This is a genomic window from Desulfovibrio porci (assembly GCF_009696265.1).
Classification (GTDB): domain Bacteria; phylum Desulfobacterota; class Desulfovibrionia; order Desulfovibrionales; family Desulfovibrionaceae; genus Desulfovibrio; species Desulfovibrio porci.
In genome coordinates, this window is sequence record NZ_VUMH01000014.1 from 1 (window position 1) to 83,245 (window position 83,245).

70 protein-coding genes and 1 pseudogene are annotated in these 83,245 nt (G+C 63.0%); 38 read left to right on the top strand and 33 right to left on the bottom strand.

Annotated elements, in window-relative coordinates:
* Both FYJ44_RS12080 and FYJ44_RS12085 read left to right on the top strand, forming a co-directional pair.
* The coding region (locus tag FYJ44_RS12080) for an integrase core domain-containing protein (RefSeq protein ID WP_154508122.1) at nt 1-106 on the top strand (106 nt) is incomplete at its 5' end.
* 40 nt (nt 107-146) lie between these two features.
* Nucleotides 147-1,037: an ATP-binding protein gene (locus FYJ44_RS12085; RefSeq protein WP_195841027.1), complete on the top strand. Its 891-nt coding sequence runs from the start codon at nt 147-149 to the stop codon at nt 1,035-1,037.
* Between the two features lie 277 nt (nt 1,038-1,314).
* Here FYJ44_RS12085 and FYJ44_RS12090 read toward each other — a convergent pair whose 3' ends face one another.
* The 4 genes from FYJ44_RS12090 to FYJ44_RS12105 form a co-directional block, all read right to left on the bottom strand.
* Nucleotides 1,315-2,130, bottom strand: coding sequence for a histidinol-phosphatase (locus tag FYJ44_RS12090; RefSeq protein ID WP_154512501.1), 816 nt, complete (start codon nt 2,128-2,130; stop codon nt 1,315-1,317).
* 16 nt (nt 2,131-2,146) lie between these two features.
* On the bottom strand, nt 2,147-3,073 hold the full coding sequence (locus FYJ44_RS12095) for a bifunctional riboflavin kinase/FAD synthetase (RefSeq protein WP_154512503.1): 927 nt from the start codon (nt 3,071-3,073) through the stop codon (nt 2,147-2,149).
* 167 nt (nt 3,074-3,240) lie between these two features.
* Nucleotides 3,241-3,714 carry a hypothetical protein gene (locus FYJ44_RS12100; RefSeq protein ID WP_154512505.1) on the bottom strand — a complete coding sequence of 158 codons (474 nt, stop codon included), beginning with the start codon at nt 3,712-3,714 and terminating at the stop codon, nt 3,241-3,243.
* Between the two features lie 11 nt (nt 3,715-3,725).
* Complete coding sequence (locus tag FYJ44_RS12105; RefSeq protein WP_154512507.1) at nt 3,726-5,348, bottom strand: DEAD/DEAH box helicase; 1,623 nt, start codon at nt 5,346-5,348, stop codon at nt 3,726-3,728.
* Between the two features lie 223 nt (nt 5,349-5,571).
* On the opposite strand from FYJ44_RS12105, the gene hisI reads away from it, so the two are divergent.
* The 8 genes from hisI (at nt 5,572) to tyrS (ending at nt 13,453) form a co-directional block, all read left to right on the top strand.
* A complete protein-coding gene (gene hisI, locus FYJ44_RS12110; protein WP_154512509.1) occupies nt 5,572-6,003 on the top strand; it encodes a phosphoribosyl-AMP cyclohydrolase in 432 nt (143 codons plus the stop codon).
* A complete protein-coding gene (gene hisG, locus FYJ44_RS12115; protein WP_154512511.1) occupies nt 6,000-6,893 on the top strand; it encodes an ATP phosphoribosyltransferase in 894 nt (297 codons plus the stop codon). Before hisI ends, hisG begins: the two co-directional genes overlap by 4 nt.
* A 181-nt stretch (nt 6,894-7,074) precedes the next feature.
* On the top strand, nt 7,075-7,848 hold the full coding sequence (locus FYJ44_RS12120; protein WP_154512513.1) for a YkgJ family cysteine cluster protein: 774 nt from the start codon (nt 7,075-7,077) through the stop codon (nt 7,846-7,848).
* Nucleotides 7,849-8,197: 349 nt separating this feature from the next.
* Nucleotides 8,198-9,463, top strand: coding sequence for a sulfite exporter TauE/SafE family protein (locus FYJ44_RS12125; protein WP_154512515.1), 1,266 nt, complete (start codon nt 8,198-8,200; stop codon nt 9,461-9,463).
* 2 nt (nt 9,464-9,465) lie between these two features.
* Nucleotides 9,466-10,194, top strand: a complete 729-nt coding sequence (locus tag FYJ44_RS12130; RefSeq protein WP_154512517.1) for a hypothetical protein — start codon at nt 9,466-9,468, stop codon at nt 10,192-10,194.
* 152 nt (nt 10,195-10,346) lie between these two features.
* A complete protein-coding gene (locus FYJ44_RS12135) occupies nt 10,347-11,192 on the top strand; it encodes an SCAN domain-containing protein 2 (protein ID WP_229772690.1) in 846 nt (281 codons plus the stop codon).
* A 555-nt stretch (nt 11,193-11,747) separates the two neighbouring features.
* Complete coding sequence (locus FYJ44_RS12140; protein ID WP_154512519.1) at nt 11,748-11,996, top strand: hypothetical protein; 249 nt, start codon at nt 11,748-11,750, stop codon at nt 11,994-11,996.
* A 260-nt stretch (nt 11,997-12,256) separates the two neighbouring features.
* Nucleotides 12,257-13,453 carry a tyrosine--tRNA ligase gene (gene tyrS / locus FYJ44_RS12145; protein ID WP_154512521.1) on the top strand — a complete coding sequence of 399 codons (1,197 nt, stop codon included), beginning with the start codon at nt 12,257-12,259 and terminating at the stop codon, nt 13,451-13,453.
* Between the two features lie 83 nt (nt 13,454-13,536).
* Here tyrS and FYJ44_RS12150 read toward each other — a convergent pair whose 3' ends face one another.
* On the bottom strand, nt 13,537-14,229 hold the full coding sequence (locus FYJ44_RS12150) for an aspartate/glutamate racemase family protein (protein ID WP_154512523.1): 693 nt from the start codon (nt 14,227-14,229) through the stop codon (nt 13,537-13,539).
* 75 nt (nt 14,230-14,304) lie between these two features.
* On the opposite strand from FYJ44_RS12150, the gene FYJ44_RS12155 reads away from it, so the two are divergent.
* Nucleotides 14,305-15,525 carry a bifunctional nucleoside/nucleotide kinase/histidine phosphatase family protein gene (locus tag FYJ44_RS12155; RefSeq protein ID WP_154512525.1) on the top strand — a complete coding sequence of 407 codons (1,221 nt, stop codon included), beginning with the start codon at nt 14,305-14,307 and terminating at the stop codon, nt 15,523-15,525.
* Nucleotides 15,526-15,530: 5 nt separating this feature from the next.
* On the opposite strand, the gene FYJ44_RS12160 is transcribed toward FYJ44_RS12155, so the two are convergent.
* The 3 genes from FYJ44_RS12160 to rpsB all read right to left on the bottom strand — a co-directional run bounded on the left by FYJ44_RS12160 (nt 15,531) and on the right by rpsB (nt 19,143).
* The gene (locus tag FYJ44_RS12160; protein ID WP_154512527.1) at nt 15,531-17,117 is read right to left on the bottom strand and encodes a TerC family protein; all 1,587 of its coding nucleotides are present in this window, start codon (nt 17,115-17,117) and stop codon (nt 15,531-15,533) included.
* Between the two features lie 138 nt (nt 17,118-17,255).
* Nucleotides 17,256-18,113, bottom strand: a complete 858-nt coding sequence (gene tsf, locus FYJ44_RS12165; RefSeq protein ID WP_154512529.1) for a translation elongation factor Ts — start codon at nt 18,111-18,113, stop codon at nt 17,256-17,258.
* Between the two features lie 235 nt (nt 18,114-18,348).
* A complete protein-coding gene (rpsB, locus tag FYJ44_RS12170) occupies nt 18,349-19,143 on the bottom strand; it encodes a 30S ribosomal protein S2 (protein ID WP_154512531.1) in 795 nt (264 codons plus the stop codon).
* Between the two features lie 485 nt (nt 19,144-19,628).
* On the opposite strand from rpsB, the gene FYJ44_RS12175 reads away from it, so the two are divergent.
* The 6 genes from FYJ44_RS12175 to FYJ44_RS12200 all read left to right on the top strand — a co-directional run bounded on the left by FYJ44_RS12175 (nt 19,629) and on the right by FYJ44_RS12200 (nt 26,542).
* Entirely contained in the window at nt 19,629-19,973 is a 345-nt protein-coding gene (locus FYJ44_RS12175; RefSeq protein WP_154512532.1) for a hypothetical protein, read from the top strand.
* 120 nt (nt 19,974-20,093) lie between these two features.
* Complete coding sequence (locus FYJ44_RS12180) at nt 20,094-23,009, top strand: insulinase family protein (protein ID WP_154512534.1); 2,916 nt, start codon at nt 20,094-20,096, stop codon at nt 23,007-23,009.
* Between the two features lie 8 nt (nt 23,010-23,017).
* Nucleotides 23,018-23,896 carry a sulfotransferase family protein gene (locus tag FYJ44_RS12185; RefSeq protein ID WP_154512536.1) on the top strand — a complete coding sequence of 293 codons (879 nt, stop codon included), beginning with the start codon at nt 23,018-23,020 and terminating at the stop codon, nt 23,894-23,896.
* On the top strand, nt 23,893-24,690 hold the full coding sequence (gene cbiR, locus FYJ44_RS12190) for a cobamide remodeling phosphodiesterase CbiR (RefSeq protein ID WP_288230113.1): 798 nt from the start codon (nt 23,893-23,895) through the stop codon (nt 24,688-24,690). Before FYJ44_RS12185 ends, cbiR begins: the two co-directional genes overlap by 4 nt.
* A gap of 34 nt (nt 24,691-24,724) precedes the next feature.
* Nucleotides 24,725-25,771 carry a DHH family phosphoesterase gene (locus tag FYJ44_RS12195; RefSeq protein WP_154512538.1) on the top strand — a complete coding sequence of 349 codons (1,047 nt, stop codon included), beginning with the start codon at nt 24,725-24,727 and terminating at the stop codon, nt 25,769-25,771.
* Nucleotides 25,772-25,786: 15 nt separating this feature from the next.
* Nucleotides 25,787-26,542 carry a class I SAM-dependent methyltransferase gene (locus FYJ44_RS12200; protein ID WP_154512540.1) on the top strand — a complete coding sequence of 252 codons (756 nt, stop codon included), beginning with the start codon at nt 25,787-25,789 and terminating at the stop codon, nt 26,540-26,542.
* Between the two features lie 12 nt (nt 26,543-26,554).
* Here the strand turns inward: FYJ44_RS12200 and FYJ44_RS12205 are convergent, their stop codons facing one another.
* The 3 genes from FYJ44_RS12205 to cuyA all read right to left on the bottom strand — a co-directional run bounded on the left by FYJ44_RS12205 (nt 26,555) and on the right by cuyA (nt 29,849).
* Nucleotides 26,555-27,214, bottom strand: a complete 660-nt coding sequence (locus FYJ44_RS12205) for a GntR family transcriptional regulator (protein ID WP_154512542.1) — start codon at nt 27,212-27,214, stop codon at nt 26,555-26,557.
* Nucleotides 27,215-27,344: 130 nt separating this feature from the next.
* Entirely contained in the window at nt 27,345-28,745 is a 1,401-nt protein-coding gene (locus FYJ44_RS12210; protein WP_154512544.1) for a Na+/H+ antiporter NhaC family protein, read from the bottom strand.
* A gap of 96 nt (nt 28,746-28,841) precedes the next feature.
* The gene (cuyA, locus tag FYJ44_RS12215; protein WP_154512546.1) at nt 28,842-29,849 is read right to left on the bottom strand and encodes a D-cysteate sulfo-lyase; all 1,008 of its coding nucleotides are present in this window, start codon (nt 29,847-29,849) and stop codon (nt 28,842-28,844) included.
* Nucleotides 29,850-30,398: 549 nt separating this feature from the next.
* Here cuyA and FYJ44_RS12220 point away from each other — a divergent pair.
* The 5 genes from FYJ44_RS12220 to FYJ44_RS12240 are packed head-to-tail and all read left to right on the top strand — an operon-like array spanning nt 30,399 to nt 35,660.
* Nucleotides 30,399-31,196 carry a 2-amino-3,7-dideoxy-D-threo-hept-6-ulosonate synthase gene (locus FYJ44_RS12220; RefSeq protein ID WP_154512548.1) on the top strand — a complete coding sequence of 266 codons (798 nt, stop codon included), beginning with the start codon at nt 30,399-30,401 and terminating at the stop codon, nt 31,194-31,196.
* A gap of 5 nt (nt 31,197-31,201) precedes the next feature.
* The gene (locus FYJ44_RS12225; protein WP_154512550.1) at nt 31,202-32,185 is read left to right on the top strand and encodes a 3-dehydroquinate synthase II family protein; all 984 of its coding nucleotides are present in this window, start codon (nt 31,202-31,204) and stop codon (nt 32,183-32,185) included.
* 4 nt (nt 32,186-32,189) lie between these two features.
* Complete coding sequence (gene pheA, locus FYJ44_RS12230; RefSeq protein ID WP_154512552.1) at nt 32,190-33,428, top strand: prephenate dehydratase; 1,239 nt, start codon at nt 32,190-32,192, stop codon at nt 33,426-33,428.
* Between the two features lie 4 nt (nt 33,429-33,432).
* Nucleotides 33,433-34,869, top strand: coding sequence for a 3-phosphoshikimate 1-carboxyvinyltransferase (locus tag FYJ44_RS12235; RefSeq protein ID WP_154512554.1), 1,437 nt, complete (start codon nt 33,433-33,435; stop codon nt 34,867-34,869).
* A complete protein-coding gene (locus tag FYJ44_RS12240) occupies nt 34,866-35,660 on the top strand; it encodes a prephenate dehydrogenase/arogenate dehydrogenase family protein (RefSeq protein WP_154512556.1) in 795 nt (264 codons plus the stop codon). Before FYJ44_RS12235 ends, FYJ44_RS12240 begins: the two co-directional genes overlap by 4 nt.
* A 6-nt stretch (nt 35,661-35,666) precedes the next feature.
* On the opposite strand, the gene FYJ44_RS12245 is transcribed toward FYJ44_RS12240, so the two are convergent.
* Both FYJ44_RS12245 and FYJ44_RS12250 read right to left on the bottom strand, forming a co-directional pair.
* Nucleotides 35,667-36,458: a hypothetical protein gene (locus FYJ44_RS12245; RefSeq protein ID WP_154512558.1), complete on the bottom strand. Its 792-nt coding sequence runs from the start codon at nt 36,456-36,458 to the stop codon at nt 35,667-35,669.
* 232 nt (nt 36,459-36,690) lie between these two features.
* The gene (locus FYJ44_RS12250) at nt 36,691-37,947 is read right to left on the bottom strand and encodes an MFS transporter (RefSeq protein WP_288230913.1); all 1,257 of its coding nucleotides are present in this window, start codon (nt 37,945-37,947) and stop codon (nt 36,691-36,693) included.
* 217 nt (nt 37,948-38,164) lie between these two features.
* Here FYJ44_RS12250 and flhB point away from each other — a divergent pair, with 217 nt between their 5' ends.
* From flhB to FYJ44_RS12265, 3 genes are all read left to right on the top strand, one after another.
* Entirely contained in the window at nt 38,165-39,244 is a 1,080-nt protein-coding gene (gene flhB, locus FYJ44_RS12255) for a flagellar biosynthesis protein FlhB (RefSeq protein ID WP_154512560.1), read from the top strand.
* Nucleotides 39,245-39,297: 53 nt separating this feature from the next.
* Nucleotides 39,298-41,406: a flagellar biosynthesis protein FlhA gene (gene flhA, locus FYJ44_RS12260; protein WP_154512562.1), complete on the top strand. Its 2,109-nt coding sequence runs from the start codon at nt 39,298-39,300 to the stop codon at nt 41,404-41,406.
* 131 nt (nt 41,407-41,537) lie between these two features.
* Nucleotides 41,538-42,260, top strand: a complete 723-nt coding sequence (locus FYJ44_RS12265; protein ID WP_154512564.1) for a tellurite resistance TerB family protein — start codon at nt 41,538-41,540, stop codon at nt 42,258-42,260.
* Nucleotides 42,261-42,540: 280 nt separating this feature from the next.
* On the opposite strand, the gene FYJ44_RS12270 is transcribed toward FYJ44_RS12265, so the two are convergent.
* From FYJ44_RS12270 to mtnA, 3 genes are read right to left on the bottom strand one after another with little or no spacing between them, the layout of a single operon-like run.
* Nucleotides 42,541-42,960: a C-GCAxxG-C-C family protein gene (locus FYJ44_RS12270; protein ID WP_154512566.1), complete on the bottom strand. Its 420-nt coding sequence runs from the start codon at nt 42,958-42,960 to the stop codon at nt 42,541-42,543.
* Between the two features lie 7 nt (nt 42,961-42,967).
* The gene (locus FYJ44_RS12275) at nt 42,968-44,887 is read right to left on the bottom strand and encodes a TIGR04326 family surface carbohydrate biosynthesis protein (RefSeq protein ID WP_154512568.1); all 1,920 of its coding nucleotides are present in this window, start codon (nt 44,885-44,887) and stop codon (nt 42,968-42,970) included.
* Nucleotides 44,887-45,930 carry an S-methyl-5-thioribose-1-phosphate isomerase gene (gene mtnA / locus FYJ44_RS12280; protein ID WP_154512570.1) on the bottom strand — a complete coding sequence of 348 codons (1,044 nt, stop codon included), beginning with the start codon at nt 45,928-45,930 and terminating at the stop codon, nt 44,887-44,889. The genes FYJ44_RS12275 and mtnA overlap by 1 nt, the downstream gene beginning before the upstream one ends.
* Before the next feature lie 147 nt (nt 45,931-46,077).
* Between mtnA and FYJ44_RS12285 the strand changes: the two genes are divergently transcribed.
* Nucleotides 46,078-46,638, top strand: coding sequence for a hypothetical protein (locus FYJ44_RS12285; protein ID WP_154512572.1), 561 nt, complete (start codon nt 46,078-46,080; stop codon nt 46,636-46,638).
* Nucleotides 46,639-46,710: 72 nt separating this feature from the next.
* Here FYJ44_RS12285 and FYJ44_RS12290 read toward each other — a convergent pair whose 3' ends face one another.
* A complete protein-coding gene (locus FYJ44_RS12290) occupies nt 46,711-46,998 on the bottom strand; it encodes a flagellar motor protein MotB (protein WP_229772691.1) in 288 nt (95 codons plus the stop codon).
* Between the two features lie 540 nt (nt 46,999-47,538).
* On the opposite strand from FYJ44_RS12290, the gene FYJ44_RS12295 reads away from it, so the two are divergent.
* The 7 genes from FYJ44_RS12295 to FYJ44_RS12325 all read left to right on the top strand — a co-directional run bounded on the left by FYJ44_RS12295 (nt 47,539) and on the right by FYJ44_RS12325 (nt 52,815).
* Nucleotides 47,539-48,588 (top strand): flagellar biosynthesis protein FlhF, encoded by a 1,050-nt coding sequence (locus tag FYJ44_RS12295; protein WP_154512574.1) that lies wholly within the window; start codon nt 47,539-47,541, stop codon nt 48,586-48,588.
* Between the two features lie 42 nt (nt 48,589-48,630).
* Nucleotides 48,631-49,443, top strand: coding sequence for a MinD/ParA family protein (locus tag FYJ44_RS12300; RefSeq protein WP_154512576.1), 813 nt, complete (start codon nt 48,631-48,633; stop codon nt 49,441-49,443).
* A 135-nt stretch (nt 49,444-49,578) separates the two neighbouring features.
* Nucleotides 49,579-50,361, top strand: coding sequence for a FliA/WhiG family RNA polymerase sigma factor (locus FYJ44_RS12305; RefSeq protein ID WP_154512578.1), 783 nt, complete (start codon nt 49,579-49,581; stop codon nt 50,359-50,361).
* A 92-nt stretch (nt 50,362-50,453) separates the two neighbouring features.
* Nucleotides 50,454-50,834 carry a chemotaxis response regulator CheY gene (locus FYJ44_RS12310; protein WP_154512580.1) on the top strand — a complete coding sequence of 127 codons (381 nt, stop codon included), beginning with the start codon at nt 50,454-50,456 and terminating at the stop codon, nt 50,832-50,834.
* A gap of 197 nt (nt 50,835-51,031) precedes the next feature.
* On the top strand, nt 51,032-51,703 hold the full coding sequence (locus FYJ44_RS12315) for a flagellar basal body-associated FliL family protein (RefSeq protein ID WP_326833687.1): 672 nt from the start codon (nt 51,032-51,034) through the stop codon (nt 51,701-51,703).
* A gap of 369 nt (nt 51,704-52,072) precedes the next feature.
* On the top strand, nt 52,073-52,396 hold the full coding sequence (locus FYJ44_RS12320) for a hypothetical protein (RefSeq protein WP_154512582.1): 324 nt from the start codon (nt 52,073-52,075) through the stop codon (nt 52,394-52,396).
* Nucleotides 52,393-52,815 (top strand): hypothetical protein, encoded by a 423-nt coding sequence (locus FYJ44_RS12325; RefSeq protein WP_154512584.1) that lies wholly within the window; start codon nt 52,393-52,395, stop codon nt 52,813-52,815. Before FYJ44_RS12320 ends, FYJ44_RS12325 begins: the two co-directional genes overlap by 4 nt.
* 627 nt (nt 52,816-53,442) lie before the next feature.
* Here FYJ44_RS12325 and FYJ44_RS12330 read toward each other — a convergent pair.
* From FYJ44_RS12330 to FYJ44_RS12340, 3 genes and pseudogenes are all read right to left on the bottom strand, one after another.
* Nucleotides 53,443-55,038, bottom strand: coding sequence for an amidase (locus FYJ44_RS12330; protein WP_154512586.1), 1,596 nt, complete (start codon nt 55,036-55,038; stop codon nt 53,443-53,445).
* A gap of 180 nt (nt 55,039-55,218) precedes the next feature.
* A pseudogene (gene ggt, locus FYJ44_RS12335) lies at nt 55,219-56,967 on the bottom strand (gamma-glutamyltransferase).
* Nucleotides 56,968-57,025: 58 nt separating this feature from the next.
* Nucleotides 57,026-57,679 carry a GntR family transcriptional regulator gene (locus FYJ44_RS12340; protein ID WP_154512588.1) on the bottom strand — a complete coding sequence of 218 codons (654 nt, stop codon included), beginning with the start codon at nt 57,677-57,679 and terminating at the stop codon, nt 57,026-57,028.
* Nucleotides 57,680-57,953: 274 nt separating this feature from the next.
* Here FYJ44_RS12340 and FYJ44_RS12345 point away from each other — a divergent pair, with 274 nt between their 5' ends.
* The 4 genes from FYJ44_RS12345 to proC all read left to right on the top strand — a co-directional run bounded on the left by FYJ44_RS12345 (nt 57,954) and on the right by proC (nt 63,079).
* Complete coding sequence (locus FYJ44_RS12345) at nt 57,954-59,171, top strand: saccharopine dehydrogenase family protein (protein ID WP_229772692.1); 1,218 nt, start codon at nt 57,954-57,956, stop codon at nt 59,169-59,171.
* A gap of 100 nt (nt 59,172-59,271) precedes the next feature.
* A complete protein-coding gene (nhaC, locus tag FYJ44_RS12350) occupies nt 59,272-60,753 on the top strand; it encodes a Na+/H+ antiporter NhaC (RefSeq protein WP_154512590.1) in 1,482 nt (493 codons plus the stop codon).
* A gap of 146 nt (nt 60,754-60,899) precedes the next feature.
* The gene (locus FYJ44_RS12355; RefSeq protein WP_154512624.1) at nt 60,900-62,264 is read left to right on the top strand and encodes a sodium-dependent transporter; all 1,365 of its coding nucleotides are present in this window, start codon (nt 60,900-60,902) and stop codon (nt 62,262-62,264) included.
* Nucleotides 62,265-62,281: 17 nt separating this feature from the next.
* Nucleotides 62,282-63,079, top strand: coding sequence for a pyrroline-5-carboxylate reductase (proC, locus tag FYJ44_RS12360; protein WP_154512592.1), 798 nt, complete (start codon nt 62,282-62,284; stop codon nt 63,077-63,079).
* A 336-nt stretch (nt 63,080-63,415) separates the two neighbouring features.
* Here proC and FYJ44_RS12365 read toward each other — a convergent pair whose 3' ends face one another.
* The 12 genes from FYJ44_RS12365 to topA form a co-directional block, all read right to left on the bottom strand.
* Nucleotides 63,416-64,495, bottom strand: a complete 1,080-nt coding sequence (locus tag FYJ44_RS12365; RefSeq protein ID WP_154512594.1) for an ABC transporter substrate-binding protein — start codon at nt 64,493-64,495, stop codon at nt 63,416-63,418.
* A gap of 69 nt (nt 64,496-64,564) precedes the next feature.
* The gene (locus FYJ44_RS12370; RefSeq protein WP_154512596.1) at nt 64,565-66,094 is read right to left on the bottom strand and encodes an aldehyde dehydrogenase family protein; all 1,530 of its coding nucleotides are present in this window, start codon (nt 66,092-66,094) and stop codon (nt 64,565-64,567) included.
* Nucleotides 66,095-66,455: 361 nt separating this feature from the next.
* Nucleotides 66,456-67,250, bottom strand: a complete 795-nt coding sequence (locus FYJ44_RS12375) for a helix-turn-helix transcriptional regulator (RefSeq protein ID WP_154512598.1) — start codon at nt 67,248-67,250, stop codon at nt 66,456-66,458.
* Between the two features lie 222 nt (nt 67,251-67,472).
* Nucleotides 67,473-68,063, bottom strand: a complete 591-nt coding sequence (locus FYJ44_RS12380) for a hypothetical protein (RefSeq protein ID WP_229772694.1) — start codon at nt 68,061-68,063, stop codon at nt 67,473-67,475.
* Between the two features lie 139 nt (nt 68,064-68,202).
* Entirely contained in the window at nt 68,203-69,756 is a 1,554-nt protein-coding gene (locus FYJ44_RS12385; protein WP_154512600.1) for an efflux transporter outer membrane subunit, read from the bottom strand.
* Complete coding sequence (locus FYJ44_RS12390; RefSeq protein WP_154512602.1) at nt 69,753-72,956, bottom strand: efflux RND transporter permease subunit; 3,204 nt, start codon at nt 72,954-72,956, stop codon at nt 69,753-69,755. Before FYJ44_RS12390 ends, FYJ44_RS12385 begins: the two co-directional genes overlap by 4 nt.
* A gap of 6 nt (nt 72,957-72,962) precedes the next feature.
* Nucleotides 72,963-74,081 carry an efflux RND transporter periplasmic adaptor subunit gene (locus FYJ44_RS12395; RefSeq protein ID WP_154512604.1) on the bottom strand — a complete coding sequence of 373 codons (1,119 nt, stop codon included), beginning with the start codon at nt 74,079-74,081 and terminating at the stop codon, nt 72,963-72,965.
* 606 nt (nt 74,082-74,687) lie between these two features.
* Nucleotides 74,688-76,424, bottom strand: a complete 1,737-nt coding sequence (locus tag FYJ44_RS12400) for a methyl-accepting chemotaxis protein (protein ID WP_154512606.1) — start codon at nt 76,422-76,424, stop codon at nt 74,688-74,690.
* A 391-nt stretch (nt 76,425-76,815) separates the two neighbouring features.
* Complete coding sequence (locus FYJ44_RS12405) at nt 76,816-77,469, bottom strand: IS1595 family transposase (RefSeq protein ID WP_154510531.1); 654 nt, start codon at nt 77,467-77,469, stop codon at nt 76,816-76,818.
* Between the two features lie 479 nt (nt 77,470-77,948).
* Nucleotides 77,949-78,578, bottom strand: a complete 630-nt coding sequence (locus FYJ44_RS12410; protein ID WP_154512608.1) for a thioredoxin — start codon at nt 78,576-78,578, stop codon at nt 77,949-77,951.
* 186 nt (nt 78,579-78,764) lie between these two features.
* Complete coding sequence (locus FYJ44_RS12415) at nt 78,765-79,940, bottom strand: XdhC family protein (protein ID WP_154512610.1); 1,176 nt, start codon at nt 79,938-79,940, stop codon at nt 78,765-78,767.
* A complete protein-coding gene (gene topA / locus FYJ44_RS12420; protein WP_154512612.1) occupies nt 79,933-82,173 on the bottom strand; it encodes a type I DNA topoisomerase in 2,241 nt (746 codons plus the stop codon). The genes FYJ44_RS12415 and topA overlap by 8 nt, the downstream gene beginning before the upstream one ends.
* Nucleotides 82,174-82,409: 236 nt before the next feature.
* On the opposite strand from topA, the gene FYJ44_RS12425 reads away from it, so the two are divergent.
* A complete protein-coding gene (locus FYJ44_RS12425; RefSeq protein ID WP_154512614.1) occupies nt 82,410-83,117 on the top strand; it encodes a hypothetical protein in 708 nt (235 codons plus the stop codon).
* Between the two features lie 22 nt (nt 83,118-83,139).
* On the opposite strand, the gene FYJ44_RS12430 is transcribed toward FYJ44_RS12425, so the two are convergent.
* On the bottom strand, nt 83,140-83,245 hold a 106-nt coding region (locus tag FYJ44_RS12430), incomplete at its 5' end, for an integrase core domain-containing protein (protein ID WP_154508122.1).

The following is an 83,245-nucleotide window of genomic DNA, read 5'->3' on the forward strand; positions in this document are numbered from 1 at the left end:
GAAAAGAACAGCGAACTTGCCGGTCTGGACGCATCGCTACAACTTTGTGCGTCCGCATACGGCTCTTGGCAGAAAACCTCCAGCCTCAAGGCTGAGCGGAGGGTGAACAACGTGTTGACACTCTACACCTAGATCTGATCCGGCCCATGCTGGAAAGCCGGCGGCACGAATTCCACCTGCGCGTGGACGTCGAACACACGGACCTGATCGGCGACACGCATCGCATCCAGCAGATCCTGCTCAACCTGCTTTCCAACGCCGTCAAATACACGCCGGACGGGGGCTCCATCAGCCTTTCCATCAGCGAATCGCAGCCGCTCAATCCGTCCATGAGCCGCATCGTCATCGTAGTCGAAGACAACGGTTTCGGCATGAGCCCGGAATTCCAGAAACGGATTTTCGACTCCTTCGCGCGCTCCGACGACGAACGGGTGAACCGCATTCAGGGCACGGGACTGGGGATGCCCATTGTGCGCAATCTGGCACGGATGATGCAAGGCAGCATCGCCATTGAAAGCGAACTGGACCGGGGCAGCCGCTTTACCGTGGAACTGGACCTCTGCCGCCGGCGGGACCGGCGCGGCGCGGCCGGGACATGGAGTGGGACACCGACGGTTGACGCGACCGCGACGCCGCCCGCCGAACCGGAAGATTTCAGCGGCAGGCGCGTTCTGCTGGTGGAAGACAATGCCCTGAATATGGAGATCGCGCTGGAACTGATTGGTTCCACAGGCGCGGTCATTGATTGCGCCGAAAACGGACAGCAGGCCCTGGAGCGCTTCAAGGCCTCGCCAGAAGGTCATTACAATCTGATTTTCATGGATATCCAGATGCCGGTCATGAACGGCCTCGACGCCGCCAGGGCCATTCGCGCCCTTGAGCGGGAGGACGCCCGCGGCGTGCCCATCATCGCCATGAGCGCCAATGTCTTTGCCGAGGACATCCATGCCGCCGGAAACGCCGGTATGAACGGACACGTGCCCAAACCCATTGATCTGGGGTTGCTGCGGGAGACGCTGCGGCGCTGGCTGTCCTAGGAGCTGTTTCTAACTTGCCTTTTCGCCTCTGCCTGCGTCAGGCTCGCTTCGTGCGAAGGTCGGGTTTGAATATACCCCCTCCGCCCGGAACTCGCCTTCCTGGGCAGAGCACAAAAATCCTAAGTTAGAAAGAGCCGCTAGAGCAGATTCGCTTTGAAATGTCACCATGTTAAAGCTGCCATTCCGGGAAAAACGTCGTTTTTCCCGGAATCCACGCGCGCGGCGTTAGAGCATTTAACCCTTTACGGGATTACCGGCAGCGTTTGCGAAGCCAAGGCTAAAACGGCAGGTTAAAAGGCTGCCGCGCCTGAAACACCACGCTGTGGGCGTAGCCGAAAGAACGGGCGTAGGCCGCCAGTTGATCGAAACCGAAGGCCACGTCCGCCGTGGCATGGGCGTCCGAGCCGAAGCTGATGCTCACCCCCAGTTCGGCGGCCAAGCGCATGATTGCCGGGGCAGGATAGGGTTCGGCGAATTCCTTGCGCAGGCCCGCCGAGGAGACTTCCAGGGCCACGCCGCCGTCGCGCATGGCGAGCAACGTTTCGCGGATCAACTCCAGGCTGCCGGGCCTGTCCAGCCAGGCGTGAAAACTCTCCCAGCAACGCACCTTGATGAAGTCCGGGTGGGCCACGATATTCATCAGGCCGCTGCGGACCATGGCCGTCATCTCCCGGTAATAGTCCGCGAAACGCGCATAGCGCTCCTCCTCGCTCTCGCCCCGGCCCCAGTTCTTGGGCGAACCCACGGCCAGCATGCCCAGAAAATGCAGGCCACCGATCACATAGTCAAAGGACCAGCGCGCGGCCAGTTCCCGCATGTAGGGCATGCGCGAGGGGATCCAGTCCAGCTCCATGCCCAGCAGCACGCGGGGGAATTCGGCCGATGTTAACCGCAACACGTCCTCAACATAGCCCGGAAAGTCCCCGGCCAGATCGCCGTGGTACAGGGGGCAGGCATAGCCGGGCGGCAGGGGCGAATGCTCGGAGAAGCCGTACCAGCGCAGCCCGCGGGCCCGCGCGGCCTCGTACATTTGCGCCACATCGGCTTCGCCGTGGGAAATAAGGGTGTGATTGTGCACGTCCGCGAGAATCATGCCGCGTTTCCTTGTGTCAGGCGTCGGTCCGGGACAGAATTTTGCGCGCCTCGGCCACGTCCTCGCCGATCTGGCCGGTGAGTTCCTCCACCGAGGCGAAACGGCGCTCGCCGCGCAGCCGGGCCACAAATTCCAGGCGCACGCGCCGCCCGTAGAGATTGGCCGAAGTATCCAGCAAAAAGCTCTCCACAGTCACGTCCCGGCCGCCGAAGGTGGGCTTGCGCCCCACATTGGTCACGGCCTGATGCCAGGTTTCGTCCAGACGCACGCGGGCGGCGTACACGCCTTCCGCGGGCAGCAGGGTTTCCGGCGGCAGCAGATTGGCCGTGGGAAAGCCCAGACCGCCGCCGCGGCCCTCGCCGTGCACCACTTCGCCGGAAAAACCGTAACAGCGCCCCAGCAGACGGGCCGCCTGCCAGACGTCGCCCCGGTTGATCAGGTCCCGCAGGCGGGTGGAGCTGACCACCGCGTCATCCACAATGACCGGCGGCAACTGCTCAACCTCAAAGCCCCATTCCGCGCCCAGGGTCCGCAGCACGTCGGCATGGCCGCTGCGCCCCCGCCCCAGGGAGAAATCATAGCCCACCACCAATTGGCGCAGATGCATGGGCAGCAGACAGCGGCGCACAAAATCCTCGGGCGTCAGGGAGGCCAGTTCCGGGGTGAAGGGCAGCTCCAGCACGTGCTCCACGCCCAGTCCGGCCAGCAGTTCCAGCCGCCGTTCGCGGCTGGTCAGCGGGGCGTGAGCTTTGTGCGGGCTCACGACCAGACGCGGGTGCGGCCAGAAGGTCACCAGCACGCAGGCCAGATCCCGCTGGCGGCAGACATCCAGAGTGCGACGGATCAGGGCCTGATGGCCTTTATGCACGCCGTCGAAGTTGCCGATGGTGACGCCCGCGCCCGTCAGAGCGCCCAAGCCGTCCACGGAATGTACAATTTGCATAGATCGCGTCAGTTCCGAGCGTTGGAGGAAGAGGGGTCAAAAGGGTCAAAGCGGAATGTGCTGTTCAGATTGAATCTGTGCATCCTAATGAAAAATTTTGTGCCCTGCCAAGGAATAAAAAAACTCTCTGACGCAGGCAGGGGAAAAAGAGTCCAGGATGCGCGGAGTCAAATCAGTCTGTCGAAAATGATCTTGTACGCCCTGCGGATATGCAGCACCAGCCTGAGGGTCAGGCTGCGGGCCTGCTTTTCATCCTGCACGGAAAAGGAACCCAGGTGCCGGGCCACATCGCTGAAGTCCGCGTCGCCCTTGGGCTGGAGCATGCCCCAGTACTCCTGGGCGCGTTCCATGATCCGGCTGCCGAGCTTGTCCGGATGCGCGGCGTGGTAGGAACGCAGAAATGTCGCGAACATGCGTTCCGCGTCCTGCGGAAAGGAGCTGGCCAAGGCCAGACGCCAGAGGGCCATATACAGACCGCGCCACTCCACCAGCATCTGGCGGCGGCGCATGAACTGCATGCGGCCGATGCCCATCAGCTCCAGCTCGGCGGTGAAGTCCGCGTCGTCCAGCAGGGCCGCGAAATTCTCCAGGGCCTCGCTCACGGCGCTTTCGTCGTCAAAAACTTCCGCAAGGTTTTGCATAGGCGATCTGTTCAGTTTTCCGCCCCCGCGCCTTCGCCGCCGTTGTCGTCCTTGCGGCGGCGCGGCGAACGGCGGCGGCGTTTTCCGGAGCGGGGGGCCTCCCCGTCGCCGTCTTCGCGGCGGGCGGGGGCGGATTCGCGCCCACGGGATTCCGTATGCCGACGCGCGGCGACAGCCGGGCTGTTGTCCGGAAAACGGTTTTCCTGAAGGCTCTGCTGATGGCAGGCGTCCAGCAGCATGCCCAGCAGCAGGACGTCGTCGTCCTCTTCGCTCTGCCGGGCAAGTTCACGCGCCAGGGCCGCGTAGCGGGCCACGCGCATGCGCTCCAGGCCGGTGAGCGTGCGGAAGCGCGCCTCCAGAATGGCGGTCAGACGCGTGCCCGCCACCTGGGCCACGTCTTCGTCCGTGGGCAGGGGCAGCTCCATCAGCGCGATTTTGTAATGCTTGGCGATGCGTTCCAGCTCCATGCGCTGCATCACGTCCACCAGGGAAATGACCGTGCCCGCGGCCCCGGCGCGGCCGGTGCGCCCGGCGCGGTGGATATAGCTTTCATGATCTTCCGGCGGCTCGTACAGGAAAACGTGCGACAGGGCCGGAATGTCGATGCCCCGCGCGGCCACGTCCGTGGCCACCAGATATTGCAGGCGGCCCTTGCGGATTTTGTCCAGCACGGCTTCGCGCCGGTTCTGCGAAAGATCCGCCGAAAGCTCGTCCGCGCTGTAGCCGAAGCCCTGAAGCACGCCGGTCACATAATGCACGTTGGCCTTGGTGTTGCAGAAAATGAGGGCCGAGGCCGGATTTTCCGTTTCCAGCAGGCGCACCAGTGCCCTGTCCTTATCCATGGGCTTGACCTCGCAGAAGAGGTGCTGCACTTCGGCTACATGGACCTCTTTCTGCGAAAGGGAAAGCAGGGACGGCTCGCTCATGAACTCGGCGGCCAGCTTGAGCACGTGCGGCGGATAGGTGGCGGAGAACAGGCAGGTATGGATGCGCTTTCTGGGCAGATAGCGCTGCACTTCCTTCATGTCCGGATAAAAACCGATGGACAGCATGCGGTCGGCCTCGTCAAAAACCAGCACCCGCAGATCCTTGAGGTCCAGCGTGCGGCGCAGCAGGTGATCCAGCACGCGGCCCGGCGTGCCCACAATGACCTGCGCGCCGTCGTGCAGGGCGTCCATCTGCTTTTTGTAGCCCACGCCGCCGTACACGGCCACGGTCTGAATGCCCGTGTCCGCGAAAATCACGGCGGCCTCGCGCTCCACCTGCACGGCCAGTTCGCGCGTGGGGGCCAGCACCAGCGCCTGCGGCGCTTTGAGCGCCGGGTCCAGACGGGGCAGCATGGGCAGCAGATAGCAGCCGGTCTTGCCGCTGCCCGTGCGCGACTGAACCATGATGTCCCGCCCCTCCAGCAGATAGGGCAGGGCCAGGGACTGCACGGGCATCAGGCTCTGCCAGCCCGCGCGGACACAGGCCGAGCGCATGGCTTCCGGCAGGTCGGCCAAGCCGACTTTGGGCAGGGCGTTTTCCGGTTCGCTGACGGAAAGCCCCTCCGGGGCGAGAGTGGCGGGGTCCGCCGCATCGGCGGCAGGTGCGTCCGCGCCGGGAATCATCGTAGGAGAAATCTCTTCTGGCATGGGTCATCCTGGCGGCATGAAACCGCCTTAGTAATTAAAATATTGTTAACAAGGAATTATGCCATAAACCTTATTTTTCCGCAAGTTTTGCCCGCGCGAAACAGGCCGGAGCGACTGTCCCGCCGGGGCGGGCCGGGCGGCTTGCCACCGCCGCCGATTGCGGATAAATTCAGCCCTCTGCGCGGGAAGAGCCTGTTCCGGCCCGCCGTCAAGGAGAAATTTCATGTCCAGTCAGCCGATCCGCCAACCGGGAAAAGACGTTCCCCAAGATTTCGCCCCCGACTTCAGCAAGGGTCTGATACCGGCCATCGCCCAGGATCAGGCCACGGGCGAGGTGCTCATGCTGGCCTATATGAATGAAGACGCCTGGCGCAAAACCCTGGAAACCGGCGAGGCCCATTACTGGAGCCGCAGCCGCCGCGAGCTCTGGCACAAGGGCGGCACGTCCGGCCATGTCCAGAAAGTGCGCGCCCTGCGCCTGGACTGCGACAACGACACCATACTGCTGCTTGTTGAGCAGGCGGGCGGCGCGGCCTGCCACAGCGGGCGGCGCTCCTGCTTTTACCGGGAATGGAAGGACGGAGCCGTGACCGTCTGCTCCCCCCAGGTCTTTGACCCCGAAAAAGTTTACGGCGGAGAAAGGAAATCCTCATGAGCGCGCAGACGCAGCCGATCATCAAACTGGGCGTGCCCAAGGGCTCGCTGGAAGAAGCCACCATCAATCTTTTCGAACGCGCGGGCTGGAAAATCCGCAAGCATACCCGCAATTACTTTCCGGACATCAACGACCCGGAAATCACGGCTTCGCTCTGCCGCGTGCAGGAAATCGGCGGCTACATCGAAGCCGGCGTGCTGGACGTGGGCATTACCGGACTGGACTGGCTGAGCGAACGCGGGCACGAGGACAAGGTGGAACGCATCGCGGACCTGGTCTACTCCAAAACGTCCAACCGGCCCTGCCGCTGGGTGCTGGCCGTGGCCGGGGATTCTCCCTATGCCTGCGCCGCCGATCTGGCGGGCAAACGCATCGCCACCGAACTGGAAGGCCTGACCCGCCGCTATTTTTCCCGGCAGGGCGTGGACGTGGACGTCTTCTACTCCTGGGGGGCCACCGAGGCCAAGGTGGTGGAAGGACTGGCCGACGGCATTGTGGAAGTGACCGAAACCGGCACCACCATCCGCGCGCACGGCCTCAAGATCATTGACGAAGTCATGGTTTCCTATCCCGTGCTCATCGCCAACAGGGACGCTTGGCGGGATCCGCGCAAACGGGCCAAGATCGAGCAGTTGACCCTGCTGCTGCAGGGCGCGCTGCGCGCCGAAAATCTGGTGGCCATCAAGATGAACGCCCCGGCGGCCCATCTGGACGCCATTCTGGAAATGCTGCCTTCGCTTAATTCGCCCACGGTCTCCCCCCTGCGCGACGGGCGCTGGCTGTCCGTGGAAACCGTGGTGGAGGTCGGCATTGTGCGCGACCTCATCCCGCGCCTGCGCGAAGCCGGGGCCGAGGGCATCATCGAATACGCCCTGAACAAAGTCATTTAGGGCTTTTTCATGGTGAAAAAGCCCTTGGCGGCAGCAAACGCTGACGCCCGCCGCCTTCGGCCCAGAGCGGGACCGTGCTCCCGCTCTGGGCCGAAGGCGGCGCTGCTTTGAAACCAGCCGCAATTTCAAAGTAAATCTATATTGCCGTCCGGGCCGCCGGGCCGCGCGCAAAGGAGATTGCATGGATATCGACGACAGCCGCGAATTTCTGGAAAACCTGCCCGAGCTCAAGGCGGACGAAACTTTCTGTTTTGACTGCAACCCCCAGGTGCCCTGCTTCAACCGTTGCTGCGCGGAACTGACCCTGCCGCTCACCCCCTACGACGTGGCGCGCCTGCGCCGCCATCTGGGCATCGGCAGCGAGGAATTTCTGAGCACCTTCGCCACCATGCGTTCCTTCCCGGACACGGGCTTTCCCCTGCCCATGCTGCGCATGCTGCAAGGCCCCGGCGAACCCTGTCCCTTCGTGGGCCCGGCGGGCTGCTCGGTCTATGAAGACCGTCCCGGCGCCTGTCGCTGCTATCCGCTGGGGCGCGGCACCAAGATGGCCGAGGACGGCGTGTCCGAACGCTTTTTCGTGGTGCGCGAAGACCATTGCCACGGCTTTGACCAAGGCACGGCGCGTACGCCCCGCCAGTGGTTCGCGGATCAGGATCTTGTGGACTACAACGCGGCCAATGACCGCTACATGCGGCTCATGGCCATGGTGCGGGCCACGGGCAAACCGCTGGATGCGCGGCTGGTGACCATGAGCGTGCTCTGCCTCTACCAGTTGGACAAATTCCGCGAGCTCATCACCCATATGCGCATTTTTGAACATGTAGACGCCGACGCCGCGCGCCAGGCCGCCGTCATGGAGGACAGCCCGGCTGGAGACACGGCTGCGCTGGATTTCGGACTGGATTGGATGGAACTGGTGATCTTCGGAAAAAGCCAGGGGCTGACCAGAAAATAACGGCCCGTTCCCCGCCGAACCGGACTTGTATGAAAAACCGCCAGGCCTTTAGCCCGGCGGTTTTTTGTATCGCTCGACCTTGGCGCGCCCCGGAGGATCGCCATTTTCCTTGCCATGCTCGTGATAAATTTCTTTTACAAAACAGGAAAAACCTGCTAATCGTAAGTTGTGCGGACAGGTTCATGCTGTTTATTTATGCATTTTTATTAATTATTACAGAATGTTATTGCATGAGCACACCTAAAAACGCACGCCTGGGGCAACGCTGTTTTTTTCGTTCCGCACGGCCCTGTTTAGCTGTGCCCACATTCCCGGCCGCCCACCGGCCGCAATCGCACGGGAGGAGCGTATGAGTTTTGGCAGGCAAGTGTATGACTTTTTACTGAGCGGTTCACAGGCGTATGCCAAATGGGATCTGGAGGTTTCGACCTCGATCCTCAGAAACCGCAAAAAACTGCTCCTTCTGCTGGCGCTGGCCGTGCCCATCCTGGCCGGCTGCCTGGCCGAAGCCTACGAATACCATGAAATGCTGGGCGGTAAAACCGCCTATGCTCCGGCATTCTACACCACCACCATCTTTCTGGCCTCCATCGCCGTGGGCTTGGCCGCCGGTCTGATCACCGGCTGTATCGGCGCGGGCGGCGGCTTCATCATCACCCCGGCCCTGATGGCCGTGGGCGTCAAGGGCATTCTGGCCGTGGGCACGGACCTCTTCCATATTTTCGCCAAGGCCATCATGGGCACCACGGTGCACAAAAAGCTGGGCAATGTCTCGGCCAAGCTGGCCATCGCCTTTCTGGTGGGTTCCATTGTGGGCACTTTTATCGGCGGCGCCATCAACAAGGGCCTGTATAACGCCGACCCCCTGCTCTCTGAGCTGTTCATCAGCACCATTTACGCCGTGCTGCTGGGCTTTCTGGGCTTCTACGCCCTGTTTGATTTTCTGCGGGCCTCGCGCGGCGCCAAAGGCGCGGCCAGCCAGGACGCCCACGGCGGCAGCGCCGGTCTGACCAGCCTTTCGGTCAGGATGCAGAGCCTCACCGTGCCGCCCATGATCACCTTCGACGAAGATCTGGTGCCCGGCGGGCGGCGGATCTCAGGCTGGATCGTGGCCGCCGGCGGCGTGGTGGTGGGCCTGCTGGCCGCCATCATGGGCGTGGGCGGCGGCTTTGTGACCTTCCCCATGTTCGTTTATATTTTCGGCGTGTCCTCCATGACCACGGTGGGCACGGACATTCTCCAGATCATCTTCACCGCGGGTTTCGCCGCCGTGGGCCAGTACGCCATTTACGGCTATGTGTTCTATACCCTGGCCATCGGCATGCTGCTGGGCTCTCTGCTGGGCATCCAGATCGGCGCGCTGACCACCAAAGTGGTCAAGGGCATCCACATCCGCGGCTTTTACGCCATTTCGATCATTGCCGGTTTCATCAACCGCGCGGCCACCCTGCCCAAGAAGCTTGTGGAGATGGAGGTGCTCCACTGGTCGCCGGGGGTGGTGAACATCATCGAAGAAGTGGGCAACGTGGTTTTCTGGGTCGTGGTAGCCTTCTTCGGCATCTGGGTCTTCAGCAAATTCTTCCTTAACCTCGGCAAACTCAGAGGGGAGGCCTGATAATGCTTATCCATGAAAAAGCCCCCTTTATCCGGGGCAGTCTGCTGCTGATTTCGTTCCTTGTGCTGTTCGGCGTGCTGCTCACGCCCATCATGCGTGACGAAAACGGCAATCATATGACCGGCCTGCAATACGCGGACAATGTCTTCAACGAACTTTCCAAGGGTTCGTCCTATTTCATCCCCGGCGTGCGTGAAAGCGTCAAAAAGGTGGACGGCAAGCAGGTTCAGGTGACGGTGACCCTGAAAAAAGCCGCTCTGGCCCCCCTGGCCGTGGCCCTGCTGCAAAAGTCCGGCGTTGAGGCCGTGGCCGACGGCGGCAAGGTGAGCTTCAAGGGCGATCTGGGCATGATTCTGACCTCCGCCACGGACGACGCGGACGCGCTGTACCACAACAATGCCGACGCCGTGACCCGGAAGTACGACGGCGAACCGGCCCTCAAGGTCGCGGCCGCCTGGTGGTATCTGCTGTCGCCCAGCATCAAGGAACTCCAGAAGCAGCGCCTGTTCGGCGAGGCCCAGGTGGTGGATCAGGTTCTGCGCCGCGCCGTGGAACCGGGCAACAACTTCTACAGCGTGACCCCGGCCAAGGTTTCCGAGCATGTCTGGCTGATGAGCGGCATGCTGCTCTTCTATGTGCTTTACACCCTCTGGTACGGCTTCTCCATCTTCGAACTTTTCGAGGGTATCGGTCTGGCCATGACCAAATCCAAGGTCAAGCAGGAAAGTTAACGAGTTCTGTCTGCTCCGCTTTTTGTCGGCCGCAATGCTTTGCCATTGCGGCCGCTTTTATTGACGGAAGCCGTGCCGCCGCATATCATTAATAGATAGAGGGAAGGATTCGGAGCAGGCATGAACACTCAGGACACTGAAACATACAGCTTATGGCGGCCAACAGCTTTGAAGCCTTCCAGGAGGTCCGGCGCCAGGGAGCGTGTTTCAAGCTCAGTTGCCACATGCGTCTGACCGGCGCGGCAACCGACGTCACCTTTACCGGCCGGCTCGTGGACGTCTCTGGCAGCGTCGCGCAATTTGAAATCAGCAAATGCGAACCACTGCCCGGTAAAAACAAATCCGCGGCCCCGGCCTGTGAATTCTTTTTCAGCCTTACTCAGGACACGCCTTCCGGCGCGGTGGAAAGAATGGGCTATTCCGGCCGGGGCACCATTCTGGAAACCCATACGGATAAAGACGGCGTACCGCGGAAGATGCTGCTGCGCCTCTCCCGCAAGTATGTGGCCCGCCGGTTGCGCAAGGACAAACGCGTGGACTGGAAACCGGAGTGCACCAATCTGCTCGGCCTGCTGGTGGTTTCCGATCTGCCCGTCAATCGGCAGGCTTTGAGCGCCGAGATCAAAGCCTATTACAAGACGCACGCCGACGTGCGGCCGAGCCTGATCAACATCTCGGCCGGCGGCGCCTGTCTTGGCGTGGAAGGGGATCTGACCCGCAAGGCCCTGATGGCCCACGAACTGTATCTCTTTTTTCTCTCCCCTTCATTCGCCGACCAGGGCGAACCGCCCCATATTTGCATGGGCAAGAAGGTCGGCACCTACCGTGACCAAGAACAGGGCTCGGCTCTGCGCATGCGTTTTCTCTATGAACTGGACTGGGACAAGAGCCAGTCCGTTCTGCACTGGGCGGATATTGAATTTTCCGGTTCGGAACGCCTGCGCCGCATGATTCGCGACATGCCCGACACGGACCGGGAGCAGGCAGCCAGTCTTTAGAGCAATTAACTCTGACATTGCTCTAAAGACTGCGAGAGCATCCGCCAGCCACGGAGGCGCAAGCGTAACTTATTTGCGCAGTTAAGCGCCGAACTGGGCGTCTTTACACGTTAAGAATGTCCATTCTTAACATTACTCTGCTCCGGAAGATTCCACATCCGCTCCCTTCATTCAGCGACGGGTATGCGCTCCGCCGCGTCGGGTTATCCGTGATGCCGGTTTGCGCGTCAACAGTTGAAAGCGTCTTGCTTTCAGGCGCGGGCGTCAGCATCTCCGCTGTCGCCGCCCGCGGCTTTTGGGGCTGACCGATACGCCGCGGAGCAAGGAAAAACGACGTTTTTTCGCAACCGGCGGGCAGCGCCGCTTTTGCATCGCTGCAAATTCAAAGACAAACCGTTCCCGTTGCAGCTCTCAGTAGGACACCGCTCTTTTTCCGCCTTTCTCGCGTCTTCCTTGTGGTCTTCCTGGCACTGGATTTGCATAATTCAGAGCATCCGCCCGTATGGACGGAAAATTTGACCCCACCCGCCACGGCGGATATCTGGAGGATACGTCATGGAAATTTCCGGTATCAACCCTTCTCTTCCCTTTGCTTTCACCATGCCCGACAAGGACGACTCCGGTTCCACCCCCGCCGCCGTGCAGGATACGGTGGACGTTCGCGCCCCCCATCTGTTGGAGGACGACGAGGTGGACGGTGTGCTGGACGACACCCTGAACATGATCGCCCAGGACAATATGGGCGCCCTGTCCGTGCACGGGGGATTGAGCCAGAGCCGGGTGTTTGCCCTTCTCGGCCTTTAGTAAAATCCGGCCATTTTGCCCCCCCGGCGGCGTCAGGCTTGTTTTTTGCTCCGATCATGTATGAAGGGAATACCCTCCCTCCGCAAAAGACAGCGCCTTCCTTGCCGGGGAACAAAATGTCGCGAATCTTACCATTCGGTGCCGGTCATATCTGAAAATTTGACACCGCCGCGACCAAAAGGGTATCAGATTCCGTTATTGCGCGCCGCATTGCGGCGCGCCCGGCATTTTTTACCGCAGCTTGCAAGAAGGATACGGCGATGATGGATATTGACCGGCAGATGGCCCTCATCAAACGCGGCGTGGCTGAACTGATCGACGAGGGCGAACTGCGCAAAAAGCTGGCGCGCGGCGTGCCCCTGCGCGTCAAGGTGGGCTTTGACCCCACGGCTCCGGACCTGCACCTCGGCCATACGGTGGTGATGCACAAGATGCGTCATTTCCAGGAGCTGGGGCACACGGTCATTTTTCTGATCGGCGATTTCACCGGCCGCATCGGCGACCCTTCGGGCCGTTCGGAAACCCGCCCTCCGCTCACGGAAGAGCAGGTGCTGGCCAACGCCGAAACCTACAAGAAACAGGTCTTCAAAATCCTGGACCCTGAAAAAACCCAGGTGGAGTTCAACTCCCGCTGGCTGAGCAAGATGGACGCCACGGGCTTCATCAAGCTGGCCTCCAGCTACACCGTGGCCCGTATGATGGAGCGCGACGATTTTGAAAAACGCTTCCGCGAACAGCGCCCCATCTCCATCCACGAATTTCTCTACCCGCTCTGCCAGGGTTTTGACTCGGTTTCGCTGAAAGCCGATGTGGAAATGGGCGGCACGGACCAGAAGTTCAACCTGCTGGTGGGCCGCAACCTCCAGGCCCACTACGGGCAGGAGAGCCAGTGCATTCTGACCATGCCCCTGCTGGAAGGCACGGACGGCGTGCGCAAGATGTCCAAATCCTACGGCAACTACATCGGCATCGACGAACCGCCGACGGAGATTTTCGGCAAGGTCATGGCCGTGTCCGACGAGCTGATGTGGCGTTATTACGAACTGCTTTCGGCCAGAAGCCTGGAAGAGATCGCGGCCCTGAAGCGGGACGTGGCCGAAGGCCGCGTGCACCCCAAGGCCGCCAAGGAAGCCCTGGCCCACGAGATGGTCAGCCGCTATCACAGTGAAAAAGACGCCGATGCGGCCCGCCAGGGCTTCAACGCCGTCTTCGCTGACGGCGGCGTGCCCGCCGACGCGCCCTCTCTGGCCTGCCAAAACGGCGAGGACAGCACGCCCCCGGCCTTTCTGGAGGCCGCCGGGCTGGTCAAAAGCCGGGGCGAGGCCAAACGCCTGATCAAGGAAGGCGCGCTTTCGGTGGACGGACAGCGTTGCGACGACGCGCTGACGCCCCTGCCCGCCGGAGACTATGTGATCAAGCTGGGCAAAAAACGCTTTTTGAAGCTCACAGTGAACTGACGCTCCGGCGTCATACGCACATAAAAAGGCGGCCTCAGAGGCCGCCTTTTTATGTGCCGTCATGTGTGACGGCCCGCGCAGGTTCAGTCCGCCAGGGCCAGATTTGCGGCCGCGGTGGCGTGCAGCAGGGTGGTGTCGAAAAGCGGCAGATCGGCGTCCTCTGGGCGCAGCAACATGCCGATTTCCGTGCAGCCCAGAATGACGCCCTCCGCGCCGCGCCGCGCCAGCCCGGCCAGGACCGCCTGAAATTTTTTCCGGGATGCCGCGCGGATTTGGCCCAGGCAAAGCTCCTGAAAAATGACCTCATTGACCAGAGCGCGTTCCGCCGCGTCCGGAATGAGCACCTCCAGGCCCTGTTGCCGCAGCCTGCCGCAATAAAAATTCTCTTCCATGGTGTAGCGCGTGCCCAGCAGGCCGACGGTGCGCAGACCGCGCCCAAGAATTTCCGCCGCCGTCACGTCCCCGATGTGCAGCAGGGGAATGGACACGGCCGCCTGAACCTGCGGGGCCACCTTGTGCATGGTGTTGGTGCAGATGACGAAGAAATCCGCGCCGCCCTTTTCCAGCGCCCGCGCCGCCACGCCCAGCAGGCGCGCGCTTTTGTCCCAGTCTCCGGCGGACTGGCAGGCCTCGATTTCCTGGAAGTCCACGCTGTAGAGCAGGCAGCGGGCCGAATGCAGGCCGCCCAGGCGCTCCTTCACCACGCTGTTGACGATCTGGTAGTATGTGACGGTGCTTTCCCAGCTCATGCCGCCCAGCAGGCCGATGGTCTTCATGCGCGTCTCCTCCGTTCTCCCGCGTCTTCCGTTTCCGGGGCTTTTCCCCTACCATGATCCCCAGCGGAGGGGAATATGCGGAAGTTATATGTAGCGATGGTGGGCCTCCCCGCGCGCGGCAAGTCCACGCTGGCGCGGCGCATCCGCCAGGGGCTGCTGGCCGAGGGCATCCGGGCGCAGATCTTCAACAACGGCGACGTGCGCCGGGCCCTGATGGGCGCGGAATCCACGGAGCCGGATTTCTACAATCCGGACAACAGCTTCGGCCGCGAGGCCCGTGAGCTGATCGCCCGCCGCAATATGGAGCAGGCCCGCGCCTGGCTGGCCGGCGAGGGCGAGGTGGCCATTCTGGACGCCACCAACGCCAGCGCGGCACGGCGCGCGCTGATGGAAAAGACGCTCAGCGACCATCCCGTGCTCTTTGTGGAGTGCGTCAACGAAGACCCGCTGCTGCTCAACGCCTGCATCCGGCGCAAAACCACCTTGCCGGAATACGCAGCCTACAGCGAGGAAGAAGCCCTGGCCAGCTTCATGAAGCGCATCGGCTATTATGAGTCCATCTACAGCCCGCTGCGGGACGAAAAATTCTGGCTCTGCGTGGACTCCACAGCCAACCGCATTCTGGATGAACGGCCCTGTGAGGGCTCGCCCTATTATCCGGCCATCCGCGAGATCGTGGTCAGCGTCTGGGTGCACAGCCTGTACCTGGCCCGCCACGGCCAGACGGAGTTCAACGTGCAGGGCCGCATCGGCGGCGACCCCCCGCTCACGGCCCTGGGCCGCTCCCAGGCCGAAGCCCTGGCCCGGCATCTGCGCGACCACCGCATCGACTGGGTGTTCACTTCCACCCGTTTCCGCTCGCACGAGACGGCGGCCCCGCTGCTCACCGAGCGGCCCGGCGCGCACGTCATGGCCCTCAAGGAATTTGACGAAATCTGGGCCGGGGACTGCGAGGGCATGCTCTATTCGGAGATCCGCCGCCGCATGCCCGAGGTCACGGCGGGCCGCAACGCGGACAAATACGGTTACGCCTATCCCAATGGCGAGAGCTACGCCATCCTGCGCGAGCGGGTGCAGCGCGGGCTCAGACGCGCGCTCTTCCTGGCCGGGGACGCGCCCCTGCTCATCGTGGGCCATCAGGCCATCAACCGCGTGCTGCTCTCGCTCTTTCTGCGCCAGCGCAGCGAGGACGTGCCCTATATCCACATCCCCCAGAACCAGTACTACCACATCTCCCTGACCCCGAGCCGCAAGGTCTTCGAGCGCATCCCCTACGAGCGGACGGCCCAGAGCTGAGGGCGTCAGGCCCGCTTTGCCTTTCCGACCGGGACCGTCTTGACGGCGCGCACCTCGTCAATGCGCTGGCGGTCCATGCGAATGATTTCCAGCTCCCAGCCCTGAAGGCGCAGGCGCTCGCCCACAACCGGGATGTGCCCCAGGCGCTCCAGAATCAGCCCGGCCAAAGTGGCGCTGGTGGAGCGCGGCGGCAGGCTGATGCCCAGCCAAGCCGTGACCGCGTCCACGGACAGCCGCCCCGGCAGCCGCCAGCTGCCGTCCGGCTGGCGGCAGAACTCGGGTCCGGCGGGCAGGTCGCCCACCTGCCCGGCCAGCACGCTGAGCAGTTCGGCGGGCGTGATCAGCCCCACCACGCTGCCGTACTCGTCGCGCACAAAGGAAAGCGGCGCGGGATGCGCGCGAAAATCGTCCAGAATGTCCGCCAGGGCGGTGTGCTCGAAAATGGTGGGCGCGGGGCGGATGTAGTCCGTCAGTTTCCAGCGCGCGCCCGGCGACGCGCCGGAAGAGGCCGGAGCGGGCAGCAGCAGTTCGCCGGCGCGCACCACGCCCAGCACGTCATCCGTCTCACGGCGCAGCACCGGCAGCCAGGGCAGCGAGGATGAGGCCGCGAAGCGGTAAACCGTCTCGCGGTCGGCCCGGCTGTCCAGCCAGTTCACGCGCTGGCGCGGGATCATGATAAAACGGGCCGTGCGCCCGCTGAGGCGGATGACGCGGGCCACCATGTCCCGCTCTTCCGGAGCGAACAGCGCGTCGCCGTCCTCTCCGGCCAGAGCCGCCGCGTCAAGCTGGGCATCGCCGTGGCCGGAGCGCCCGCCCAGCAGGCCCAGCACCACGCGGGCCGTGGATTCGCGCATGTCGCGCATGCTGATGCGCTTGCGCCGGTTGCGCAAGGCCCACTGGTTGGCCGCCTCCACCAGCACGGCGAAAATAATGGCCGCGTACAGATAGCCCTTGGGAATATGATATCCCAGACCGTCGGTGAGCAGGCTCAGGCCGATCATCAGCAGGAAACCCAGACAGAGCACGATGACCGAGGGATGCCGCTCCACAAAGGCGAGCAGCGGCGCGGCGGCTACGGCCATGACCAGCATGGCCGCCGCCACGGCCAGCATCATGATCGAGACATGGTCCACCATGCCCACGGAAGTGATGATGGAATCCAGGGAAAAAACCGCGTCCAGGGCAATGATCTGGGCGATCACCCGCCAGAAGCCCGCATGCCGCCCCGCATCCGCGGGAGCGGCCAGATGGCCTTCCAGGCGCTCGTGCAGTTCCAGGGTTCCCTTGAAGAGCAGGAAGACGCCGCCGCCCATCAGAATCAGATCCCGCGCGGAAAAAACGCGGCCGCCCAGGCTGAACAGCGGCTCGGTCAGGCCGATGATCCAGGCTATGGCCGCCAGCAGGACCAGACGCATGAACAGCGCCAGCCCGAGGCCGGTAAAAAAGGCCTGACGCTTCTGTTCGGCGGGAAGCCGCCCCACCAGAATGGAGATGAACACCAGGTTGTCCACCCCCAGCACCACCTCCAGAAGCACCAGCGTGCCCAGACCGGCCCAGGCCGAAAGTTCCGTGACCCACGAAAAATCCCACATAGTCTTTCCACTGCCTGTCGCGGGCCGTGCGGCCCGGAAAACAAAAAAAGGGGGCCGGAGCCCCCTTCAGGTTCAATCAAAAATGGATACTGTTGTGCATACGCGCCGTCCGGCGCGCGCCTGGGCCTGACGGCATGCTTACTCCGCAGCCAGCTGAATGCGCGTGAAGCCCGTCACCGTGATGGTGTCGCCCACGGCCTTGCCCGCTTCGCGCACGATGTCGCTGACGCTCTTTTTGTCGTCGCGGATGTAGGGCTGTTCCAGCAGGCAGACTTCCTTCTGGAACTTCTTCACCGCGCCGTCGGCGATCTTGTCCACGATCTGGGCGGGCTTGCCTTCTTCCAGGGCCTTCTGGCGGTAGACTTCGCGTTCGCGTTCCACGGCGGCCTGATCAAGGCTGCCCGCGTCCAGAGCCATGGGGCTGGCGGCGGCCACCTGCATGGCCAGATTCTTGGCCAGCTCCTTGACCTCGGGCGCGTTTACGCTCTCGGTCTTGCCGCAGGTCAGGAAGACCAGCACGCCGATCTTGCCGTTGGCGTGGATGTACTGGCCGATAACCTCGTTGTCGGACTGGCGGGTGTGGCGCGCGAACTTGCCCAACTGCATGTTTTCGCCCACCGAGGCGATGAGCTGCTTGACCTCGTCGCCCACCACGCCGTCCAGAGCGGTGGGATCAGCCGGGTTGTGTTCCAGCACGGCCTGGGCCACGCGGGCGGCCATGGCCTGGAACTGGTCGCCACGGGCCACGAAGTCGGTTTCGCACATCAGCGAAGCCATGGCCACGTGCTTGCCGTCGGGGCTGGTCACCGCGGTGACCACGCCCTCGCAGGTGGCGCGGCCGGATTTCTTGGCGGCCTTGGCCATGCCCTTCTGGCGCAGCCAGTCAACGGCCTTTTCCAGGTCGCCGTTCACTTCCACCAGAGCCTTTTTGCAGTCCATCATGCCCGCGCCGGTTTTTTCGCGCAGTTCTTTAACCATTTGAGCGCTGATTGCCATTGTCGTCTCCAGATGTCCGGCCAATGCGCCGGAGTTTCACAAAAAAATAAGGCGGCGAGTAAACCGAGCCGCCCGACAGCGCGCAGCGTAGCGAGCACTGGCGGGGAGAAGCCGCTACCGCGTCGCGGCTTCGACTCTGCAAAGCCGCTTGCCGGCTTTGCTCCTTATTCAAAACGGGCAGCGCGGATCTCAGAAAAAGCCGCGCTGCCCCCAAAGTACGTATGCGACAGGCACGTTATTCGGCGGGAGCGGCTTCCTGCGCGGGCGCGGCGGCTTCCGGAGCGCTTTCAGCGGCTGCGGCCTTCTGCATGGCCTCTTCGGCGTTGGCGGCGTCCTTGTGGTCCTTGCCCATGGCCTCGCCTTCCTGGCAGGCTTCGGAGAAAGCGGCCACAAAAAGCTTGATGGCGCGGATGGCATCGTCATTGCCGGGAATGATGTAGTCGATGAGGTCCGGATCGCAGTTGGTGTCCGTGACGGCCACGATGGGAATGCCCAGCTTGCGGCATTCCTTCACCGCGATGTCTTCGCGGTTGGGGTCGATGATGAAGGCCAGCTGCGGCAGGCGGTCCATGTTCTTGATGCCGCCCAGGGTTTCCTCCAGCTTCTTCATCTCGCGCTCCAGCAGCAGGATTTCCTTTTTCTGGTAGCGGTTGATGGTGCCGTCGCCAAACATGGCTTCCAGCTTCTTGAGGCGGTCCACGCTTTTCTGGATGGTCACGAAGTTGGTCAGGGTGCCGCCCATCCAGCGGTTGGTCACATGGAACTGGTTGGCGCGGCCGGCTTCGGTGGCCACGGCTTCCTGCGCCTGGCGCTTGGTGCCGATGAAGAGCACCTTGCCGCCCTTGGCCACGGTGTCCACAACCTTGTCGTAGGCCACGCGGAAGAGCTTCACGGTCTGCTGCAGGTCAATGATATGGATGCCGTTGCGCGCGCCGAAGATGTAGGGGCGCATTTTGGGGTTCCAGCGCCGGGTCTGGTGCCCGAAGTGCACCCCGGTTTCCAGCATCTGCTTCATGCTGACGTAAGCCATTGTGATCCTCCAATGGGTTTTGTTTCCTCCACTCCGGTTTGTGTGATTCTCTTCACCCGCCGTGGGCCGGACGCGACGCGCGTCCGCGGAACGGGCACCCCGAGAACCGCCGGAGTGTGCGTAATGGAACGGCCTCTATAGCCCAAAGCCGGAAATATGGCAAGAGTATGCCCGCGCGGTCCACAGCGGGCGGCAAATCCCCCGCCGGGCCCGGCTGACAACCAGGAAAAAGCCCATTATGATCAGCTTCGCTCCACAACAGCGCACAGGAGGCTTTTATGGGCGACAGCTACATCACCCTGGTTCCCGAGCGCGCTGGCATAGACCCGGCGGAACAGGCCGCCATGGAAAAGCGTATGGTCGGCTGGATGCAGGAAAACGGCTGAATTGAAAGGGGAAAAAGCGACTGCGTTTTCACCGAAGGGGGCGGATGCCGTTTTACGCCGTCCGGTTCCCTGCATATGGCGGGCGGCACGGACAGGGGCTTGTCTACTTATGGCTTCGGCGTGCAGAAGCATGACGGCAAAGGCGTTTTCACCAATCTGGAAGGCGGGCTGGAAAGCGCGCATTGCCCGGCCTGCGGAAAGGATGTCGAGAGATACTTTTATGATATGGTGAGCGACTGGTATGAGGCGGACGGTTTTCCGCCTGTAAAATGCCCGTTGTGCGGCGCGGCGTCCGACATCCGGAACTACAGGCTTGACCCGTTGTGGGAATTCAGCCGGATAGGCTTTGAATTCTGGAATATGGGACCGCTCACGCCGGAATTTGTGGAAGAATTCACCGCCATGCCGGGGGAACCCGTCCGTGTGGTCCGGGCGCATATATAAATGCTTCAACAATAGCCGGCATGGGCGACCGGGCCCCTTTTCAAAGCCGTGTTCCATCCCTATAGTGTGCTTGCCGGTTTCCGGCCCCGACAACGAACTCAAGCACAAGGATACCCATACATGGACAAACACGGCTTCACCCTGCTCACGGAACGGGACATGGCGGAAGTGGGCGGCACGGCCCGCCTCTGGCGGCACAGGGCCACGGGCGCGCAACTGCTCTCCGTGACCAACGCGGACGAAAACAAATGCTTCGGCGTGAGCTTCCGCACGCCGCCCACGGATTCCACGGGCGTGGCCCACATCCTGGAACATTCGGTGCTCTGCGGCTCGGACAAGTATCCTGTCAAGGAGCCTTTCGTGGAGCTGCTCAAGGGTTCCCTGCAAACCTTTCTCAACGCCTTCACCTTTCCGGACAAAACCTGCTATCCGGTGGCCAGCGCCAATCTGCGCGACTTTTACAATCTCATCGACGTCTATATCGACGCGGTCTTCCACCCGCGCATCAGCGAGGACATCTTCCGCCAGGAAGGCTGGCACATCGAGGCCGAAAGCGCCGACAGCCCCTGGACCTACAAGGGGGTGGTCTACAATGAGATGAAAGGCGTGTACTCCTCGCCGGACTCCGTGCTGGCCGAGCAGAGCCAGCAGGCTCTGTTCCCGGACACGCTGTACAGCCTGGACTCCGGCGGCAACCCGGAACGCATCCCGGACCTGACCTATCAGGCCTTTCACGATTTTCACAGCCGCTACTACCATCCGAGCAACGCGCGCTTCTTCTTCTGGGGCGACGACCCGGAGGACGAGCGTCTGCGCCTGCTGGACATTGCCCTGCAAGGCTACGCGGCCCGGCCCGCGGATTCCGCCGTGCCCCTGCAGCCGCGCCGGGACGTGCCGCGCCTCATCGAAGTGCCCTATGCGGCGGCCGAAGGCGAAAAACGCGCCCTGTTCACGGTCAACTGGCTGCTGGGCGAGCGCGGCGACGTGAGCCAGGCCCTGCTCATGGAAATGCTGGAGCACATTCTGGAAGGCCTGCCCGGCTCGCCGCTGCGCAAGGCCCTGATCGGCTCCGGCCTGGGCGAGGACACCACGGGCTGCGGGCTGGAGACGGACCTGCGCCAGATGTACTATTCCACGGGCCTCAAGGGCGTGGCCCCCGGCGACGTGCAGAAGGCCGAACTGCTGATTTTCGACGTGCTGGCCCAACTGGCTGAGGAAGGCATTGACCCGGCGGCTGTGGAAGCGGCGGTGAACAGCGTGGAATTCGCCTACCGCGAGAACAATTCCGGCCGCTTCCCGCGCGGGCTGGCGGCCATGATCCAGGCCCTGTCCACCTGGCTGTACGACGGCGACCCCCTGGCCCCGCTGGCCTGGGAAGCTCCGCTCAAAGACATCAAGGACCGTCTGGCCAGAGGCGAAAAGGTTTTTGAGCAGGCCATCCGCCGGTGGTTCCTGGACAACGGGCACCGGGCCACAGTGGTCCTGCTGCCGGACGCGAATCTGGGCAAGGTCCGCGACGAGGCCGAGGCCGCCCTTCTGGCCGCCGCCCAGGCCGAGGCCGGGCCGGAACAGCGCGCGGCCCTGGTGGAGGAAACCCGTCGCCTGCAGGAGGCCCAGACCGCGCCGGACAGCCCGGAAGCCCTGGCCAGTATCCCGGCGCTGGGTCTGCAAGACCTGCCCCTCCGCAACGCGCCCATTCCGCGCTCCGAGTCGCGCTTGCCGGAAGTCTGCCTGAGCCACGAGTTGCCCACCCAGGGCATTGCCTATGCCACCCTGCTCCTGCCCCTGGAAGGCCTGCCCGAACGCCTGACGCCCCTGCTGCCGCTCTTCGCCCGCTCCCTCACCGAACTGGGCACGGCACGGCGCGACTTCACGGAACTGGGCGCGCACATGGCGGCCAAGACCGGCGGCGTGGGGGCCGACACCCTGCTGGGCACCACCAGGGAACAGCGGCGCACCATCAGCTACCTGAGCCTGGCGGGCAAAGCGGTTTATGACAAGATTCCGGACCTTTTCGACATCTTTCAGGAAATTCTGCTGGAACCCCTGCGCGACCCGGCTGTGGCCCGCGAGCGCCTCAAACAGATGCTGCTGGAGGGCAAGGCCCGCCTGGAGCATGGCCTGCAGGCCGCCGGACATACGGCGGTGAGCACGCGGCTGCGCGCCCGCTTCACCGGCGCGGGCGCTCTGGCCGAGCGCACCGGCGGCCTGAGCTATCTGGCCTCGGTGCGCGGCCTGCTGGAACAGCTGGACGCGGAACCGGAAACCCTGCTGGCCGATCTGGAGGAATTGCGCGGCCTGATCGTGGCAAGCTCCGGCGCGGTCTTCGACTGCACGGCCGAGGCCGGGGGTCTGGCCCTGGCTCAGGACAAGGCCCGCGCCCTGCTGGCGGCCCTGCCGCAGCGACCCGCCAACGCCCGCGAAAACCGGGAAATCCCGCCCATGCGCGACCTGCCCGAGGCCGAGGCTTTTGTGGCCCCGGCCCAGATCAACTACGTGGGCAAGGCCGCCAATATCTATGATCAGGGCTATGTCTACCACGGCTCGGCCAGCGTGATCCTGCGCTATCTGCGCATGGGCTATCTGTGGGAGCAGGTGCGTGTGCGCGGCGGGGCTTACGGAGCCTTCTGCATGCTGGACCGTCTGGGCGGCACCCTGGTCTGCGCCTCTTACCGCGACCCCAATGTGGACCAGACCCTGGCCGCCTACGACGGCATGGCCGATTTCCTGCGCGGCTTCAAGCCGGACAAGGCCCAGCTGACCCAGGCCATTGTGGGCGCGGTGGGCGATCTGGACAGCTATCTGCTGCCCGACGCCAAAGGCTCCCAATCCCTGGCGCGCTGGCTGACCGGAGACACGGACGAAATCCGCCAGCAAATGCGCGAGGAAATCCTGGGCACCACGGAACGGCATTTCACGCAGTTCGCGGAGGTGCTGGCCGAAGCCGCGCGGCAGGGGGCCATCTGCGTGCTGGGCGGCCCCAAAACCGAAGAAGCGGCGCAAGCCCACGGCTGGGCCGCGCAACGCCTGCTGTAGGAAAGAGCATGAACGCCCCCGGCCGTCTTGTGCTGGTGCTGGGCATGCACCGCAGCGGCACCAGCGCCCTAGCCAGGGGCCTGCGGGTTCTGGGGATCGCGCTGGGCGACGATCTGTTGCCCGCGCACCCCTGCAACCCCAAGGGCTTTTTCGAAGACGCCGGGCTCTATACCTTCAACAAGGCCCTGCTGACCCGGCTGAACCTGACATGGCAGAGTCCGGAAGCCCCGGATGCGAAGGTGCTGCACACTCTGGCCGCCGGTCCTCCGGGCGTGGCGGCCCTGGATCTGCTGCGCGAGAAAAGCGCCGGACAAGCGGTTCTGGGGCTCAAGGACCCGCGCATGAGTCGCCTGCTGCCCTTCTGGCGGCCCGTGCTGACCGCCTCGGGCCTGCGCGCGCACTGCGTAATCAGCCTGCGCCATCCGGACAGCGTGGCTCATTCTCTCCGGCAGCGGGACCGACTGGACCCGGAAACCGGCCACATGCTCTGGCTCGCGCACATGCTGGACATTCTGGAAGGCAGCGCGGGCCTGCCGCGCCTGCTGGCGGACTATGACCTTCTGCTGCGCGAACCAGGACGCCAGTTGCGCCGTCTGGGGCACTTTCTGGGCCTGCCGGTGGACGCGACGGAACTGGCCGTGTTCGCGGACGACTTCCTGGATCCAAAACTCCGCCACCACAAGCCGACGGACGCCGAGAGCGACGGAGAAAAGCGGAACGCCCCCTGGGCCGCTCTGGCCACGCGCCTGCACGCGGCCCTGCGCCCGGCGGCGGACGAAGCCGACGGGCGGCTGCTGGACAGCCCGCGTCTGGCCCGCCTGACCGCGAACCTGCGGCGCGAGGCGGCGGCCATGGCGCATGCGTCTCCGTCCGGAGTCCGGCCGTGAGCGGCATCGCGGCCAGCGAACCATCCATCCATCCGCTGGCGGGCCGTCTGGCCGCGCCCTCCTTTGTGCTGCCCGGCACAGTGGCCGAAAACATGCGCTTTCTCAGCGGCAGGGTGGATGAAGCGGCCCTCTGCTTTTTCGAGGCCCGGGCCTGCCTGGAATACGACGAAAAGGACATCTCGCCGGATCTGGCTGGCTTGCCGTTGCGCTGCCACGTCCATCTGCCCGTGGATCTGCCCTGGCCGTCCGGCACGGGCGCTACGGCAAGGGTCCAAGCCGAAGCGGCGGCGGATCTGGCCCTGGCGGTCTGCGCCAGGGCGGCCTGCCTGAGTCCGGGCCTGGCCGTGCTGCATCCGCCCGAGGGCTCCGCGGCCCGCAAGCGCGCCCTGCTGCGCGCCTTCGCGGCCCGCTGGCAGGCGCGCAGTTCTGTGCCTCTGCTGCTGGAAAACGTGGATTCCAGCGACGTGCTGGAGTTGGGAAAAAACTTTTTATCCGACCATGGACTGGGGCTCTGTCTGGACGTAGGGCATCTCCTGGGCTACGCTCAGAACCGTCTTCTGGATTCCGGGCTGCCGGAAACGGCGGCCCTGGTTCACTGGAGCGCGCCCGGCAGGCGGGATGAACACCTTCCGCTGACAAAGTTCACCGCGCCGCAACGCCGCACGGCGGCCGCCATCATGGCCCGGCTGCCGCGAGCGGCCGTGCATCTGGCGGAAATTTTTCACTGGCCGGGCGTGGCGGCCTCGCTGCCTGTGCTGGCGGCGCTGGCCCGCACCGCCGACGCACAGACGTAATCCGCCCCGACGGGGCAAGGGAGAAGGAGAGGCCATGCCGGCCAATGCCGAATATATCGCCGGTTTCAAGCAATGGCGGCAGAATCTGGACAAGGACGACCGCTGGTGCGTTATGATCAACGCCGACCCGGACGCCCTGGCCTCGGCCATGGCGCTCAAACGGCTCATGCTGCACAAGGTGCACAGCGTGGACATCATGCGCATCAACGAAGTGACCCGGCCGGACAATCTGGCCATGATCCGTTACCTGCGCATCCCGGCCAAGCCCTGGCAGCCGGAAAAGGCGGGACAGTTCAACCGCTTCGGCATGGTGGACTCCCAGCCGGCGCACAACAAGGCCTTCGCGGGCCTGTCCTATGACCTGATCATCGACCACCACCCGCTGACGGACCTCACGGGCGCGGTCGGCCCCGCGATTTTCTGCGACATCCGGCCCGGCGTCGGGGCCACCAGCACCATGATGACCCGCTTTCTCCAGGCCCTGCGCGTGCGCCCCAGCCCGCGCCTGGCCACGGCCCTGCTCTACGGCATCCGCACGGATACGGCGGCCTTTGAGCGCTCCGGCGGCGAGGACGACCTGCGCGCCTACCAGTGGCTCTCCCATCATGCGGACACCGGCCTGCTGCGCCGGATCATCCGCAGCGAATATCTGCGCGCCTGGCTGCCGCTCTTTTCGCGCGCCTTCCGCACGCTCACCGATTGCCGGGGCGGCGGCGCCCACGCCACGCTCAACGAGATCAACAGCGCGGACCTGCTGGTGGCCATAGCCGACTTTTTCACCAGAGTGCACGGCCTGAAATGGATCGCGGTCAGCGGCATTGTGGACAAAACCGTGATCGTGATCTTCCGGGGCGACGGCGGGCGGGACATCGGCCGTCTGGCCGACGCCTGCTTTTACGACGTGGGCACCGCCGGAGGGCACCGCAATCTGGGCCGGGCGGAATTTCCGCTTTCCGCCGTGCCCGAGGGCGTCAAACCCGCCGATTTCGTACAGCAACGCCTGCAGACCCGCAAGCTGCGTCCCAAGCCCCAGCCCCCGGCTCCGGCCCCGGAACCGGCCCAGTTCGCCGCCAAAGCCTGACCGCGCGGGGAAATCATGGATTGGAACGCCGCTCTTTACCGCAAAAGCCACGGTTTTGTGGCCGAATACGGCAAAAATCTGCTGGCCTGCGTCCCGGAAGACGCGGCCCAGTGTATTCTGGATTTCGGCTGCGGCACCGGCGAGCTGACCGCCGCCCTGGCCGGGAAAGCGGGGCAGGTGGTCGGCGTGGACCAGTCCGCCGCCATGATCCGGGCGGCGCGCGAAACGTATCCCGGTCCGGAATACCATGTTCTGGATGCGGCCGGACTGGCCGCCCAAGGCTGGACGGCCCGTTTCGATCTGGTCTTTTCCAATGCGGTCTTTCACTGGATTCAGGATCAGGAAACGCTGCTGCGCGCCCTGCATGCGGTTCTGAAGCCGGACGGCCTGCTGGTCTGCGAATTCGGCGCCCAGGGCAATGTGGCGGCCGTGTGCGCGGCCTTTGCCTCGGCACTGGCGACGCGCGGCCGGACCCGCGCCGACCCTTTCTATTTCCCCACTCCGGCGGCATACCGCCAAAAGCTGGAAACAGCGGGCTTCCAAGTCCGGTACATTGAGGACTACGACCGCCCCACGCCCCTGTCCGGCGGCGAAAACGGCCTCGCCCTCTGGCTGGAACAGTTTTTCGCCGAGGATCTGGCCGGTTTTGAACACACGGAGCAAATGAACATCTTTCGCGAGGTGGTGTGCGCCTTGCGGCCGCGCCTCTGGGACGGAGAGCGGTGGATCGCCGATTACCGGCGGCTCCGGCTGCTGGCCGTCAGAAACTGAACGGCCGGGGATTCACTCCTCCCGACGGCCACAGACCAGGCCCAGGCGGCGGCCGGATTCGGCGTAATGTTCCAGCAGGGTCTGCTGGATATGCCGAGCGTCGCGCCCGCGCACGGCGTCGTAAATGACTTCGTGCCGCTGATAGAATTCACGCGGCGAAAAAAGCGTGTCCCAGCACTTGTAGTAGAGGAATTTGGAGATGTGCGCGCAGGAATTGCGCGCGATGCCCGCCATCAGACGGTTGCGGCAGGGAGCCAGCAGGGCGTCGTGAAAGGCCTCGTCAATCTGGCTCAGCGCGGCCAGACCGGCGGCTTCGCGGCTCTGGCGCTCCATTTCGGCCAGAATTTCCGCTACCCCGGCCAAAGCCTTGTCGTCCCAGCGCTCCAGGGACTGAACAATGCAGGCCCCCTCCAGCGTGCCGCCCAGACAGTAGCTGTCCTCAATTTCCTGCACCGTAAGATGGCGGATGAACTTGGCCTTCTGCGGCAGGCCCGTGACCAGGCCCTGTTGCAGCAGGCTTTGCAGGGCTTCACGCACCGGTCCCCGGCTGATGCCGAGGTGTTCGGCGATCTCGGTTTCGCGGATGGGGTCGCCGGGCGTGAGCGTGCCGTCCAGCAGGCGTCCTTTGATGTAGGCAATGGCCTGGGCGCTGTATGTCTTGACCTGAGACAAGGGGGAGACTCCTCTCTTTTTTGTCCCTTGAGGTAGACTCAGGTCACGATAATGTCAACATTCCAGAAATGAATGCGGACGGTCCGGCCCCGGAAGAGGGAGAAGTCCGGAGGCCGGGCCGTCCGTGTTTTCAGGCTGTTTCTCCGCTCTCGCCGGGTTCGGCGAAGCGGCGGTTCCAGCCGGTCAGGACCGAGAAGAGCAGCACCGCCAGCAGCGCCCAGGAATAGGGATTGTACAGGGCCGCGCTGATGGGCGGCGCGGCGATGCCGTAGTTCTCGGCCGCGCTGTAGAGCGCACCGTACCAGGCGGCCACAGCGATATGCCAGGGCAGAATGAAGAAGACCGTGCACACCGCGCAGTCCATAAGGTTGGCGCGCCGGGCCGCAGCCAGGCGGAATTTCTCGCCCATGGGCCGCACCAGGCTGGGCCCCACCAGCAGTTCCGCCGGAGCGTTGGCCGAGATGGGGATGGACGCCAGAATGGTCACGCCCACAATGAAGAGCTCGGCCTGGCGCACGGTGGCCACCACGCTTTTCTGGGCGAATTCTAGAATCTTGCCCATAATGCCGCATTCCACAAGTATCTGGGTCACGGCCAGAATCAGGATGGCGAAGATAATGGCCCCCACCACGCCGTCGATGCCGGACTGAATGATGCCCGTGGAGCCCCCGGCCTTGGCCGGGATGCCGAAGATGTCGGCGGGCTTGAGCGTGCCGGTGCAGAAGCCCACCAGGGCCGCCGTCACGTTGCCGTAAATCAGGGCCTCAATGATATGCCTGCCGCAGAGAGCCGCCGTCACGACCACCACCAGGGCCAGCAGCATAAACACGCCAGAAGGATTCAGATTGGCCTGGATGGCGGGCAGCACGCGCACCTCCCCGCCGCCGCCCAGAAAAAGAAAGGCGGCGCCCGCGATGGCGGCTGCGCTTATGGCCAGCGGGAAGCGGCTGCGCACCACCTCGCGCATGCTCGCGCCCTGGGTGTAGGCCGAGACGATGGTCGTGTCCGACACCGGGGCAAGGTTGTCCCCGAAGGCCGCGCCGGACAGAATGGCCAGGCCGAGCATGGCCGGGTCCGCCCCCAGAAAATATCCCGCCGGATAGAGCACCGGCGTCAGGGCGATGCAGGTGCCCGTACTGGTTCCCGTGCCCAGCGCGAAGAGCATGGCCGCCAGAAAGACCAGCAGGGTGAAGACAGCGCCCTGCGCCCCGGTGGTCATGCCCAGCCACAGCAGACCGTTGACCAGCCCGCCGGCGGCCATGAGCTTGCCGAAAACCCCGGCGAACAGCCAGGCCGTGACGATGACGATACCCGTCTTGTCCCCGATGCCGCGCATGGCGGCCTTACAGTATTCCGCTTTGTCCCGGGCGAAGAAGAGCCCGATGGTCAGGGCCAGCCAGGCGCAGGCCCAGAAGGGTTTGGTGCCGCCGCGCTCGGCCACGGAGAGCCAGATCAGACCGATAACCAGAACGCCCAGGGGCACGAGCCCGCCCAGCATGCCGCCATACATCCGCAATATTTTTTCCTGCATGGTCCTTTTCCTTTTGTTTTTCCCGGTCAGGCCGGAAAACTGCGGGAGATGCGCCGCGCGCCCGGTTCCGCAAGGAGCCGGGCGCGCGGCCGGGGATTATGACGCCTGCCGGAAGGAATCCAGATAGGCATAGAGGGCCGGGGAACCGCCGGTGTGCAGGAAGAGCAGGTTCGCGCCCTTTTTGAAATGGTCCTTGCGCACCAGGTCTATCAGGCCGGACATGGCCTTGCCCGAATACACCGGGTCCAAGAGAATGCTTTCGGTGCGGGCCAGCAGTTTGACCGCCTCCACCATGGCGTCGGTGGGCAGGGAATAGCCGGGGCCCACGTAATCGTCATAGGCCAGCACGGCCTCACGCGGAATATCCATGGCCACGCCCATATACTCGGCGGTTTTGCGCATCAGACTGTAAACCGCCTCTTCCTGCACGGGCTTTTTGCGGTTCACGCCGATGCCCGTGACCGGAATGTCCATATGGCAGCCCAGCAGACCCAGCAGAAAGCCCGCATGGGTTCCCGCGCTGCCGCTGGGTACAATGATGTGGTCGAAATTGAGCCCTTGCGCGAACATCTGCTGCATGAGCTCCTGCGCGCACTGCACATAGCCCAGCGCGCCCACTGGATTGGAGGCTCCGCCGGGCACGATGTACGGCTTGCGGCCCTCCCGCCGCAGCATCTCGGCCTTTTTTTCCATCTCGGCGGCCATGTCGCTGCCGCCGGGCACCACGCTGATGGAGCTCACCCCGAGCAGCTGATACAGGAAGTTATTGCCCGAAGCCTCCGGCTTGTAGCTGCCGGGCACGCGCTCCTCAAGCACCAGGTGGCATTCCAGGCCTTCCTTGACCGCCCAGGAAAGCGTCAGGCGGCAATGGTTGGACTGCACGGCCCCGCAGGTGATGATGGTGTCCGCTCCCTGGGCCAGGGCGTCGGCAATGGAGAAGTCCAGCTTGCGGGTCTTGTTGCCGCCGCCCGCGCCGGGCAGCAGGTCGTCCCGTTTGATCCAGATGTTGACCTTGTTGTCCAGGGCCTTGCTGAAGGCGGGCAGAAATTCCAGCGGCGTGGCTTCCTGCACATAGCCGCGACGGGGAAAACAGGCAAGATTCATGGCGACTCCTTTGATGGATTTGGCCGGATATAAGGAAAGCGGCCCGTTAATTTGTTATATGTTGAATGTTGACATTATGTTGTGATTCACTTGTGACAAATAGCTCAAAAGCTGTCAATAAAAAAATCCCGATTTTTCCGGCAACCCGGCTCCCGGAAGGTCGCCCGGACCCGTGGAAAAGACGGCCGCGCCTTTTCCCGGCAAAGCGGACCGGAATCTTTGCGGCGAACTTTTTTCCGCAAGCCTCGCGCGGTGAAAAAATTCCCGTACTTTTTTATTGACATCCGCCGGGCCTGGGGCTACTCACATTCCAACACGGAGTAATAACGTCATGTCCCAGTTTGTTCCCGCCACCGCTTCCTCGTACGCCGCCGGCTTCAGCTGGTATTTTTTTGCGTACTTTACCGAAGCCTGTGGTCGGGAACTTCGCTGACGTCCGTTGTCCGCAAGTTCAAGGGCCGCAGGCAAACCGCCGGCGGCCCTTTTTTATTTCGGCCGCATGCGGGTTGTCTGCAAAAAAGCTGACACGCAACAAGAAAGGAGTTCCCCATGTACCTCGGCAAAAAAGTCCGTCTGGAGCGCATCATCAATCGTGAAAACGGCCGCACCATCATCGTGCCCATGGACCACGGCGTCACCCTCGGCGCTGTGGAGGGTCTGGTGGACATGCGCGAAACCGTCAACGACATGGCCGAGGGCGGCGCGGACGCGGTGCTCATGCACAAGGGCCTGGTGCGTTGCTCCCACCGCAACGCGGGCAAGGACGTGGGCCTTATCGTCCATCTTTCCGCCTCCACGGCCCTCTCGCCCTGCGGCAACACCAAAACCCTGGTGGGCACGGTGGAAGAAGGCATCAAACACGGCGCGGACTGCGTTTCCGTGCACATCAACCTGGGCGATCCCAACGAACGCCTGATGCTCACCGACCTGGGCCGGGTGGCCGAAGCCTGCGACAACTGGCACATGCCCCTGCTGGCCATGGTCTACGCGCGCGGCCCGCAGGTGAAGAACGGCTACGACCCCGCCGTGGTGGCCCATTGCGCCCGCGTGGGCGTGGAACTGGGCGCGGACATCGTCAAGGTGCCCTACACCGGCGACATTGAAAGCTTCTCCGACGTGGTGTCGGCCTGCTGCGTGCCCGTGGTCATTGCCGGCGGCGAGCGCATGGAGTCCACCCGCCAGATTCTGGAAATGGTCTACGACTCCCTCAAGGCGGGCGGCGCGGGCATTTCCGTGGGCCGCAACGTCTTCCAGCACCCCAACCGCGTCGCTCTGGTCAAGGCCCTGCGCGCCATCGTGCACGAAGACGCTTCCGTGGATCAGGCCATGCTGATCGTGGGAGAATAAGGCGTATGTCCCGCATCTATTTCCGTTGCGTCCCCTTTGACAAGGGGCAGGTCACCTTGGCTCTGGAATCCGGCGTGGACGGCGTGATCGTGCCGCGTGCGCGGGTGGAGCAGGTGGCCGGACTCTCGCGCTGTCCGGTCTGGGCCGACGAGGACGTGGCCGTGGCGGCGCTCACGGCCAAGGCCGACGAGGAAGCCGTGCTGGCCCGCCTCAAGAACGGTGAACGGGTGGCGCTGGCGCGCGGCTGGGAGGTCATCCCGGTGGAGAACCTGCTGGCCCAGAGTGACGCTGTGCTGGCCGAGGCCGGAAATCTGGACGAAGCCCGCCTGGCCGCCGGAATTCTGGAGCGCGGCGTGGACGGCATCGTGGTCCTGCCTGAAGCCGTGGGCGAACTCAAGGCCATCGTGGCCCAGTGCAAGCTCTCCCAGGGCCGTGAGCATCTGCTCCCCGGCGTGATCACCCGCGTGGAGCCCGTGGGCCTGGGGCACCGGGTCTGCGCGGACACCCTCTCCCTGCTGCGCAGGGGCCAGGGCATGCTGGTGGGCAATTCCAGCGCCTTCACCTTCCTGGTCCACGCCGAAACCGAACACAATGAATACGTGGCCGCGCGGCCCTTCCGGGTCAACGCCGGGGCCGTGCACGCCTACACGCGCCTGCCCCACGACAAGACCACCTATCTGGGCGAACTGCGCGCCGGGCAGGAGGTGCTCATCGTGGGCGCGGACGGCGAAACCGGCGTGGCCACTCTGGGCCGGGTCAAGATCGAAGTGCGGCCCATGCTGCTGATCGAGGCCCAAGTGGACTGCGAAGACGGCCCCAAAACGGGCACGGTCTTCCTCCAGAACGCCGAAACCATCCGGCTTACGGGTCCGGACGGCACGCCGCTGAGCGTGGTGGGCCTCAAGCCCGGCGATACGGTGCTCTGCCGCATCGACGAGGCGGGCCGCCATTTCGGCATGCGCGTGCGCGAAGAAATCCGGGAGGTCTAGGAGCATGGACGACGCCAGGGCACACTGGCCCCAGGGCCGGGACAGACAGGACGGCCCGGATACGGGGAACGGCGCGGACGGCTCACAGCGTCTGGCCGCCATCCGCAAGGAAATCGACACGGTGGATCAGGAACTGCTCCGCCTCTTCAACCGCCGCGCGGAGCTGAGCGTGGAAGTGGGCCGGATCAAGGCCACGGAACCGGGCATCATCTTCAAGCCCATGCGTGAGCGCGAAGTGCTGGACGGCCTGGCCGCCAAAAATCCCGGTCCCCTGCCGGAAGAGCATCTCAGGGCCATCTGGCGCGAGATATTCTCCTCCTCGCGCGCCCTGCAACGGCCGCAGAATGTGGCCTATCTCGGGCCGGAAGGCACCTTCTCCTACTTCGCGGGCGTGGAGTATCTCGGCCATGCGGCCAGCTTCCACCCCTGCGGAGACATCGCCCAGATTTTCGAAGAGGTCTGTTCCGGCCAGTGCGAACTGGGCGTGGTGCCTCTGGAAAATTCCCTCCAAGGCACGGTGGGCGTGAGTTTCGATCTCTTTCTCAAGCACGAGGTCTTTATTCAGGCCGAGCTCTTTTCGCGCATTTCGCACTGCCTGCTGAGCAACGCCCCGACTCTGGCCGCCGTGCGCACGGTTTACTCCCACCCGCAGCCCCTGGCCCAATGCGGCGGCTGGCTGCGCGCGCATCTGCCGGGAGCGGCCCTGATTCCCGTAGAGTCCACGGCGGCGGCGGCCCAACGCGCCGCCAACCAGCCGGATGCGGCGGCCATCGGCCACGGCAAGCTGGCCGACATGCTCGGCCTGGGCGTGCTGGCCCGGCGCATTGAGGATGAACCCGGCAACTGGACGCGCTTTGTGATCATCGGCCCCAAATCGGCCCAGGTCCCCCAGGGCGCTGAGCCCCGGCCCACGCCCGGCGGGTGCAACGGCGCGGACAAGACATCCCTGCTCTTCACCCTGCCGGACAAAGCCGGTTCCCTTTCCACGGTGCTGGACCTGCTGGCCGGGCACGAGATCAACATGCGCAAGCTGGAATCCCGCCCCCTGCGCGGCCAGTGCTGGAAATACGTCTTCTTCGCGGACGTGGAAAGCGATCTGGAAGACCCGCGCCACGCGGCCCTGCTGGAACGCCTGCGCAACGCCTGCACCAGTTTCCGCATCCTGGGCAGCTATCCCACCGGCCCGCAGCTGGACCGCATGAGCCTCAGCGGGGACGACGCCTCCGACGAACAAGGGATCTAAGACCATGCTTCAGAACACAGAACACACTTCGGTCGTTACGGTCACAGCCCCGGCTTCCAAATCCCTGTCCCACCGCTACCTCATCGGCGCGGCCCTGGCCGGAGGCGCATCCACGGTGCGCCACACCCTGGAAAGCGCGGACCTGGAATGCACCAGAACCATCCTCGCGGGCGCGGGCGCGCGCCTGGAACCGCTCGAAGCCTCCGGCGACGGGGCGGACAGCGGCAGCGGCGGCTGGCGGGTCCACGGCCTCGGCGGCGCGCCGCGCGGCGGACAGGAGGGACGGCCCCTGTCCTGCGACGTGCGCGAGTCCGGCACCACCTGCCGCCTGCTCACGGCCGTGCTGGCCGCCGGGGAGGGGCTGTTCCGCATCCACGGCGCGCAACGCATGCACGAGCGCCCCATCGGCGAGCTCACCGACGCCCTGACCGCGCTGGGCGCGGGCGTGGTCTTTGAAGGCACGCCCGGCTGTCCGCCCCTGCTGCTCCAGGCCCACGGCCTGAATCCGGCTCTGGCCGGAGAAGGCGGCGTGCTCCGGCTGGGTATGGACGTTTCCAGCCAGTATTTTTCCGGCCTGCTGCTGGCCGCGCCGCTCTGCCCCGCGCCGCTCCGCCTGGAGCTGGCCGGGCGCAAGGCCGTGTCCTGGCCCTATGTGGGCCTGACCCTGCAATGCCTCACGGACTTCGGCATCAGCTTCAGCGTGGAGACGCGCAAGAATGAGGAAGCCCCCTGGCAGGCCCTGCCGGAAGGGGCCTGGCGCGGCCTGGACGAAGCCCGCCCCAGCTGCCTGCGCGTCCGGGTGCAGCCCGGCGCATACCGGAGCGGCGACTATACTGTGGAAGGCGACTGGTCCGGCGCGTCCTATTTTCTGGCCGCCGGGGCGCTGGGCCGTCGGCCTGTGCGCGTGGAAGGCCTGCGGGCCGACTCCCTCCAAGGGGACCGGGCCATGCTGGACATTCTCCGCAAAATGGGCGCGCGTCTGGAGGTTGAAACCGAAGCCGTCACGGCGTACCCCTCGGCCCTGCACGGCGTGGCCCTGGACATGGGCTCCTGCCCGGACCTGGTGCCCACGGTGGCGGTGCTGGCCGCCTTTGCCCAGGGTTCTACCCGCATCAGCAACGTGGCCCATCTGCGCGTCAAGGAATCGGACCGGATCAGCGCCCCGGCCGAAGAACTGGCCAAAACCGGCGTCACCGTGGACCAGCTTTCGGACGGCATGCTGGTCAGCGGCCTGGCCGGACGCGGCTGCGGCAGACAGAACGCGCCGCGCCTGCCCGAGGGACTGAACCTCTGCGCGCACAACGACCACCGCATGGCCATGTCCCTGGCCCTGCTGGCCCTGCAGGAACCCGGCCTGCGCATGGAAACCCGACTGGACGATCCGACGGTGGTGCGCAAATCCTTTCCGCAATTCTGGAATGTCTGGAGCCGATTGCAATGAGCGCCGCCCAAACCCGCCCCCGCACGCCCGCCAAAACCGCGCTGATCGGCGCGGGCGGGCGCATGGGGGCCATGCTTTGCGCCAGAGCGGCCGCCGTCGGCCTGACGGTGGCCGGAGCGGACCAGCCCCTGGCCCCGGAAACGCTGGCCGCGGCCTGCGCCGATGCCGACCTGGCCCTGATCTGCGTGCCCGCCGCCGTGTTTGAAGAGGTGGTGCGGCTGGTGGAACCGCATCTGCCGCCCACGGCGGTGCTGGCCGACATCACTTCCGTCAAGGAGCGGCCGCTGCGCCAGATGGAAAAACTCTGGCCCGGCCCGGTGGTGGGCACCCACCCCCTGTTCGGCCCCAGGCCCGACCCGGAGGCGGACCAGCCGGTGGCCGTTGTCCCCGGCCACAACGCCACGGAAGGGCATCTGGCCATGGCCGAGGGCTTTTTCAGCGCCCTGGGCTGCCGCACTTTCCGCACCACGGCGGAAAAGCACGACCAGGCCATGGCCCGCATTCAGAACATGAACTTCATCACCAATCTGGCCTACTTCGCCCTGCTGGCCGGGCAGGAGGACCTGCTGCCCTTTCTCACGCCCTCGTTCCGCCGCCGCCAAAACGCGGCGCGCAAAATGCTCACCGAGGACGCCCGGCTCTTCTCCGGCCTGTTCGAGGCCAATCCCCACAGCCACGAAGCCGTGCGCCAGTACCGCCAGATGCTCAACCTGGCCGCCGCCGGCGATATCGACCTGCTCTGCCGCCGCGCCCAGTGGTGGTGGGAGGACGGCGCGGGCGGCGGAAGCTGAGCCGCGTCAGCGGAAAAAGGCCATGCTCGCCGCGTCCAGCGGCAACTCCAGAAGCCGCCGCCGGGGCTCTTCCCAGGAAGAGTTGTCGTACAACCGCAACATCTCCCCATCCGGTTCCACCACCAGGGTGAATTTCTGCCCCCGCAAGGTAATGGCCGTGCCCTTTCCTTTTTCCGTCCATTGCTCCTTGACTTCCCTGATTTGCATGGGGGCATCGTTGCCGTATTCAATCAGGCGCGGGTCCAGAGCGGTCAGCGTGCGGGCTCGCGGGTCATGCCGCAAAAGGGGAACGCCGTCCACGCCCCTGATGATCTCACAACGCGACAAGGCGAAGGGCGCGGCGCGCACGGCCGCATCCAGCGCGGCGTCCAGGCCGGGCATCCGCATATAGAAAGGTGAGGTGCTGCCTCCGGAACGCATGATATAGGCGGATTCCTCGGATTCGACGATAAAGGCCTGCTCCCTGCCCTCGGGCGTCCCCGGCAGGGCGAAACGCAGGCGGGGGCGCCCGTTCTCGCTTGTAAGGCCGTGCCGGACTATGACGCTCGTATAGCGGGTATGCAGGCGCAATGGCCCGGAGGCCGTCACAAGGCCCGAAACGTCGGCGACAAGCTTGCCGACCGCCACCACGTTTTCACCTCTTCCGGGCGCGTCGCCCGGCGTATAGCGCCTGCAGTCCACAGCTTCTTGACTCAATGGCAGACACCACCACGCGCCCACGGACAACATTTCTTCCGCTCCGCCCGGTGCGGGGAGAAGCAGAAAGCACACAAGACACAGGCCCGTCAAACCGCGCATAGATCTTCCTTTTTGTTTGAAACAACATTGATACGTTGGAGATCCGCCCATTCGCCCTCCAGGAAGTTTTGAAGCTGGAGGGTTCCCGCCAAGAGCCGTATGAGGACGTGAAAATTTGTACCGACGGCTATGCCGCCGGTTTTCTGGAGAGAACATACGTTGTTGCGGTTTCCGGGTCCAGCCGGGGCGTTCCGGCACGTTACATTTCCGGAAAACGGCGGACCGGCGCGTCTTATCGCGGCCGCGCCGCTTCCGTCGCGTGTGCCGCCGCATGCCTGCGCACGGCGCTTTCCACGGCCCCGCTCTCGCGCAGCAGCAGCATCAGGCCCAGCGAGGCCAGCAGGCTCACGCCGAAGATCACGTCCGAGGCGGCATAACTGCCGGTCAGGTCGTGTGAAAGCCCCATGATGGGAAAACCCGCGCTACGCAGAATGATGAAAATGGAAATGAACTTGTAGGACGGCAGAAAATTGCCGCCGCCGAAGTAATAGGAGACCACGGCGGGCAGAATGGCCCACAGGCCGCCGATGCAGCCGCCGAAACTCAGGCTGAAGGCGGTCATGGTCCAGATGCCGGAAGGCAGAAAGCCCAGAGCCAGGCTTGCCGCGCTGCAGAGCATGACCAGGCGCGCGGCGAAAAGCGGAGTAAAACGGTCGCAGACCCAGCCCCAGGCATATTTGGCCAGAGCCGCCAGAAAGGCCGAGGCGCAGGCCAGCAGCATGGCCGGGTAGGCCTCCAGACCCAGATCCGCGAAGCGCGGTTTCATCTGGCTCATAACCGCGGAAGCGACCATGAGCGCCAGGCCGAAGGCCAGTCCCAGAAGCCAAGCTTGGGGCGAACGCAGCAAGTGGGAAAAGGAGACGTCCGCCGGGGGCAGCGAGGAACGCCTTGGCTCGTGCCGCCGCCCGTCGGGATGCAGCCCCATGGCCTGGGGCGTGTCCCGCCCCAGAAACCAGGCCAGGGGAGCCAGGGCGCAGGTCGCCAGGCCCAAGGCCAGATAGGCTGTACTCACGTCAAAATAGCGGATCAGCACCAGGCTCACAAAGGGCAGGATCGCGCCTGAAAGCGAAGTGCCCGCGTTGGCCAGGCCGAAGGCCCGGCCCCGGTAGTGATAAAACCAGTTGCTGACCAGGGCGTTGCCCACCACGCCGCCGCAGATCTGGGTGGAAATCCAGGCCACGATGGAAAGCAGGGTGAACAGCCGGATGTCCCCGGTCATGCCCATCAGGGCTATGGAGACGCCGCCCGCCAGCGCCCCCAGGGCCGTAAGGCGGCGCAGGGAGCAGCGGGTGGAAACAGCGGCGGCCAGCGGCATGGCGAACTGCCCCATGAGCGAGGCTATGCCCATGCTGATGTTGATTCCCGCCCGGCTCCAGCCGTGGGCCGCGCACAGAGGTTCCATAAAGGCGTTCATGCAGTAGAGCACGCTGCCCTGGAGCATAAAATTGCCGCCCAGCGCGAGCAGGCTGATCTTCCATCCGTAAAACACTGTTTTTCCCCGTGCCGCGAACGGCGTAGCGGATCACTGCCGCGGGCGCGGCGTCTCAGCACTCCCCACAAACAAGTTCATTGCCCATCAGCACGCCGGTGACGCTGATGTCGGGGCACTTTCCCGCGTTCTATCTTGTCCGGCAGAGGCATGCTTTTTGCTATCTTACCGCTGATCGCCAAAATCGCAACAGCGGAAAACGCCGCGGGAAATCCCTATGTTCGGCAAGCAGCAAGACCCCAGCAGGACGGAAGAAGCCACCGCGAAACGCAAACAAAAACAGCGTGAGGAGGGCAACGTCCCCAAATCCCAGGAACTGGGCAAAGCCGTGAGCCTCACGGGCGGACTCATCGCCCTCCATCTCTGGCTGGGCCCCATGTCCGAGGGCATCAAAAACCTTTTCCGGCGCTTTCTGAGCCATTCCTGGGAGTTCGACCCCAATCCCCAGAATGTTTACAGCCTGAGCATCGAGCTGACGCTGGAACTTTGCCTGCTCATCCTGCCGATCTTGCTTTTTCTGGGTTTTCTGGCTTTTCTGGCCCAGCGCCTCCAGGTGGGCAAGCTCTGGACCACCAAGGTTTTCAAGTTCAAATGGCAACGCTTCAACATCCTCAAGGGCCTGAAGCAGATGATGTTTTCGCCCCAGACGGCCCTGCGCACCATCAAAAGCCTGCTCTTTTCCATCATCCTTTCTCTGATCCCCGGATATCTCATCTATCAGGAATATCAGAATTTTCTTCCCATGTACTACGCCACGCCCGAAGGCGTGGCCGCCTACATGCTGCAGATGGGCCTCAAGCTGGCCTACTATGCCCTGCTGCCCATTCTGGCCATTGCGGCTTTTGACGTCTGGCAGTCGCGCTATGCCTACAAGGAAGGCATGAAGATGACCAAGGACGAAGTGAAGGACGAACGCAAACAGGCCGAGGGCGATCCGGTCATCAAGGCCAAGCAGAAACAGAAGATGATGGAAGTGGTCATGAAGCGCATGATGCAGGACGTGCCCAAGGCCGACGTGGTGGTGACCAACCCCACCCATATCGCCGTGGCCCTGCGCTACAACGCGCAGGAAGCCTCGGCCCCGGTGGTGCTGGCCAAGGGCGCGGATCACCTGGCCGAAAAAATCAAGGCCGTGGCTCGCGAACACAACGTGCCCATCCGCGAAAACGTGCCCTTGGCACGCGCTTTGTATAAGGCTGTGGAAGTGGGCGACATGATTCCTGAAGAGCTGTACAAGGCCGTGGCCACATTGCTGGCCAGCATCTGGAAGCTCAAGCCCAAAGCGCGGCAGAATTAGACTTTTCTCCCCCGGGCGGCCCCGCCCGCAGCACAGAATGAGGTGTCAGAAAAATGGCGACAACCGGACTTCCGCAAATGGACTACAGCCGTTTCTCCAAACACGGCGAAATTATGCTGGCGGCGGGCGTGGTGGTGATCCTCTTCGTCATGCTGGTGCCTCTGCCCACCTTTTTTCTGGACATCATGCTCTGCGTGAGCATTTCCATCTCCCTGCTGGTGCTGGTCACCACCATGTTCATGACCTCGCCCCTGGAATTCACCATCTTTCCCTCCCTGCTGCTGGTGACCACCCTGCTGCGCCTGGCCCTGAACGTGGCCTCGACCCGCCTGATCCTGCTCAACGGCGACATGGGCGCCGAAGCCGCGGGCAGCGTGATCCGCTCGTTCGGCGAATTTGTGGTGGGCGGCAGCTACGTGGTGGGCGGCGTCATCTTCATGATCATGTTCATCCTAAACAAGAGCGTCATCACCGCGGGCACCACGCGCATCGCCGAAGTGGCCGCGCGCTTCACCCTGGACGCCATGCCCGGCAAGCAGATGGCCATTGAGGCCGACCTCAACGCCGGACTCATCGACGAGGAAGAAGCCAACGAGCGCCGCCATGCCCTGCGCAAGGAGGCCGACTTCTACGGCGCCATGGACGGCGCGTGCAAGTTCGTCTCCGGCGACGTGAACGCCGGCATGATGATCACCATGGTCAACCTGATCGGCGGCATCATCATCGGCGTTGTCCAGAAAGACATGGACTGGAACACCGCCCTGACCACCTATTCCCTGCTGACCATCGGCGACGGTCTGGTGTCCACCATTCCGTCCATCATCGTTTCCACGGGCACGGGCCTGCTGGTGTCGCGCGCGGCCTCGGAAGCCAAGATGGGCGAGGAATTCCTGGCCCAGCTCACCTTCAACAGCCACGCCCTGAAGATGGTCTCCGCCGTGCTGCTGATCTTCGCCCTGGTGCCCGGCCTGCCCGCTGTTCCGTTCCTGGTGCTCTCCATCCTGCTCTTCCTGGTGTCGCGCCTGAGCGCCAAGAACGAGGAAGAGGACGAAAAGGGCGGCAAGAAGAACGCCAAGGGCAAGAACGCGGGCAAGTCCCCGGCCACGGCGGACACCCCCGAGGAAGTGCAGGCCCTGCTGCCCCTGGACACCCTGGAACTGGAAGTGGGCTACGGCCTGATCCCCCTGGTGGACGAGGAACAGAGCGGCAACCTGCTGGCGCGCATCCGCTCCATCCGGCGGCAGTTCGCCCTGGATATGGGCGTGGTCATCCCCTCCCTGCACCTGCGCGACAACCTGCAACTGAAGCCCGGCCAGTATTCCCTGCTGATCAAGGGCAATCAGGTGGCCTCGGCGGAAATTCTGGTGGACCACTTCCTGGCCATGGACCCCGGCAACGTGACCACCAGAATCAACGGCATCGAAACCCGCGAGCCCGCCTTCAACCTGCCGGCCCTCTGGATTCCGGACAGCCAGCGCGAGGAGGCCATGCTGGCCGGTTATACGGTGGTGGATCCGGCCACGGTCATCGCCACCCATCTGACGGAAGTGTTCAAGCGCCATCTGGCGGACTTCCTGGACCGTCAGGCCGTCCAGGGCCTGCTGGACACCGTGGCCAAGCACTCACCCAAGGCCGTGGAGGATCTGGTGCCCGGCACCGTCTCGCTGGGCGGCGTGCAGAAGGTGCTGCAGCTTCTGGTGCGCGAAAACGTCAGCATCCGCGACATGCTGACCATTGTGGAAACTTTGGGCGACTTTGGCGGCAGCGTCAAAAATCCGGACATGCTGGCCGAATACGTGCGCGAGAAACTTTCCCGCTCCATTGTGCGGCCCTATCTGGACAGTCAGGGCGTGCTGCCCGTGCTGACTCTCAACGGCAACGCCGAGCGCATGGTGCAGGAGGGCATTCGCCAGACCGACAACGGTGCCACCTTCCTCTCGCTCAACCCGGCGGCGGCCCAGCGCCTGATGCAGAACATCAACGCCGCCGTGGAAAACGCCGTGAACACCGACGGCCAGCCCGTGATCCTGGCCAGCCCCATAGTGCGGCCGCATCTGGCGCAGCTGATCACCCGCTTCCTGCCCACGGTGCCCGTGATTTCCCAGGCGGAAATTCCCTCGGATATCCGCCTCCAGGCCGTGGGCACGGTGGGCGCGGAATAAAAGCCCCGCAACGTCAACCCCCATACGACCCGTCCGTCCGCGCAAAGCAGATGGGCGGGTCGAGGCGCTCCGGACCTTGCCAAGCATGTCGCGCTGCCTATATCTTATAATAAATCCCCTATGAGGAGCTTATGAAGAATATTCTCGACGCATTGAACGGTAGCGGCGGCCTTAAAGCCGGACTCGGCAGCGTGGGCGACACGCTCAAAAATACCCTGCAAAATGCCGGAGCGGCCAGCCCGGGCGGCATCGGCGGCCTGCTGGGCTCGGCGGCCCTGGGCGGCCTGCTGGGCGCGCTGTTCACGGGCAAAAGCGCAAAAAAAATCGCCAAGGGCGCTCTCATGGCCGGCGGCACGGCGGCTGCCGGCGCTCTGGCCTGGAGCTTCTACAAAAAATGGGCTCAGGTCAGGCAGGACGGTATGGCGGCGTCTCCGTCAACCGCCCCGGCGGCGGAGTCCGCTCCGCAAGCGCAGGCCGCCCTGCCCCCGGCCGAGGAAACGGCGCTGCTTCTTCTGGAAGCCATGGTCTTTGCGGCTCGAGCCGACGGGCACATTGACGAGGAAGAAAAAGCCCGCATCCAGGACACGGCGGCCTCGCTTTTTCCCGGCCAGAGCCTGTCCCGGTTGCTGGACGGACTCATGGACAGCCCCATTGATCCGGCGGCTCTGGCGGCCCGCGTGCGCGATCCCGAAGAGGGGCGCGATCTCTACCGCCTTTCCTGCGCGGTGGTCAATGTGGACAACTTCATGGAGCGCAGCTACTTGGACGGCCTGGGCCAGGCGCTGGGCATCGACGCGCAGGAACGGGCTCAACTGGAAAAGGAAACGGAAGCCGCCGTGCGCAACGCCGGTTGAGCGCCAAGACGCAGACACAAAGATAAAGCCACCCGGGGCAGTACCGCGGGTGGCTTTATCTTTAGAGCGAATTAACTTTAAGATTATACATGACCGGGACACGATGTTCTAACCCATAAGCGTCGCGGCGCCTTCAGCCGTTCGAGCGAGGGAGTTACGGATGAAGAGAGCAGAGATGAGTCTGCTGTCTTGCTCGACTTCGTGAGCAACTTAAAGTTAAATTGCTCTAGAACAGATTTGCTTTGAAATATTATCATTTCAAAGAGGGGCGGCTGCCGGATCAGCGCAAATCAGTCACAAAGGCGTGTAACAAGCGCACTGCCTCCACGGTCAGGTTTTCGCAGAGGTGCGGGGGATCGCTTTTCTGAAAACCGCCGGGACGCAGCGTCTGGCAGTCCACGCCGCCGAAACGCTGCCGGAAGGCGGCGGCATAGCGGCCGCAGAGGGAGCAGATTTCCTTGTCCGTCCTGCCGAGGGACGCGGCGCGAATCCCGAGAAAGAGCAGCCCGCCTTCCAGCAGACCGCACTGGCAGCCCATGCGCCCGGCTCCGTTCAGGCCGATAGCCGCGTGGTCCAGTTGCGGGTCCAGCGGCTGGTTGAACAGCCTGCTCATGCAGTACAGCGTGGTGCGCGCGCAGTTGATGTCCCTGTCCCAGTAACAGCTATGCACCAGTTCGGCGATTTCCCGCTGTGCGTCCATAACGGCCTCACAATCCCAGCAAACGCCGCCAGCGCGGCAGGGCCGGGTCCAGATCCAGATAGTCGGGCGGCAGATTGAGCGGGGCGGCCGTGGCCAGAGCCAGACGCACGTCTTCCAGGTTGCCGGTGCGCGGCAGTTCCGGCACGTCCTGCAAGGGACAGAGGTCAAAATCGTCGCTGGGCAGCATGACCATGACCGGCAGGCCTTTGAGCGCCGCCTCCAGGGCCGCTGTGGTGGAATTGGAGGCCCAGACCAGCACGCCGGGCCGCAGTTCCCCGGCAATGGGCCCGTCCGCCAAGCGGACGCCGGTCATGCGGCGGCCCAGAAGAGCGCGCAGGCGGTCGGCCACCGGCAGATAGGGGTGGGGTTTGACCGTCAGTTCCCAGCCCTCCAGCAGCCCGGCATGCACGGCGCGCGCCAGCAGGGCCAGATGGGCCTCGGTTTCGTCACTGAAAAAGCTGGTCAGGACCAGCAGGCGTTTGGCGGCCGTGGTGGCCGGACTTTCAGTCCGCGCCGGGTCGGCGGCCAGATAAAGGTAACGCAAGGCTTCCACTTCGCCCAAGCGTTCGGGCGGCATGCCCGCCTCCAGCCACTGGCGGCAGGCGGAGCGACCGTTGCCCCGCACGGCGTCAGGCTGGAAGAGCGCGCAATCCGGCGCGCTGAAGGTGCGCGGGTCGTCAAAATAGCGAAAATCCGTGGGGCGGATGGTGGAATGCTGCGCGCCGAACACCGGTCCGCCTTCCGGGCCGTGGGCCTCGTGCGCGGCCTGGGTCAGCATGCGCTCCCAGGGGCAGTTTTCCAGCGGGAAAAGCGTCCAGCGCTGCGGCCCGGCGCAACGCGCGTACCGCCGGAAAGCCCGGTCCTGCAGGCAACGCTCCAGGCCGCGCCAGCCCCGGAAGGATTCGGCCCAGTCGGCTTTGGCGTAGTCCCAGAAATTGAGCCGGGAACCGGCAAAATGAAAGGCCGGGCGCACGTGTTTCTCCAGGCGCTGGCTGCTCCAACAGAGACGCAGATGCCGCCAAAGGGCCGCCCAGAGATCGCTATGGCGCAGGAATTCTTCCAGATAGTGGAAAGAAAGGCCGTCCCGGCCGTCCTCGCGGAAGCGGTCGCGCAACTTGCGGCACTGGGCGAAACTGAGCTGAGGAGCGGGAAAACGGATGAACAGCCAACGCACAAACTGCCCGCCCTCGCGTTGCGCCTGCCCGTCCAAGGCATCGTGCAGTTTCTCCCAGTAGCGGGAGCGGAAACGGCCCTCACCGGCGGCGTGCATGTCCACGTTGGGAAAATAGGTGGCAATGGTGGCGGCCTGCCGCCCTGTGGCGGGCGCGGGCAGGCTGTCCGCCCCCTTGCGGGCGCGGGGCAGCTTGCGTCGGACGGTCCACCACCAGTGCGCATAGCGGGCGGCGGCGCGCAGGGGCGCGGGGCAGGCGTCATACAGCCGCCGCAACGGGCTTTGCGCGCGCCTGAGGCGCAGCCCCGGCTCGTGGAATTCCACAAACAGACGGCCCGAAACGGCGCAAAAATCCGCCAGGGTGTGACGCAGGGCGCCGTCGCCGCCGCAGAGACGCAGGGCCGTGAAGCCCTGCTCGTCCATGAGGCGTTCCAGGGCGCGCAATTTGTAGATGGTGTAGAGGTTGGGCGTCATCTTGGGGTGGCGCTCGTAGAGCAGGGAGCACCACCACATAGACAGACTTGCTCCGGCCTTGAGTCTGGCCTGCATTTCCTTGCGGCCCACGGGCAGGCGGCCCAGATCATAGGCCCAGGCCATGTGCTCGGCGCGGATGGCGACGAGATCGGCATACAGGCGCTCGGGCAGGGAAATCCGGCCTTCCGGCACCTCCCAGGCGTTCCAGTGGGCGATGACCTGATCCGGTGAAGGAGCGCACGGCTCCCGGAACGGCTCCACCAGCAGGACAAGCTCCTTCATCAGAGGACCTCCGCCAGAGCGGCCTTGATGGCCGGGCCATAGGACGGCCGCAGCACGCCCGCCTCGGTGACGATGCCGCTGATCAATGCCGCCGGGGTCACGTCAAAAGCAAAATTGTACACCGGCACGTCCACGGGCGTCACGCGCCGCCCGCTGATATGGGTCACCTCCCCGGCGGGGCGCTCCTCAATGGGAATGGCCGCTCCGTCGGCGGTTTGCGGGTCGATGGTCGAAAGCGGCGCGGCCACATAGAAGGGAATGCCGAAATGCCGCGCCAGCAGGGCCACGCCGAAGGTGCCTATTTTGTTGGCCGCGTCGCCGTTGGCCGCGATGCGGTCCGCGCCCACCACCACGCGCTGGACAAGGCCTTTCTGCATCAGCAGGGCGCAGGCGTTGTCGCAGGCCACGCTGACCGGAATGCCGTCCCGTTGCAGTTCCCAGGCCGTGAGGCGCGCGCCCTGCAAAAAGGGCCGCGTTTCATCGGCAATGACCTGGATGCGCTTGCCCTGCTCCACCGCCGCGCGGATCACCCCCAGGGCCGTGCCGTAGCCCGCCGTGGCCAGAGCCCCGGCATTGCAGTGGGTGAGCACCGTGTCTCCGTCCTCCAGGCAGTCCGCGCCGAAACGTCCCAGAGTCTTGCAGGCGGCCACATCCTCGTCCTGCATGGCCTGGGCCTCGCGCAGAAAAAGCTCCAACAGGGCGGGACGGCTCAGCTCCCCGGCGGCGCGCCAGCGGGCGCGCAGACGATCCACGGCCCAGCGCAGATTGACGGCCGTGGGCCTGGCCCGCGCAATGTCCTCCAGCGCGGCGGTCAGGCGCTCTTGCCAGCCCTCGCTTTCATCGCCCGCGGCGGCGGCCAGGGCGCAGCCCCAGGCCGCGGTGACGCCGATGGCGGGCGCGCCGCGCACCACCATGGTTTGCAGGGCCGTAATCACCTCTCCGGGCGTGCGGCAGGCAAAATCCGCCTCTTCTTCGGGCAGCAGGCGCTGATCCAGCAGATGCAGCTCCAGAGCGTCGCGGTCAAAACGGATGTGCTCGTTCATGGCGTCTCCTCGCCTTCTGCCATACACGACAATGCGCCTGTTGGCAAAAAGCGCCGGACCGGGCCGCTGGACAGCGCCGCACGCCGGGCATAGAGTGCCCCTGCGTCGCGGCATTCCGCCCGCGCCGTTTACCACGCAGGAGGAAATATGCGTTACGCATGGACATTGCTGCTGGCCGGTTTCCTGAGCCTGAGTCTGGCGCTGTCGGGCGCGGCCCTGGCGGCTCCGAACGGTTTTACGGAGCACAAACTGCCGGGACTGACCATTGATCTGCCCTCTGACTGGCAGATCGCCCCCAAGGAAGCCCTGGCCCAGCTTCAAAAAAAGGCCGGAGACATGAAGATACTGTTGGCGGCCCAGAGTCCGGAAGTGCCGCAATTCGCCATCATGGAGCAGCCCATAGCCGGAATGGAGCAGGAAGCCTTTGTCAAGCTGGACGACGCCGGCGTTCAGGAAATCTGCGCGCAGGCCATCAGCGGCTTCAAGCAGGGCGGCGCCACGGAGGTGAACTGCTCGCGCCAGACCACGGCCAAGGGCGCGGCCATGGCCATCACCGCGCTGTTCCCGGCCAGGGGTCTGTGCAATGTGAGCTGGGGCTTCTACAAAGGCAAAAAAACTCTGGCAGTGAGCGCCATGCTGCGGCAGCGCGACACCAAGCTGCCCGCCAAGCTGGAAACCGCGCTGAAGAGCATCCGGCTCGGCAAGTAAGCAGTCTGCCGGAAACGGATTTTCAAAAGGCCGCGTCATCTGGTGCGGCCTTTTGCGTGGGGAGACCGGGCCTTAACCCTGGTTCCCGAAACGCGCCGCCTGCTCCTTGAGTACCCGGTCCAGAGCCAGAAGCAGACGCCGGACCGAAACCGGGTTCATCACAATGCGCCGGTCCAGGCCCACGGCCAGAAGCTGTTCGTCCGCACCGCCCGCCGCGTCGCGCCTGTTCAGGTTTTCGGGCAGGCTCAGGCCGCAGCAGAGCACGATTTCCCCGGCCGTGCAGCGGATCTGGAAGACATTGGCGGTTACGGATCGTGCCGCCCGTATATTGTTTGTTCCGACCGCATGATGGAAGCGCACATTGCTTTCCCCGGGCGGGACGGGTAAAGTCGGCTTGCAAAGCATGAACCTTTATCGCTCGTAATCTCTGGCCAGATTAAAATCGCAGGCAAGTTAACCGAAATATTGACCAGAAAGTAAGATTTGTCCCTATTTTTTCTGAAATTCTGTTTTTTAATCCCAAATTCCGGGCAGGTGAACGGGACGAACACCTGCCCAATACGGACGTAGCCCTGAAAATCCGTCAGCGGACCGGATTTTCAGTCGAAGGGCTGTTCTTTGGGCGCGGCCCCATGCGCGTGGGGACGACCTTTGCGTCGTCTCCGCAGGGAGGAACCCGCCGCCTGAACGGATGCGGTTCCGGCGCTGCCCAGATGCCGCGTTTAAAGCGAAGAACAACATTTCGGAGCCAAAAAGGGGAGCGTCTTCTCTCAGAGAGGGGTGTTTCCTTTTTGGCCCTTATTTTGCATTCTCTTTTTCGCCGTCAGACAAGCGACATGGCGGACGGCATGTACAGGCGACAACCGGCGGCGCATACGCCGCGAGGCAAAGGAACGGACCATGCAGGTAAAGACATTCACCGGCGCCACATCGCAAGAGGTTCTTGCCCGGGTCAAGGCTGAAATGGGGCCTGATGCCGTCATTCTGGGCAACCGCACCTACCGCAAAAACGGCGTGGTCCAGCATGAAATCACCGCCGGACTCGAGCGGCAGAGCCCCGGTGAGGCGGCCTCGGGCGCGCCCAGCGGCTGGGGCGAATGGCACAAGGAGTGGATGCAGATCAAGGATCAGCTTTTCGCTCTGATGAAGCCCGCCATCCAGCTGGAACGCCTCACCCCCCGGCAGCGCGTGGCTCTGGAATATTTGCAGCGTGAGGGCGTTTCCGACGCCGTGGCTGTGGATCTGTACAAGCGTCTGTTGGCCGAGCCCGGCGCGTCGGTGCTGGAATGCCTTTGCGGCATGGTGCCGGTCAAGGCCTGGGGCCCGGCGCAATGGGTCCAGCGCGTGCACCTGCTGGTGGGGCCCTTCGGCTTCGGCAAAACCACCACGGCGTTGCGCTTCGCCCTGTATCTGCGCAAAAGCGAGCCGGAGGCACGCATCGCCTTCATCAACGCCGATTGTCTGCGCGGCAACGGCCGCCTGACCCTGCGTCACTGGGCCGAGCTTTCCAATTTCACCTACCTGGAAGCGCCCGACAAGGCCGGTATGGAACATGCTCTGGCAGCCGTCAAAGACGCGCGCGCCGTGTTCGTGGACGTGCCGGGCCTGGCGCGCGGGCAGAATCTCGCCCAATGGCGGACGGAGATGGGGCTGGACCAGCCGGACATGGAAGAGGCCGCCACCCATCTGGTGCTTTCGCCCTTCTGCAATGCCCTCCAGACGCAGGAATTTTTACAGCGCTATCAGAGTGAAGGGCCGGGCAGTCTGGTCTGGACCAAACTGGACGAGGCCGTGAGTTTCGGCAGCATCGTCAACGTGGCCTGCGCGGCCGGGCTGCCGGTTTCGGCGCTGTCTTTCGGCGCAGAACTCAAGGAAAGCCTCGCCCCGGCCACGGAACCACTGATCTGGCGGCTGATCTTCAAACGTCAAATTCCCGGCCAGGCGGCCTGAACGCGCCAGGCCCAGAGCATACAAACAATGCGGAGCAGACAGATGAGCGGCACATTCCCTCTGGTATTTTCCGTCACTTCCGGCAAGGGCGGCGTCGGCAAGACCAATCTTTCGGTCAACCTGGCGCTCTGCCTGGCCCAGCTCAACAAGCGGGTGGCCCTGATCGACGCCGATCTGGGCCTTGCCAATGTGGACGTGCTGCTGGGCCTGACCCCGCAGAAAAACCTGTTCCACCTTTTCCACGAGGGCGCGACCCTGCGGGAAATCCTCTTCCCCACGCCGTACGGCTTTGACATTCTTCCAGCCTCCTCCGGCATGAGCGAAATGCTCACCCTCTCCACCGGCCAGAAGCTGGAGCTGCTGGAAGCCGTGGGCGAACTGGAGGACGAGCTGGATTATCTCATTGTGGATACCGGCGCGGGCATCAGCGACAATGTGCTCTATTTCAACATGGCCGTTCAGGAACGCCTGGTGGTGCTCACCCCCGAGCCCACCTCGCTGACCGACGCCTATGCCCTGATCAAGGTGCTCAAGCTCACCCACGGGGTGGAACATTTCAAGGTCTGCGTGAATATGGCGCCGGACCTCAAGACCGCCAAGGATATATTCATCCGCCTGCACCAGGCCTGCGACCACTTCCTCAGCGGCGTGTCCCTGGATCTGGTGGGCGTGATTCCGCGCGACACGGGCGTGCGCAAGGCGGTGGTGCAGCAGCTGCCCTTCTGCGTCAGCGATCCCCAAAGCCCGGCCGCCAAGGCCACGCTGCAACTGGCCAAGACCATCGCCGCCTGGGAAGCTCCGGAAAATCTGGACGGCAATATCAAATTTTTCTGGAAAAAACTGCTGTTCCGTTGACGGAACAGAACTTGCATTAATCTCAACAGGTTCATTTCTCCGTCGTCCGGCCGGGCGGGCTGAGGGCGGCGGCAACACTACGGGCATGCGGGCATGCCGGAGGAAGAAGAGGCACGAACCGGAAAGGAACGACACATGAAAACCGGCACAGCGCAGGCACAACAGGCAAGTCCCTGGGAAGCGCTTGAAACCGGCGCCACAGCCTGGGAGAATTTCTCCTCGGCTGAACAGGAAGATGTGGTCCGGCATTACGCGCCCAAGATCCGTTTTCTGGCATTGCGGCTCAAAGCCAAGCTGCCCCGCAGTGTGGAGCTGAGCGAAATGATCAGCTCCGGCACTCTCGGGCTTATGGAAGCTCTGGGCAAATTCCGGCCGCAGCTGGGCATCCGCTTTGAAACCTACGCCGAAAACCGCATCCGGGGAGCCATGCTGGACGAACTGCGTCGGCTGGACTGGTTCCCCCGCTCCCTGCGCCAGCGCGTGCGTGTGCTGGACGAGGCTCTGCGCAAGGTCGAACACGAACAGGGCCGCCAGGCCACCGAAGAAGAACTGCAAGACATCACCGGCCTGGATCTGCGCGACGTGCGCCAGGGCCTGGAAGCCCTGCAGAATCAGCTCTGGCTTTCCCTGGACGCCATTCAGGACACCCTGGCCGGCGAGGGACCGGAAAGCGGCGGCGAGCCATACAGCAACACGGCCCTGCGTGAACTCGTGGAACGAGTCGCGCCGCTGATCGAGCGCTTGACGCCCAGAGAAAAGTTGGTACTGTCATTATACTATACAGACGAATTAAATATGCGTGAAACGGCTGAAATCATGGGGATTACCGAAGGCCGCGTCTCGCAGTTGCATTCGCAGGCCCTGGGCCGTCTGCGCAAAGAGTTTGTCAGCCTGTACGGCGACTCCGCGGAAATGTAAATGTAGCGGAAACAGACAGACGGACTTTGCGTTGCAGTACGAACGCGTCAGCGTTATGCCGCTTCGTCCGGACCACCTAAGGAGTATACATCATGCCTTATAATCCTAATATGCGCGTTCTCATTGTGGATGATTTTTCCACCATGCGCCGCATTGTGCGTAACATTCTGCGCCAGATCGGCTTCACCAACGTGGTTGAAGCCGATGACGGCACCACGGCCTGGGAAGTGCTCAACCGTGAAAAAATCGAATTCATCGTTTCCGACTGGAACATGCCCCAGATGACCGGCATTGACCTGCTGCGCAAGGTGCGCGCCAGCGAACAGTTCGCTGATATTCCATTCCTGATGGTCACGGCCGAGGCCCAGCAGGAAAACATCATCGAAGCGGTGCAGGCCAAGGTGTCCAATTACATCGTCAAGCCGTTCACCGCCGACACCATGAAACAGAAGATCGACAAAATTTTTCCGTAGCGCGGCAAGATCCGCGCTTGCCGCCTTCGCCGCAACGGACCGCCGACATTTCTCCGGCCCGCGCAATCTCCATGGCCGACGCCCCGCGCCGCGGGGTCTGACAGCGTTCATAGCGGCGGCGTGACGGCGGCAACCGGCCCGGCTTCACGGCAGTGCGGGAACCGCCGCATCTTTTCAGGCCATCCGGGAGTATACTCGTGGCAGACGAAACCGATCTCAAAGCTCCCCCCAAGGATGAAGTGCAGGTCCGCCTGGGGCCGGACCCCGGCCAGACCAAGGTGGAGCTGGACCTGGACGACGCGCCCTTTCTCCAGGTGCCGGAAGACGACCTGCCCACCGAGCAGGAGGACAACGCCCCCGCTCCCCCTGAAGAAGACGAAAGCGCTGCCCGGAACAGGAAAAAGAAAAAAAAGCTGCTTATCATGGCCGGAGCGGGCGCGGCCCTGCTGCTGGTTCTGGGCGCGGCCGGCTGGTGGTTTTTTCTGCGCACGCCGCCGCCCGCACCCGATATCCCCGCGCCCGAGGTCATCGTGGTGCCCTCCAAGCCGGCCGTGCAGGTCCAGCCCGATTACATCAAGGAATTTGCGCCGTTTTTGGTGCCGGGCGTCGACGCCAAGGGTGAAACCCGCTTTCTGATCTGCAAATTTTCCGCGTTGAGCAAGAATCCCGGCCTGGGCAAGGAAATGGACCACAAGATGATTTCCCTGCGCGACGCCATGTATTACTATCTGCGCAGCAAAAGCAGCGACTATCTGACGGACTCCCGGAACAGACCGGCCATCAAGCAGGATCTGACCGCCGTGCTCAATGATTGTCTGACCCAGGGCAAGATTGAAGACATCCTGTTTGAAAGCTATCTGAATGAATAAGGGGCCGTTATCGCCCTGTACCGCATTGCAAGGGTAACAGTTCCGTATCGTTGCGGAGTGGCAAACAAAAAGCGTGTTTTTTATTGTTCACGGCGACGCCGTCGGCGCAGCTTCCTTCAGATTTTGAAGTGGTGCATGGCGGAATTAACCGCAAGGTCCAGCCCTCATTCAACCGCCGCCCGCGAAAAGCTGCATTTTTTCGGACGGCAAGGCGCAAAGGAGAAATTGGGCGAGGCAGTATCAAACATACCGCAAGATCAATTTCCCCATTGCAAGGCCGCAGGACGGAAAAAGACAGCTTCGCAGCAGGCTGTTCAATGAAGACCGAGCCCAGGTGAGGACGTTCCGAAGGACGTCCGGGGAATCGCCATGAGCATTGACGCCACCATGGCCGTGCTCTACGCCCAGACAGGATTGGCCGCGCCCCTGGCCAATGCCGCCGCCGTAGCCCCACAGGCTTCGTTGGCCATGTCGCGTGTTCTGGCTGCCGAAATGGCCCGCCAGGAGCAGCAACAGATCGAAAAAACAGAAAAAACCGAAGGCCCCAACATTGCGCCCGACGGGCACGGCGGAGGCAACACGCATTTCGGCAGTCGTCGCCGCAAGCGCCCCCCGCTGCACGAAGCCGAAGACGAAGAGCCGCGCGCCTCTTCCTCGCCGCTGGTGGGCAATCTGCTGAACGTCAAAGTATGAACGACACCCTCTTTTTTGCGCTGGTCATTGCCTTGTCCCTGCTGGAGCTGCTTATTCTGGGCGGCGTGCTCTTCTTTTACCTGCGTCTGCGCCGCTCCGAAGGCCTGCTCAATACCTTGCAGGACAATCAGGAAAATCTGCTGGCCCGCATTGAGATGAACGCCCGCCTGGAGCGGGAAATCGTGGCGACCTTCGCCCAGCGCCAGGCCGAACTGCGCAGCCTGGACGAAAAGCTGGAAGAACGCGCCCAGGAATTGCGACGCCTGCTGGAACAGGCCGAAGGCATCTGCCGCTCGCCGCAATTTTTGCGCGAAATCATCCTCAACGGTCGCCGCAAGGGTCTCTCCAGCCGCCAGATCGCCCGCAACGCCGGGCTCAGCGTGGATGAGGTGGAACTGATTCTGGCCCAGAATCCCTAGGCTCAGCCCTCATTAATCCGCCTGCTGCAAAGCCGCCTTTTTCCATACAGCGGCGTTGCAATGTAGAAATTGACCTTGCAGTGCGCTAGCCGTTGGGCAGCGGAGCCGCCTTACGGATAACGAGAGCAGCGCTATGCCGGTACAGCTTCAGCCAATTCCTGCTTTGCGCCTTGCTGCTTGAAAAAATTCAGCTTTTCGCGGTCGGCGGTTTAATGAGGGCTGAGTTTGGGGGCTGTTTCTGGAACAAGTTAACTTTAAAAATTGCTCACAGAGTCGAGCAAAGCGAGACTCATCTCTGCTCTCTTCATCCGTAACTCGCTTCGCTCGAACGGCTGAAGGCGCCGCGACGCCGGAGTAGCCGCAACTCACTTGCGGCGTATAGCTCCGGCGGAGGCGAGAAACTCACGGGCCAGAACATCGAGTCCCGGCCATGTATAATCTTAAAGTTAATTCGCTCTAAATCAGAGTAATCTTACCGACCCAAAAGCGACGCCGCTACCGATTCCCGCATGGCTTTTTTTGCCAACGGAGATCGACAACGGCAGTTTGTATTTTTTGACGGGATTACCTCTGAAACGCCAGGCGTAAAGGTATTCCGTTCCGGGATCTGTGCTTTCAGCTTCGCACTCAGGCCTTGTCCCGGTAATCCGGGAACAACTCCCCGCTGTACAGGCGGAGCCCCGCCCGCGAATAGCCGGATGCGACCCGAAACGCGGCAAGATCGTCAAAGGTGTTGCCCACCACCTGCATGCCCATGGGAATATTGTTGGGGGCGATACCCACCGGCACATCCACAACGGGATAGCGGCTCAGCAGATTCCAGATGTACGTCAGCGCATGTTCCATGCCTTTGACGGGCTTGCCGTTGACTGTCACCGTATCGGTTGTGGGATCATTGTCCGCCGGGAAATAGGGCGTGGCGAGGGTGGGCATGATCAGCGCGTGATAGCCCTTGCCGTAGACTTCCTCCTGCAGTTGCCGGTGGAGCCGGGTCGCCAGTTCATCGGCAGCATCCATGGCCGCGGGCCCGCCGTTGCGCGCCGATTTGAGAGCATATCTGGCATAGCTGGTCATGATATCCTGGTACTTTTCGCCGTTCAGCATCATGGCGCCGATCCCGGTGGAAAGCAGGCCGTTCATGAAGATCTGATAGATCCGCGCGTAGCTCCAGCCCAGCCGCACTTCATCGACAACGGCCCCCTGCCCGCGCAGGACGTCCGCGGCCCTGTTCAAGGAATCCCGCACGGAAACGTCAATGCCTTCTTTTATCCAGCCCCCGAAATAATCAAGAGCGATCTTCACCCCCTTGAGATTCTTGTAGTTCTGCGGGTAGTCGAGCTTCGGGCGCAGGGCGGCGTGAACCTTCGGATGCGGTCCGCTAATGACGTTCTGCATCAGCGCCATGTCCCCGAAAGTACGGGCAAGCGGGCCAAGGGTCTCAAAAGTCGTCTCGGAGGTGGGGACACGGCCGAAAGGCGCCTTGAATCCATAGAGTCCGCACAATGACGCGGGAATCCGGATTGACCCTCCCATGTCCGAACCCGTGGCCAGGGTGGTGAAACCGGCGGCCAGAGCCGCCCCGGACCCGCCGGAAGACCCCCCGGCCGCATAATAGAGATTCCAAGGATTGCGCGTGACGCCCCACAGCCGGGACCAGGTCTGGCCGTGAATATAGAACTCCGGAACCGTGGTCTGAATATGCAATACCGCCCCCGCAGAGAGCAGCATATCAATGATGGCGGCATTTTCTTTGGACGGAGGCGCATCCTTGAGCGCAACGGACCCCATGGTCACGCGCCAGCCCCGCACGTCGTTTTCATCCTTGATGGCGACAGTCACGCCTTCCAGAACCCGGGCTGAACCCGTTTTATAGCGCTTTTCAGACTCTTTCGCGGCTTTCATCGCCTGATCGAAATGCTCATAGGTAATGGCGTTGACCTGACCGTTAAATTTCATATGGTCTTTCAATGCTTCGCCACTGGTATTCAACGGGCCGTTATACTTCCTGATTCTCTGAATCTGGGCCGTGAGGACATCCACCGGGGAAAGTTTGCCTTCCCTGTAATATTGGATTTGCTCCAGAGCCGTAAGATACGCCAGGCCCTCTTTTTCCGCCGGTGAAGCCAGAGCGGGGCGGGAAAGGCCGAATGTGAAAAGACCGGCTTCGATCGCCGCAATGGCGCTCAAGCGGAGAAAATCACGCCGTTTCATAGCCGTAGTCATTACTGTTCTCCTTTAGAGCAATTTCACTTTGAAATTGCTCTAGTTAACGTAAACAGAATACGCTCTTCGCACAAGCGCAAACGGGAGGCCGTGCGTATGAACGCGCGGCCTCCCGTTACAAGCGGAGAAAATGGTACGACGATACTCTGCTGTTCAGGCTGAACCCAAAGCGAAATTGCTCTAGTATCCCAGCGCCAGCCCCGTGTTGCGGCGCGGATCATTGGCGCCGTAGAAACGGTTCCGGCCCACAGGCTCGCCGCCGAGCCTGGGCGCGCCGATCAGAATGGCCGCCACATGGTTGGCGGGCTGCGGCGGCCCGAATTTGTGACCGGCCTTTTCCAGAATCTTTTGCGTGTCCGGCGACAGGGCGAAGGTTTCCAGATTGGTGGCCTCGGGCAGCCACTGCTGGTGGAAGCGCGGAGCGTCCACCGCCTCCTGGATGTCCATGCCGTAGTCGATGACATTCAGGATGGTGTGCAGCACGGCGGTGATGATCCGGCTGCCGCCGGGCGTGCCCACGATGAGCACGGGCTTGCCGTCCTTGGAAACAATGGTGGGGCTCATGGAGGACAACGGCCGCTTGCCCGGCGCGATGGAGTTGGCCTCGCCCTGCACCAGGCCGTAAATATTGGGCACGCCCGGCTTGGACGTGAAGTCGTCCATTTCGTCGTTGAGCAGCACGCCCGTGCCGCCGGCGACGACCCGCGCGCCGAACCAGTCGTTGATGGTATAGGTCACGGACACGGCATTGCCCCAGCGGTCCGCGATGGAATAATGCGTGGTGTTGTTGCCCTCATGCGGAGCCGTGCCCGGCTTGATCTTGGCGGACACGCCCGCCTTGTCCGGCTTGATAGCCGCCCGGATCTTGGCGGCGTAGGCCTTGTCCGTCAGACGGGCCACAGGATTTTTGACAAAATCCGGGTCGCCCAGATAGGTGTTGCGGTCCATATAGGCATGGCGCATGGCTTCAATCTGGGCATGCACGGCCTTGGCCGAGCGGAAGCCCCACTCCTTGAGCGGATAGCCTTCAAGGATGTTCAGCATTTCGCAGATGGCCACCCCACCGGAGCTGGGCGGCGGCGCTGAAACCACATGATAGCCGCGATAATCGCACTCAATGGGCGGCAGGCGGCGGGGGCTGTACTGATCCAGATCGGCCTGGCTGAGCAGGCCCTTGCCCGCCCGGTTGGCGGCCACCAGAGCCTGAGCCACCGGCCCCTGGTAAAAGCCCGCCGCGCCCTTGGCGGAAACGGCCTTGAGGGTGCGGGCCAGATCCTTCTGCACCAGGCGGTCGCCCGCGCGCAGGGCCGAGCCGTCCGGCTTGAGGAAGATGGCCGCCGAGGCGGGATCCTTGCGGAAATCCTCGGTGGCTTCGGCAAAGAGATCGGCATCCCCCCGTTCCAGCACCTAGCCCTTTTCGGCCAGCGTGACGGCCGGGCGGACCAGTTCGGCGCGCGGCCGCGTGCCGTACAGATCCCGGGCCATTTCCAGTCCGGCCACGGTGCCGGGCACGGCCACGGCCAGATGCCCGCGCGTGCTCAGGTCGGGGATCACGTTGCCGTTCTTGTCCAGATACATGTCCGGCGTGGCGGCCAGCGGGGCCTTTTCCCGGAAGTCCAGGAAGTCCGTGCGGCCGTCGGCCATCTGGATGACCATAAAGCCTCCGCCGCCCAGATTGCCCGCCGCCGGGTAGACCACGGCCAGCGCGTAACCCACGGCCACAGCCGCGTCAATGGCGTTGCCGCCCTTTTTCAGCACGTCCACGCCCACTTTGCTGGCCAGATGCTGGGCGGTGACGACCATGCCGTTTTCCGCGGCCACGGGCGCTACGGACGCCGCCAGCCCCGCGCCCGGCACGGCCAGGCAGAACGAAAGCAGAAACGCCAGGCCACATTGCCAGACGCGCGCGGATACATTTTTCATCCCCATACCTCCTCCTTGGAATGTGTCGCCATGGCCGGAGCGGCCGCCCGCTTCCGGCTTCGGCTCACCCCAGAGCCGCGCTGGTCACGTAGGTCAGCGCTCCCTGGCAGTGGTCGGTCACCAGTTTGGCCGCCAGACCGGCGTCCTTGCGGCGGAGAGCGTCGTAAATGGCGCTGTGCTCGGCCAGAGTTCCCGATTTCAGCGGTGTTTTGCGGGTGTAAAGCCTGTCAAAAAAACGGGTGTACAGATTGCAGCGCAGATAGATGCGCGACCAGGCTTCATAGAGATAGGAATTTTCCGCGGCCCGGACCACGGCATGGTGGAAATCCTCATCCCGGAAGGTGAAGTTGAGAAAATCGTCGCTGTCGATGGCCCGCTCCGTAGCCGCGAGAATACGCTGCATCTCCAGCAGCGCGTTCTTGCGGCCGAGCAGCGCAGCAAGGCGGGCGGCTTCGGATTCAAGCAGAATGCGGACGCTGAAGGCCGCCCGCGCGTCGTCGCCGTTAAGATTGGGAATAAAACAGCCTTTTTTGGGCAGTTTCTGCAGCAGCCCCTCCGCCACCAGACGGTTCAGGGCGATGGTCACGGGCGTGCGGCTCACGCCGAAGCGCTCGGCCAGATCCCGCTCCAGCAAAAAATCGCCGGGCTGATACTTGAGCTTGATGTCTCTGATAATGAGCCGGTAGGCCTTCTGCTCAGCATTTTCTTTATTATTCATGGCAGTTGTCTCCCGGTCTCCGGCCTACTATAGACATCCGTCTGAAACCTGTAAAGTTTTTCCTGCCGCGGAGAAGAATGAAATCTGGGATTTTCCCTTCTTTTTTCTTGACATGAAAATTGGTCAAGAATATTTTTTGTTCAACCGAACTAATGCATTCATTAAAAAATTTTTAGAGAAACGCATTTAAGGATCCCACCAGTTTTTCCGGAGGAGGCTCGTCTGCTGAACATACGTAATTTATAAGCCATATTGTAGAAAATGGGGGTACATCATGTCGGACAAGAGGTTGTTGATTTTGGGCATGGGCCTGCAGGGAAAAGGAGCATTGCATGACGTCCTGGGGCACCGCGTCTTTTCCGGCGTCACCGTGGCCGACTGCGGTCCCAGGTATGAGGCGGAAATGCCGGGCTACGCGGCCAGAGGAGTCAGAGCCGTAAGCCTGGACGCCAATGACACGGAAAACCTGCGCGCGCTCATTGCGGAGCATGACGTCGTCATCGAACTGCTGCCTGTGGAATTCGCCATGAAGGTGGGCCGCCTGGCGGCCGAGGCGGGCGTGCATTTGGTCAGCAGCATGTATTACATCGGCCAGTCCATGACCGACCCGGCCATCTTCCGCAGGATGAAGGCCGAAATGGAAGCCATTGACGCCGAGGCCCGCCGTAAGGACTGCACACTGCTCATCGCATTCGGCATGGACCCCGGCCTGGACCTGATGCTGGGCGCCGACGCTCTGGGCAGGCTGGACGAAATTGACCACTTTTACTCCTACGGCGCGGGCTTTCCCGAGGAGGCCGCCTGCGACAACGCCCTTTCGTACAAATTCTCCTGGTCGCCCCGGAGCACGCTCGTCTCCTACTATCGCGCCACCAAGAAAATCGTGGACGGCCAGGTGGTGGAGGTGCCGGCGGAAAAACTCTACGCGCCGGAAAACACGCACATTCTGCACGACGAAACCCTGGACTGCGATCTTGAGTGCTACGCTGCGGGCAATTGCCAGAATTTTGCCGAGATGTTCGGCATCAGCGGCAAGGTGCGCAACATGAACCGCTTTTCGGCCCGCCGCCCCGGCCACTGCGCTTTCTGGGACGTCATGATCAAATGCGGTTTCCTGCGGGAAGAGCCGGTCATGGTCAAGGGCGCGGCCGTTTCGCCGCTGGATTTCTGCACCGCCCTGCTCACAGCGCAGGAGCAATTCTGGTATCGCGAGCACGAGCGGGACATCGGCTACATCCGGGTGGAGGCCTCTGGCTCCAGGCAGGGCAGGTCCGTGCGCGTGATCCACACCATCATCGACTACGCGGACCCCGCCACAGGCCTCACGTCCATGCAGCGCCTTGTGGGTTTCACGGTCTCCATCGCCGCCGGGCTCATCGCGCGGGGCGCGTTCAAGGAACGGGGCGTGGTCCTGCCCATGGCCATGCCCCTGGACCTCATGCAGGGGGAACTTGCCCGGCGCAACATCACCATCGTCACCAGGGTGGAATAAAAAGCTGCCGCTGAAGTGGAAGTTCAGCGGCAGCATACCCTAAGCTGGAATACCAAAGGTTCTGCGACTCTCCGTATCCCAAACGCTTAAGAGGTACTCTATGAACACGCCTGGCAGACAACCGTCGCTGTTACAGTCAATCATTCCGCTCGTCATGATGTTCGTCATTCTGATGGGCGGGCGTCTCTACCTCAATTACCGCATCGAGCCTCTTATTCTCTGCTCCGCCGTCATTGCCGGACTGATGGCCTGGTACCTGCGCTGCCCCTGGCAGAACCTGGAAGAAGCCATTCTGAACAAAATCGACGTGGCCATGCAGGGCATGCTGGTCATCTTCAGCGTGGGCTGCATGGTCGGGGCCTGGATGTTCTGCGGCACGGTGCCGTATATGGTTTACTGGGGTCTGCAACTGGTGAACCCCAACTACATGCTTTTGAGCGCCTTTCTGATCTGCACGCTCACCTCATGCTGCACCGGCACGTCCTGGGGTTCGGCCGCCACCATCGGCGTGGCCATGATCGGCATCGCCCAGGGCCTGGGCATTCCCCTGGCCCCTGTGGCGGGCGCGGCCCTGAGCGGCTGCTACGTGGGTGACAAGCTCTCGCCGCTTTCCGACACCACCAACCTGGCTCCCGCCGTGGCCGGAGCCAAGACCTACGAACATATCGGGCACATGCTCCATACCACCATTCCCGGCACGATTCTCTGCGTGGCGGTCTTCTTCATCACCTCGTCCAGCTTCACCGGCGACCTGCGCACGCCCGCCGAGGTTCAGGACTTTATGAACCAGTTGACGGAAATTTACAACTTGCACTTCCTACTGGCTGTTCCCGTCATTCTGCTGATCGCCGGTTCGCTGCTCAAGTGGCCTGTCCTGCCGACCATCGTGCTGACCACGGTCTTTTCCGTGGCTCTGGGCTGCCTGATCCAGGGCTTTGATCTCAGGTACGGCATCCTTTCCACCACCACGGGCTTCAAGGTGAGCATGACCCACTATCTGGCCACGCCCATTCCCTCCGTGCAGGCTCTGCTTAATCGCGGCGGCATGATGGGCGTGCTGGAAAATATGGGCATGCTCTGCGTTGCCATGGCCTTCGGCGGCATCATGCACGGCAGCGGCATGCTGACCACGGTGCTGAAAAAACTGCTTGGCCGGGTCCGCACGGACGGGGGCCTGATCATCTCCACCCTTCTGTCCTGCGTGGTGCTCTGCTTTTCCACGGGCTCGGCCTACATGGGCATTCTCATTCCCGGTTCCCTGTTCAAGGATTCCTATCTCAAGCGCCGTCTGCATCCCAAGAACCTGTCCCGCGCCCTGGAGGATTCGGCCACCATGCTCGACGGCGCCATTCCCTGGGCCTCCGGCGCCGTGTACATGAGCGGCGTTCTGGGCGTGAGCGCCTTTGACTACCTTCCGTGGATGGTCTTCAACTACTCCAGCGTCTTCATCGGCCTGGCCTGCGCCATGCTGGGCATCGGCATCGTGAAGATCAGCGCCGACGAAGCCAAACGCCGTCTGGCCGATTCACAAGCGGACACGACCCTGCTGGAAGAGGAAGAAGCTGCGGCCGCCGCTGCATAGCCGCGCTCTTTCGTCCTGACCGCCGCATCCGGATTTCAGGGTGAAAATACCGGCATCCGGATGCGGAGCCGGTGAGCCTACAGCCGGAAAATACGCGCGGGACACGACGCTTCGCCATGACGCGCCGTGACCTAGAGGAACTGAACATGGACCATCGCGCCGCCTGGGGAAGCCGCTTGGGCTTCATCATGACCACAGCGGGATTTGCCGTGGGCCTGGGGGCCATCTGGCGTTTCCCCTACATGATGAGCAAGAACGGCGGCGGAGCCTTTCTTCTGGTCTATCTGCTGGCCACCTTGGTAGTGGGCGTGCCCCTGTTCATCGCGGAGATAGCGCTTGGCCGCCGCACGCGGCACGGCGGCATCCTGGGGATGCGGCGGCTGACGCCGCCGCGCAGCCCGTTCCGGCTGGCGGGTTGGCTGGGCGTGGCGGCAGGCATCGGCATCCTGTCCTATTACAGCGTCATTCTGGCCCTTCTGCTGGTCTACTGGCTGAAAAGCCTTGGCGGCGCCTTTGCTCACGGCACGGACCCGGCAAGTCTCGCCGCCGTGTTCGACGCCGCGTCGTCCGGCGTCCCGGCCCTGGGGCCGTATGTGCTCGCGGCCGTGCTGCTGATGGGCCTCGTCATCCGGGCGGGATTGAAACGCGGCCTGGAACGGGCCTGCAAGTATCTGATGCCCGTGCTGCTGCTTTTTCTGGGCCTTCTGGCGGCCGGATCGCTCTGCCTGCCGGGATCCGGGGAGGGCCTGGCCTGGTTTCTGAAGCCGGATTTCGGACGCATCAACCTTCAGATGGCCCTGGACGCGCTGGGCCATACCTTCTTCGCCGTGGGCATCGGCGTTTCCACGGCGTTCGTCTTCGGCAGCTATCTGAGCGAAAAAAGCAATATCGTGGCCGACGCCCTGATCATCACCGGCATCAACACGGCCGTGTCCATTCTGGCCGGACTGGTCATCTTTCCCGCCATGCACGCCTTCGGCCTGAACAAGGCCGCGGGCGCCGGCCTGATTTTCGAGACCATGCCCGCCATCTTCGCCCATATGCCCGGCGGCTGGCCGCTCAGCGCCGTCTTTTTCTTTCTGCTGATCATTTCGGGCTTCGCCTCCGGGCTGGGCCTAGTGGAGGGCGTTGTAAGCGCCCTGGGCGAAGTTCTGGAGCTGGGCCGCGACACAACCCTGGCGCTGGTCCTGTCGGCCGTGCTGCTGCTGAGCCTTCCCACCCTGCTCTCCTATGGCGAGCACGCGCCCTGGGCCGGCATCCGGCTCTGGGGCAGAAGCATCTTCGTCTTCATCGAATACATGGTCACGGCCCTGATCATGCCCGTGGGAGCGCTGCTGACAAGCCTGTTCGTGGCCCGGCGTTTCGGCTTCGCCGCCTTTGCCGCCGAGGCCAACAAAGGCGCGGGCAGACTCCGCGTAACCCGGCACTGGCAGTTCTTTGTGGTCATTGTGGCGCCCGGCGCGGTGGGGATCATCCTGCTGCTGGGCCTCTGGGCATCCCTGCTCAAATAAAAAACAAGGAGAACGGCATGCTGACTTTCGGAAGCATCGGCTGCGGCAACATGGGCGGCGCCATCCTGGAGGGCGTGGCAAAACTCGGCACATGGCGCGTCATTGGTTTCGATCCCAGCCCGGCGGCCCTTGAGGGATTGCGGGAACGCTGCGGCCTTGCGCCCTGCGCCGATGAAATCGAGACGGCCCGGCAGGCCGACGTGGTGCTTATCGCGGTGAAGCCGCAGCATGTGCGGGGCGTGGTGGAAAAAATAGCTGCCCATCTGACGGGCAAGCTGCTGGTCTCCCTGGCGGCGGGCGTAGCGCTGGAACGGATCAAGACCTACAGCGCCCAAGCCTGCCCGGCCGTCGTCATCATGCCCAATACGCCCGCCATGGTGGGCGAAGGCTGTTGCGCGCTTTGTCTGGACGACCCGACCCTGGACGCAACGCAGAAAAAACTGGTGCTGGAGCTGTTCAGCGCCATCAGCACCGCCGTGGTGCTGCACGAATCCCAGATTCCCGAGTTTTCCGCGCTCATCGGCAGCGGGCCCGCCTTCATCTTCCATCTGCTGGAATCCTTTGTGGAAGCGGGTCTGCGTCTGGGCTTCCCCTACCTCGACGCCAAACAGCTTGTGGAAAAACTCATGCTCGGCAGCGTCAGACTGGCCCAAGAGAACCCCGACACGCCCCACGCCAGACTGCGCATGAACGTCTGCTCGCCCGGCGGTTCATCCATTGCGGGGACCAACGAACTGGACCGTCTGGCTGTGCGCGGGGCCATCATTGACGCTGTTCTGGCCACCCACCGACGGGCTCTGGAAATGGCGTCCTGACGCGCCGGGGCGGAGGCCGCGCGGAACGCCTCCGCCCCGTATCGGGGAACCGGATGCCCGTCCGCTCTTTGCAAGATTCCTCCCGGACGTGCAGGCCGCCATCGGCCTTATCGCGCAATGCCATATGGTGCCCATAACCATCGGCATAGCGTCGCTAACGGGGCTGTGGCGGTTTCGCAATGCGTGCAATACGTCATGCTTCTGTGGGCGCTGGTCCGCGCGGACTGAAATCGCTTCACCCTGGAGCGGCGCTCCTGAGCGTAACAGGTCCCGCGCGCAGCGCACGCGCGGGACCCCTGGACAGCCGCCGTTCAGGCGGGGACAGCACGCGCAGGTTTACTTGTACGGCGGAACAGGCTGCTTGACCATCTTCAGGAACTTGTCGGTTACATAGTCGGCGCTCTTGACCTTTTCATATTCAGCGGGGGTCAGTCGGCCCAGCTGGGTAAAGAAGGCGGCCAGATACTGCTGCCATTGCTGCGCTTCGCTCATGCCCCTGGAGTTGTCCAGCAGCTTGAGCTGTTCTTCATAATTGAACACCGGGTGGGTCTTGATGTCCTTGAGGGCCACTTCCGGGGTGTACTGCTGGCCGGCCCACTCCATGAAGAAACGGCGGTACAGGGGCGCCAGGCTTTCCGGAGGTTCGTTCTTGAGCATGTGGATGCCGCGCATATAGGCGCGCAGGAAGGCCGCGATGACCTCGGGGTTGGCGTCGGCGAACTTCTTGTCGGCCTGGATCACGATAGGCAGGGTCTGGCCGCAGTTCTTGATGTCGCCGGCCATCTTCCAGCCCTTGGCCTCGCCCACATAGAGATGCGGAGCCCAGAGGGCCACGCCGTCGCCGGTGCCGTTTTCAAACGCTCCCAGCGCCTGGGGCTGGTCCATGTTCTTGATGATCACGTCCTTGTCCGTGAGGCCCAGCACCTTGAGCCAGGAGGACAGGGCCATGTGCGGCGACGACATGGTGGTGCAGAGGAAGGTTTTGCCCCGCACGGTTTCCGGGCTGCCCAGCACGTCGGGGAAGTCCTTGTTCCAGCCCTTGACCTTGGCGATGGGGCTGTCCGGGCGGACCAGAATGCCGTTGGTGTAGGATTCGTCGTTGCCGATGGCGATCACATAGGTGTTGTAGCGCAACGCGCCCCAGACAGCGGGCACCGCTCCGTTTCCCGCCACCACCCAGGAACCCGAGGGCGTGGCGTTAACAATGTCCATGCCGGAGTTGAAGTAATTGATTTCAAGCTCAATGCCTTCTTCCTTGTCCCAGCCTTTTTCATGGGCCAGCCAGACGGCGAAGGTTTCATTTTCATTCATCCAGGCCGAGGGGACCTTGATGATTTCCTTGGCCCGCGCCATGGGCGCGGCGGCCAGCAGCAGGACGGCGGCCAGAGCCAGCCCTAAAAAGTTGCGTAATTTCATCCTCATGCCTCCGGAATTAGAGGGTGTTGTGACGGGGCGCGGGGCCGCGCCCCGTTGTCGCTTCATGCGCTACGAAGCCACGCAGGAGCGCACGCGCGGCGCGGCGGGCGCGTTCTGCCCGGCCTTGCCCTTGGGATCATAGGTGCGCGTGGTGGTGACCTTGTGCTGGGTGAAAAAGTCGATGCCGCCCTTGCCCTGTACCTTGTCCGTACCCAGCAGGGAGCCTTTGATGCCCCCGAAGGGCACATAGGGATGCGGCGCGCAGATGCCCACGTTCACGCCCACCATGCCCACGTCCGTGTCGCGGCTGAACACTTCGGCATAGTGCATGTTCTGGGTGAAGATGCAGGCCCCGTTGCCGTATTCCGAGCTGTTGACCAGTTCGATGGCCTCGTGGATGTCCGCCACCTTGATGGTGGCCACCAGGGGCCCGAACACTTCGGTGGTGAACAGAGGATTGCAGGGCGTCACGTCGCGGATGATGCAGGGGCCGACGAAGTAGCCGTTTTTGTTCTTTTCCGGCAGGTCGACCCGGCGGCGGTCCAGGACCAGTTTGCAGCCCTGGCCGTGTTTGAGGGCGATGTCCACGTACTCAAGCACATTGTCCGCTGCCTTGCGGGAGATCAGCGGGCCCATATAGACGTCGGGATCAAAGGCGTCGCCCACCTTGACGGTTTTGGAGGCCTCGATCATGCGCTCCAGCACTTCTTCGTAGACTTCGGGCACAGCGGCCACGATGGAACCGGCCAGACAGCGCTGCCCGGCCGAGCCGTAGCAGGAATTGAGAAAGTTGTTGATAAAGACGTCCATATTGCTGTCTTCCATGACCAGCAGCAGGTTCTTGGCCCCGCCCAGCAGCATGGAGCGCTTGGCTCCCCTGGCGCAACCGGTTGCCATGGCCTTGGCCGTGGGCGTGGAGCCCACCAAGCAGACCCCGGCCATGCGCGGGTCCTCATACCAGGAGCCGGGAATGTCACGGTTGCCGTGCACCACGTTGACCACACCGGCGGGCAGCCCGATTTCCATGAAGATTTCACAGATGAGCTGCATGAAGTACGGCGACTGGGTGGAAGGTTTGAAGATGAAGGTATTGCCCACGGCGATGGCGTAGGGAATGAACCAGCCGAAGACCAGGGCCGGGAAGTTGAAGGGAGCCACGCCCCCGAACACGCCCAGCGGCTGGCGCACCACCTTGGCCGAAATATTGGTGGAGATGTAATCCAGGGTGTCGCCTTGAATCATGGACGGCGTGGCCGCGGCGGATTCCAGAATTTCGATCACCCGCTGCACTTCGCCGCGCGCCTCGGAAACATGCTTGGCCTGATCCAGAGCGATGGCCTGAGCCAGCTTTTCCAGATCCCGCACCATGCAGTCGTGGATTTTATAGATATAGGCCATACGCTTGGCCAGCGAGAGATTGCGCCAGGGCCTGTAGGCCGCGTGGGCCGTGGCGATGGCCGCTTCCGCCGTGGCCGGGCCGGAAATGGGCACGCTGCCTATTTCCCCGCCGGTGGAGGGATTGTAGAGCGGAACGCGTTTGCCGCCAGCCTCTTCCTGCCATTCGCCGTTGATGAAGTTTTTGATCCTGATGTCGGACATGGCTACCCTCCGCAAAGTGCGAGTTATGAAAATTCCGGTTTTAGAGCAGGTTCATTTTGAAATTGCTCTGGCGGCTGCGAGAGCAGCCGTCCGCCACGAAGGCGTAAGCACAATTTATTTGCGCTGTTACGCGCCGAAGTGGGCGTCTTTACATGTTGCGAATGCACACTCTTAATATTAATCTGCACTGGCAACTCACACCGGCTCGGACAGGCCGGTGTTTTTTCTCCTCAATTTTCAGATAGCGCCTTTTTCAGGCGCGGTGCTTGCTGAAATCTGACAAAATCTGTCGCCAATCGGACAAAAAAATAAAAAGCCGGACAACCGCAGGCTGTCCGGCTCCCGTGAAAAGGCACTGAAATTATCTGCCGTTGCGCGTCCGAAACACGCGGCCCGGCGTACGGCCGAAGACCTGCTTGAAGGTGGAGATAAAGGCGGAAACCGAGGAATAGCCGCTGTCCAGAGCCACGTCGGTGACGCTTTCGCCCTGCTTCAGACGGTCGTGGGCGGTCTGCATGCGCTGGCGCTGGCGCCAGGTGCGGAAGGAGGTGCCGGTTTCCCGGCGGAACAGACGGGCCAGATTACGCTCGGACATGCCCAGGCGCTCAGCCCATTGCGCCAGGGAAGTGGCCGCGCCGGGCGTTGTGAGCAGAGCCGTGCACAACTCCACCAGGCGGTGGTCGCTGGGCATGGCCAGAGGCTGCGCCACTTCCGGCAATTCCAGCAGCAGGTCCAGAAATACGCCCACCTGGCGGCCACGGGCATCCTCGCCATAGGGATAGGGTTGCGGGGTGAGATGCAGCAACAGCTCGCGCACTAGGGGCGTGACCTTCATCACGTGGCAGCGCGCGAAGCGCTCCACCCCCAGCAGCACACGCTGGTCAATCCAGAGGGAGCAATCCCTGGCCTCGCAGGGCACATACCACTCATGCCGACAGCCGGCCGGCACCCAGACGGCCCGATGGGGCGGGGCCAGCCAGTTGCCCTGCTTCGTGCACATGACCATACAGCCGTGCCCGGTGTAGGCCAGCTCGCCCCAAGGATGCGCATGAGGCTTGCTCCAGGTGTCGGGAGGAAAATCGTCATTGAACCAGAATACCGGTCTGGTGACCGGATCAAAAGGCGCAAGATAGCTTTTGGCTTCCAGAGGTTCCATACAAAAATCCATGGATGGAAAGGCACGCCGGAGGAATCCGTCAACGCGGACGGCGGCCTGGTGAGAATCGCCTTTGAACCGCTCTATTTTTTCAACGGTTCATTCAGCCGGAAAGGCAGGCGGCGGAGCGGTGTGGGTGCGTCTCATCGCTGAAAATGCGCCGAAAATTGTTTCTCAGAGCAATTTGCCATTGAAAATACCTGCTTTCAATGCGGAACCGCTCTAGAAATCCAGTTTGAACTGCATGCCAAGCCCCAGGGCCGAATCCGGCTGACTGTTACTGGCGCTGTGATCCCGGTTCTGTTCGTCCTTCAGAATCAGCTCCGGTCCCACGCTGATGCTCAAATCATCCCCGGCTTCCACATCCGCGAAAGCCCGTACCACATGGCGGCTTTCCAGCGGCAGGCTCTCGTCGGGTCGCGCGCCCTCCGCCGGCAGGCGTTCCCGCCAGGCGGAAGTCTCGTTCTCAACACTGAGGCCCAGGCCGTTCTTCGGCTTTTTCTTGCTGCCGCTCGCCGCGTTAAGAGCATTGTCGATGCCCGGCGCGGTATTCATGGCCTTCTTCCCGCCCCCGGCGCCGCTCACGGCCCTCTTGTGCAGATTCTGCGCCGGCGTGCCCTGCCGCCAGATGGCCGAATTGCGGTCCTCGGACTGGCCGAAGGCCCAGGCCGAACCGTGCAGGGCCTGCGTTTTCCGGGCGGCGGCCTTGTCCCGCTTTCCGGCGGCCGACGCCGACGGCGCGCCTTTCTGCTCCGCAGCCGGCACATCCGGCCGCATGCCGCAGATCAGAAGCGCAAGCGCGGCAAGGATCATTATCACTCTCTGCTTCATCATGATCTTTTTTACTTCAGCCCGCGTGCTTCTGTAAAGCCCGGCCTGTCCGCCTCCACGGCCGGAAGCGGGAAACGTAAAAACCCCGGCCTGGGCCGGGGTTTTTCAGTCTGCGTGAAGCTTAGTTGCCGTTCGACGCGGGTGCGGCGGCGGGCGCCGTTTTGCCCACGCCGGTTTCTTCCTGCAACAGACGCTCGGTGTTGACCACCGGGAAGCTCGGGCTCTTGCCCGGATCAGCCCAGCCGCCGCCCAGCGCCATGCACACGCTGACTACCGCGTTGAGGCGGTCGCGCAGGGCCGCGGCCAGTTGCAGCTCGGCGGAGAAAAGCTGGCGTTCGGCATCCAGTACGGTCAGATAGTCGGTATAGCCGTTGTCGTATTGCAGGCGGGCGATGTCCACGGCGCGGCGCAGGCTTTCCACCTGGATCTGCATGCTGCGCACAATGGCGTCCGCCTCGCGCTGGGAGGTAAGCGAGGTGCGGATATCCTGGAAGGCAGTCTGCACGGTCTTCAGATACACCGCGATGGCGGCTTTTTTCTGCGCCTCGGCGTCCTTCAGGTTGTACCAGTTGTTGCCGAAGTCCAGGATGGGCAGCGTGCCGCTGGCGCCGTAGCTCCAGGCCGCGGACGGATTGATGAAAAGATTGCCCACAGCCGCGCTGAGCGTGCCCAGCATGCCCGTCAGGGAGATGGAGGGGAAAAACTGGGCGCGGGCCACGCCGATATTGGCGTTATAAGCCATGACCAGGTATTCGGCGGCGCGCACGTCGGGACGCCGCTCCAGCAGTTCGGAGGGCAGACCGGCGGGCAGCACCGGAGGCGAAGGCAGCATGCCGATGGCCATGCCGCGCGGCATGGCGCTGTTGATGATGTCGCGCGGCGAGCGACCCAACAGCACGGCCAGCGCCGCTTCGGCCTGATCCACCGCCACGGTGCTGGTGTGCACCTGGGCGCGGGCGGTTTCCACCTCGGCCCTGGCCCGCTGCCAGTCAAGTTCGGTGATGTCGCCCTGCTTGTAGCGGCTGGTGTAGATGCCGAAGGCGTCTTCGCGGCTCTTCAGGGTACGCCGGGCCGTGTCCAGCTGCATGTCCAGGGCCAGCAGGGCGAAATAGCCCTGAGCCGTCTGCCCGGCCACGGAAAGCCGCAGGGCCTCATGTCCCACCACGCTGTTCATCAGCACGTCGCTGAGCATGGTGCGGTTATTGCGGTACTTGCCCCAGAAATCCAGCTCCCAGGAGGCGTTGAGCGAACCCTGGTAGTTGGTGTTGGTGCGGTCGGCCTGAGTGCTGTAATTGGCGACCCGGGTGGACGAGCTTTGCGAGCTCGCGCCGCCGTCAGCGCTGACATACGGGAACAGGGCGGATGTGGCCACGCCCACCTGCGCCGCGGCGGAGTCGATCCTGGCCAGGGATTCGGCCAGATCCTGATTGTTTTTCAAGGCTTCCTCGACCAGGGCCGTGAGCACAGGATCGTTGAAGCGGGTCCACCAGTCCGTGTTCAGCGGCGCGGACCCCAGATCCACCTTCCGCCACTGTTCGGGAATGTCCTGTTCAGGCCGCTCATAACGCGGCGCCAGCGAGCAGGCGGAAAGCAGCAAGGCGAACGTCGCCGCCAGCGTCAGCGCGCGGATCGCGGCAAAAGCCGGAGCCCGACGGATTGTATAGGGGGCGTTCATATGTCCTCCGGATCGTCGTCATAACGGCTCTTGCCTTCATTGGGGTCTTTCTTGCCCTGCAATTTCAGCGAAAGCTGCATAATCGTCTTGAAGAAGTACGGTACAAAGAGCGTGGCGATGCAGGTGGCCGCCAGCATGCCGCCGATGACCGCCGTGCCGATGGCGTGACGGCTGTTGGCGCCCGCGCCGGAGCTGATGGCCAGAGGCACGCAGCCCAGAATGAAGGCCAGGGAGGTCATCACGATGGGCCGGAAGCGCAGGCGCGAGGCGTGCATGGCGGCCACGTCCAGACTGCGGCCGTCGCGCCAGGACTCCACGGCGAATTCCACGATCAGAATGGCGTTTTTGGCGGCCAGGCCCACCAGAGTGACCAGGGCCACCTGGAAGTACACGTCGTTGGAGAGATCCCGGAACCAGGTGGCCGCCAGCGCGCCGAACACGCCGAAAGGCACGGCGGTGAGCACGGCCAGGGGCAGGGACCAGGACTCGTACTGGGCGGCCAGGATCAGGAAGACCATGACCAGAGCCAGCACGAAGATGAGCGTGGTGTCCGCGCTGGCCAGCTTTTCCTGCAGGGCCGACCCCACCCAGCCCAGACTGAAGTCGTTGGGCAGCACCGCGTTGGCGGCCTGCTCCATGGCGTCCAGGGCCTGGCCCGAGGAATAGCCGCTGGCCGGGTTGCCCAGGATGTGCGCCGCCGGGAACACGTTGTAGCGCTCCATGACCTGGGGCGCGGTGCGCCGCTCCAGGGTCATGACGGCGGTGAGCGGGATCATCTCGCCCTTGTTGTTGCGCACAAAGACGTCGTTGAGCGATTCCGGCAGCATGCGGTAGGCGGCCTCGGACTGCATGCGCACCTGGAAGGTGCGGCCCATGTAGTTGAAGTCGTTCACGTAGGTCGTGCCGAAAGTGGCCCCCATGGCCGAGAACACGTCGCTGACGCTCACGCCCATGTCCTTGCAGCGTTCGCGGTCCAGATTGGCGTAGAGCTGGGGCGCGCCGGTGGAGAAGAGGTTCTGCACATTGCCGATGGCCGGATACTTGGGCGTGCCGTCGGCGTTTTTGGACATGGCCTCGGCCACCATTTTGTTGGCGTTGGCTTCCAGATCATAAATGGTGCCGTCGCCGCGCATCTGGATGTAGCCTTCAAAACCGCCGGTGGTGCTCATGCCGCTGATGGGCGGCGGCGTAAAGCCCAGCACCACGGCTTCGGGCTGCATCATGGTCACGGCCATGACCTTCTTGGTCAGGGCCTCGGCGGATTCATCCTCGCCTTTGCGCTCGCTCCAGGGCTTGAGCGTGGCGAAAAAGGTGCCGTAATTGCTTTTCACCGATATGGAGGTGATGTCGAGACCGTTAATGGTGGCGACGTGGGAGGCCGAAGGCTGCTTGAGCACAAAGTCGCTCAGCACTTCCGTAACCGCCGTGGTCCGATGCTGGGAAGCGCCGTCGGCCAGGATGGCCATGCCCAGGATATAGCCCTGGTCCTCATTGGGCACCAGGCCGCCGGGCACCACCTTGAGCAGCCAGACGATGGCCACCACCATCAGGGCGAACAACGTCATGGCGCGCAGGCTCGAATCCTTGATGAAGCGCACGGTGCGCAGGTAGCGGTGGGTCACCCGCCCGAAGGCGTAGTTGAACCAGACAAAGGCGCGCGGCGGCGTATAATCATGGGCATGAGGCTTGAGCAACAGGGCGCAGAGCGACGGGGTGAGCGTCAGGGCCACAATGCCCGAAAGCACCACGGACACCGAGATGGTGATGGCGAACTGCTTGTACATCTGGCCCGCCAGACCGCCCATGAACGACACGGGGATGAACACCGCGCAGAGCACCAGCACGATGGCGATAACCGGGGCCGTGACCTCGTTCATGGCCTTGGCCGTGGCCTCCTTGGGCGGCAGGTGCTCGGAACTCATGATGCGCTCGACGTTTTCCAGCACCACGATGGCGTCGTCCACCACGATGCCGATGGCCAGCACCATGCCGAAGAGCGTCAGGGTGTTGATGGAGTAGCCCAGGGCGTACATGCCCGCGAAGGTGCCGATGATGGACACCGGCACGGCGATGCAGGGAATCAGGGTGGCCCGCCAGTTCTGGAGGAAGACGTAAACCACGATGAACACCAGGATCATGGCTTCCACCAGAGTGCTGATCACCTCTTTGATGGATTCCATAACAAAGTCGTTGGTATCCACCACGATCCTGTAGGACAGCCCGTCGGGCAGGGTTTTGGCGATCTCCTTCAGGCGGGCGGTAACCCGCTCGCCCGTGGATATGGCATTGGCGCCGGGCAGCAGATAGACCGCGCCCATACGCGCGGGCACGCCGTTGAAGCGGGAACTCACGCTATAGTCCTGGCCGCCCAACTCGATGCGGGCCACATCCTTGAGGCGCAGCATGGCGCTGTCCTCGCCGGTGCGGATGATGATCTCGCCGAACTGGTCGGGCGTGATCAGACGTCCTTCGGTATCAATCTGCCAGGTGAGCTGGGTGGAGGCCGGTGAGGGCATGTCGCCCAGTCGGCCGGGCGCGAACTGCGAGTTCTGATCCTGGATGGCCTGGGCCACCTCGCCCACGCTCAGGCCGTATTTGGCCAGCTTGTCCGGCTGAAGCCAGATGCGCATGGCGTAGCTCATGGAACCGAAGATCGAGCAGTCGCCCACGCCGGGCACGCGCTTGAGCTCGTCCACCACGTTGATCTGCATCCAGTTGTGGATGTAGACCTCGTCGTAGCGGCCGTCAGGCGAGTAATAGGAAAAGGCCTGCAACATGGCCGGGGATCTTTTGACCACGGTCACGCCCTGACGGCGCACCTCTTCGGGCAGCAGGGTCTGGGCCAGGTTAACCTTGTTGTTGACGTTGACCAGCGCCATGTCCGGGTTGGTGCCCAGAGCGAAGTAGACGCTGATGCTGCCCGAACCGGAACCGGAAGCGGCCGTGGACGTCATGTAGAGCATGTTTTCCACGCCGTTGATGTTCACTTCCAGCGGGGCCAGCACCGTGCCCGCGATGGTTTCAGCGGAGGCGCCGGGATAGGACACGCTGACCTGCACCGTGGGCGGCACGAGGTCCGGATATTGGGCAATAGGCAGCGCCTTCATGGCCAGCGCGCCCACCAGGGTGATCACGATGGAAATGACGGCCGAAAGGACCGGCCGGCGCAAAAAGAGATTCGGCTTAGCGGAAGCGGCCATATGTACCTACTTTTGAGCGGCGGGAGCCTGAGCCTGCTGCTGTTGGGCGGCAGGCTCCTGCACGCGCACCTGGGTTCCGGGCCGGGCCTTGACCAGGCCCTCGCTGATGATCCTTTCGCCGCCCTTGAGGCCGGAGTCCACCAAATAGCGGTCGCCCACGGCCACGCTGAGGGTGACGGGGATGGCGTATACTTTGTTGTCCTTGTCCAGACCCATGACCAGCGAACCTTTCTGGGTCAGCACCACGCACTTCTGCGGGATGAGCACGGCGTTCTTGAGCACGTCGCCTTCCATGTACAGGCGCACATACTGGCCGGGCATGATGTGGCCGTCGGCATTGGCGAAGACCGCGCGGGCCTTGATGACGCCCGTGCTGGGCTGCACCTGGCTGTCGATGAAGGTGACTTCGCCCTCGCCCTTGTACAGGGTGCCGTCCAGCAGGCGCAGCCGCGCCTTGTAGCGCCCGTTTTCGGGGAACCGCAGCCGCCCGGCGGCGGCCAGCTGCTGGCGGCGCATGCGTTCGGGCGCGGCAATGGAAAAGTCGATATACATGGGATCGGTCTGGTTCACATAGGTGAGCAGAGAGTTGTTGCCCACCAGATTGCCGGGGGTGAAGTTTTCCTTGCTGCTGTAACCGGAAACCGGGGCCGTCACCTGGCAATAGTCCAGATTGATCTTGGCCTGGCGCAGTTCAGCCTTGGCGCTTTCGTAGGCGGCGCGGGCGGAATCGCGTTCTTTTTGGGAAACGGCGTTCTTTTCGTAAAGCGGGCGGATGCGCTTCCATTCGCGCTCGGCATTGTTGAACTGCGCCTCGGCCTGCTGGACCTTGGCTTCGTACTGGTCGCGCTCCAGCTGGAACATGAGCTGGCCCTGCTTCACGAAATCGCCTTCCTCATAGAGGCGTTTTTCAATAATGGCCTCCACCCGGGCGCGCACTTCCACGGCGCGCGAACCCGAAGCCTGGGCCTGGTATTCGGCGGGCCAGGGCACGTCGGCCACGGTCACGTCAAAGACGGCCACCGGGGGCAACATGGCCTGCTGGGCCTTTTTATCCTCGCCGCAACCGGCAAGGGCCAGGCAAAGGCCCAGGACAAGGGAAAGAAAAATCAGCGGTCTCATGGTCATGCACTACTCCGTTGCGAGCGGCGCCTTGGCGCGCGCTGAAAAAGCCTTTTCGGCTCGGGGGCCCCGCGTTGAAGGCGCGCGTCCGCCCCGCGCGGACGTTCATCAATGTCGATGCCGTTAACGCGGCGTTGCCGCGCGGCGGCTCCGTCCCGCGGTTTTGAGCTTGAAATGTGCCGCGGCGCGTCCGAAACTCAACCGGCCGACCTGCGGCCGGCACGGCTTCATCGCAATACGGACATGTCGGCGAACGAACTGCGCCCGAACGGGATCCGGGCGCGGATTCCGTAAACGGGGGCTCAAACAGCCTTCTAAAAAGCATATTCCAGGGGAAAAAGCAAGAAACGGGCCAAGAGACAGCGGAAAAGTTATAACGGCAAATTTCTTGCTATTTCAACTAGTTATCCCCCCGCGTCCCATTTTTATAACCAGCTGAAATAACAGATGAAAAAAATTCAAAAAAATACGGCCAACGCCCCCTCAGAACGCTTTAGCGCCGGAATGCGTCGCTCCGTGGAGCGGCATTCCGGCGCTAAATCCTTATGCTGCTGTATTGCCCGCCCCGGCGTAGGCCGGGGCGGGCAAGGCTTTTCATGTCAGGGCTTCGTCCTACCCCCGCTTCATGGCCTCAATCAGAGTCGTCAGGCCCTGCGCCTGCTGGGCGAGATCGGACACCGCGCGGGAGGCCTCTTCCATGGCTCTGGCCGTCTCACTGGCGATGGTGTTCACCTGATTGACGGAATTGCTGATTTCCTCCGAGGCGGCGGACTGTTCTTCCGAGGCGGCGGCTATGCTCTGCACCTGTTCCGCAGTCTGGTCGGCCATGTCCACGATTTCCTGCAGGGCCTTGCCGGATTCCTCGGCGAAGTTCGTCGTCGCCTCAATCATGCTCACCGCGTTGTCCACCTGGGTCATGCTCCGGCTGGTGCTTTCCTGAATGAGCTTGATGGCGTTGCCCACATCCGCCGTGGAGGCCATGGTCTTTTCAGCCAGCTTGCGCACTTCGTCGGCAACAACCGCGAAACCGCGTCCGGCCTCGCCGGCGCGGGCCGCTTCAATGGCCGCGTTCAACGCCAGCAGGTTGGTCTGGTCCGCGATGTCCGAAATGACGCTCATGATCTGGCTGATGGACTGCGCATGATGGGAGAGTTCCGCCATGGCATCCTTCAACGCCAGCGATTCCCGCTGGATGTCTTGCACGCTCTTGACGGCCTGGCCCACGACGGTGGCGCCTTCCTGGGCCTTCTGACGGGTGTTCACCGACACCTCGGAAGCGAAACCGGCATTTTTGGCGACTTCCAGAACGGTGGCGTTCATCTCTTCCATGGCCGACGCGGTTTCGGCGGCCATGCTGGCCTGTTGCTCCGCGCCGCGCCCCGACTGCTCGATTTGCGCGGAAAGCTGGCTTGAGGCCGAGGAAACCACTTGGGCGACCTGTTCCAGCTTGTCGGCCGCCTCCAGCATGGCCTCGGTCTTCTGCCGCGCCTCATTGGAGGACTCTTCCGCCTTCAGCAAAGCCTCTCTGGCGTTTTCCGACTCCTTGGCGGCCCGTTCGGATTCCTGCCGGGCATTGGCGATCTGCTCTTCCAGAGCCCCCACCATGTTCACGATATCGCCGTATACCCCGATCTGCGGGCTGCCGTCGGCAATGTTGTAATCGCCGGAGGTGACGCGCGCGGCGATGGCGGCCAGTTCGCCGGGATCCTTGCCCAACTGCTTCTGCACGCCCCTGATGATATACAGGGTCAGCAGGAAGCCCAGCAAGGTGACCGCGACCAGCAGGCTGATGGTGAGTATGCGGGCGTTCGCATACTCGGCGGCGGCTTCGGCGGAGGAGCGGTCCACCACGCCATTGGCGATATCAATGAGCTTGGCAAGCTCCAGTTTCATGTTGTCGAACTCATTTCTGGTCTTGTCCAGCAGACCCCTGGCCTCTTCCGTACGGTTGGCCTTGGACGTTTCAAGAATTTTTTGATATTGGGACAGATACTCGTCCCAGAAGGTCATGGCCTTCCGGAGTTGTTCCCTGGTCACATCCGTTTTCAAGGTATTGTCCAGCAGGTTCCGCAATTTGACGGACTGCGCCAGAAGCTCGTTCATCGTGCCTTCATAGCTGGCTTTTTTCGCCTGATCGTCAGTATAAATATGGCGTATTTCGTTGATGCGGAAATCTGAAGCGAGCGTGTTCATCTGGTTGGAGTAAAGTATGGCCGGGAGATAGGTGTTGTCGAACGTGCTGGTGCGGCTGTAAAGCCCTTCCATCTGGAACAGGCTGTAAATCCCGAACCCGAACAGCGCCAGGATGATGACCCCTATCGTCATACCCAATTTTACGGAAAGTTTCATAGAGCCTCCTCACTTTTTCCATGCCGGAATACAAATTCAGGGTTGAATGAACAAACACACGGGGATACGCGGCTATGAAATAACAACTTCCGATGGCTCTCCTTTCCCTTGAGAGGAGAGGGGAATACCGGACGGCAAAGCGCTCCGGTCAACCGCGACGCGGTGATGCGGCGATCATCCGAAATATTTTCCGCCGGTTACGGGCGTGGAAGACGTGTCTCTTCCCAAAATGATTACCGCGCGCCTTGCAACTTAAACACTGGATGCGACTATTTTCTCTATATATCGCGACTAACCCCACAAAAACAGCCAGCCATTGTGGATTATTATCGGGAAATTTCAGAAAACCATAATGGTATCGTAAAAAATTTTGGGGCTGTCCTAGCTAAGACTAATGTTTAGCTTGTTTTACCCAATAAGTTAGCTCAGTTAGGAGTTGTTTATGATTGCCCCCATTGAAGCGCCATTCGCACTCCTTGAGGAACCAGTAAAAGTGTTCAGGCTTGATACCGTTAAAGCGACGTAAGTGTCTTTTGGCCTGATTCCAGAAATTTTCTATTCCGTTGATATGATTATATTGTTCCGCAAACTTCTGGGAATGATTGATGCGATGATGATGGAATCCGTTGATATCCAGGGCGTTGTAAGCTGAAAACGTATCCGTATAGACTATGCTGTCAGGCTCCACCTGTTCTCTGATGATAGGCAGAAGTGTTTCCGTACGGGCATCGGGAATGATTGCCGTATAGACTCTGCCGTTTCTCTTCAGCAGACCAAAAACGGCTATTTTTCCGGCAGCTCCCCGTCCTCGTTTACCTTTTCTTACTCCGCCAAAGTAACTCTCATCAGCTTCTATCTCACCGGACAACCGATAACTGGGGAGATGGGAAGCAATAAGACGGCGCAAGCGCATGAAATAGGATGCGGCTGTGTTACGGTTTACTCCTACCATTTCTCCGGCAGCCCTTGCCGTAGCGCCTGCCACAAAAAATTTTATGAGTTCGGTCTGTTGCCGATTACTTAGTCTGCTGCGCCTTTCATACATGGCGTTATCCTAGCTCTTTTTTCTTAGCTAGGACAGCCCCAAAATTTTTTCACATATCGGCAATCAAGCAATATTTAGTAATTTCTGTAACACGGGAGGGAGAGGACTGGAAGAGGAAGGATGAAAGCATACGAATCAGATCGGATTTCGCTCAAAGCGTTTCGACACCTTCAATAAAGCGTGCCGCGGAGCGGATCATCTTTGAAAAATATAATATTTCAAAGATGATCCGCTCCGCGGCACGTACTGCACGCGATATTTGTGTGCGGAGGCCAGCGCCCGGAACAGGCTTAACAGAGGCAGACAGAAAGGGGGAAAAAGCGCATCGGCTTCAGGCTTTTCGTATTATTGTCGAAATACGGTAAATTTGTATAATGTCCCCCCGCTCACGTTCCGGCCGCGCCGCTGACATTTGTGGGGATCAGAGAATCAATCGGGGGCCGCCCCAAAGCAAAGCCCGTTTGCTCGCCTTTCGTGCTTCAACTGTCCTCGCCGTCGCCTTCTTCCTCCAGGCGGGCGCGCATATGCCGGGCCTGCCGACTGGCCATGTTCAGAAAAGCGACCCACCAGATGGCGTTTTTCAGCAACTGAACGCGCTGAAAACGATGCCGCTCGTCGCCGGTGCGCAGGGAAGTGATTTCCAGGGTTTTTTCGCTGCCGATTTCGCTGACAAACGCGATCCGTATGGCCGCGCGCTGGATGGTTTTGAGCTCTCCGGGCGAAAAGAAGCCGAGAATCTTGCCGCAAAGCTCGGTGGCCCGCAACGAGGTGGTGGGCTGCTCCGAGTCGCAGTCAAAGTCATACGGCCGGCCGTTGATCAACAGGTCCACGCGGGCAATGTTGGCCAGATTGATCTTGCTGCGGTTGATCACCTTGCTCTGGCGCAACATGCGGTAGTAGAAGGCGCCGTATTCCTCGGAAGCGCCGATGATCACCGTGGTCTGCGCGTCCGGAGAAAAAACGCCGATGCTGGCCGTCATGCGCGAGGCTTCGGCAATTCCGGCCTTTTCCTCGGCGATCAGATTCTGCAGGCGGGCGGACCGACGCTTGGTTTCCAGATAGAGAAAAAGCAGAAAGGCGATCAGCAACGCCCCTAAGGTAACTTCCATGCTGAGAGTCTCCCTTTCTGGACCTAGCCTTGCCCGGACGTAAATGTCAAGACCGGTTCGGCATATGCCCGGGGCAGACGCATCCTGCTCAGAGCGGGCGGGCAGAGGGGGAAGGCCGCCTGCATCAGACACGCTGTAACATTGCGGTCGGATTGTAAAAATCCGTCTCTACCGCGCGGACGGCGCTCAGTCCTCAAAGCGCAGGCGCTGCAGGGTGCCGGCGCGCGCGGCCAGCAGTTCGGCCACCACGGACACGGCGATCTGACGCGGCGTCTCCGCGCCGATGGGCAGGCCGATGGGGCAGCGCACCGCCGCCAGTTCCGTGTCCGGCACGCCCTGAGCGCGCAGAAAGGCGTAAACCTGTTCCCGCTTGGCCTTGCTGCCGATCATGCCGATATAGGAGGCATGGCTGGTCAGGGCCTGGGCCAGGGCCTCCCGGTCGAAACTGTGCCCGCGCGTGACAATGGCCACATAATGCCGCCGCCCAATGCCGCAGGCCTCCACCAGATTTTCAAAGCCGGGCAGGGTCAGGCAGCGCCGGGCCATGGGAAAGCGCGCCGGATCGGAAAATTCCGGGCGGTCGTCGACCACGTCCACCACAAATCCGCAGGCCTGGGCCAGCCCCGCCACTTCCAGGGACACATGCCCGCCGCCGCAGAGCAGCAGCACGGGCGGCGCGTCCAGAGGCTCCACATAGACGGCCCGCTCTCCGAGGCTGAGCAGACCGGCCTTGTTTTTGAGCTCTTCCAGCAGGGGAAGGGCCGCATCCAGATCCACGCGCACGGCCGGGGAGCCATCCAGTCGCGCAAAGCCTTCCGGCCAGACCTCCGGGCAGACTTCCGGCAGGGTCGCCAAATGCAGACGGCGCTGCGGCAGACTCTCGCGGCTCACGTCCACGGTCCAGACGCCCCGCCCGCCCTCGCGCAGCACTTGGTCGGCCAGGGCGAACAGCCCGGCCTGTTCCGGCGTGAGCGCCTCGCAGAGCACTTCCATGCTGCCGCCGCAGACCATGTCGCTGGCCGGGGTCAGACCGGTGAGATCGCAGAAAACGCGGGCCGAAATGCCGCTCTCCAGGCTCTGGCGGGCGGCCTCCACGGCGCGGGCCTCCAGCGCGCCGCCGCCCACCGTGCCCTCCAGTCCGGCCGGGGTGAGCAGGGCGCGGGTGCCGGCATGACGCGGGGCCGAACCTTCACGGCTGATGACGGTGAGCAGCACCGTGGGAATCCCCGCCTCCAGCAGGATGGCCAGACGGGCCTCCAGACTGTCCTCGCCCGCCGGGGGCGGAACATCCGGCGGGGCGGGCGGGCGGGGCGTCTCCGGAACAGGAGTCGGGACGCTTTCCTTTTTGGCGCTCTTACGCATCGCCGCCCTCCTTCACATAACCGCAGCCCTTGACCGGACAAATGACCTTGACCCCGTCCCGGCTCTTCTTCTCCACCAGATAGGGAGAATCGCAGCGCGGGCAGGGGCCGGGCACAGGCTTGTCCCAGAGAGCGAAATCGCACTGGGGATACTGGTCGCAGGAATAAAAGATCTTGCCGCGCTTGCTGCTCTTTTCCACCAGACTGCCCTTGCCGCAGCGCGGGCAGGGCACGCCCGTGGAAAAGGGCGCGGCATAGTCGCAGGCCGGATATCCCGTGCAGGCGATGAAACGGCTGCCGGTACGCGATTTCTTGATCACCAGATCCTTGCCGCAGCGCGGGCACTGGCCCACTTTTTCATACTGCGGCTTTTCCTGGGCCACGGCCTCCACCTTGCCGTCCTCGGTGCGCGCGAAATTGCTGGTGTAGCGGCATTCCGGATAGCCGGAACAGGCCAGAAACGCGCCCGCCTTGCCGAACTTGATCAACAGGGGCTTGCCGCATTCCGGGCAGGGCAGGTCCGTGGGCAGGCCGCCCTTGAGACTCTGCATGTTCTTGGCCGCGGCCTCCAGGGTGGGGTTGAAATCCGCCGCGAAGGCGCGCATCAGGTCCACCCAGTTTTCGCCGCCCTCGGCCACCTTGTCCAGACCTTCCTCCATCTGGGCCGTGAAGCCCACGTCCATGAGCCTGGCGAAATGCTCCACGAGTTGGCGGCAGACCACCCGCCCCAGGTCCGTGGGCACAAAGTGGCGTTCGGTCAGCTGCACATAGTCGCGGTCCTGCAGGGTGGAAATGATGGCCGCGTAGGTGGAGGGCCGGCCGATGCCCAGCTCTTCCAGCTCGCGCACCAGACTGGCTTCGCTGTAGCGGGCCGGGGGCTGGGTGAACTTCTGCTCCTTGTCCAGTTTGTTCAGGATCAGGGTTTGCCCGGCCGCGAGCGGCGGCAGTTCGGCGTCCGCCTCCTCCTTGCCGCGCGGCAGCACGGCCAGAAAACCGGAAAAGAGCAGACGCTCGCCCTTGGCGCGCCAGAGGGTATGGGCGCAGGCGATCAGGGCCGTGGTGTCGTGGAAGCGGGCCCCGGCCATCTGCGAGGCCACGAAACGCGACCAGATCAGGCGGTAGAGATTGTACTGCTCCGGCGGCAGATACGGTTTGACCATGTCCGGCGTGATGGTCACGTCCACCGGGCGGATGGCTTCGTGGGCGTCCTGGGCTCCGCCTTTGGCCTTGTAGATGCGGGCCTTTTTGGGCAGATGGTCCTGGCCGAAAGTCTGGACGATAAAGTCCCTGGCCGCCTGGCGCGCCTCGTCGGCAATGCGCGTGGAGTCCGTGCGCATGTAGGTGATCAGGGCCGTGAGCCCCTTGTCGCCCAGCTCCACGCCTTCATAGAGGCGCTGGGCGATGTTCATGGTGCGCTTGGCCGTGTAGGACAGGCGCTGGTTGGCCGCCTGTTGCAGGGTGGAGGTGATGAAGGGCGGCTGGGGGGCGCGTTCGCGCTCCTTTTCCTCCACGCTTTCCACCACAAAGGGTTTGCCCCTGAGCGCGGCTTCCAGGCTGTCCGCCTGCTCCGCATTGCTGATGACGGCCTTTTTGCCGCTGATCTTGACCAGTTCCGCTTTGAACGGCGGCGGCGCGGCGGCGGCGAGCAGCGCCTTGAACAGCCAGTATTCCTCGGGCTTGAAGGCTTCACGCTCGGCCTCGCGCTCCACGATCAGGCGCAGGGCCACGGACTGCACGCGCCCGGCGGAAATGCCGCGTTTGATGGTTTTCCAGAGCAGGGGCGAAATCTTGTAGCCCACCAGACGGTCCAGCACGCGCCTGGCCTGCTGGGCGTCAAAAAGATGGCCGTTGAGCTCACGCGGGTGCTCCAGGGCTTCCTTGACGGCCTTGGCCGTGATCTCGTTGAACTGGATGCGCTTGATATCCTTGGCCTTGTCGCGAATCAGCTCAGCCACGTGCCAGGCGATGGCCTCACCCTCGCGGTCCGGGTCGGGGGCCAGATAAACCGTATCGGCCTTGGCCGCGGCGGCGCGCAGTTCGCTGACGACATTTTTCTTGTTTTCAATCACTTCGTAATGGGGCGCAAAGTTATTGGCCTCGTCCACGCCCAGGGAGCTGGAGGGCAGATCGCGCACGTGGCCCACGCTGGCCTGCACCGTATACTGCGGCCCCAGAAATTTTTTGATGGTCTTCACCTTGGCCGGGGATTCCACTATGATCAACTGCTTGCCCATGCGCCGTCCTCATCCGGATGCCGGGCGCTGCCGCGGGGGGCCGCCGACGCTCCGGGTTCATTGCATTTATTATTGTAGGGGCAAGATACGACAAACGCGGGCGGCGTCAAGTGCGGCGGCCGGGCGGCCCTCCGCTGACACGGCCCCTCCGGCTGGACAGGCGCGTCCATCTGGGCTACTGAGATAATGCCAGTCGGTCCGGGACGTTGCCCGGACACGGCCCCAAAGGACTGTATATGCGCGCGTTTCATTGGTCATGCCGCCATCTCCTGCCGCTCTGCCTGCTGCTTCTCGGTCTGCTGGCCGCTTGCGCCGGACGTCAGGCCGGGGACGCCGCTGCGGGACAAGACGGCATGGGGGGCGGCGCCCCGGTGCAGGGGCCTTTCGATCCCCTGCCGCGCGTGTCCGTCAGATCCGGCCAGAGCGTGCACGTGGCCGTCAGCGGCGGCGAGCCCAATCTGAACGCGGATCTGCAATCCATGCTCACGGCCTACATCCAGAGCGAGCGCGGCCTCACCCCGGCCGACGCGGCCAACGCCGCCGACATTCTGGTACGCGTGCGCATTGAGGATATTTACCCGCTGGGTTCCAAAAACGAACCGGTCAGCGCGGGCAAGGCCCTGGGCGGCGCGGCCACTGGAGCCATGCTGGGCATGCTGCTGGGCAGCGCCGTGGACGTCAACGGCCGCAGTGGCGCGGGCTGGGGAGCGGGCGGCGGCGCATTACTGGGCCTGGGCGTGGCCATGCTGGACAGCCGGGGCAAAAGCAAGGTCTGGGGCCTGCGGGCCAGGGTGGGCATCCGTTCCGACGGCCGAGAACCCGCTGAGACCGACATGCGTCAGGTGGCCGTCAGCGCCGAGGGGTCGGACATGGGCCGTGAGGACTGTCTGCCCGCTCTGGAGGACAAGCTGAGTCTGGAAGTGCTCAACGCCCTCGCGCCCTAGGTGTAGAGTGTCAACACGTTGTTCACCCTCCGCTCAGCCTTGAGGCTGGAGGTTTTCTGCCAAGAGCCGTATGCGGACGCACAAAGTTGTAGCGATGCGTCCAGACCGGCAAGTTCGCTGTTCTTTTC

Excerpts from the sequence above, each read along its gene's own strand:
- FYJ44_RS12225 (WP_154512550.1), top strand. The coding sequence starts at position 31,202 with ATGTCCCGCATCTATTTCCGTTGCGTCCCCTTTGACAAGGGGCAGGTC.
- FYJ44_RS12415 (WP_154512610.1), bottom strand. The coding sequence starts at position 79,940 with ATGCGTAAGAGCGCCAAAAAGGAAAGCGTCCCGACTCCTGTTCCGGAG.
- FYJ44_RS12160 (WP_154512527.1), bottom strand. The coding sequence starts at position 17,117 with ATGTGGGATTTTTCGTGGGTCACGGAACTTTCGGCCTGGGCCGGTCTG.
- rpsB (WP_154512531.1), bottom strand. The coding sequence starts at position 19,143 with ATGGCTTACGTCAGCATGAAGCAGATGCTGGAAACCGGGGTGCACTTC.
- FYJ44_RS12140 (WP_154512519.1), top strand. The coding sequence starts at position 11,748 with ATGGAAATTTCCGGTATCAACCCTTCTCTTCCCTTTGCTTTCACCATG.
- FYJ44_RS12325 (WP_154512584.1), top strand. The coding sequence starts at position 52,393 with ATGAACGACACCCTCTTTTTTGCGCTGGTCATTGCCTTGTCCCTGCTG.
- FYJ44_RS12090 (WP_154512501.1), bottom strand. The coding sequence starts at position 2,130 with ATGATTCTCGCGGACGTGCACAATCACACCCTTATTTCCCACGGCGAA.
- FYJ44_RS12120 (WP_154512513.1), top strand. The coding sequence starts at position 7,075 with ATGGATATCGACGACAGCCGCGAATTTCTGGAAAACCTGCCCGAGCTC.
- hisG (WP_154512511.1), top strand. The coding sequence starts at position 6,000 with ATGAGCGCGCAGACGCAGCCGATCATCAAACTGGGCGTGCCCAAGGGC.
- FYJ44_RS12245 (WP_154512558.1), bottom strand. The coding sequence starts at position 36,458 with ATGCGCGGTTTGACGGGCCTGTGTCTTGTGTGCTTTCTGCTTCTCCCC.
- FYJ44_RS12385 (WP_154512600.1), bottom strand. The coding sequence starts at position 69,756 with ATGAACGCCCCCTATACAATCCGTCGGGCTCCGGCTTTTGCCGCGATC.
- FYJ44_RS12320 (WP_154512582.1), top strand. The coding sequence starts at position 52,073 with ATGAGCATTGACGCCACCATGGCCGTGCTCTACGCCCAGACAGGATTG.
- FYJ44_RS12310 (WP_154512580.1), top strand. The coding sequence starts at position 50,454 with ATGCCTTATAATCCTAATATGCGCGTTCTCATTGTGGATGATTTTTCC.
- FYJ44_RS12390 (WP_154512602.1), bottom strand. The coding sequence starts at position 72,956 with ATGGCCGCTTCCGCTAAGCCGAATCTCTTTTTGCGCCGGCCGGTCCTT.
- flhA (WP_154512562.1), top strand. The coding sequence starts at position 39,298 with ATGGCGACAACCGGACTTCCGCAAATGGACTACAGCCGTTTCTCCAAA.
- FYJ44_RS12195 (WP_154512538.1), top strand. The coding sequence starts at position 24,725 with ATGCCGGCCAATGCCGAATATATCGCCGGTTTCAAGCAATGGCGGCAG.
- FYJ44_RS12375 (WP_154512598.1), bottom strand. The coding sequence starts at position 67,250 with ATGGAACCTCTGGAAGCCAAAAGCTATCTTGCGCCTTTTGATCCGGTC.
- FYJ44_RS12265 (WP_154512564.1), top strand. The coding sequence starts at position 41,538 with ATGAAGAATATTCTCGACGCATTGAACGGTAGCGGCGGCCTTAAAGCC.
- FYJ44_RS12095 (WP_154512503.1), bottom strand. The coding sequence starts at position 3,073 with ATGCAAATTGTACATTCCGTGGACGGCTTGGGCGCTCTGACGGGCGCG.
- tyrS (WP_154512521.1), top strand. The coding sequence starts at position 12,257 with ATGATGGATATTGACCGGCAGATGGCCCTCATCAAACGCGGCGTGGCT.
- nhaC (WP_154512590.1), top strand. The coding sequence starts at position 59,272 with ATGAACACGCCTGGCAGACAACCGTCGCTGTTACAGTCAATCATTCCG.
- FYJ44_RS12270 (WP_154512566.1), bottom strand. The coding sequence starts at position 42,960 with ATGGACGCACAGCGGGAAATCGCCGAACTGGTGCATAGCTGTTACTGG.
- FYJ44_RS12300 (WP_154512576.1), top strand. The coding sequence starts at position 48,631 with ATGAGCGGCACATTCCCTCTGGTATTTTCCGTCACTTCCGGCAAGGGC.
- FYJ44_RS12295 (WP_154512574.1), top strand. The coding sequence starts at position 47,539 with ATGCAGGTAAAGACATTCACCGGCGCCACATCGCAAGAGGTTCTTGCC.
- pheA (WP_154512552.1), top strand. The coding sequence starts at position 32,190 with ATGGACGACGCCAGGGCACACTGGCCCCAGGGCCGGGACAGACAGGAC.
- FYJ44_RS12370 (WP_154512596.1), bottom strand. The coding sequence starts at position 66,094 with ATGTCCGACATCAGGATCAAAAACTTCATCAACGGCGAATGGCAGGAA.
- FYJ44_RS12345 (WP_229772692.1), top strand. The coding sequence starts at position 57,954 with ATGTCGGACAAGAGGTTGTTGATTTTGGGCATGGGCCTGCAGGGAAAA.
- flhB (WP_154512560.1), top strand. The coding sequence starts at position 38,165 with ATGTTCGGCAAGCAGCAAGACCCCAGCAGGACGGAAGAAGCCACCGCG.
- FYJ44_RS12135 (WP_229772690.1), top strand. The coding sequence starts at position 10,347 with ATGGCGGCCAACAGCTTTGAAGCCTTCCAGGAGGTCCGGCGCCAGGGA.
- FYJ44_RS12410 (WP_154512608.1), bottom strand. The coding sequence starts at position 78,578 with ATGGAAGTTACCTTAGGGGCGTTGCTGATCGCCTTTCTGCTTTTTCTC.
- topA (WP_154512612.1), bottom strand. The coding sequence starts at position 82,173 with ATGGGCAAGCAGTTGATCATAGTGGAATCCCCGGCCAAGGTGAAGACC.
- FYJ44_RS12125 (WP_154512515.1), top strand. The coding sequence starts at position 8,198 with ATGAGTTTTGGCAGGCAAGTGTATGACTTTTTACTGAGCGGTTCACAG.
- FYJ44_RS12185 (WP_154512536.1), top strand. The coding sequence starts at position 23,018 with ATGAACGCCCCCGGCCGTCTTGTGCTGGTGCTGGGCATGCACCGCAGC.
- FYJ44_RS12400 (WP_154512606.1), bottom strand. The coding sequence starts at position 76,424 with ATGAAACTTTCCGTAAAATTGGGTATGACGATAGGGGTCATCATCCTG.
- FYJ44_RS12355 (WP_154512624.1), top strand. The coding sequence starts at position 60,900 with ATGGACCATCGCGCCGCCTGGGGAAGCCGCTTGGGCTTCATCATGACC.
- FYJ44_RS12235 (WP_154512554.1), top strand. The coding sequence starts at position 33,433 with ATGCTTCAGAACACAGAACACACTTCGGTCGTTACGGTCACAGCCCCG.
- FYJ44_RS12285 (WP_154512572.1), top strand. The coding sequence starts at position 46,078 with ATGCGTTACGCATGGACATTGCTGCTGGCCGGTTTCCTGAGCCTGAGT.
- FYJ44_RS12340 (WP_154512588.1), bottom strand. The coding sequence starts at position 57,679 with ATGAATAATAAAGAAAATGCTGAGCAGAAGGCCTACCGGCTCATTATC.
- FYJ44_RS12220 (WP_154512548.1), top strand. The coding sequence starts at position 30,399 with ATGTACCTCGGCAAAAAAGTCCGTCTGGAGCGCATCATCAATCGTGAA.
- FYJ44_RS12210 (WP_154512544.1), bottom strand. The coding sequence starts at position 28,745 with ATGCAGGAAAAAATATTGCGGATGTATGGCGGCATGCTGGGCGGGCTC.
- cuyA (WP_154512546.1), bottom strand. The coding sequence starts at position 29,849 with ATGAATCTTGCCTGTTTTCCCCGTCGCGGCTATGTGCAGGAAGCCACG.
- FYJ44_RS12130 (WP_154512517.1), top strand. The coding sequence starts at position 9,466 with ATGCTTATCCATGAAAAAGCCCCCTTTATCCGGGGCAGTCTGCTGCTG.
- FYJ44_RS12395 (WP_154512604.1), bottom strand. The coding sequence starts at position 74,081 with ATGACCATGAGACCGCTGATTTTTCTTTCCCTTGTCCTGGGCCTTTGC.
- FYJ44_RS12200 (WP_154512540.1), top strand. The coding sequence starts at position 25,787 with ATGGATTGGAACGCCGCTCTTTACCGCAAAAGCCACGGTTTTGTGGCC.
- hisI (WP_154512509.1), top strand. The coding sequence starts at position 5,572 with ATGTCCAGTCAGCCGATCCGCCAACCGGGAAAAGACGTTCCCCAAGAT.
- FYJ44_RS12365 (WP_154512594.1), bottom strand. The coding sequence starts at position 64,495 with ATGAAATTACGCAACTTTTTAGGGCTGGCTCTGGCCGCCGTCCTGCTG.
- FYJ44_RS12405 (WP_154510531.1), bottom strand. The coding sequence starts at position 77,469 with ATGTATGAAAGGCGCAGCAGACTAAGTAATCGGCAACAGACCGAACTC.
- FYJ44_RS12150 (WP_154512523.1), bottom strand. The coding sequence starts at position 14,229 with ATGAAGACCATCGGCCTGCTGGGCGGCATGAGCTGGGAAAGCACCGTC.
- mtnA (WP_154512570.1), bottom strand. The coding sequence starts at position 45,930 with ATGAACGAGCACATCCGTTTTGACCGCGACGCTCTGGAGCTGCATCTG.
- FYJ44_RS12330 (WP_154512586.1), bottom strand. The coding sequence starts at position 55,038 with ATGACTACGGCTATGAAACGGCGTGATTTTCTCCGCTTGAGCGCCATT.
- proC (WP_154512592.1), top strand. The coding sequence starts at position 62,282 with ATGCTGACTTTCGGAAGCATCGGCTGCGGCAACATGGGCGGCGCCATC.
- FYJ44_RS12085 (WP_195841027.1), top strand. The coding sequence starts at position 147 with ATGCTGGAAAGCCGGCGGCACGAATTCCACCTGCGCGTGGACGTCGAA.
- FYJ44_RS12155 (WP_154512525.1), top strand. The coding sequence starts at position 14,305 with ATGCGGAAGTTATATGTAGCGATGGTGGGCCTCCCCGCGCGCGGCAAG.
- FYJ44_RS12425 (WP_154512614.1), top strand. The coding sequence starts at position 82,410 with ATGCGCGCGTTTCATTGGTCATGCCGCCATCTCCTGCCGCTCTGCCTG.
- FYJ44_RS12240 (WP_154512556.1), top strand. The coding sequence starts at position 34,866 with ATGAGCGCCGCCCAAACCCGCCCCCGCACGCCCGCCAAAACCGCGCTG.
- tsf (WP_154512529.1), bottom strand. The coding sequence starts at position 18,113 with ATGGCAATCAGCGCTCAAATGGTTAAAGAACTGCGCGAAAAAACCGGC.
- FYJ44_RS12180 (WP_154512534.1), top strand. The coding sequence starts at position 20,094 with ATGGACAAACACGGCTTCACCCTGCTCACGGAACGGGACATGGCGGAA.
- FYJ44_RS12380 (WP_229772694.1), bottom strand. The coding sequence starts at position 68,063 with ATGATCCTTGCCGCGCTTGCGCTTCTGATCTGCGGCATGCGGCCGGAT.
- FYJ44_RS12100 (WP_154512505.1), bottom strand. The coding sequence starts at position 3,714 with ATGCAAAACCTTGCGGAAGTTTTTGACGACGAAAGCGCCGTGAGCGAG.
- FYJ44_RS12305 (WP_154512578.1), top strand. The coding sequence starts at position 49,579 with ATGAAAACCGGCACAGCGCAGGCACAACAGGCAAGTCCCTGGGAAGCG.
- FYJ44_RS12105 (WP_154512507.1), bottom strand. The coding sequence starts at position 5,348 with ATGCCAGAAGAGATTTCTCCTACGATGATTCCCGGCGCGGACGCACCT.
- FYJ44_RS12275 (WP_154512568.1), bottom strand. The coding sequence starts at position 44,887 with ATGAAGGAGCTTGTCCTGCTGGTGGAGCCGTTCCGGGAGCCGTGCGCT.